The organism is Pantoea sp. Taur (assembly GCF_009830025.1).
GTDB lineage: Bacteria > Pseudomonadota > Gammaproteobacteria > Enterobacterales > Enterobacteriaceae > Pantoea > Pantoea communis.
Genome location: NZ_SZZZ01000006.1, coordinates 1 through 115,343, shown reverse-complemented (window position 1 = coordinate 115,343; position 115,343 = coordinate 1). Strand labels below are relative to the sequence as shown.

Genomic DNA, 115,343 nt, shown 5'->3' with positions numbered 1-115,343 from the left:
ACGTACAACTCGGTGCGATGTAAGCATCGCGCAGTGCTCACCCCATAAAAAAATCCGCAGCCATAAGCCGCGGATTTTTAGTTTTAGCACGGCTTAAAGCCTTACTTCACGCAGGCAGAACACTGATTGTGGATCTGCTGGAAGAAGTCGTTGCCTTTGTCATCCACCAGGATAAACGCCGGGAAGTTCTCCACTTCAATCTTCCAGATGGCTTCCATTCCGAGTTCCGCATACTCCACGCACTCCAGACTCTTAATACTCTGCTGCGCCAGTACCGCTGCCGGGCCGCCGATGCTGCCGAGGTAGAAGCCGCCGTGTTTATGGCAGGCATCAGTCACCTGTTTGCTGCGGTTGCCTTTTGCCAGCATCACCATGCTGCCGCCGTGTTCCTGCAGCAGGTCAACGTAGGAGTCCATACGACCGGCAGTGGTTGGGCCGAGTGAGCCGGAGGCATAACCTTCCGGGGTTTTCGCCGGACCCGCGTAATACACCGGGTGATCCTTGATGTACTGCGGCAAACCTTCGCCGTTGTCGATGCGCTCTTTCAGTTTGGCGTGGGCAATATCACGCGCCACGATAATGGTGCCGTTCAGCGACAGGCGGGTTGCCACGGGATAGGATGACAGTTGCGCCAGAATGTCACTCATCGGGCGGTTAAGATCGACATTCACCACTTCGCCTTCGCCCTGCTGACGCAGTTCTTCTGGGATATAGCGGCCAGGATTGTCTTCCAGTTTCTCAATCCAGATGCCTTCGCGGTTGATCTTCGCTTTGATATTACGGTCAGCCGAGCAGGACACACCCATGCCCACCGGGCAAGACGCACCATGACGCGGCAGACGCACCACGCGAATATCATGGGCGAAGTATTTACCGCCGAACTGTGCGCCGAGGCCCAGCTCTTGTGAGGCTTTCAGCAGTTCCTGCTCCAATGCCACGTCACGGAATGCCTGACCGTGTTCGTTACCTTCGGTCGGCAGCGAATCGTAGTAGTGGGTTGATGCCAGCTTGACGGTTTTCAGCGTGCTCTCTGCTGAGGTGCCGCCAATCACAAACGCGATATGGTATGGCGGGCAGGCTGCGGTACCGAGCGACATCATTTTATCGACCAGGTAGTTCTTCAGCTTGGCCGGGGTAATCAGTGCTTTGGTTTCCTGATACAGATAGGTTTTGTTGGCAGAACCGCCGCCTTTGGCGATGCACAGGAATTTGTACTCGTCGCCATCCACGCTGTAGAGATCGATCTGCGCCGGCAGGTTGGTGCCGGTATTGACCTCTTTGTACATATCCAGCGCGGCGTTCTGCGAGTAACGCAGGTTGTCTTCAATAAAGGTGTTATAGACGCCTTGTGACAGCGCGGCTTCATCGCCACCGCCGGTCCAGACGCGCTGGCCTTTTTTGCCCATGATGATCGCCGTGCCGGTGTCCTGGCAGGTCGGCAGCACGCCTTTGGCGGCGATTTCCGAGTTACGCAGGAATTGCAGGGCAACGTATTTGTCGTTCTTACTGGCTTCGTCATCGGCCAGAATCGCGGCAACCTGGGCCTGATGCGAGGCGCGCAGCATGAATGAAGCATCATGGAATGCCTGCTTCGCCAGCAGCGTCAGGGCTTTCGGATCGACTTTCAACACCTCTTCGCCATCGAAGTTGGCTACTGAGACGTAATCGCGGCTCAGCAGATAGTATTCGGTATCATCTTTGGCGAGAGGAAAGGGATTCTGATAATAGAAGGGTTTGTTCGACATGTTGGCTCACTTAGCTTCGTGTCGCCTGTCAGAGTGGCAGGTGACAAATTAGGCGATCTGTTTTTTGATTTTCTCTCGCCAGCCCTCCGCAAGGGCTGACTGGCGAGCATCATAACACTTTCACGGCTCTGCGCGGCTCCGATTTTAACATCGGAGCAACATCATCAGAACATCATCACCATCCATGGGTAAGCAATTACCATCAGAGCAATCAGGAAGATAGCGCCAAAGATAGTACCGAGACGCCAGTAATCTTTGGTTGGCAGGTAGCCGCTACCGTAATAAATCGGGCTTGGGCCGGTGCCGTACGGGGTGATAATACCCATCACACCTAAGGATACACACATCATCAGGCAGAACACTGGCATATTGATGCCCGGAATCGAGGCGGCGATGGTTAGCATCGCAGGCAACAGCGCAGTGGTGTGCGCAGTGGTACTGGCGAACAGGTAGTGCAGTAAGTAGAAGGCCACCAGCAACACCACCGCCGAGACTTGTGGGTCATAACCGTGCAGCAGCTGCGCACCTTCTTTACCCAGCCAGGCGATAAAGCCCACACGCGCCAGACCATCTGCCAGGGCGACCAGCGTGGCGAACCAGGCAAAGGTATTCCATGCCGCTTTGTTGCTGGTGATATCGTTCCAGTTGAGTACACCGGTCCACAGCATCAGCACGATAACCAGCAGGGCGGCCATCGCTGGCTCAATCCATGCGGCAGCGAAGATCCACATCATCAGTGCTGAGACCACAAACACCAGCAGCAGGATTTCGTTGCGTGACAGCTTGCCGAGCTTCGCCAGTTCAGCGGTCGCCCAACGTGGCACTTCGTCATTAACCTTCACTTCCGGCGGATAGAGCCAGTACGCCAGCAGCGGCATGGTGAGAATCAACAGTACGCCGAGCGGCAGGAAGGCGAGGAACCACATGCCCCAGGAGATTTCGAAGCCCACCACGCTTTTTACCAGCGCCAGCGCCAGCAGGTTCGGTGCCAGTGCAGAGAGGAACATCGAACTGGTGATACAGGCGGCGGTGATAGCCACCCACATCAGGTAAGAACCAATCTTACGTGCGCTCGGGTCATTCGGTTTGGAACCGTACAGCGGCGGCAGGTTGGCGATGATCGGGTAGATGGTCCCGCCGCTGCGCGCGGTGTTAGAAGGCGTAAACGGTGCCAGTAACAGGTCAGCGAAGGTGATGGCGTAACCGAGCGTCAGGCTGCGACGGCCGAGATACTTCACCAGAATCAGCGCCAGGCGGCGTCCGAACTGGGTTTTATCGTAGCCGGCGGCAAACATAAAGGCACCGAAGATCAGCCAGACGGTGGAGTTGCCGAAGCCACTCACTGCCCATTTGAACGACTGTGCGGCGGTTTTGAACTTGGGATCCGCCAGTTCGGCCGGGCTGAACAGCACCCACTGGCTGAACAGCGCTATCACCACCACGCCAGTCAGGCCGATAACGGCACCGGGCAGCGGCTCAAAGATCAGCCCGACAATCACGCCAACGAAGATAGCAAAGAAGTGCCATGCGTAAGGTTCCAGCCCGGCAGGGGTCGGGACCAGCAGCAACAGCACCGCCACAATGATCGGCAGGCACAACATAATCAGGCGATTCTTTTTCCCCGGCGCCGCAGGAGGCACTACGGGGGAGGCACTCTGGGTTGTTTGTGTGTTCATAGTTTTGTCTGCAAGTTAGGAAGAATGCGATTGATTGTCACGAACACACTGTTCTTTTGGTCTCAACATGCGTGCAGCAGATGAGTCGTGACAATTTAAATTTTGTTCTTTGATGAAACTTTGCTTTGCAAATTCGATACGCGAATTATCAATTGAATGCAGCTAAGATGCGATTAATTAAAATATCTCCTTTGATCTAGATCAATAAAAAATATGCACTGTTTTTTAATTTTTATCTTTTGCTTTTTATTTAACTTTCTGTCTGCTGTGGATTAAACGCTACAAACTATCGAAACGCGAAAAATCGAGCAAAATGAGGCGGGTTAGAGGCTTTTATCTTTATGATAGTACTACATTTGTTTTAAATGTAAGGAAAAAGTTGATTTTTGTCAAGTCTTGGTTAAAACTTAGCGGAGCGCCTATTCTGGCAATGAGCATCAAATATCATTTCCAAACGTAAAACTTATATAACTAACATTCTGGGTTATGTAACTAAATAAAATGGTATATTTACGCCATGAAATCGGACCACTTAAATAATTATAAAGCCGCGCCGAACCGCCAAAGAATTGAATACACAATTTCTTAATTCTGGAGTTGCTCATTATGAATAAGCTCACCCCAATACTTAACCCGCTAACGCTGCCGAAAGGTGCGGTGCTGAAAAACCGTCTGGTGATGGCCCCGATGACCACCTGTACCGGCTATTTTGACGGCGGTGTCACCAGCGATTTGGTCGAGTATTACCGCGTACGTGCGGGCAGTATCGGTACGGTGATTGTTGAATGCTGCTTTATTGATAACCGTGGCCCGGCTTTCCCTGGCGCGTTGGGTATCGACAGCGACAACAAAATTGCCGGGCTGGCGAAAATCGCCCATGCGATCAAATCTGAAGGTTCAAAAGCCATTCTGCAGATTTACCACGGTGGCCGCATGGTGGAACCGGCACTGATTGGCGGCAAAACCCCTGTTGCACCGAGCGCTATTGCTGCACCTCGTGACGGTGCCACCAAGCCGCAAGCGCTGACCGCTGAAGAAGTAGATGTGATGATCACCAAGTTTGGTGATGCGGTGAACCGCGCAATTAAAGCCGGTTTCGATGGCGTTGAGATCCACGGCGCGAACACCTATCTGATTCAGCAGTTCTACTCGCCTAACTCCAACCAGCGTGACGACAAATGGGGCGGCAGCCGCGATAACCGCGCGCGCTTCCCAATGGAAGTGCTGGAGATCACCCATAAAATGGCCGATCGCTTTGCGGCGGCTGACTTCATCATCGGTTATCGCTTCTCACCGGAAGAGCTGGAAGTTCCCGGCATCCGTTGGGACGACACGATGTATCTGCTGGAAAAACTGGCGGCGCGCGGTCTGGACTACGTGCACTTCTCCGTCGGACAGCTGCTGCGTCCATCGATTGTCGATACCAAAGATCCCACGCCACTGATCACCAAATACCTGGCCGAACGTTCTGCCACGCTGGCGAAAGTGCCGGTGATTGGCGTCGGCGGTGTGGTGAATAAAGAAGATGCCGAGAACGCGCTGGAGCACGGCTTTGATCTGGTGGCGGTCGGTAAAGCCTGCATCGCCTATCCGGACTGGGCCGATCGCATCATCAAAAACGAGCACATGGAACTCTACATAGACAGCACCAAGCGTGAGGCGCTGACGATTCCAGAACCGCTGTGGCGCTTCTCGCTGGTGGATGCGATGATCCGTGACGTCAGCGATGGCCATCGTAAATACAAAGCCGGGGTTTACCAGGCGAAAGTGGAAGCCGAAGCGCTGAAGCTGAAAATCAACGTCACCCTCGACACCGACCGTATCACTGATATCTCACTGGTGCCGGATCCCAGTCTGGATGTCGACTTTACCAGTACCTTCGAAAGCCTACGTGAACGCATTCTGGTGGCAAACAGCCCGCACGTCGATGCGATCACCGGTGCGACCACACAGAGTGAGGCGCTGAAAAAAGCGGTCTCCCGCGCACTGACCACATCAAGCAAAGAGTATGTGATTGAAGAGGGCGGTAACCCGAACGCACCGGTCAATTATGACGTGGTAGTGGTGGGCACGGGCGGTGCCGGTCTGGCGGCGGCGATTCAGGCGCACGATGACGGCGCACGCGTGGTGATCATCGAGAAGATGCCGACCATCGGCGGTAATACCATTAAAGCCTCGGTGGGCATGAACGCCGCCGAAACTCGCTATCAGAAACTGAAAGGCATCGAAGACAGCAAAGAGCTGTTCTACGAAGAGACGCTGAAGGGCGGTAAATTCAAAAACAACCCGGTGCTGCTGCGCGAGTTTGTTGAGCAGGCGCCGGAAGCGATTGAGTGGCTGGCGGCGAAAAATATCGAGTTGTGCGACATCACCATCACTGGCGGCATGAGCATCGACCGTACGCACCGCCCGGAAGACCGTTCTGCCGTCGGTGGCTTCCTGATCAGCGGCCTGGTGAAAAACGTCAACCAGCGCGAAATCGAAGTGCTGCTGGAGACTTCAGTTTCAGAGATCCTGGTGGAAAACGGTGCCGTTACCGGCGTCAAAGTGGTGGATGAGTACAATGACAGCCGCATTCTTAATGCGAAAAGCGTGATTGTCGCTACCGGCGGTTTCAGTGCTAACCGTGAGATGGTGGTGAAATATCGCCCGGAGCTGGATGGCTTCGTCACCACCAACCACAAAGGTGCCACCGGTAGCGGTATCGCCATGCTGCAAAAAATCGGTGCGGATACCGTGGATATGGGCGAGATCCAGATTCACCCAACGGTTGAGCAGACCACCTCTTATCTGATCTCCGAAGCGATGCGCGGCGGCGGGGCGATTCTGGTCAGCCAGGCGGGTAAGCGTTTCTACAATGAGATGGAAACCCGTGACAAAGTCTCTGCTGAGATCATCGCACTGCCAGAGAAAAGCGCATGGATCGTGTTTGATGAGCAGGTGCGTGCTAATAACAAAGCGGCCGACGAGTATATTGCCAAAGGCTTTGTGATTAGCGCACCAACCCCGCACGAGCTGGCGGTGAAACTCAACATGGATCAGGAAGCGCTGCAAACCACACTCGGTCGTTACAACGAGTTCGTGGCGAAGCAGGATGATGAAGACTTCGGTCGTAAGACGGCGCTGCGTCACCCGCTGAATAAAGGTCCGTACTTCGCCATCCGTATCGCCCCAGGGGTGCACCACACCATGGGCGGCGTCACCATCAACACCGATACTGCGGTGCTGGATGCGCAGAAACAGGTGATTCCCGGTGCCTGGGCTGCTGGTGAAGTGGTTGGCGGCATCCACGGTGCTAACCGTATCGGCGGTAACGCAGTGGCGGATATCATCATCTTCGGTATCAAGGCCGGTCACAATGCGGCTAAACTGGCGTTAGGAAACTAATTAACGTTAATTACCCAAAATATTGCGTACCAGTGTAAGGCGTTAGAGTGTGAATTCCGGTGACTGACAACCGTCGGTCACCGGGTGACATGCATAAGGCATTGGCGTGCAATATGGCGGGTAAACGAGGCTCTATGACCGAAGGCGTCTACTCTTACTCCGCTGTTCTGATGGGTTCGCCCATTCTGCTCAAACTGTTCGACGATAATCCCACCTTAGCCCGTCAGGTCTTCCAACTTATCAAGCAGCAGGAAAACCTGTTCACCGTCAATCGTGCCGAATCTGAAGTGATGTCGATTAACCACGCAGCGGGTCGCCATGCAGTCCGCGTCAGTGAGGCGGTGTTCCGCCTGATCAGCGTCGCACATGCCGTCAGTGTGTCACCCGGCAGCGCATTCAACTTCACTATCGGCCCGGTGGTCAAACGCTGGAAGATCGGTTTTCAGGGCCGTGCCGTGCCACCCGCCAATGAGATTGCCGCACTGTTGCCGCTCACCGATCCACATCAGGTGATCCTCAACGAGGCAGACCGTTCGGTGTTTCTGCAACAGCCGGGTATGGAGATCGACCTCGGAGCCATCGCCAAAGGGTATATCGCGGATGTGGTGCAGGCGTTTTTACGCCAACAGGGCGTGCCGCAGGCGCTGATCAATCTCGGGGGTAATGTGCAGACCCTCGGCGCACCGCCGCATGAGCCACAAGGCTGGAGCATCGGCCTGAAAAAGCCGTTTGGGCGTGAGGATGAACTGCTGGGCGTATTACAGGTACAGGGCAAATCGGTGGTGACATCGGGGATTTACGAGCGCTATTTCGAACTGGACGGCAAATGCTGGCACCATATCTTCGATCCGCACACCGGCTATCCGCTAGATAACGAGTTGCTGAGCGTGACGGTAATTTCCGACCGTTCGCTGGATGGCGACATCTACACCACGCTGCTGTACGGCATGGGCGTGGAGCAGGGACTGGCCTATCTGGCCGACCAGCCCGATCTGGATGCGGTGTTTGTGACGCGCGATCGGCAAATCATCTGCTCTTCACCGCGCCACTTTCAGTTCCAGCAGCGCGATGTCGACTGGCAGCTGCGTTACTGACAGTATTGCTGCAACAGCGAATGGTATTCCGGCTGTAAACGATAGCGATACACCGGACGGCCGGTGGCGCCGTAATGAATGCTGGTGAACAGAATATTAATCTGCGCCAGCCAGATAAGATACTTACGGCACGACACGCGCGAAATATTCACTTCCGCCGCCAGCTCATCGGTGGAAAACTCGTGACCGGGATGGGCATCAATCCATTGACACAAGGTACGCAGCGTTTGCGGGGTTAAGCCTTTCGGCAGGCGCTTGTTGTCATGCTGCGTGGCCGGGTTACCATGGATCAACAGATCGACATCAGACTGCTGATAGTAGTGCTGATTATCCATCAGCGACTTCTTCTGCCGCCAGCTGGTGAGCGCCTCTTCAAAACGCGGGAACTGGAACGGCTTGATCAGATAATCCACCACGCCGTAGTGCAGCGAAGTTTTGATGTTTTCGGCATCGGCAGCGGATGAAATGATGATCACTTCCACCGAACTCTGGGCTTTGCGCAGTTCCGGCAACAGATCGAGGCCATTCTCTTGCTGCATGTAGATATCCAGCAGCACCAAATCAATCGGGGTGTCGCTGTTGAACAAAATCTCTTTGGCCTGCTTCAGGGTCGAAGCGGTTCCACAGCAGTGGAAGCCCTGAACCTGACCGATAAAAGAACGGTTCAGCTCAGCGACCATGGCGTCATCATCGACCACTAACACATTGATCATGCGGATTGGTTTCCTCCATCCCAGGGAAGTTGTACTAAAAATTGGGTAAATACGCCGGGTTCTGACTCAACGGTCACGCCGCCACCGAGGTTTTCCGTTTGCTGTTTCAGCAGGAACAGGCCCACACCACGGTTCTCTCCTTTGGTGGAGAACCCTTTATCAAAAATTGTCGCCAGATTGGCCGGCTCAATGCCGGGACCATCGTCACTCACTTCGCACGCCAGCCAGCCGTTCTGATAGTGCAGCATCACGTGGATCTCGCCTTCAGTCTGCTCGCTGAGCGCATCGATGGCGTTCTCCACCAGATTACCGACCACGGTGATCAGGGCCGCCATCTGGTCTTCGTTACCGCTGTCGGGCACGAAGCTGGCATCGCTGATGGTCAGGCGATGACCGCAATCCGAAGCGCGATTGATCTTGCTCAGCAGGAAACCGGCAATCACCGGTGACTTGATGCGATCGAGCAAATAGCCAATCTCAGTCTGGTAATTATTGGCGGTTTTCAAAATATACGCTTCCACCTGCGCGTAGTTTTTCATGTGCAGCAGGCCGAGGATCACGTGCAGCTTGTTCATGAACTCGTGCGAGCGCTCCCGCAACGCATCGACGTAGTTTACCATGCCCGTCAGACGCTGCATCAGTCGGCTGATTTCGGTCTTGTCTCTGAAAGTACAGACCGCGCCAATAATGCGTCCCTGGCTGCGTACCGGCACCGTATTGCACAACAACAAGCGACCATTCACATTCAGCTCTTCATCACGACGCGCACGGCCGCTGTGCAGCACATCTCGCAGGTGTTGGTTGATCACCGAGGCATCATCAATGCCCTCGTTATCAATCATACCGCTGGACGACGGCTCATTAAGCAGGGTGCGCGCGGCCTGATTCACCAGCGTAACCTGAGCCTGATCGTCCATCGCCACCACGCCTTCTTTGACCGAGTTGAGAATCGCCTGGCGCTGCTCAAACAGGGTGGAAATCTCGTAGGGTTCGAGGCCGAACAAGATGCGCTTCAGCACGCGCACCAGCACCAAAGTGCCAATCGCCCCCGCCAGCGTACCAATCAGGATGGTCCAGATAATGCTCCAGCGGCTTTCGTTGATCTGATCGGTCACGGCATCAAGGGAAATACCAATCGCCACCACACCGATCTGCCGATCCTCCGCGTTATACACCGGAGTAAACACGCGCAGCGCTTTTGCTAAAGAACCTTTGTTCACCGAGACGTTTTCATGGCCGCGCAGGGCAGGCCCAATGTCCTCGCCGATAAAGTGCTTACCGACCAGTTCCGGATTGCGATGAGAATAGCGGATACCGTCCATATTGGTGACGGTAATAAACAGCAGATTGTTGCTCTCTTCCACGGCTTTCGCGATGGGCTGAATATTGGCATTGGCTACCGGTTGCGTCAGCGCCTGCTGAATCTCCGGCGATCTTGCCAGCGTGCGGGCCACCGCCATGGCTTTATCTTCCAGCTGGGCGCGGGTTGAGGCACCAATCTGGAAGAAATAGAACATGTGCACACTCAGCAGCACCAGCACGATCACCGCGCTGAGCATCAGCGTCACCAGCGTGTTGAGTTTCATGGGCCGCTTGCGCGCGGGGATTGCGGGTTGAGGCGTGGTCATCATCGCTCCCTGAAGAGAAGAGGGCGCTATTATGACGGTTAAATGCAAAAAGGTCGTCATAAATGACGACCTTTGATGGTGATAAGCAGACTGGATGCGGCGTGCAGAGGCCGCATCTTAGGGGACTGGATTAGCCCTGCTTCACGCGGTTGGCAAAGCTCTTACGCAGCTTCTGCAGTTTCGGTGGAATCACCGCCATGCAGTAGCCGTTACGCTGGCCGGCGCCATCCCAGTAATCCTGATGATAATCTTCTGCCGGATACCACTCTTTCAGCGGCTCGATGGTGGTCACCACCGGCACGTTGAGATCGGCTTGCGCACGCGCAATGGCGGCAATCGCTTCGGCTTCCTGCTCTGGATTCGCCGGGAAGATCGCTGAACGATACTGGGTACCGACGTCGTTGCCCTGACGGTTCAGCTGCGTTGGATCGTGCGTCGCAAAGCTGATATCCAGCAGGTCGCCATATTTCACTTGCTCGGGATCGAAACCGACGCGGATCGCTTCGGCGTGGCCGGTGGCACCGCTGCACACCTGCTCATAGGTTGGGTTCGGGCGCTCCCCGCCGGTATACCCACTTTCGACTGACTCCACGCCAATCACATCTTTGAACACTGCTTCGGTACACCAGAAACAGCCACCGGCGATCACCGCATATTCGGTTGCCATTGTTATTACTCCTGTCAGGTCGAAAGCGTTACTGTGAGGGCGCTCGAAGGCGAATTCAAGCCGCTTAAATTAACATTTCTGGCTTAAAATCATGGTGCTTGTCGAGCACGCTATTGCTCATTACGGTAAAACGTCCTTCGCCAGTGTAGTGCAGCGTCGGCGGAAATTCCGGTTTATCGGCGACATGCGCTTTAACGATTTCGAAAATAAAGAAGCCGTAGTTATTCACCATCGAGTCGTCATACAGCTGACACTCAAAGCTGGCGAAGCACTCATCGATCAGCGGCGCATTCACCACTTTTGCCGGTTCTGGCGTGAGGTGAAAGGCATCGAACTTATCGAGGCGATCGCCATGGCAGTTACCAATCGCCACCACGCTGTCCACCAAATCCGCCGAGGGGATGTTAATCACGCACTGTCCGCTTTGCCGAATCAGCTCATGGCTGTAGTTGCCGTTGGCGATCATGCATCCCACCAGTGACGGCGAGAACTCCAGGATGGTGTGCCAGCCGAGCGTCATGATGTCGTGGTGATCTTCAAATTGTGAACTCAGCAGCACCACCGGACCGGGTTCCAGATACTTCCGCGCCTTGCTGACCGGAAAGTCGATTTTGTGCAGGCGTTGACTCATCATGCGTCTCCTTATTTTTTGCAGAGATAGCGTAAGTGTAGATGCCAGGCTTTACTGGACCGGCATTTAACGGCATGGTAGAGCGTCATTTTATCTGGAGCTGGCTAATGGAATCTGCGTCTGTGTCCACATCTCGTCCTGTTTTGCATCTGCTGTGTGGCAAAATCGCTGCCGGAAAATCAACGCTGGCGCACCAACTGGCCCAACAAACCGGCGCGGTGATTATCAGCGAAGACGCCTGGCTGGCGCATCTGTTCGCCGAAGAGATGCAGGATGTCGCGGACTATGTACGTTGTGCGGGCAAGTTACGCAATGCGATGACGCCGCACCTGATCTCGCTGCTGCAGTGCGGTGTGTCAGTGGTGCTGGATTTCCCGGCGAACACCGTCGGCCAACGCCAGTGGATGAAGGCGGTGATCCAGAGTGCACAGGCGGAGCATCAACTGCACTTTATCGATGTGCCCGATGCGGTGTGCAAAAGCCGTTTGCATGCGCGCAACGCAGAAGGTGAGCATGACTTCGCGGCCACCGATGCGCAGTTCGAGGTGATCAGCAGCTACTTCGTCGCACCGGATGCGGATGAAGGGTTTAATGTGGTGATGCACGGTTAAGACTGAAGATGACTGGATTGATATTTGTTCCAGTCATCTAATATTGGCCCCTCAAAGTTTCCGGCTATTTATTGAGATGATTGATGATTCTTTTGAGGGTGTTGTAGGGACCTTCAAGCGTGATGTCATTGCCATCGTTACTTATATAAATACGCTGAGATTTGAATCTTCGGTATTTCGCTATCTGAAGCTCGTAATAACCTTGCTCAGTTTGCTGGTAATGGTATTTCTCCAGAACTGAATCCAGGTCGCTTTGGCGAATGGGGGTCTTAAATGTAAGCCACGCAATATTAGTAAGCCAAAAGCTTGCTGCAAGCCCGCATAGCATACCGGTAAAGCCGCCGGTGATATTACCATGAGTTAATTGGGGTAATAGCCATTTGATCACGGCTGAAAGGAATAGGCCGATGAGAATAAAAAATGCAATTCTGAATCGGTCCTTTTGCCATTGTTTTGCCAAGCTAAGGCGATGAAGCGAGTAGTGAAATTTCAATTTTGACTCCTTTCAAAATGTTAATCCGTTCCTGATTGTAGCGTTATTTGTTGCTGACTGGCGAATCGTTATACCGCGTTTTCCAATATCTGTTTTGCCTGCGTATATTCCCAGGACGTTATTTCAATCTTGTTGCCACTGAGATCGCTGAAGTAAAGCGACATAGAGACATCGTGATCACTGACGGTATAGGCGATTTTTTTGCACTTGAGGATAGATATCAGTTCGAGAAACGCGGATGCCTGCACGGCAAAAGCCATGGTATGGCCTGGGTGCTGGGATTTTCTCAGGAAGAGGGAAAGCGATGCGCCATTATTCCTGATGACCAGCGGCCCTCCTTGTTCAAACCAGAAGTACAGCGAGCTATCGCGGGTGAAGCCAAGGATTTCCTGATACCAGCGTTCTGCTTTCTCGATATCGTCAACGTAGACGTGGATGTGGTCGATTTTGGTTATGTTCATGGTAGGTGCTCCATATTTGTGCTTAAGAGATGTTTGCTGAAGTAGTTTCGAGATACAACTGCCTGAGCACAGCACAACACGGGATTTACCATAATGTTTTGGGGTGTATTTTGTTGGTAAGCTGGCGGCTGGCGGCTGGCGGCTGGCGGCTGGCGGCTGGCGGCTGGCGGGTAAGGTCCGCTGTGAGCGAAAAGGAGACGTAAAAGCCCCCTACCTAAGTTATGGATACGTCACCGGGATGGGTACTGGCTTTTAAGTTTTCAGGGCTTTTAGCAAGCCCCTAGATTGTGAATTAAAACTAACTGTTGAAATGTTAAATGCAAGTCAGATCATTCATCATCAGTTATTGGAATCAAAGTGAGTTGCATATAGCGCACTGCTTCTCGTTGTAAATCATCCCAAGAATTAGTTGAATGATGTTGTATATCAGCAAGAGCATTCTGACAGCCCTGTGTATTACAGTTATCCTTTTTACTCTCATTGAAAACTTTTTTTTCGTCATGAAAATAAACCACTTCATCTGCTGACATACTTTTTTCATTGTCAGTGGATAGATAATAAATTGAACCAGAGTATTTAACTAATTTTTCATTATAGAGATACCAGCTTTCAGTTCGTATCGGTAGTCGCTTTCCTTCGGGATACGCCGCATCAAAACGGATACGCATCCTAAATAACTTAAAAGGTCCAAATGCCTGTAAGGCAGCATAAACCCCTTCATCATTTCGTTGATACCATCGAGCCATCTCTTTATTGACAGGATGGAGCGCCCCCGATTTTTGGGTAATACCTTTAGTTGTAGAGTAGTCTATATTAGCTTGAGCAGCCGCTATTCTCGCAGGTGGTAAATGTCCAGTAAGAACCGTCGATTTCTCATTGGTATTTATATTAACTAGTGGGCAACGCTGATGCATAATATTGGTTAGACGCATATTTGTTAAATTTGTACCAACAAGTGTTACAACCGGAATGGTGGTATCAGGATAGCCATAGGGGGTAGTGACAAAGAGACACCCTTGATGTTCGTTAACAGGACTTTGTGTTCTTCTTTTATCCTGGCTGACAAGATACCTAAATGATGATGAGCCTCTGAATTCACGGGAAAACTTCAGGTCTTTTTCAGGCAAATTCTTTATTGTCGCAAGATATCCGGGTTGTTGGTATAGTGATGGATATAGTTGTACGTATAATTCAGCAAGCACATAGTCACCATCCAGCGATACCGGCATATCAACCCCTAAAATAGATCGGTTATCAGCTTCTGGTAAAAGTGTATAACTGCGAGTTTCATCTTTTGATGTATATTTGTATCCCGGATCAAGGAACGTAGTGACCCCGCTCATTGTTGAAAACCAATGAAACTTGCGAGTAGTATGTCTGTATGTTGCCGTAACAGTAGCCCCCTTTGTCAGACTTTCCAGTACAGACCTGTTTTCTTCATCAGAAAGCACAGGTGAATAAAGATCACTAACCCCAAAAATGAAATGTATCGTTTTATTTTCAACTGCAAGGCAACTTGATGCTGGCAATATAAAAAAAATCAATATTGCTGATATTATCTTCTTCATTCTATTATCCCTTTACGCGCTTCATGTCCTACTAAAACCTTATCACAAACAGATGAAACTGCAACACTCGAGGATAACTCCCGATTAATACGCTAGCAAAAAGCAGAGTCAGTTCACACAATGAAATATGCATCTATCGATGCAAATTATTTAGCCTTTCATTTAAAATGTCACGCTATTTTCCATTTCCGCCTCGGCACAGAGTGTGCTGTGCGCAGGCCAGCATCCGCGTTGAGCGGACGTTAATTCGGCTTAATTACAAGGGGCCTCAAGAGAGGTTGATTATCCATAGCATGGGGTGATAAGAACGGGATAACTGAACAAAGTTATCTTTCGATGCGGCTGCAAGCGCGGGGTGATTCAAATGGTTTAACAAGAGGCCGTGGCAAAAATTATCTGTCTCAGAAATTCCAGAGCGTGTTACAGTTAGAATTAAAAACCATAAGCAGATCTATGCTTAATATAGCCTAAATAAGCATGTGAACTTTCCCTATATTTGCATTTCTCTATACCGGTGAATAAAGAAATAACTATGATTAGTATAACGATTACATCGAAGATAAAAAATCACCTATACGATCCAGTCTACACTAGATAACATTTTCGCATCCTTTCATTGTGATTAGCGCCTACTCTTGTGATTGAGACATCCTAATTGAGGAAAAAGTGCTGCGTAGCAGTTATATCACCTGATTACCTAGCCCTGTGCAGGGAGCTTTGCGAAAAATAACGACAAAAACGTGTGATCATGGCACAGAGCAGGCTTGTTCGTTCGAATGGTCCGCTGCGAGCGAGGAGATGAGCATTCGCATCCATACTAATATTAGCTCTAAGCAGTAGGAATTGAACTTAGCGATTCATTGTGATCCTGTTCTTCACAAAATAATTATTTTAGGTCTTTCTGCTGATAATGCAGGTTTCAGATATTCACGCCTCACCCGAAAATGATCATCTACTTCCGTTTGACCAAGTATTAAATTGGCTTATGCATCTGAAACCGGATGTACTGGTGCTTACAGGTGATCTAACCGATGGGCATTGGCAGGAAGCTTATAAACAGATAGCTGACTGCCTAAATCAGCAAAGTTACCCTTCATTGATACTGCCGTGTAATTCAGACGACCGAGGTTTGCGGGCATACCAGCCTACATTTGTGGCTCCGTCTGCGCGGCTAATCCTATCTGGTTTGGAACAGTAAATGTCCCCTATGCGAATGCCCCGCCAGCATTGATGATAGACAGCTATGTCGATAACTCTATTACTAGTGACTACGTTGGGGTTTAACTAGCATTCAGTAAACGTATAGATCTCATAGAGATCGACCTGATCGCCAGTGATTAACGCATAATGTTGCGAGGGAACAATATCCGCTGTTGGCACACAGCGGACCATCTGACTGAGCTGAATGTCTGCTGAGAGCGAGGAACGGACGTCAGGCGTAGCTATCACAACTGATGTTCAATAACTAGATTCGTACTGAGTAAATCAAAGCGGAGAATGTCTCTATCGCTCTGTCCGAGCAATTTTTTTGCCTGCAAATATATCTGATCATTGATGCTGGCTGATCTAGTATTGTTTGATGCATACTCACAACATAAATATCAGGCTTTCGCTTTACATTTCAACAAATGGCAATATTCATAAATAAATGGAGGTGTTCATGGGCTGGGAACTTCATATCGTAAGAACAGAAAATTGGTTTGATAGTTCAAATGATCCAATTACGAGTGAAGAATGGCTTCAGCTCGTTTATAATGATGAAGAATTATCAATTGATAATAAGAATGGTGATTTCTTTGCTACATGGAATGTCCATCAACCACATAATGAACCTTGGCTCGAATGGTATGATGGACGAATTTACACCAAGCAACCCTGTGAGGCCCTGTATTGTAAGATGTTGCAGATCGCGGTCAAGTTAGATGCCGTCGTTGTCGATGATGATGATCGCAAATATTTATTACCGAGTGATTTGATGAATCCATCTTGGGCTAATTCATCGGCTGACACTGAAAAGAAAAGTTCTTTATGGCGTAAGGTGATTTCAAGGTTATTTCCATAATAATTAAAGCTTAGCGGCGTAAATAAATACGTAAAGGTTCGATTGCTTGATCTTTTTTTCTATTGGAATTTTCTGGTGCTTGTAGATTTAGAAACTGTATTTTTCAGTTGGCCTGCGAACCATAATTAACATATCTCAATGTCAGCTCCTGGCACGTAGCGGAAATGCCTGTAGGACTGTGGGGTCCGAAGTGAGCGCTCGGCGGAAGCTGGTAACGGTTCTAACCACTGATGATGGCATTACTAAAATCGCGGTGCATTAATCCGCGGGGAGCAAGTCATGATAGCTGGAGAGACTTTTTTTATATCGACCTCGTGATTCACTATTCGAGATATAATTCATGAAAATACATCTTTGGTTCTATTCTCTTATTCGTGCATGTGGAGCGCTGTGTGTCATTTCACTGTGCTGCCAATGTAGAGCGCACGATCTTTTGGGCTTGATGCTATATGCCCCGTCAAATTCGGCATCTGACTGAATTATATAGGCCGTGATATCGAATCGCTTCAGACCGTGCTGCGCGCGTAAATTTATCAAGTCACTCCAAGTTATAACGCCATGCTCTTTCAGTTCGTTATCCAGCAAGGCCACAATGGAAACGGGGATTTGGTAATCCTCGACCTGACGAAGCGTATGCCGAAGACTCATCACTAACCAACCCCATCCACGGGCGTGCGCCCATGTTCGTCCTGCATTTGATTTGACCCGGTTGATGCTTAGCGCCATTCTGTCTGTCGGTTTTATCTCTATAAGCAAGCCACGGCCGTCTACCGTAGCGATGAACAGATCTGGGTAATAATATCGATTTCTCCCCCCGAAGGTATAGGGGATGACGGCTGGCTGTTCCTGATAATAGGCTATCTGTTCACTACGTTCCAGCAGTGTCAATATTTCAAGCTCAAGCCCGGATTCGTATTGCACCATACGGTCGAGTTTCTCAGAGTAGAAATTACCGGCAATATCCGAATCGTTGACCAGACGCTGGTTTGTAAGCTGCTCAGTGGGTGGGGGCGGTGTGATGGCCTCTGGCCATTCACTGTCATTCAACCAACCGGTGATGACAGATTCGGTTCTTTCCATTACTGCTCGATTGCGGTTCTGCTTACGCAATTGCGCCTTGTGTGACCGCTCTATAGCGGGCAACAATGCGGTCACTTCAGTTACTTTCTGAACGGTGAAACCGGCAGTGCGAAGAATGAACTTCGCTGCCAGTCTAAGCGGAATGACGAAATCAAAACGAACTGTATTGAACAACCACAATGCCAATTCATCGGTGGAGGTAGAAGCTGGCTCCAGCAGTTTTTTCAGTGCTGAGCCATATGTGCCCTCATAGCGTGCGCGTGCTGCTAAACGTTTAAATCCTCGTTCCTGAATTTGACGCACTCTCTCCCTGGATACGCCCCATTCCTCTCCAATTTCAGCCAATGTGTGGGGCTGATCGTCTACACCGAGGCGCATTTCAAGCGCGTTCCGATCACGCTCTTTGGGCAAATTTGCCACTGCAGCACTGACGAGCATCAGTACATCGGCGTCAGTGGCGTTATCTGCCGGGAACTCTGTGTATACGTTAAGCTCATGGCTTTTATCCGGCGCTTGTAGGTTGCCAGCGCCACTTGTTGATTGCTGACCATCAGGTGTTGGTTGTAATGTTAAGTTTCGGGCAGAAACGACACCCTTGCGGATAACAGGTGCCGGACAAATTGCTTGAACCAGCGAATGGAGATCGACATCTCCCTTCTCGCGCATATAGATGGCTAGCACTTCCACCGCATGAATATGGCTTGCCGGTTTGTCTGCCGATGGGATCAAACGCATTGCTGCTGCAGTTATGCTGCCGGAGGTGCGCTGGTGGAGCTTTGCAAGTTGAGTCGTAGTGTGTCCGCATTTGATCCCATTGACCAGTTCAAGAAACTCTCGGTACTCCCAGGGTGCGCCATGCCGGGCCGGCAAGCGTTTGGACTCTTCAGACTCAGATGCAGCTTTAAGCTCGGTCATTATCGTTTACTACCTGCTCCATGCGGGAAAAATATTCCACTTTGATGCTTGGTATTTGCCATTGCAACTTTTGTGTTTGGCATAACTGGCACGAATAATATCACTTCAGATTGCAGTTAATTACGTTAGGTATGTATGAAAGGGGTCAAGGTATCATTCAATCTGTACGTTTTGATATAGAAGCCAGACCTTGACTACCTCTAACCTAGCATCAAAGTTGTAGGCTTGTCAGTATTATCGGGAAAACCCACACTGGCAAAAGGACTGCCATGGCCATGCTGCTTTTTAATCAACTGGCCTACATATTTAACACGAATTGCCTGTTCAGCGATGCGTCCGACAAACTCTGATCGCTTACTTTCTGGATCGCTGTTTACTGTGCGGATGAAAGTGCGTGTGCTACTTCCGTTGTTGGCACGGAGCGGACATCTACAACAGCCAAGATCCACTGTGAGCGAACAGCAGACTTTATTGAATCTACTCGATAGATTTCATAACTCCTTATAGACACATCAGTAATGTACCAGCCCGCCATCTACAGCATACTGGCTGCCAGTAACATAGGATGCGTCATCTGACAGGAGGAATAATGCAACCGCAGCGGCTTCTTCTGCTTTGCCTGCGCGACCTAAAGGAACCTGGCTTACCACGAAATCTTCAAACTGCTGACGCGACTCCTCTGGCATAAAGTGCCTGAAATTAGTTTCAATTGGGCCCGGCACCAAAGTGTTGGCGCGGATGCCACGTTCGGCCAGCGCAGATGCCCAGCTTTTTACCATGGCGATAACGGCGCCTTTCGTCGCTGCATACAGGCTTGTCATAGCAGCACCTTCGTATGTAGAAGAGGACGAAGTAACCAGAACGGATGCACCTGAATTAAGTAATTTTGATAGGGCGGCAAGCTGTAGCATCGGGCCGCGCACATTGGCGTTCATCATGCGATTAAAAGAATCCGCCGTTACAGATTCCGGAGAGCTGACCTCCGCGAAGCCAGCATTGAGCCATAATCCATCAAGTGAACCCCAATAGCTAATAGCTTCCTTTAGGGTATTGATGTCAACTTCGCTTGCAGAATCACTTTTCAAAATAAGCGATGTTTTAGGCAGCAGAGTATGGGCGCGTTCCAGTCTTTCTTCACTGAGCCCTGTAATAGCTACATCACCACCCTCAGCGATAATGCGCAGCGCGCCTGCCAACCCCATGCCACTTGTACCACCAGTGATCAGTATACGTTTACCCTGAAACCTGCCCATGCTTAGTCCTTTTGTTGGCTGAGGAATGAGCATTTACCTTACGTAAACAAAACACTGTTCGTCATCTATTTCATTACGCAACTAAGGCATTGCTGATTGAACTACAGCTTCTGGTACGGAATGGACCAACTGGCGAGATGTCAGGTCGGCTTTGAGCGTGAAGCAGATCTTGTCTTTCGGCGCTAACAGCGTCGAAATTTGCAGGCGACCTAATTTGACCTCACCAAATAAGGTGACAGAAAATCCTCCACTTCGTGTTTGCCGATACCTGGCGTATAGCTGATACCTGCATTCTTTAAAATATTGAGTGCTTCCCGTCTGTTTCCTGGATGTGGGGCTTCTGTAGCAACAATATCAATGGTCGAGGATGTGTTTAGTCTTTATAAACACGTTTACCAGTTGAAGTATGCCCAGCGTTCCGCTTCACCGGGAGTCATCCCGACCACGATTTTTAGGGCGTTGAGTAACAGATCGATTTGCACGGGATCAGAGGCCTTCTGCACTTCAGTGATCAATTGCAAAATCACGGCACCGTTGGTGACTCTCACGCCACGTTGGGTGATTTCACCTGCGGCCGCTTCAATCACAACGGTTTCAGCAGTGGCTTTGTCGCGAAGCGCATCTAAGTGAAGGAAAGACTTCGCGCTATTAGTTGACTGTTGTGCGCTCTGATACATGATTTTATCCCTTATGTCCGCTACTCAAACGTCATTATGGTCAGGCTGTAACGTATAAAAATCGCAATCTATTAGTAGAGTGCGGATTTTGTACAGGGTGGCATTTCGAGTGATATCGAAACCACATGTGAAATAAATTTAGCGCATTTTGTCAAAATTGGGAGGGCGGTTATCACCAAAAACCGTTCTGGCATCGTCGATAAATCTTACCAGAACAATTTATGCTCAAAGGCATCTTCGATGTTTGCGGTTTGTTATGCGGGGATGTTTTACGTGGAGTGTATTATCAGCTTATGCCTGATAACTCAGTTGCTTCGCCAGTGGTGTAGCGAAAGACTGATTCTGGCAACTCATTTTGAGAGTGTCGTCCCTGACAGTGTCTCCGGCCGGTATACACTCACGTGTAACCGATGAGGTCATCCGCTTCGTCGTCTTTCGGCCGGAACCGGATTACGTCCTTTGGCTTCAGTTCATTTATCGTTAATTCAGTTCATTATTCAGGCTAACTAAGGTTTGCAAATAAGGTATTTGCTCCTCGGCGACTGAAGATGACTCAAAGCTCATTAACCAGTTTCTGGCTTTAGCGATTTGAGTCAAGCGGTCAATATTATTCTCTGATTTAGACATCAAACCAAGCTGTGAAAAAAGGTTCGCAACACTGATTTCCTTTCGACATAAAGCAAGGCTTAATGCGGCTTCACCAATGATAATATGGCTTTTTTCATGATCTTGAAATAACACTGAAAATCCTCCATCAGATCGAATTAATGACAACCTCAATTTAAACTTAGAAGCTATTTTCAATATTGCATTACGACTCGTCTTAATAATGTCATGGTGTGGATTTTCATGATCAATAAAAGCTGAGCCTTTAAATATTCAATCTGGAGTTTTCATCATGTGGAATGGAGGTTGTTCATTTTTAACACAGCGTGAGGCACGGGTTTTAATGATTTTATAAAAAATGGATTATTTATGTGGGAAAAGTGCCTGTTCATCAAAAGGTTAACACACCCTTTCACAGGCTATTCGAATGATTTTTGTTCGCTTCCGGTTGAGAATCATTTAGCTATCCAATGACATCGGCTTTTCTCCGCCCGGCGGCAAACCAAATAACCCCCGCACCCAATTTAGAAACGCGCCATAAGGCCTTCCCAAACACAGCATCATCAACGCAGCACCGAGCGTCCCACGCACCAGTCCACTGCCTGATGCACCGCTAAAAGCAATGATTGCTGCATAGATGGGCACCTGAAAACTCACCAGCGCGACACTGTCCCACAGCAGTTTCGAAATCCGGCCCGATCCCGCAAGCTGCATTATCCAATCGCGCCACAAGCCGTAAGGGCGGGCAACTGGCACCATCAAAACGGCACCAATCAAACGGGCATGCAGCACCTGATCCCACGCCATGCCGGCGATCCATCGTTCATTAATCATGCCCGTCGTGGTGAAAAATAAAATCAGTGCAGTGGTATCCGCCATAAAGGCCGTTCGGCGCATGCTCTGGTCTTGAGGTTGAGGCAAAGTGCATTTCCTATATGAAGTCGTGAGAAAAACAGTCGTTCAACTTTGTAGCGAACCCTCATTTCACCCTAGCCCAAAACCACCGCAGCACCTCCATCTCACCGTTAAAACCCGCCAAAACTAAATCTCCTTTCCTGCCAACTGCTTTGCACCATCCCGAAGGATCCCGCTTGATCAAACAACCCGATCAGTAATACTGTATTTATATACAGTATATTTTCGAAGGCCATCATTATGGTGTTTTATCAACCGGCGGAACTCCGCGCCATCCTCAGTTTGCCCTTGTTTATCAGTCGTGTGCCGTGCGGTTTCCCGTCACCGGCGCAGGATTACGTTGAGCAGCGTATTGACCTCAATGATCTCTGCGTCACGCATCCCAGCGCTACTTACTTCATCAAAGTCAGCGGTGACTCGATGATTGAGGGCGGAATCAGTGATGGCGATATGTTGATCGTCGATAGTGCTGTCAAACCCGAGCAGGGTGATGTGGTGGTGGCTTCCATCGCGGGGGAATTCACGGTGAAGCAACTGATGCTGAAGCCTTGCTTGCACCTCAAACCGATGAATGCGGCACACGCCATCATTCCCATTCCCGACCCGGATCAGTTTGAGATTTTCGGTGTCGTTAAACATGTCATCAAGACGCTGAGACGGTAATGTTTGCGCTGGTGGATGTGAACTCATTCTATGCCTCGTGTGAGACGGTGTTCAGGCCGGACCTCAAAGGCAAGCCGGTGATTGTGTTAAGCAACAACGATGGCTGCGTCATCGCACGTTCGGCCGAGGCCAAGAAGCTGGATATCGGCATGGGCGGCCCCTATTTCAAAATCAAAGATGTGTTGCGCCGCCATAACGTGCATGTGTTCAGCTCTAACTATGCGCTCTACGCCGATATGAGTCTGCGCGTGATGACGATACTGGAAGAGATGGCACCCGCCGTTGAGATCTACTCCATCGATGAAGCGTTTATGAACCTGACGGGCGTGCGGAATTGCCGCGTGCTGGAAGAGTTCGGACGGGAAATTCAGGATCGGATTAAACGCGAAACGCATCTGGCGGTAGGGGTGGGGATTGCGCCCACCAAAACCCTCGCCAAGCTGGCTAACCATGCTGCTAAGAAATGGAGCAAAACCGGTGGCGTGCTGGATATATCCAATCTTGAGCGACAAAAGAAGTTAATGGCTTTAGTCGATGTGGCGGATGTGTGGGGCGTAGGGCGTCGCATCAGCAAGAAGCTGAATGCCATGGGCATCAATACCGCGCTGGATTTATCGGAGCAGAGCACCTGGGTGATCCGTAAGCACTTCAATGTGGTACTGGAGCGCACCGTGCGCGAGCTGCGCGGTGAGCCCTGTCTCGAACTGGAAGAGTTTGCGCCCGTGAAGCAGCAGATTGTCTGTTCACGCTCGTTTGCGGGACGTATCACGGAGTACGCCGATATGCGTGAAGCGGTGTGCAACTATGCCGTGCGCGCCGCCGAAAAGTTGCGTGGCGAACGGCAGTATTGTCGACAGATCGGCGTGTTTATTCGCACCAGCCCGCATGCGGAGGGTGAAATCTTTTACGGTAATCAGGCGATCATTAAAGTACTAACGCCCACCAATGACAGCCGCGATATTATCCACGTGGCCACCGAGGCGCTGGATCGCATCTGGCGGGAAGGGTGCCGCTATATGAAAGCGGGGGTGATGTTAGGTGACTTCTTCAGTCAGGGCGTGGCGCAGCTCAATTTGTTTGATGACATCCAGCCGCAGGCGAATAGCGAAACGCTGATGCGGGTGATCGATGGCATTAATCAAAGCGGGAAAGGGAAGCTATGGTTCGCCGGACAAGGAATCCAGAAATCCTGGGCGATGAAGCGCGAGATGTTATCTCCGGCGTATACCACCCGATACGCAGATCTCCCGGTGGCGAAGTAAATAGCGGATTAGCGCATAACATGAGCCGCCACTTTTTACCAGGCGTTAGGAAATGGCTGAATATTCCCGTATACCGCCACGATAAGCCGACAAAATGCCAATCCATGCCATACTTGGCAAGGCCGATTTTTCACGATGTCGCGGGGGAAAAGAGATGCGTTCAGTGGTGATTAGCGCAGTTGTCGCAGTAGCGGGTGGGGTATGCGGTGCCTTACTCAGCCAAAATGAAACCCTCTTTGCCCCGAAAGCCAGTGCACCTCCTTCCGATCCCGCTATCACCTGGACCACGCCCGCTATTGCCGGTTACGGCAAAGTGCACTATGACGCCAGCAGCGCATTCCAGCCCAGCAGTGCGCTGAGTAACAAAGTGGTCTTCAAAGTCAGTCGTGGCGCGGAAGAACGCAGTCAGGTGAATCCGGCGCTGGAGCATGTGGCACAAGTGGTGAATACCTATGTGGCGGCCGGCGTGCCGGCAAAGCAGTTAAAATTTGTGGTGGCGGTGAATGGCGAAGCGACGCCCGCAATGCTGGAAAACACCCGTTTTCGACAGCTGTTTGGTGTGGATAATCCCAACCTTGCGCTGATATCGGCGCTGGAACAGCAGGGCGTCAAAGTCACGGTGTGCGATCAGGCGCTGGCCTGGCATCACTACGAACCCCAATGGATTGCAGATTCAGTGATCCATACACCTTCTGCACTCACCACGATGACCACGCTGCAAAATCAGGGGTACGCTTTACTGAGTATGTGATGCGTTTGTGGCTTTGCTGTCCCTGGCATGAACCTCAACGCCCTTATTGTGGCTTCTGCCAAAGGTTCTCTTCGATCAAAAACAACTCGAAACCGTGCTGGAAGTCTGCCAACACACCTCAACATTATCTGAAGCGGGACGACATTTATTTTCGGTCTCGCGGCAGCATAAAAAGCAGCCGAATGATGCCGATCGCTTACGTAAATACCTCATGCGCTTCGGGCTGAGTTGGGAAGATATCCAGAAAAAATGAATGCCGTTCTTTGCGCCGCTTAAAGGAAATTTCCTGTGGGGTAGCTTCACACAGCTGAAATGTTTAAATCGCGCTGCGCTTTAAATTGTCACCAAACCTGAGGTGTTTTTTTCCTGGTATTGACATTAGGTTTAATTAAAACATTAATTAAATCAATGGAGATACCATCCAGGAATAGACTGTTTTTTCTTCAAGATGCTGTAAATTACGCGGCGATTTTGCTTTAATTAACCGACGTAGCAAGATGAGAGGACAGCATGACAAAAGCCTATATAACAAAATATGCATTAACCCGGGGCATCTACATCGCAGAAGGTGAACTCAAAAATGATGGCGAGGTATTTGTACAGCGCCGCGATCGTGAGTACAACTTTGAGCAGTTTTTTAAGAAAAAAGAGTTTCAGTTAACCGAAGAAGAAGCGCTGGCGCGTGCGGATAAAATGCGTGCGGTGCAACTTAAAAAGTTGGCGAAGGAATATCAAAAACTCAGTGAGCTGGAATTTACGATTAAAGAGTGATCCTGATTAGATGGAAATCATCTAATTCACTGATTATAAAGGGGTGTGAAATTGATGTGGGTGTCCGAAAGAAATTCGTTAAGATTTCGATAAAATAATGAAACCCCATTTCAATATCTACTAAAAAGTGATGTAACACGCCGCCTGCGGGCGGCTTTTTTAATTGGCTGACAGGGTGAAGGTTGCCCATCAATCCTGACAAAGGAAGTGCGAATAGGTAACAATAGCGAAGCGGCGAAAGGTATTGCCGATTATGTTAATTCACAGACTTAGGTTACTGTAATATTACGGACCAATAATAAGCAGAGGTTCGCGTGCGCGAGAACGAGATTGATATCCATTATTACGCCACCGAAATCCGGAAATTAGCAGCATCGCATCAGGCTGGAGAAACACTGAGTGAGGTAAAATCCAGAGTGGATAGCCTCATTCAGCAAATGAAAGAGTCACTCGGCAGTGACAAAGCCTGGCAGGCGAAGAATTGGGAGGCGCTGTTGGATCAGTTGAATATCTATTTGACTAACAAGGTTGATCCGAAGTGGATGACGGTGATCTCTCATGCCAAATTCCGCATTAAAAGCCGCAGACAGACCGCTATCTATTCACGAAAACACTTCAAACAATAAGGCTTTTGCCGCCCGGTCGGGCGGCAAATAAGTTATCCAAGCCAATGGTGGATGGTGAGATTAATCGCGCCGCCGCCGACAATCAGCCAGATAAACAACATCAAACCTAATAACAGCGGACGCAGACCGGCTCGCTTCAGCTGACTGATATGGGTGGTAAGACCCAGTGCGGCCATCGCCATGGCGAGCAGCACGTTATCCAGCTGATTAATGACTGCAATCGCCGAGGCGGGAATCAGATGCGCTGAGTTAAACAGCGCCACCAGAATGAACGCCAGTGCAAACCATGGGAAAGTAATACGCTGTTTTTCCCCGCTGGTGGCCGGTGCGCTGCGGCGTACCATCACCCCGATCACCACCAGGAACGGTGCCAGCATCATTACGCGCAGCATTTTGGCGATCACCGCCGCATTTTCTGTTTCCGGGCTAATGGCATGTCCGGCCGCCACGACCTGCGCCACTTCATGCATGGTCGAACCGGTGTAAATACCAAATTCACTCAGGCTCAGGCCCGGCAGTAATGGCGAAACGCTATGCCAAATCAGCGGGTAAAGGAAAATCGCCAGTGTACCGAAGATCACCACAGTCGCGACCGCCACCGCCACTTTGGACGATTCGGCTTTAATCACCGGTTCAGTCGCCAATACGGCGGCGGCACCGCAAATACTGCTACCTGCACCTATCAACCACGCGGTTTCACGATCCAGTTTCAGGATTTTACGTCCCAGCCAGCAGGCGAGGGTAAAGGTGCTGGTCAGCATCAGTACATCAATCACCACACCGCTGACACCGACATCCAGCACCTGCTGGAAGGTGAGACGGAAGCCATAAAGGATAATGCCGAGACGCAGCAGTTTCTGTTTGGCAAACTGTACGCCCGCGTCGCAGTGACCGTGCACCGTCGAGTAGAGCGTATTGCCGAGAATGATCCCGCCGATGATGGCCAGCGTCAGGGCGCCTAACCCCAGCTGCGCGACCGACGGCAGATTACCGAGCCATGCCGTTGCCAGCGCAATGGCCGCCGTAAGCAGCAAACCGGGCGCGAAATGCGCCATACCCTGTGAGTGTTTGTGTAGAGAGATATCAGCCATAACGCCTCCTGTGTTGCCGTTATGATGCGGAGAGATGGCTTGAAAGAAAAACTGATTATATCGTTAGAACAAATCTGAATAATTGGTAAAGACGGGGATGAACGCAGATAAAGGCGGAGAGGGCGCGGCGAAATCGGTGTTCGCGGCGCCTTGTCGGGTTAAATCACCATACCCAAAATTTGCAGCGTGCTGCGCTGCGAGGCGGTGACGAACGGGATGTCTTTGATGTGCTGCATGCCAAAGGCTTCCCAAAACTTACGTGCACGCACGTTTTCAGCCATCACTTCCAGCCACATGTAACCTTCCTGCTTCTCACGGGCTTCATTAATGATGCTTTGGAACATGATTTTGCCGAAGTTCTTACCGGTCTGATCGGGATTCAGGTAGAGCTTATTCAACATGGCGCCCGTCATGCCGGAATCAGGAACCGGTGTATTCCAGGTGACCTTGGCAAAACCTACCGGGTGATCGGTCTCGGCGATCAGCCAGCTCTCGTTTTCTGCCGCGAGGCTGCTCTGCAGCACCGTCAGGCCATATTCTTTATCGATAAACGCATCCATTTCGTCGGTTGAAACCCACATATGTTTGAAATGCGCGCTGTAGGTCATGCGTCCCAGCTGATGAAGCAGTTCCGCGTCCTCGGCCTGAGCCTTGCGTATGGTGAAATTCATGTAAGATGTCCTGTTATCCGTCCCTATTGATGGTCGTGCAGCCAAACGTTCCATCGCTGACTTTTCAGCAGGGTACTTTAACAGGGAGAGACGGTTCCGACACATGCTAAGTGTGGAATCAGAATAGTGATGCGCCCTCCGACTGGAGAGCGCAGGGATGCGTAAGGCATCAGAACAAATAACGGGCTCCCAGAACAAACTGGTTTTCCACCAGATGTGCTTTCATTTGCTCATCTTTAAGGCCACGAGCGTTCCCGAATGTATTGTATCCGCTCTCTATTTTGCCCATATCCACATAACGGTAGCCAAGGTCCAGGCTCACCTGCTCAATCGGCGTGTAGCTAATACCGGCGCCGACACTGTAGGTCAGGTTGTTTTGCGTGGTTGAAGCATACTGACGAGAGGAGTTGCCTTGCCAACCGCCTGCTTTGATTTTACTGACGCCGACGCCTGCGGTGCCGTACAACGCAACGTTATAGCCGATTTGATAGTCACGATACACGTTCAGCATCAAGCGCTGGACATCGGTTTGCAGATGGTTATAGCTGGAAGTGAAAGTCGATGAACCACTGGTGAATTCGGATTTCTGACCAAAGGTATATTCGCCTTCCGTGCGCCAGCCATTGCCCCATTGATAACCGGCTGCAAGCGCTGCCGCGCCGTTATGTGCCTTTTCATTGCCTGCAACAAATTGCCCCACGCCAGGACGTGCGCTGGTATCCATCTCTTTGGCACGTTGTTCACTTTGCAGATATTTTGCAGAGGCGTAATAGCCTTCACTGGTTTCGGCTGCAACAGCGCTGCCCGCAGCAAACAGCATAGGCATAGCAAAGATTAACGCATTAAGTTTCATATGATTCCGTTCTCATTCTTTATCAGGTAGAGAACGCATCATAAGAAAGGCCAATCACGAGAAAAATTCGGTTGAATACTTAGGCAACCTGGTAGAGTTACGTAAGGTAGCTAAGAGCCTAAACGCAAGGTTTCAGCGCGCCTGGCGGTCTCATAAACGTATTGCAGCATCGGCTCTAAATCGGCATCCGGCCCGGAGCTGATAATTTTGCCACGCAGCCACTCAATTTCGCTGGTGATGTCGGGATGGAAAATGGTGTTGTTCTGCGCGTTACGCAGCCATTTCAGCAGAAAGTTATTCTTGCCGCGCACGCCGGCGGGTTTGCGCGTTTTTGCATTGATCTTCAGCGCCACCAGGATGCAGTAATAGAAATGCACGCGCTGACTGTAGCTCTGGGGGATCATAGGCTGTTACCCGCCATGACATCGCAAAAGTGTGAACCTGATCGGATTTTCATCGTCCTGAATGCCTGCCTGAAAGCGCCATTTGGCGCAGATATGGGCCTTTATCGGCCTTTTTTCCGCCTTGAACCGCGCGGTAACCGCACCATAAGCCAATCGGCGGCGCGGATGCAAGTAAGGAAAATCTGGTAAATGAGGCGTCACCAGGGAAAGAGGGCGGGCAAAATTTAAGGTCTTAAAAAAGCGAAGCGTTATAAAAGGAAAGGGGGCGATTTTTTGCCGTTGCAAAGACCTGAAACAGACACTTTTCACATGCGTTAACCCGCTACGCCTGGCAAAACTGTGATCTCCGTCTAGACTTAATGCTGACGATGTTCGCAGTCAGGTTGCTGTGTTGGCTATAAAGTTGTGCGTTTGTGGAGAGTTACCTATCGCAGTCCCCCGTTTTTGGCTCAATCTCCTCGCCTCAGTCCAGACATCCGACTGAAAACACCCAGCCTGACTTCGAACATCCTGTTAAAGCCTAATGAACAGGAGGAGACGTGACCCCTGCGGTTAATCAGAACAGCACCTTGCCGTCACTCAGCGGCGGTCTTTATGCCTTCTTTTTTGATGTCGACGGCACGCTAGCGACCATTCAGTCGCAACCCGAGTCGGTTTCCATCCCCGCATCGGTGCGCCAGCATCTGCAACAAATCTCCAATCTGAGTCATGGCGCCCTGGCGCTGGTATCGGGCCGTCCGATTGCGCAACTGGATGCACTGGTTGCGCCACTGGAAGCGCCCGCGGCGGGCGTGCATGGTGCGGAACGCCGTGACGCCAGTGGGCACGTGCACCGGCATTCGCTGCCTGGCGACATTGCGCAAACGCTGCAAACCGAACTGCAGCAAACACTCGACCAATGGCCAGGCACCCTGCTGGAAGTGAAAGGCATGGCGTTTGCGCTGCACTATCGCAACGCGCCCGAGTACGAAAAATCCATCATGCAACTGGCGGAAGACGCCGTGACGCGCTTTCCTGCGCTGGCACTACAGCCGGGCAAGTGTGTGGTGGAGCTAAAACCGCAGGGCATAGATAAAGGTGCTGCGGTACGTGAATTTATGCAAGAAGCCCCCTTTATTGGCCGCATTCCGGTCTTCGTGGGTGACGATCTGACCGATGAAAAAGGATTTCTCGCCGTTAACGCCATGCAGGGCATTTCAGTCAAGGTCGGAGAAGGCGCCAGCCATGCGCGCTACCGTCTCGACAGCGTTGATGCGGTATGGCACTGGCTGGCGCAACTATTATTACAACTAGAACATGACATCGTCGGTAAGGAGTCAAGGTTATGAGTCGTTTAGTCGTGGTATCTAACCGTATCGCCATTCCGGATGGAGGCAAAGCCAGCGCGGGTGGTCTTGCGGTGGGCATTTTGGACGCGTTACGCACCACCGGAGGCTTGTGGTTTGGCTGGAACGGAGAAATCAGTGAATTCTCTGGCGAGGAAGAGGATGAGCCACTTTCGCAGATTGAACAGGATGGCATTACTTATGCCTCACTGCCGCTCAATCAGAACGATTACGATCAATACTACTGCCAGTTCTCTAATACCGTTATCTGGCCGGCCTTCCACTATCGTCTGGATTTAGTGCAGTATCAGCGCGAAGCCTGGGATGGCTATTGCCGTGTGAACACCTTGCTGGCACAGCGCCTGAAGCCGCTGCTGCAACCTGACGATGTATTGTGGATCCATGATTACCATCTGCTGCCGTTTGCAGCCGAGTTGCGCAAATTGGGCGTCAACAATCGCATCGGCTTCTTCCTGCACATTCCGTTCCCGACGCCGGAGATCTTCAATGCGCTGCCACCGCATCAGACACTGCTGGAGATGCTGTGCGATTACGACTTGCTGGGATTCCAGACCGAGTCCGATCGCGTAGCCTTCCTCGATAGCCTGAGCCAGTTGACGCAGTTGCAGAATAAAGGCGAGAAGAAACACCGTGCCTTTGGCAATACCTTTATGACGGAGGTGTATCCGATTGGTATTGAGCCGGACAGCATCAAAGAGATGGCCGAAGGACATCTGCCACCGAAAATGGCGGCAATGAAACGTGAGCTGGGCGATGTACAAAATATTATTGCCAGCGAGCGGCTCGATTATTCAAAAGGATTGCCGGAACGCTTTCTGGCTTATGAGGCACTGCTGGAGAATTTCCCGCAGCATCGCGGCAATATCCGTTATTCACAAATCGCGCCGACGTCCCGTGGCGATGTGCAGGCCTATCAGGATATTCGCCATCAATTAGAGACAGAAGCGGGGCGTATTAATGGTAAGTACGGCACGCTCGGCTGGACACCGCTCTATTATCTGAACCAGCACTTTGATCGCCGCCTATTGATGAAAATCTTCCGCTTAACCGATGTGGGTCTGGTCACGCCACTGCGTGACGGCATGAACCTGGTGGCGAAAGAGTATGTTGCCGCGCAGGACCCGGACGATCCGGGCGTGCTGGTGCTGTCACGCTTTGCCGGGGCGGCGAACGAACTGACATCGGCACTGATCGTCAATCCTTACGATCGTGATGAAGTCGCCGCCGCACTCGACAGAGCGCTCACCATGCCGCGCACGGAGCGAATTTCGCGCTACAACGACATGATGGCGGTGTTGCGTAAGCAGGATATTACGCAATGGCGTGAGAGCTTCCTGCGTGATTTAAATGCATTACCTGCGCGCAGCGCCGATCATGGTATCGCCAATAAAGTGGCGACCTTCCCGAAACTCGCCTAAATCTGCTTTCCGGTGCGCAATGCTGCGCACCGTTTTCACTGCCCATCTTAAACCTGCGAAATCGTTTTCATTTCCTTAAGAAGTAACTGCCTGACACGGCAGCTAAAATCGCACGTTTTGGTTAAAAAACGTGCAATCGAACGTGAAAAAAGCTTTTTTTTCATGTCTGCCCTAAAGGTTTGGTTGGTCAGGCCGATAGTTATCTCAAATCAATGCGTCAAATCCCCAATTCATTCATATCACTAATGTAACGCACTGTTACATCCACTGCCGTTCGCTAAACACTCCCTACAAAGCCCTAACAGTTCCCAGGCGCGCTGCGTCCAGTCTTCACGCTTATCTATCATCATGGTGGTAGTGCATTTCAGCAATATTCCCTGTAAGTGATTAATTTAGAAGCAAATAGTTTTTACCAAAATCAGCATATTATGCTGCCTTTATGATTTTCGGTGGCTGCATGTCTCCATTTAAAACCAACTCAACAGATAAAAGATCGCGTTGTCATGACAATCGACCACACAGGCTAAAAAGGGGCTTTTTAGAGTGAAATATTAGCGAAACAATTCAAATTCGCTCAAAAAACGCACAACAGAAAAGCAATTCTGAAGCTTCCAGGAAAAAATTTGCCTTAAAAGTGTGACGCAGATCACACTTTATCTAAAATTTCGCACCACTCACGTTGTATGTAGAAATCAGACGATATAGATTTGCGTTGTTTTCGGATTAGTCTTAAAAAACTGTAAGCAGACGTCACGGAAGATGGTTACAACTCAAGAAAAGATTGGCCTGGAGTTTTGACTACTACTGATCAGTGTCCCGGCGGGAAGTGAAACAGTTCAGTACACGTTGGCTTTGCCTGATTATTTTTTGCCATCTTTAGATTTACCAACCAGCAACCCGAACCATAGAACTTTTAATTCTGTGGCCGTATATGTGTCGCGTCTATCAGGATGGAAAAAAATGGGTACATCAGAATTACTAAAACATATATATGACATCAATCTGTCATATTTGCTTCTTGCTCAGCGTTTAATTAACCAGGAAAAAGCTTCAGCAATGTTTCGTTTAGGCATCGATGAATCGATGGCAGATGCATTGTCGCAATTAACCTTGCCTGAGATGGTAAAATTAGCGGAAACCAATCAACTGGTTTGCCAGTTCCGCTTTACCGATCACAACCATATTAACCGTTTGACTCAAGAATCACGCGTGGATGACCTGCAGCAAATCCACACCGGCATTTTATTATCCAGCCGTTTACTGCGGAACGCGTCAAAAGATGATGCCTCTGCGAAGAAGAGGGCGGTTTAATGACCGAAAAAAGTATTGTTCAGGAAGCGCGCGATATTCAGCTGGCCATGGAGCTGATTACGTTGGGCGCACGACTGCAAATGCTGGAAAGCGAAACCCAGCTGAGCCGTGGTCGCCTGATTAAACTGTATAAAGAGCTGCGTGGTGCACCCCCACCGAAAGGGATGCTGCCATTCTCAACCGATTGGTTCATGACCTGGGAACAAAATATTCACTCATCCATGTTCTGTAATGCCTGGCAGTTCCTGCTGAAAACCGGGCTGAGCAATGGTGTTGAAGCGGTCATCAAAGCGTATCGCTTGTATCTTGAGCAGTGTCCGCAATCGGACGAGGGCCCGCTGTTGGCGCTAACGCGTGCATGGACCCTGGTGCGATTCGTTGAAAGCGGCATGCTGGAATTGTCTGACTGTAAATGCTGTGGCGGGAGCTTTATTAATCACGCTCATCAGCCTGTTGGCAGCTTTGTTTGCAGCCTGTGCCAGCCGCCATCACGTGCCGTAAAAAGACGTAAACTTTCTGCAGATTCTGCCGATACCTTTCCACAACTGCTGGATGAACAGGTTAAACGCGCCGTTTAAGTTTGTTCGCATCGTGGAAAACATCCAGCAGCGGCTTAGTCCGCTGCTTTTTTTTTGCCCACGATTTACGAATAACACCTGCGGCTCTCTGGCTTAACTTCTACCAACACGTTACGGACGTAAGGATTTTTTGTGCTGATTATTCTGGGTTATATCGTGGTCGTCGGCTCCGTGTTGGGCGGCTATATGATGGTCGGTGGCCATCTGGGGGCGCTTTATCAACCTGCCGAGCTGATTATTATCGGCGGTGCCGGTATTGGTGCCTTTTTAGTGGGCAACAATGGCAAGTCGATCAAGAAAACATTAAAAGCCTTGCCAATGTTAATGCGCGGCTCGAAATATAACAAAGCTGTATACATGGATTTAATGGCACTGCTGTATCGCCTGATGGCGAAATCACGTCAGCAAGGCATGCTGTCATTAGAACGTGACATTGAAGATCCCAGCCAGAGCGAAATTTTTGCTAACTATCCGCGTATTTTGTCCGATAAACAGTTGGTGGATTTTATTACCGACTATTTGCGATTGATGGTGAGCGGAAATATGAATGCGTTTGAAATCGAAGCGCTGATGGACGAAGAGATCGAGACCTACGAGCACGAGTGTGAAGTGCCGGCGCAAAGTATATCGGCCATGGGCGATGGCTTACCTGCCTTCGGTATCGTGGCGGCGGTAATGGGCGTGGTACATGCACTGGCCTCAGCCGATCGCCCGGCAGCAGAGTTGGGCGCGCTGGTCGCACACGCCATGGTGGGAACCTTCCTTGGTATCTTGCTGGCTTATGGCTTTATCTCGCCGCTGGCGTCAGTGCTGCGTCAGAAGTGTGCTGAAACCACCAAAATGATGCAGTGCGTCAAGGTGACTTTGCTCTCCAGTCTGAATGGTTACGCACCGCAGATCGCCGTGGAGTTTGGGCGTAAAACCCTGTATTCCGCTGAGCGTCCGTCGTTCTCCGAGCTGGAAGAACATGTGCGTAACGCGAAAAATCCTGCGAAACAAACCTCGGATCAGAACTCATGAAGGCAGGCAATCGCCCCATTGTGCTGGTTAAAAAGCGCAAACATAAAGGTCATCATGGCAGCCACGGCTCGTGGAAGATTGCCTATGCCGACTTTATGACGGCGATGATGGCGTTCTTTATGGTGATGTGGCTGCTCTCAATTTCCAGCCCGAAAGAGTTGATTCAGATTGCAGAATACTTTCGTACACCGCTGAAAGTCGCGCTGACCGGTGGCCAGCGCAGCAGCGATAGCGAAAGCCCGATCCCCGGTGGCGGTGACGATCCAACACGTAAAGACGGCGAAGTGAAGAAAGTGGTCGATATGGATGCGCAGAAGAAAAAGCTGGAGGAGATTCGTCTGAATCGTCTGCGCGAAAAGCTGGACCAGTTGATTGAAGCCGATCCGCGTCTGAAAGCACTGCGTCCGCATCTGATCATCAACATGGTGGAAGAGGGGCTGCGCATTCAGATTATTGATAGCCAGAACCGCCCAATGTTCAAAACCGGTAGCGCAGAAGTGGAGCCGTACATGCGTGACATCCTGCGCGCCATTGCGCCGGTTCTGAATGATATTCCGAACAAAATCAGCCTGGCTGGCCATACGGATGACTTCCAGTATGCGACGGGCGATCGCGGCTACAGTAACTGGGAACTCTCAGCCGACCGCGCCAATGCCTCACGTCGTGAACTGGTGATTGGCGGGCTGGATGGGGGCAAAATGCTGCGCGTGGTGGGCATGGCTGACACCATGAAGTTAAAGAATCGTGGTTCGAACGATGCTGTAAACCGTCGTATCAGTCTGCTGGTGTTGAACCATGACACCCAGGCTGCGATTGAGAAAGAGAACTCTGAGAGCGATGCCGCGCAGATAACTGACCCGGCACAAATTATTCCCGACATTACCGCACCGACCGGTCCCGCTGCATCTGCTGCACCCGCAAGTTCTACCGCGACTCCGGCTTCGCCGGCCAGTGCGGTGGCGCCTGCACCAGCAGCGCAGCCAGCGGCAGGCGCGGTGACACCAGACCAACCCTCACAGCCGAGGTGATCCCGTGAGCATGGACATCAGCGATTTTTACCAGACGTTTTTCGATGAAGCCGATGAGCTGTTAGCGGATATGGAGCAACACCTGTTGGGATTGGATCCCCAGGAGCCCGATTCCGAGCAGTTGAATGCCATCTTCCGCGCCGCCCACTCCATTAAGGGCGGAGCCGGTACGTTTGGCTTTACGGTTTTACAGGAAACCACCCACATCCTGGAAAACATTCTGGATGGTGCGCGCCGCGGCGAAATGCAGCTCAGCACCGACATCATCAACCTGTTTTTGGAAACCAAAGATATTATGCAAGAACAGCTCGATGCCTATAAAACGGCGCAGGAACCCAACGCAGAAAACTTCAAATATATCTGCGAAGCACTGCGTCAGCTGGCGCTGGAAGCCAAAGGAATCGCACCCGAGCCGGCAAAAGTGGCCGACGTGGTAGAGATCGCCGCCGCCCCAGCATCAGCAGCGGGTTTACGCCTGCAACTGATCGATTTGAAAGAGAAAGAGCCGGAACTGATGCTGGAGGAGCTGGGTAATCTCGGCACTGTCTCCAACGTGGTGAAAGGCACCAACTCGCTGGAAGTGACCATTGATGGCGTTGGTAAAGACGACATCGTTGCGGTGCTCTGTTTTGTGATTGATGAAGCGCAGATTCACTTCCCGGAAGGCGCGGCCGCCGTCGCAGCAGCACCTGCCGAAGCCGTTGCGGTGGAAGCCCCTGCACCGGTGCAAACTGCCACCGTAACCGACATCACCCCACCAGCCAAACGTGAAGCGAAACGTGCGGCAGCGCCGGCCAAAACCAGCGAATCCAGTAGTATTCGTGTTGCGGTTGAGAAGGTGGATCAGCTGATCAACCTGGTCGGCGAGCTGGTGATTACCCAATCGATGCTGGCACAGCGTTCTGGCGAACTGGATCCTGTGGCGCACGGTGACCTGTTGAACAGCATGGGCCAGCTGGAGCGTAACGCGCGTGACCTGCAAGAGTCGGTGATGTCGATTCGTATGATGCCGATGGAGTATGTGTTTAGCCGCTTCCCGCGTCTGGTGCGCGATTTGGCCAGCAAGCTGGGCAAAGAAGTGGAGCTGACGCTGCTGGGTAGCTCAACTGAACTGGATAAGAGTCTGATCGAGCGCATTATCGATCCGTTAACGCACCTGGTGCGTAACAGCCTTGACCACGGTATCGAAACGCCAGAGAAGCGTCTGGCATCGAGCAAAACAGCGGTGGGCAATCTGACGCTGTCAGCGGAACATCAGGGCGGCAATATCTGCATCGAAGTGATCGATGACGGTGCCGGTCTGAACCGTGAACGTATTCTGGCGAAAGCCCTGTCCTCTGGCCTGCCGGTCAGCGACAGCATGAGCGATGAAGAAGTTGGCATGCTGATCTTCGCACCGGGCTTCTCAACGGCGGAGCAGGTGACTGACGTGTCCGGCCGTGGTGTGGGCATGGACGTGGTAAAACGAAACATTCAGGAGATGGGCGGTCACGTCGAAATCTCTTCGAAGCAGGGCAAAGGCACCACTATTCGCATCCTGCTGCCACTGACGCTGGCCATCCTTGATGGCATGTCAGTGCGCGTGGCAGATGAAGTGTTCATTCTGCCGCTGAACGCGGTGATGGAATCCCTGCAGCCAACGGCTGAAGAGCTGAAACCGCTGGCCGGTGGCGAGCGCGTGCTGGAAGTGCGTGGCGAATACCTGCCGCTGGTGGAGCTGTGGAATGTGTTTGATGTGCAGAATGCCAAAACCGATGCGACCCAGGGCATCGTGGTGATTCTGCAGAGCGCAGGCCGTCGTTATGCACTGCTGGTGGATCAGCTGATAGGCCAGCATCAGGTGGTGGTGAAGAATCTGGAAAGCAACTACCGCAAAGTGCCGGGCATTTCAGCCGCCACCATCCTCGGCGATGGTAGTGTGGCGCTGATTGTGGATGTCTCTGCACTGCAATCGTTGAACCGTGAAAAGCGTGTGGCCGGTGCCGCAGCGTAATAGATAAATAAAGGGCAAAAAAATGACTGACATGGCAACCGTGACCAAAATCGCTGGCGAAACCGTGGGCCAGGAATTCTTAGTTTTCACCCTGGGTGACGAAGAGTACGGCATCGACATTCTCAAAGTGCAGGAGATTCGGGGTTACGATCAGGTAACGCGCATTGCTAACACCCCTGAGTTCATCAAGGGTGTGACGAACCTGCGTGGCGTGATCGTGCCAATCATCGACCTGCGCGTGAAGTTCGCGCAGCAGGATGTGGAATACAACGAAAACACCGTGGTGATCGTGCTGAATCTTGAGCACCGCGTCGTGGGTATCGTGGTGGATGGCGTGTCTGACGTGCTGTCTCTGATGCAAGAACAGATCCGTCCGGCACCGGAATTCGCGGTCACCATGTCCACCGAGTACCTGACCGGCCTCGGCGCACTGGGCGAGCGTATGCTGATTCTGGTCGACATCGAGAAGCTGCTGAGCAGCGAAGAGATGGCGCTGGTGGATACGCTGCGTAGCGCGTAATCATCGACAATCACGGGCTGGCAGCATCGGCCCGTGATAATTCCGCATTGAAATAATTTCCATAAAAATCAGATAATAACAATATTTATTCACACAACTTTCATTAAACTCCCTGCCTCGCCCGCCGATAAATATTGCGTTCCATTTACTTACTTTTCCCAGGGCTATCTATGTTAAAAAAAATTCGCGTCGTCACCAGTCTGCTGGTGGTGCTACTGATGTTTGGCCTGCTGCAGGTCATATCCGGATCAATATTCCTCAAAGCCTTAAACGACGATAAATCCAGCTTCAATGTGTCGCAGTTAGCGAGCCAAAACCTTTCGGCGCTGAATGATGCCTACATGAGCCTCAACCAGAGCCGTGTTGTACTGACGCGTATCCAGTTGCGTATCGCCACCAGTAAACTGGCCAACAAAGAGCCGGATATTGAGGGGCTGTTCAACGACAGCAAACAGTTCCAGCAAAAAGCAGCGGATAATTTCAAACTCTATAAAGCGATTCCGGATACACCGGGACAAAATAAGGAACTCACAGGTCAACTGGATGAGGGCTATACCGCTTACGCCACGGCATTGAGCCAGATGCAGGATGCGCTTCTCGCCAACGATTTATCGAAAGCGGGCAGCGTGCCGGTGGCACCGAGCCAAAGTATGTTCCTGAAAACTTACACCGACTGGCGTGCGGATGTGGCGAAACTGGCAGCACAAGGCCAGGAAAAAAATGCCGATGCCTTCAGCCGCATGAGCTGGATTCTGGGCGCTATCATGGTGGTGGTATTAGTGGTGATTGGACTGTGCTGGGTGAACCTGCGTCGCATCCTGATTAATCCATTGAACACTAACATTGCCCACATTCAGTCGATCGCGCAGGGTGACCTGACCCAGAGTATTAGCGTTGAAGGCCGCAATGAGATGAGCCAACTGGCGAGCAGCCTGCATGACATGCAGCAGTCGCTGGTGCGTACTGTCAGTAACGTGCGTGACGGATCTGATGCCATCTTCACCGGCGCCAGTGAGATCTCGGCAGGTAACAACGATCTCTCCGCTCGTACGGAAGAGCAGGCTGCCTCGCTGGAACAGACCGCAGCCAGCATGGAACAGCTGACCGCGACAGTGAAACAGAACGCCGAAAATGCCCGCCAGGCGTCACAGCTGGCGTTGAGTGCCTCTGAAACCGCACAGAAGGGCGGCAACGTGGTGGAAGGCGTCGTACGCACCATGAGCGATATCGCCGGGAGTTCGAAGAAGATCGCTGATATCACCAGCGTGATTGACGGTATCGCCTTCCAGACCAACATCCTTGCGCTGAATGCAGCGGTGGAAGCGGCGCGCGCTGGCGAGCAGGGGCGTGGCTTTGCGGTGGTGGCAGGTGAAGTTCGCAACCTGGCACAGCGCAGCGCCCAGGCGGCGAAAGAGATTAAGGGTCTGATTGAAGATTCTGTCAATCGCGTCAACAGCGGTTCGCAGCTGGTGGGTACCGCCGGTGAAACCATGAGTGAGATCGTCAATGCGGTCACCCGTGTGACCGATATTATGGGCGAAATCGCCTCAGCGTCTGATGAACAGAGTCGTGGTATCGATCAGGTCGGTCAGGCAGTGACGGAAATGGACCGCGTGACCCAGCAGAACGCCTCGCTGGTAGAAGAGTCTGCTGCGGCAGCGGCTTCGCTGGAAGAGCAGGCCAGCCGTCTGAGCCAGTCTGTGGCGGTATTCCGTGTGCCGCGTGCCGAACAGCCTGGCATGGCCAGTGCCGTGGTGCGCCATCCGCAGATCGCGCCGCCGGTGTTGAGTGCGCCACGTAAAGCTGTGACGGCGCCAGTCAGCGACAGTAACTGGGAAACGTTTTAATCGCTTGCAGTGGTGTGCGCTGGCGCACCCACTGCCGCAATATCCTTTTAGTTTAACAACATCAATGCGCCTTTATCGTTCATCCGATAAAGGCGCATTTTTTTTAATGACAATTTCTTTAGTTATAAAACACTGTAAAGAAAGTTATTGGCAGAATTATATTTCGTAAAATCCGTTAAAGCCCCTCAAAATTTAACAACTGCGGTCGATAACAGCGGGAGCCGAAATGCCTCACTCTCTGGAGAACTCATGTTAAAACGAATCAATGTTGTCACCAGCCTGATCGCAGTCTTGCTGGTCTTTGGTGCTTTGCAGTTACTGTCGGGCGGATTGTTCTGGTCTGCCTTACAAAAAGACAAAGAAGCTTTTGCGGTGGCGCAAACCTCCACCAACAACGTCGGCGCGATGTCCGATGCCTGGATCGAACTCAACCAGACCCGTACCGTGTTAAACCGCGCGATGCTGCGCATGCAGGGCAGCATGGCGGCACAGTCAAACGGCGGCCAGCTTCAGGCGCTGATTGCACAGACTGAAAAGCAGCTGGATGTGGCTGCCGGGCACTACCAGCGTTACTACGATCTGCCGGGTACGCCAGGCTTGCCGGACGCACTGCGCGATCGCCTGGAAACGGACTACGCCGCCTTCAACGATGGTTTGAAAGCGATGCTGGAACGTTTGAAAGCTAACGATCTGCAAGGCATGTTTGCGCAGAACATTGAAGCCAAACAGGTGAAGATGAAGGCCACCTATGCAGAGTGGCGAACGGCGCAGAGTGCGCTGGCGGCGGAAGGCGTGGCGCAGAACCAGCAAGCGTTCCACACCATGATGTGGCTGCTGGCAGTAGTGGCATTGGTGGTGGTGTTTGTGATTGTCGGCTGCTGGTTTGGTCTGCGTGCGGTGCTGATCCAGCCATTGCATCAGCTGCTGGGCCATATCCGCCATATCGCTTCTGGCGATCTGACGCAGAATATTGCCGTGGAAGGACGTAACGAGATGACCCAACTGGCGGCCAGCCTGCATGAGATGCAGCAGTCGCTGGTGCGTACCGTCAGCAACGTGCGTGACGGCTCTGATGCCATCTTTACCGGCGCGAGCGAAATCTCGGCGGGCAACAACGATCTCTCCGCGCGTACCGAAGAACAAGCGGCTTCGCTGGAACAGACGGCGGCCAGCATGGAGCAGCTGACAGCAACCGTGAAGCAGAATGCCGAGAACGCCCGTCAGGCTTCCCAGCTGGCGCTCAGTGCCTCTGATACCGCACGCAAAGGCGGCGAAGTAGTGGATGGCGTGGTGCGTACCATGAGTGATATCGCCGGCAGTTCGAAGAAAATCGCCGATATCATCAGCGTGATCGATGGCATTGCCTTCCAGACCAACATTCTGGCACTGAACGCGGCGGTAGAAGCGGCGCGTGCCGGTGAGCAGGGCCGTGGCTTTGCGGTGGTGGCCGGTGAAGTGCGTAATCTGGCACAGCGCAGTGCGCAGGCCGCGAAAGAGATTAAAGGCCTGATTGAAGACTCGGTGAACCGGGTGAACAGCGGTTCGCAGCTGGTCGGCACCGCCGGTGAAACCATGAATGATATCGTCGGCGCGGTCACGCGTGTCACGGATATCATGGGCGAAATCGCCTCAGCGTCGGATGAGCAGAGCCGCGGTATTGATCAGGTCGGCCAGGCGGTCACTGAGATGGATCGCGTGACCCAGCAGAATGCGTCGCTGGTGGAAGAATCCGCCGCTGCTGCGGCGTCGCTGGAAGAGCAGGCCAGTCGTTTGAGCCAGTCAGTGGCGGTATTCCGTGTGCCGCGTGCCTCGCAGGCCACTGCGGCGGTGCGCTTGTCACCGAGCGTGCAGCCGGTGCTGAGTACACCGCGCAAAACTGTCACCGCGCCAGTGAGTGACAGCAACTGGGAGACATTTTAAACGTTTTTAACCGGGCGCACGCAGGTGCGCCCGTTCACCTGTCGGCACACTTTAATTTATCCCTGATCCTCCTTAATTCCCGCTGGTCCAACCCGTTGCAGACAACATAAAGATCCCTCTGTGAACGCCGATAACAGGAGCGATCCGCCAACCAATGAGGTGTTTATGTTTAGTCGTATTCGTGTCGTTTCCGGGCTGTTATGTGTGCTGGCACTGTTTGCCTTGCTGCAGCTGTTTTCCGGAGGGATGTTTTTTACCACGGTGAAAGCCGATAAAGAGAATTTTGCCTATAACCAGCGTCTCAGTACGCTGCAACGGGCGATGGGCACCTCTTGGGTATCGCTGGTTCAGGCGCGTAACACGCTGAACCGTGCAGGGATCCGCTATTTGCTGGACAGCCAGCAAGCTGGCTCAGGCGCAACCGTGAAAGATTTGGTTGCGCTGGCAAGTGAGGAGTTGAAAACCGCTGACAAAGGCTTCGAGGAATTCAACGCTAACCTGTCCGAAAAAGGGAAGTCAGCTGAGAACGTATTGACACTGCAGGCCAACTATAAGGCCTTCCGTGGCGCACTGGCAGAGCTGATTGATTTCCTGGGAACAGGAAACTTCAAAGGGTTTGTCGACCAGCCTACGCAGGGTTTGCAGAATAAGTTTGAAACTGATTACAACGCCTGGTTAGCCAATAACCTGGTGCTGGCAAAGCAGGGTATTGATGCCAACGAAAGCGCCTATCAGCACTCCATTATGCTGGTGATCGGTACTTTGCTGGTGACCCTGCTGGTGATTGCGCTGGTGTGGAGCGGCATGCGCAACGTGCTGATTCGTCCGTTGAAGCAGAGCATCGACCATATCCGTCACATCGCGCGTGGTGATTTGACGCAGCAGATTGATGTCAGTATGCGCAACGAGATGGGTGAATTGCTCAGCTCACTGCAGCACATGCAGCAGGAGCTGGCGAATACCGTGCGTACCGTGCGTGATGGTTCAGACGCTATCTACACCGGTGCCAGCGAAATCGCCATGGGTAACAACGATCTCTCTTCACGTACTGAACAGCAGGCCGCTTCTCTGGAAGAGACGGCTGCCAGCATGGAGCAGTTGACCGCCACCGTGAAGCAGAACGCCGAAAACGCCCGACAGGCTTCGCAGCTGGCGCTCACTGCCTCTGAAACCGCGCAGCATGGCGGCAAAGTGGTGGATGGCGTGGTCACCACCATGAAAGAGATCACCGGCAGCTCGAAGAAAATCGCGGACATCATCAGTGTGATCGATGGCATCGCGTTCCAGACCAACATTCTGGCACTCAACGCGGCGGTTGAAGCAGCACGCGCGGGTGAACAGGGCCGTGGCTTTGCGGTGGTGGCGGGTGAGGTGCGCAGTCTGGCACAGCGCAGCGCCCAGGCAGCGAAAGAGATCAAAGGTCTGATCGAAGACTCGGTGAGTCGCGTCAACACCGGTTCGGTGCTGGTGGAGAGCGCGGGCGAAACCATGACCAACATCGTCAACGCCGTCACTCGCGTCACCGACATCATGGGCGAAATCGCCTCGGCGTCTGATGAGCAGAGTCGCGGAATCGACCAGGTGGGTCTGGCCGTGAACGAGATGGACCGCGTGACACAGCAGAACGCCGCGCTGGTAGAAGAGTCAGCCACGGCGGCTGCCGCACTGGAAGATCAGGCCAGTCGACTGAAACAGTCGGTTGCGGTGTTCAATATTGGTAAAGAATTTGTCGCTCAGGCCGTTAACGTATCTACAGCGCCAAAAATGTTGCGTCCAGCCGCAGTCAAAGCGCTGGCTCAACCCGCAGGTGCACGTAGCGCGGACGATAACTGGGAAACCTTTTAATCCGTGTGGCCGCCGCAAGGCGGCCCAACTGGCAGCGCAGCAGTAATCGCAGTATCACAATTTAATCAGTTTGTTGCCGGGTGACCTGACATGAAGAAATCGACGTTATTGGATCCAAGTGAAGCGACAACGCTGCTCTCGCAAATGGTGCAGCGCCTGCCGCTTTCAGATACGCATTTTCGTCGTATCAGCCAGCTGATCTATCAACGCGCAGGCATCGTGCTGGCCGATCACAAGCGGGAGATGGTTTATAACCGCTTAGTGCGCCGTTTGCGCACGCTGAACATTGATGATTTTGGTCGTTATCTGGCGTTGCTGGAGCAAGACCAGAACAGTGCAGAGTGGCAGGCGTTTATTAACGCGTTGACCACCAACCTGACCTCATTCTTCCGCGAGGCGCATCATTTCCCGATCCTCGCGGATCATGCGCGTAAGCGCAGTGGCAGTTACAGCGTGTGGAGTACCGCCGCCTCAACCGGCGAAGAGCCGTACTCCATCGCCATGACGCTGGCGGAAACGCTGGGTACCGGACCGGGTAAGTTCCAGGTGCACGCCAGCGACATTGATACACAGGTACTGGAAAAAGCCGTGGCGGGGGTGTATCGCCAGGAAGAGCTGCGCACCTTATCGCAATCGCAGCTGCAGCGCTTTTTCCTGCGTGGCACCGGGCCGCATGAAGGCATGGTACGCGTACGCTCCGATCTCGCCAGCATGGTGAACTATTCGCAGCTGAATTTACTGGCCAACGACTGGGCGTTGCCGGGTCCGTTCGACGCAATATTCTGTCGCAACGTGATGATCTATTTCGATAAAGAGACGCAGGAAAAAATTCTGCGCCGTTTCGTTCCCCTGCTGAAGCCCGGCGGTGTGCTGTTCGCTGGACACTCAGAGAACTTCAGCCAGATCAGTAAAGAGTTCTGGCTGCGTGGACAGACAGTCTATGGATTGACCAAGGAAAGACGATGAGCAAAATCACCGTGATGTGCGTGGATGACTCCGCGCTAATGCGACAGTTGATGACGGAGATCATCAACAGCCACGCCGATATGGAGATGGTCGCTACCGCGCCCGATCCGTTGGTGGCGCGGGATTTAATCAAGCAATACAACCCACAGGTGCTGACGCTGGACGTCGAGATGCCGCGTATGGATGGCCTCGACTTCCTTGAGAAGTTAATGCGCCTGCGTCCGATGCCAGTCGTGATGGTGTCATCGCTGACCGGTAAAGGATCGGAAGTGACATTACGCGCGCTGGAATTGGGCGCAGTGGATTTCGTCACAAAGCCGCAGTTGGGTATTCGCGAGGGCATGCTGGCGTACAGCCAGATGATCGCCGACAAAATTCGCGCAGCGGCCCGGGCCAAATTGCATGCGCGCCCGGCCACACCCGGCCCGGTGATGCTGAAAGCTGGCCCGCTGTTGAGTAGTGAGAAGCTGATTGCGATTGGCTCTTCCACTGGCGGCACCGAGGCGATTCGCCATGTACTGCAGCCGCTGCCCGCGACCAGCCCGGCGCTGCTGATCACGCAGCACATGCCGCCAGGGTTTACCCGCTCGTTTGCTGAGCGCCTGAACAAGCTCTGCCAGATCACCGTGAAAGAAGCGGAAGATGGCGAACGTATTTTGCCCGGTCATGCCTATATCGCACCGGGCGCGATGCACATGGAGTTGGGCCGTAGTGGCGCCAACTACGTGGTGAAACTGAATGATGGCCCGCCGGTGAACCGTCATAAGCCCTCTGTTGACGTGCTGTTCCGGTCCGTGGCGGTGCACGCAGGACGAAATGCCGTGGGTGTCATCCTCACCGGGATGGGTAACGACGGTGCCGCCGGGATGCTGGAAATGCATCGCGCCGGTGCCTGGACCATCGCGCAGGATGAAGCAAGTTGCGTCGTCTTTGGTATGCCGCGCGAAGCGATTGCGATGGGCGGCACCAGTGAAGTAGTCGATTTAGGACACATCAGTCAGCACATGCTGGCAAAAATTAGCGCCGGACAGGCATTGCGAATTTAACGAGCCCGTCCTGCCGGACGAGACAACACAGGAGTAGATATGGCTGATAAAAACATGCGCTTTTTGGTGGTGGATGACTTCAATACGATGCGTCGTATCGTCCGCAACCTGCTGAAAGAGCTGGGATTCAACAACGTTGAAGAAGCAGAGGACGGTGTTGATGCACTGACCAAACTGCGTGCGGGTGGTTTTGATTTCGTGGTATCCGACTGGAACATGCCCAACATGGACGGTCTGGAACTGCTGCAGACCATTCGTGCGGACGCGGCGTTGAGCAAACTGCCGGTGCTGATGGTTACCGCCGAAGCGAAAAAAGAGAACATCATTGCAGCTGCACAGGCCGGTGCCAGCGGTTATGTAGTGAAGCCGTTCACCGCAGCCACGCTGGAAGAAAAGCTGGGTAAAATTTTCGAAAAACTGGGTATGTAAGGAGATGTGATGAGCGACCTTCCGAAACCAACCGAAGAAGCCTCGGCACACGACATTATTTCCCGTATCGGCTCGCTGACGCGCATGTTGCGCGACAGCCTGCGCGAATTGGGGTTAGACCAGGCGATTGCCGAAGCGGCGGAAGCGATTCCGGACGCGCGTGACCGTCTGGATTACGTGGTGCAGATGACGGCGCAAGCGGCAGAACGCGCACTCAACTGCGTTGAAGCCGCGCAGCCACACCAGGACCAAATGGAAGCCAACGCCAACAAGCTGAAAGGCCGTTGGGATGCGTGGTTTGAAAACCCGATTGAGCTGGCGGATGCACGCGAGTTGGTTTCGGATACGCGCGAATTTCTCAGTGATGTGCCGTCGCATACCTCGTACACCAACAAGCAACTGCTTGAGATCATGATGGCGCAGGATTTCCAGGACCTTACCGGTCAGGTGATTAAGCGCATGATGGATGTGATCCAGGAGATCGAGCGTCAGTTGCTGATGGTGCTGCTGGAGAATATGCCTGAAGCCAACGCTGCCGCGCGTAAAGACGCCAGCAGCCTGTTGAATGGCCCGCAGATCCATGCCAATGCACCAGGCGTGGTAGCGAACCAGGATCAGGTGGATGACTTGCTGGATAGCTTAGGTTTCTAATCAGCATTGAGGGGGCGGCGAGTTGGCCGCCCCTGAATGCATGCTCAAAACACCGCGCGTTTTTTTGCCTCTTCAATGCCTGCCACCAACACCTGTACACCTAACGCTTCAAACGCTGCAATCTGCGCCGGCGTAATCCCGCGATCGGTAATCAAATAATGGATTTTGCTCCAGTCACAGGGCAGGGCAAACATCGACACCTTATCGATTTTGCTGGAGTCGGCCACCACAAATACCGTACTGGCGGAGTTGATCATCGCCATCTTCACTTTGATATCCGTCTCGCTGGGGAAGCTTAACCCGAGGCGGGGCGAAATACAGGCGGTGGCGAGAAACAGCTTTTCGGCCAACACGTTTTCAAAGAAAGAAGCGGCTTTCTCACCGGACGTCGAGAGTGTTGGAAATTTGAAGGTCCCCCCCGTCAGCAGGATATTAATCCCCGGTTCACCCCCCAGCTTCAGCGCAATATTCACCGCCGTGGTGATCACCGATAAACGACGGATGTGGCCAATTGCTTCCGCAATGGCGGTGGTGGTGGTGCCAGAATCGAAAATCACCGTATCCCCATTTTCCACATACTGCGCGGCCAGCCGGCCAATGGCTTCTTTCTCATCAAGGTGAGTTTGACGCTCAAGCAGCAGTGCGCCGGTGTTCTGCTTACCGGTCATCAGCGTGGCGCCACCGTGATAACGCTGCACATGCCCGGCTTTTTGCAGCATACGCAAATCGGTGCGGATGGTGGCTTCGGTCAGGCCAAAGGTATCGGTAAGCGCTTTAACCGTGACTGTGCCGTCTTCGCGGATCATCTCCAGGATCTTCTCACGACGCTGCTGCATATCAGCCAGCTGCTCAGATTTGCTTTTCAATCGAAATGCTCCCTCTTTCCAATCACGGTCTGGTTTTGGCAATAAGAAAACCCATGATGATTTTACTCTGCGTACCAGGGATTTGCGAGGCGGCTCGCACAAAGATGCATTTTCGAATGAAAATAAGATAAAGCCATGCAATTGATTTCACATACACCTGCCAGCTGTTATTTCTATATCACAAAACGTGATATTTAGTTATTTACTTAAAATACAGACAGATAAAAATAGTTTGCATCATTTGTATGAAATTTGATCTCACCCACAAACCATTGCGAAACGATAGCTTATATTTTTGTTCGAAAATCAATGTTACTGCAAACCTATCCGGCCAGAGATAACCAGAGCCGCTGAACATGCACACAGGAGAGAAGGGATGAGTGGGGAATACGATATCAACCTGCGCTACGGCGTGAATACCGATCTGGATCTCACCGGCAAAGTGGCGGTGGTGACCGGTGGCCTGGGTGGGATTGCCATGGCCAGTAACGCCATGCTGTTAGAGAAAGGTGCACGGCTGGCCCTGCTTTACCCTCCATTCGAAAGCGATCGCGTGGCGGCTGTGCAGGAACAATTCTCTGCCGATCGTGTACTGCTGGTGTGCTGTGACGTGACCGATGCTGGCTCAGTCGAGACGGCGTTCAACCAGGTTGAACAGCACTACGGCCACATCGATATTCTGGTGAACTGTGCAGGTTATGTGATGTTACAGCCGGTACTGGAAACCGACTTTGCCGAGTGGCAGAAGCAGATCGCCGTCAATCTCACGGGTCCTTTCCTCTGCTCGCAAGCAGCGGGCAAACGCATGGTGCGCGCCGGTAATGGCGGCAAGATCATCAATATCGCCTCGCAAGCGGCTTCCATCGCCATTGATAACCACGTGGCTTATACCTCCGCCAAAGCCGGCCTGCTTGGTATGACCAAAGTCATGGCCAAGGAGTTCGCGCCGCACCGCATCAACGTCAATACCTTGTCACCCACCGTGGTGCTGACGCCGATGGGCGAAAAAGCCTGGCGCGGTGAGAAGGGCGAACAGATGAAAAAACTGATCCCGTTAGGGCGTTTTGCTTACACCGATGAAATCGCCGCCGCCGTGCTGTTCTTCGCCAGCAACGGCAGCGACATGATCACCGGCGCAGATTTAATGATCGATGGCGGCTTCACCATCTGGTAATGCCGCGCCAGCACCAGTACGGCCTCAACCCTGCAATAACAACAAAACAATGAGAGAGCACGAAGATGAAAAAACGTACCCTGTTGTTCACAGCCATTGCCAGTTGCCTGATCGCCCAATCCAGTTTCGCTGCCGACAAAGGCACCATCATGATTCTGGTGAACTCGCTGGATAACCCTTATTACGCTTCTGAAGCCAAAGGCGCCAACCTGAAAGCGCAGGAGCTGGGCTACAAAACCAGCGTGCTGTCGCACGGTGAAGACGTCAAGAAGCAGAGCGAGCTGATCGATGCCGCTATCGGTAAAAAAGTGCAGGGCATTGTGCTGGATAACGCCGACTCTACCGCCAGCGTCGCGGCCATCAAAAAAGCCAAGGCTGCCGGGATTCCGGTGGTGCTGATTAACCGCGAGATTCCTGTAGATGATGTGGCGCTGGTGCAAATCACCCATAACAACTTCCAGGCCGGCTCAGACGTCGCCAACGTGTTTGTTGAGAAGATGGGTGAAAAGGGCAGCTATGCCGAATTGACCTGTAACCTCGCGGACAACAACTGTGTCACCCGTTCGAAATCCTTCCACCAGGTGCTGGATCAGTATCCGGATATGAAATCTGTCGCACGTCAGGATGCGAAAGGCACCCTGATTGATGGCAAACGCATCATGGACAGCATCCTGCAGGCTCATCCCGATGTGAAAGGCGTGATCTGTGGCAACGGCCCGGTGGCGCTGGGCGCGATTGCGGCACTTAAAGCCGCAGGCCGCAACGATGTCACCGTGGTGGGTATCGACGGCAGCAACGACGAGCGTGATGCGGTAGAAAAAGGCGATCTGAAAGCTACGGTAATGTTGCAGGCGCAAGCTATTGCTGCGCAGGGCGTGACCGATCTCGACAACTTCATCCAGAAAGGGGTGAAGCCGGAGAAGCAGCGCGTGATGTTCCGCGGCATTTTAATCACCCCGGACAATGCTAAAGGTGTGCAGGACTTTAACTACAAGTCGTAATCAATAATCGGTGCGCCTGCACAGCAGGCGCCCAGGAGAATGTGATGCACAAACGACTCTGGTTACTGCTGCCTGTCGTGATCCTTAGCGGTTGCCGCATTGTGTCGCAGCAGGAGCTGGCCGACCTGAAAAATCCCCCCAATCCTAAAATGGCCAATATTGCTCAGACCTGGCAGCAGAAACTGGTGCCGCAGATTCAGCACGATGCGAAGCCGGTGGCGGAACTGCTGAATGCGTTGAAGTCCGCCAAAGATTTTGACAGCGCCTGTCAAACCTACGGCTACCGCGCGCAGGAAGAGAACCCCTGTGTCTTTAGCGTCAAGGTCAGTGGTGAGGTGACGGCGGTCAATACCACTTCGCGCAATGGCCGCATGACGGTGAAAGATGTTTCCGGCGATAACGTGACGGTGCAGGTCGGTCCGATTTTCCCTGGCACGGTGCTGCGTGATGCCTATAAAGGAGCCAGCTATCAGGACTTCAACGATCAGGTGCTTTTTGGCGACTACAGCCGCGCCATTAATCAGCAGGCAGCCAACATGATGAGCGCCTTCAAGCCCAAAGTCGGCGATAAGGTGCAAATTTCGGGCGTGTTTAGCAGCTTCGATACGCCTGAGCAGGTGCCGAATGTCACACCTGCTGCCATCGTGCGGCAGTAAGGAGCGGATATGCAAAATCCTCAAAGTGACGTGATCATCGAAACCCGTAATGTGTCACGTATTTACCCCGGCGTGACTGCACTCGATCAGGTGAATTACCGCGTCTATCGCAACAAAGTGAACGTGCTGATTGGCGAAAACGGTGCCGGTAAATCCACCATGATGAAGATGCTGGCGGGCGTGGAAACGCCTTCATCCGGTGAAATTCTGCTGGACGGAGAAGTGGTGTCGCTCAGCTCCACTCATCAGGCGGAAAAGCACGGTATCAGCATCATCTTTCAGGAACTTAACCTGTTCCCCAACATGAACGTGATGGACAACATCTTTATCGCCAACGAGTTTTTTCAGCGCGGTGTGATCAATGAAAAGTATCAGTACGCATTAGCAAAATCGCTGCTGGAGCGGCTGGAACTGGATGTTGACCCTTATGCACCGCTGGGCGAACTGGGGATCGGCCATCAGCAGCTGGTCGAGATCGCTCGGGCGCTGTCGAAAGATACGCGCGTGCTGATCATGGATGAACCCACCAGTGCGCTGAGCCAGTCTGAAGTGAAAGTGTTGTTCAACGTGATTGACCAGCTGAAGCGGCGTGGTGTGACCATCATCTATATCTCGCATCGGCTGGAAGAGCTGATGGAAATTGGCGATCACATCACCATTTTCCGTGACGGTCGCTTTATCAGCGAGCGGGAAGTGCGTGATGCGTCAGTTCCCTGGATCATCGAACAGATGGTTGGTGACAAGAAAAAGCACTTCGACTATCAGCCCGCTGCACAGGGCGAAACGGTTTTGCACGTTAACGGCCTGACGGCGCTGCATCAGAATGGCGGCTATAAGCTCAATGATGTGTCGTTCTCACTGCGCAAGGGCGAAGTGATCGGCATTTACGGCTTGCTGGGCGCGGGCCGCACCGAGCTGTTTAAAGGGCTGATAGGCATGATGCATTGTCAGTCTGGCAGCGTCAGTTTGAATGGCGAAGTGCTGGATAAACGCAACTTCCAGCAGCGCCTGAAAAAAGGCATTGCGCTGGTACCGGAAGACCGACAAACCGAAGGCGTGGTGCAGTTGATGTCGATCACCGCCAACATGACGTTAAGCGATCTCAGCTTGCGCGGTTTTCGCCGTGCGCTGCGCTTACTCAATCCCCACAAAGAGCTGCGTCGCGTCGATGAAATGATTGGTCATCTCGCCATCAAAGTGAGCGATCCAGAACTGCCGATTACCTCACTCAGCGGCGGTAACCAGCAGAAAGTGGTGCTGGGAAAAGCGCTGATGACGGGCCCTCAAGTGGTTTTGCTGGATGAACCCACACGCGGGATTGATGTGGGGGCCAAAACAGACGTGTACCACCTGATTGGCAATCTCGCACAGCAAGGTCTGGCGGTGATGTTCTCCTCTTCTGAACTGGACGAGGTGATGGCACTGGCCGATCGCATTTTGGTGATGGCCGATGGCCGTATTACCGCCGACTTACCGCGCAGCGCAGCAACGCGAGAAGCGCTGATTAGCGCCTCAACACCGCATGATTGAGCCCGCAGGAGATCAATAAATGAACCAGAAATACCTGCTTTATATGTACTTGCTGAAAGCGCGAACCTTTATCGCGTTACTGATCGTGGTCGGCTTTTTCAGCTTTATGGTGCCTAATTTCCTGACCACCTCAAACTTACTGATCATGACGCAGCATGTTGCCATCACCGGGCTGCTGGCCATTGGTATGACGCTGGTGATCCTTACGGGTGGCATCGATCTGTCGGTCGGTGCGGTGGCGGGCATTTGCGGCATGGTGGCGGGGGCGTTGCTCACCAATGGTGTGCCGCTGTGGGGCGGCAACACGCTGTTCTTTAACGTGCCGGAAGTGATTCTGGTGGTGGCGCTGTTCGGCATCGTGCTGGGGTTGATCAACGGCACCGTGGTGACGCGTCTGGGCGTGGCACCCTTTATCTGCACCCTCGGCATGATGTATGTGGCTCGTGGGGCCGCGCTGCTGTTCAACGATGGCAGTACCTACGCCAATCTGGTGGGGATGCCAGCATTGGGTAATACCGGTTTCGCGTTGCTGGGATCGGGCAGTGTGCTTGGCGTCTACATCCCAATCTGGTTAATGATCGGCTTCCTGCTGCTCGGCCTTTATCTGACACGTAAAACCCCGCTGGGCCGCTATATCTATGCCACCGGCGGCAATGAATCTGCGGCACGCCTGGCCGGTGTGCCGATCATTAAGGTCAAAGTGTTTGTCTATGCCTTCTCCGGTTTATGTGCTGCGCTAGTGGGATTGATCGTCGCATCCCAACTGCAAACCGCGCACCCGATGACCGGCAACATGTTCGAGATGGACGCCATCGGTGCAACCGTATTGGGCGGAACGGCGTTAGCAGGGGGGCGCGGGCGCGTATCAGGTTCGATCATCGGTGCCTTTGTCATCGTGTTCCTCGCCGATGGCATGGTGATGATGGGCGTCAGCGATTTCTGGCAAATGGTGATTAAGGGACTGGTGATCGTCACCGCCGTGGTCATCGACCAGTTCCAGCAAAAATTACAAAGTAAGGTGGTGCTGCTGCGCAGACATGAAAAAAAGCAGCAATCGGCCGCCCTGCCTGAAGCAACGCACGGATAACAGGAGGCAATATGACACGCGATTTTAGTGGGAAAACGGTGGTGATTACCGGCGCATGCCGCGGCATTGGCGCGGGCATCGCCGCACGATTTGCACGCAATGGCGCTCGGCTGGTAATGGTGTCCAACTCGGACCGGGTATTCACCACAGCGCGGGCGCTGGAAGAACAGTATGGCAGCGAGATTCTGGCGCTGCAGGTGGATGTGACCAATGAGGCCGAAGTGCAGCAGCTTTATCAGCAGGCGGCGGAGCGCTTTGGCACCATTGATGTCTCGATTCAGAATGCCGGAGTGATCACTATTGATCGCTTTGACGCGATGCCAAAGAGCGATTTCGAAAAAATTCTGGCTGTGAACACCACCGGCGTCTGGCTGTGTTGCCGTGAGGCGGCAAAGTACATGGTGAAGCAGGGCAGCGGCAGCCTGATCAACACCTCATCCGGGCAGGGGCGACAAGGCTTTATTTACACGCCACACTATGCGGCCAGTAAAATGGGTGTTATCGGCATTACTCAGAGCCTGGCACTGGAACTGGCGCCATGGCACATCACCGTGAATGCTTTCTGTCCGGGTATCATCGAAAGTGAGATGTGGGATTACAACGATCGCGTGTGGGGAGAAATCCTTAGCAGCGATAAAAAGCAGTATGGCAAAGGCGAGTTGATGGCGGAGTGGGTGGAAAATATTCCGCTGAAACGCGCCGGACAGCCGCAAGATGTCGCCGGGTTGGTGGCGTTTCTCGCCTCGGATGATGCGCGCTACATCACCGGCCAAACCATCAATGTGGATGGCGGGTTGATCTTCTCCTAATCGCAGCAGCCGTGAGCGCCTTGCTGCACTTCACGCAGGGCGCTCTGCGGAGCGATGTGGCTATCAAGATAAGATGATGCCTTTTGCTAATCAGGCAATGTCCTAATTCAGCCCGGCCTTTTCTGCAAAATCGGCAGAATGTGTTAGGGTATTCCAGTACAGTTTTGTGAGCCACTTCAAATTCTAAACTGGATAAAAGCCTGTTTTTGCTATGACATCTGTTTTCTCTGCTTTCAAATCACTGCGTATGTTGCCCGCTGCAACGGGGCTGCTTTTCACCGCGCCTGCTCTGGCGCTCGTCACTGACACGCATGTCGCTGATGCGCCTTTTAGCGATCCCGAACGCTTCCAGAAAATGGCCAGCGATCTGCCTGCACTCGGCTATGAAGATGAGAATGCGGCCTTCAGCAAAAATCTGGCGACCATCGCTAAGAGCATTGGTGAAGCCAGTCAGGACAGCACCAGTGACAACACTTTTGGTCATCAGGCGGGTATCTGGGCGTTTAACCATTTCCGCGATGAGGTGGCAAACCGCGTGGTGGATGAGGGCCAATCTCTGCTATCGCCTTATGGTAAAGCGCAGATCGATTTTAACGTCGATATGGATGGTAACTTCACCGGCAGTGGCGCCTCTCTGCTAACGCCGTGGGCCGATCGCTATCAATATCTGACCTTTAGTGAGGTGGGTTTTCACCAAACGGATGATGGGCTGGTGGGCAATATCGGCTTAGGACAACGTTGGACGGCGGGCAAATGGCTGCTTGGTTACAACGGTTTTGTCGATCGCATGTTCAACAGCGGATTGCAGCGTGCTTCAGTGGGCACAGAAGCCTGGGGTGATTACCTGCGCTTCTCGGCTAACTACTACACACCGCTATCGGGCTGGCAAAACCGCGATCCCTTTCAGCAGCAGCGTTTAGCACGCGGCTACGATTTCACCACTCAGGGCTACCTGCCGTTTTATCGCCAGCTTGGTATGTCGGTGAGTTGGGAGCAGTATCTGGGCAATGATGTGGATCTGTTTAGCAGCGGCAATACCTATCACAATCCTTCGGCGCTAACTTTTGGCGTCTCCTACACGCCGGTACCGCTGGTGACATTTTCTGCCAGCCACAAAACCAGTAATGAAGGTGAAAGTCAGGATCAGCTGGGTTTACATCTTAACTATCGTTTCGGCGTGCCGCTGAGCCAGCAGTTGAGTGCCGATAACGTGGCCGAAGCGCGTTCGCTGCGCGGCAGCCGTTACGACATGGTGACGCGCAACAACACGCCGGTGGTGGAGTATCGTCAGCGCAAAACCTTATCGGTATTCCTCGCCACACCGCCATGGCAATTAAACGGCGGCGAAAGCCTGCCGCTGAAATTGCAAATCCGTAATGCGAATCCGATAACCAGGGTGACGTGGCAGGGCGATACCCAGGCGTTAAGCCTCACGCCGGGCGCTAATCCGAATGATCCGCAAGGCTGGAGCATCATTATGCCCGCGTGGAACAGCGCATCTGACGCCACTAACAGCTATCGTCTGTCTGTGACACTGGAAGACAGCAAGGGCGGTCGGGTAACCTCCAACTGGATTACGCTGCAAATTCAGGAGCCGTTTAGCATCAATTCTGGTGAGGATAATCGCTTCGATTTGCTGGCGCCTTAGTAACGGTCATCGAAGAAACTCCCGCCACTTCAGTGCATGAACCTGGTAATATAGCGGCTTATTGTCAAGAATGGATTCTTACTGCATGCCTTCAATTCCGGTTCCGCTGGTTACGCTACTGGTGCTGCTAATTTTAATCGTGACCTTAGCGGCGAACGATAAGCAACGCCACCAAACCACGCTGCTATTTCTGGTCGTCTGCTCACTGTTACTGGCGGTGGGAGCATTACGTTGGATCTGGCCGTCAACACCACTCATGGCTTTGCGCGTGTTATTGGCAACGCTAATCCCGGCGCTGGCCTGGCACTGTTTCAGCCCGCATACGACTCATCAATATTCACGCTGGAAAATCGTCCCGCCCGCGCTGGCCATCATCATTATGCAGTGCTGGCCAGAAGCCATTGATAGCGCGCTATTTGTGCTTTATATCGGATACGGGGCAACATTGATTCTTATGGGCTTAGGCGGAGGGGATCGATTTAGCGATGCGCGCATCGGTGAAGTCGGGCTGGCGGCAAGAATGGCTCTTACCGCCGGTGTTTTTCTTTGCTTCTCTGGTATGACAGATTTGCTGGTGGCGCTCGAATTCACTTTGCATCAGGGCAAGCTTGTGCCGCAAATCATCGCGATACTGCAAAGTTTAATGCTGCCTTTGCTTAGCCTGGCGATTGTACTTGCAGCACGGACCCGCCCCCGGGAAGTGAGTATTGAGACAGTACTGCCCGATTCTTCTCCGTTGCAGACGCCTGAGCAGGCAGCCTTGTGCCTGCAACTGGAAAATCGACTGCGACAGGATGACCTGTTCCTTAATACACAACTCACGTTGAATCTGTTAGCACGCAAATCCGGTATTCCCTCGCGTCATATCTCACGTGCGATCAATGCGACTTACCACTGCAATGTTTCTCAGTGGATAAATGGTTTTCGCATCGCTCATGCGCAGCAGTTGCTTCGAAGCAGTTCACTGCCGGTTACGGAGGTGATGCTGGCGTCAGGATTCACCACTAAATCAAATTTCAATCGCGAGTTTTTACGCATTACCGGACAGACGCCGAGTGCATTTCGTCAGCAGGCGGGTTCAATGCCGCTGTCAGAAAGCGAGTGATACGGGCGATTAACTCCTGATGAATATCGGCGCGGGTGCGGCTGCCTTGATCCCGGCAAACGAAGCCCTCACCAGGGGAAGATTTTTCGATTAACTCAGCACCATGGGGTTTACAGCGCTGCATAAAACTAAAGTGGGTTGCGCCTCTTATACGTGAAAACGATGTCTGTTGCGGCGGAAGATACTGCGCCAGATAGCCGGATACCAGTGAGGCGGGAAGTTCAACACTGTCTTGTTCTGCGGATAACACCAGCACTGGCACAGAAACCCTTGCCAGGCTCTCAGGTGTGAATCCGCGCGCCAGACCAAGATCAAGCGATACGGCCGCTTTAATACGTGGATTACGTAATTGAGCATCTAATAAAGAAGCGGTATTTGTATTGCTGATACCCAACGTCTCAATCAATTGACAGTCTGCTAGTTGCGCGTGGTTCTGACAATCCTGAACAAATCTGTTGGACGAAAACCGGGCACCGATTAACTCCATCACTGTCCACCCTCCAAGTGAGTGGCCGATGGCGGCGATGCGCAACGAATCGACCTTTCCTGCCAGGTGTTCGTCTGCCAATAACCGATCCAGTACCCGGCTGATATCATCTGGACGCAGCCAAAGTTTCCGGGCAGTAGCAGGATCGTGATTCTCAGTTGTTGTACCGGGATGATTGGGGGCAGCGACGATATATCCCTGTACAGTGAGTGCATGCGCCAACCAGTTGAGGTTACGCCAGCTACCGCCATAGCCGTGAGACAGAAGGACTAAAGGATGCTGTCCTGGACGAGGCGTTGCATTGCGTAACATCGGCTCACCATAGAACACGGGGTTCTCACCCACATCTTCAAAGACGCCCGTGGCGGCAGTGGGATACCAAAACGCAACATTGAGCGGACGATTGCCTTGACTATCAAGTGTTATCTGACGAAAACCCGTTGCGGCCTGTGCAAGCGACGCACACATCATCAGCATAAGTGCACAAATACAAAATCGAATCATTAGCGTTGTCTCCATGAGTGTAAAATCATGAAGAGTAATAACGGAAACAGTCAGTTATCGCGTCCTCAATCACGATTGAGTACCTGTATAACGACAATAAAAAAGGGCAGCTTACGCTGCCCCTGGCTCATACCCAGCCGACACTAGCCGGTATGCAATGAGGGATACTCTCTTAGAACTGATACACCAGACCAACAGCAGTTACGTCGTCAGTGTTGATGTTCAACGCGTTATTATCTTTCAACAGGTTGATTTTATATTCTGCATAAGCAGACATGTTCTTGTTGAAGTAGTAAGTCACGCCAACGGCAACGTATTTGAACAGATCGGTATCGCCCACGTTGTTCTCAACATCTTTCGCGCGAGAAGACACATAGCCCAGTGAAGGACGCAGGCCGTTCAGGAACTGATACTGTGCAACGGCTTCAAAGTTAACCGCTTTGTTAGCGAAACCGTTGTTACCGATCGGCGTTGCATTCTGCGTTTCGCCATAGATGGTCGCCAGGTAAATCTGGTTAGCATCATATTTCAGACCGGCTGCCCAGCTCTGCGCTTTATCGCCACGGCCGTAGGTCGCGGTGTTCTGTGCAGTGACACGATCCAGATTAGCGTAAGCACCGACAAGGCTCAGGCCGAAATCGAAGTCATAAGAGGTTGACAGCGCAAAGCCGTCGCCATTCGAACGACGTACCGCCAGGTTGCTGGCAGTCGCGCTATCAGAGCGCTCGTTTTTGCCTTCGTACTGCGCGGCAAAGTTCCAGCCTTTCACCAGACCGAAGAAATCTTTGTTACGCCAGGTCAGCACACCGGTAGAACGGCCTGACAGGAAGGCATCGGTGTAACCGGAATCACCACCAAAGTACGGCAGCATATCGGTGTAACCCAGTACGTCATACACCAGACCGTAGTTACGGCCGTAGTCGATTGAACCAAACTGAGCCACTTTCAGGCCTGCAAAGCCCAGACGGGTTTTGTTGCCTGAGTTGGCATCGCTGCCTTCAGAGTTGCTCAGACTGTACTGGTATTGCCACTGACCATAGCCGGTCAGCTGGTCATTAATTTTGGTTTCACCTTTAAAACCCAGACGGGTATAGGAAGAAACTTCACCGTTTGCGCTGTCGTTATCCGAGAACAGATGCGAAACGTTGATTTTGCCGGTCAGGTCCAGCTTGTTGCCATCTTTGTTATAGATTTCGGCGGCCTGAGCCGAAGAAAGTCCCAGCAGTAAAGGCATCACTGCTGCCAGTAAGGAGCGCTTCATCATTTATAATTTACCCTGTGATATTTTTTAATTGTGTCCCCGTCATCGGGGTGAAAAGAAAATGACACAAAAGGTTCAAGATCAACAGTGCAATATATGTAACTAAATATTTCCGATTGGCTTTTTGTGTGATTTTTAATCTTAACTTCCATTATTCGGGATTTTACATTGGATAAACTTATCTCAATTCCGTTATGCATTTGACCAATATAAATACATATAGTATTGTTTTTAATGGTTTTTAGTAAAATTAAAGAAAAGTAAATCACCGCATTTCTTTAAGGGTTAAATAGCACAAGCCTATGCGTTATTGTTCAATAACAAATATAGAAAACCACCTAATCATTAGCGTGGTAATTATCTGGTTAATCTCTTTGTATCCTTTTATTTCTGTTCTGATAATAACCTTAGTCACTAAATGTCGTTTAACTTTTGTTTAATTAAGTGGCTGTTCAAAATACAGCCAAATATGCAACAAGATTGTTAATTAGAGGCGAATCAGCGCTGCTTTTACTTACCCATCTGGCTGCACACTTCCTGCACATTCGCGCACCATAAATGCACAAATTGCCCTAAAACAGGGCGACAGCCGCAACATTTTGGCGAAATATTCCCTGTGCGATCACAAAAGCGCTATTTCATTTTGTGAATGCATAAATCTGCTAAATAAATTGCTGCTCTCCCATCTCCATCAGACTGATATTCACTTTTTATGCATTTTATGTGAATAGTGACCTGGCGTAACTCATTGATATTGCGTTACCCAAACCCGTTTATGCATTTTTTCCGCTAGCTGGCACGCTTACTGCACTCTACAGTAGTGCTGCGACACAACAGATTTTAACAATTTTAAAACAATAGCTTCACTCAGGTGGAGCAGGAGAAATGGCTATGTCACTGCAGGTTTCACGTCACGATTTTGATCAATGGATGATGCCGGTATACGCCCCTGCGGCTTTCGTACCGGTGCGTGCTGAAGGCTCAACCCTTTGGGATCAGCAAGGTAAGGATTACATCGACTTTGCAGGCGGCATCGCGGTGAATGCTTTGGGACATGCACACCCGGCTTTGCAACAGGCACTGACCGATCAGGCGAGTAAGCTGTGGCACACCGGCAATGGTTATACTAACGAACCTATTTTACGTCTGGCTAAACAGCTGATTGACGCCACCTTCGCCGATCGCGTGTTCTTCTGTAACTCCGGGGCGGAAGCCAATGAGGCTGCACTGAAGCTGGCCCGTAAAGTGGCGCACGATCGTTTTGGCGCAGAGAAAAATGGCATTGTAGCCTTCAATAATGCTTTCCACGGACGCACGCTGTTTACTGTTTCAGCGGGTGGACAACCGGCTTACTCACGTGATTTTGCACCGCTGCCTCCGGCGATTCAGCACGCCAACTTCAACGACCTCGCCTCTGCGGCAGCACTGATCAATGACCAGACCTGTGCCGTGATTGTTGAACCGATTCAGGGCGAAGGCGGTGTCTTGCCTGCCGATCCTGCTTTCCTGCGCGGCCTGCGTGAACTGTGCGACAAACATCAGGCGACCCTGATATTCGATGAAGTACAGAGCGGCGTGGGTCGTACCGGCTCGCTGTATGCTTACATGCACTATGGCGTGACGCCGGACGTCCTGACCACCGCCAAAGCGCTGGGTGGCGGCTTCCCAATTGGCGCGATGCTGACACGCGAAGATCTGGCGCTGGTGATGGGCGTGGGTACCCATGGCACCACCTACGGCGGTAACCCGCTGGCGGGTGCCGTCGCCGGTAAAGTGATGGAGTTGATAAACCAACCCGATTTCATGGCGGGCGTGGCGCAGCGCCATCAGTGGTTTGTCGATGCTTTGCAGGAGATGAATCAGCGCCTGCCGATCTTTAAAGAAGTTCGCGGTCTTGGGCTGTTGATTGGAGCCGTGCTGAATGAAGATTTTGCCGGGAAAGCGAAGCAGTTCAACCTGGCGGCGGCTGAAGAAGGTGTCATGGTGCTGATTGCCGGTGCTAACGTGGTGCGTTTCGCGCCAGCGCTGAATATCAGCGAAGCGGAAGTGAAAGAGGGACTGGCGCGCTTTGAACGTGCCTGCGCTCGTGTGCTCACAGGAGCTGCATCATGATGGTGATTCGCCCCGTCGAACGTGACGACCTTGCGCAGTTGCTGTCGCTGGCGGGCAAAACCGGGGGCGGCTTAACTTCGCTGCCCGCCGATAGCGATACACTGAAAGCGCGAATCGAGCGTTCTCTGCTCACCTGGCAGGGCGCGTTATCGCGTGCTGAACAAGGCTATGTATTTGTGCTGGCCGACAGCGAAGACAACCGTGCTGTCGGCATCTGTGCCATTGAGGTGGCCGTAGGCCTGCAAGACCCGTGGTACAACTTCCGTGTGGGCACCCAGGTGCACGCTTCGAAAGAGTTAAACGTTTATGCCAGCTTGCCAACGCTGTCTTTAAGTAACGATCACACCGGCAGTAGCGAGCTGTGCACCCTGTTCCTCGATCCCGATTATCGCGATGGCAAAAATGGCCATCTGCTGTCGAAATCCCGTTTCCTGTTTATGGCTAATTTCCGCGACCGCTTTATGAAGCATGTGGTGGCAGAGATGCGCGGTGTCAGCGATGACAGCGGTCATTCCCCGTTCTGGGACAGCGTCGGTAGCCGTTTCTTCTCCATGGAGTTTCGTGAGGCCGATTTCCTCAGCGGCACCGGGCAGAAAGCCTTTATTGCCGAGCTGATGCCAAAGCATCCGCTGTATATCCACTATCTCAGCGAAGCGGCGCAGAAGGTGATTGGTGAAGTGCATCCGAAAACGGCCCCCGCGCGCGCCGTGCTGGAAGCCGAAGGGTTTCGTTATCTCAATTACGTCGACATCTTTGACGGCGGCCCAACGCTGGAGTGCGAGATTGATCGCATTCGCGCCATTCGTAAAAGCCATCTGCTTCAGGCCGAAGCCGGGGAAGCGGATGAAAGCTGGCCACTGTGTCTGGTCGCCAACGGTGATTACTACCATTTCCGCGTGGTGCTGCTGCCTGTCGATATGGCGAGCGGAAAGGTCCGCATCAATGAACATCAGCGCACGGCGTTGCGCTGCGATTATGGCGATACATTGCGTGTGGTCACGCTGTGCTGCGAGGAGAAAAAAGCATGACGCACTTCATTAATGGTCAATGGCTGACAGGCGGCGCGGAAGCGTTAACCAAACAAAACCCGGTGAACGGTGAAACATTGTGGCAGGGTCGGGCAGCGACCGGTGCGCAGGTGGCGGCGGCTTGTGAAGCGGCGCGCGCGGCCTTTCCCGCGTGGGCACGCAAGCCGTTTGCGGAACGTCAGGCGGTAGTGGAAGCCTTCGCCGCATTACTCGAGAGCCACAAAACCGCTTTGGCAGAAACCATCGCCAAAGAAACCGGTAAGCCGCGCTGGGAGACCCTGACCGAAGTGCAGGCGATGATCAACAAAATTGCCATCTCGGTGAAAGCCTACCACACGCGTACCGGAGAGCAGGCCGACGGCGAAAGTTCGCTGCGCCACCGTCCGCATGGTGTGCTCGCGGTGTTTGGTCCTTACAATTTCCCCGGCCATCTGCCGAACGGTCATATCGTTCCTGCACTGCTGGCGGGTAACTGCGTGGTGTTTAAACCGAGTGAACTCACGCCGATGACAGCAGAAAAAACCATTGAACTGTGGGAGCAGGCGGGACTGCCAGCGGGCGTGATAGCGCTGTTGCAGGGCGCGCGCGAAACCGGTCAGGCACTGGCGCATGAGCCACAAATCGATGGCCTGCTGTTTACCGGCAGCGCCGCAACAGGCTATCACCTGCATCGCCAGTTTGCCGGTCAGCCTGAGAAAATGCTGGCGCTGGAGATGGGGGGTAACAATGCGCTGATTGTTGAAGATCCTTCAGACCTTGATGGTGCAGTACACATCGCGATTCAGTCTGCCTTTATTACCGCCGGGCAGCGCTGCACCTGTGCACGTCGTCTGCTGGTGAAGCGTGGAGCGGCAGGCGATGCTTTCCTGCAGCGTTTGGTGGAAGTGACCGCGCGTCTGCAGCCCGGCGCATGGAATGCTGAACCGCAACCCTTTATGGGCAGCGTGATTTCACCTGCCGCCGCCGGACATATTTACGCAGCCTGGCAGCAGCGTATCGATCTGGGCGGTAAGGTGTTGCTAGCGATGCACTGGCCCGACCGCGACAGCGCCATTATCACTCCAGGCATCATTGAGATGACCGACGTGGCGAAACTGCCTGACGAAGAGGTGTTTGGTCCGCTGCTGCAGGTGATCCGTTACGACGAGTACGATCAGGCGATTCGTATCGCTAACCAGACGCGTTACGGTTTGTCCTGTGGCTTGATTTCTCCGCAGCGTGCGCAGTTTGACCAGCTGCTGCTGGAAGCGCGAGCCGGCATTGTTAACTGGAACAAACCATTAACCGGTGCCGCCAGTTCAGCGCCGTTTGGCGGTGTGGGTGCTTCCGGTAACCATCGCGCCAGTGCCTGGTATGCTGCGGATTACTGCGCGTGGCCGATGGCATCTTTAGAGAGCCCAAGCCTGGCCTTGCCGGGCAGCTTATCGCCGGGACTCGATTTCTCCGCGAAAGGAGCCGAATAATGAAAGCGTTTGAAGCCAATTTTGATGGTCTGGTCGGCCTGACGCACCATTACGCCGGGCTCTCCTTTGGAAATGAAGCGTCGACGCGCAATCAGCTGCAGCCTTCAAACCCGCGCCTGGCCGCAAAGCAGGGCCTGCTGAAAATGAAGGCGCTGGCGGACATGGGCTACCTGCAAGGGGTGATCCCTCCGCATGAGCGGCCGAATATCCCGCTACTGCGCCAGCTCGGTTTTGCTGGCTCGGACGAACAGGTACTGACGAAAGCGGCTCAGCAGGCGCCGCAGCTGTTGTCTGCTGCCAGTTCTGCCTCGGCAATGTGGGTGGCCAATGCCGCCACTGTATCGCCTTCGGCTGATAGCGCCGATGGCCGCGTGCACTTCACCGTGGCTAACCTTAACAATAAATTCCACCGTGCCATCGAAGCGCCGGAAACCGCCGACTTGCTGCGCGCCATTTTCCGCGATCCGCAACATTTCAGCGTGCATGATGCTTTGCCGCAGGTGGCGTTGTTTGGCGATGAAGGTGCCGCCAACCATAACCGCTTTGGTGCGGACTACGGCGATGCGGGTGTTCAGCTGTTTGTTTATGGTCGTGATGGTCAACAGCAGGGTGCTGCACCGGCACGCTATCCGGCACGTCAGACGCGGGAAGCCAGTGCCGCGGTGGCGCGCCTGCATCAGCTCGACGACGATCGCACGCTGTTTGCTCAGCAAAACCCGCTGGTGATCGATCAGGGCGTATTCCACAACGATGTCATCGCCGTCAGCAACCAGCAGGTGCTGTTCTGCCATGAAGAGGCGTTTGTCGATCAGCCGGCGTTATTACAACAACTGGCTGCGCGCGTGCCCGGTTTCCAGCCGATTGTGGTGCCGCGCGATAAAGTGTCAGTAGCCGACGCGGTGAATACCTATCTGTTTAACAGCCAACTGTTGCAGCATCCTGAAGGTGGCATGCGACTGGTGCTGCCAGAAGAGTCACGCCAGCACGCCGGCGTATGGCGCTATTTGACCGGGCTGGTGGAGAGCGGCGGGCCGATTCGTGAGCTCACGGTGTTCGATCTGCGTGAGAGCATGTGCAACGGTGGTGGGCCAGCCTGTCTGCGTTTGCGCGTGGTGCTCAATGACGCTGAGCGTCAGGCCCTGAATCCAGCGGTATTGATGAATGATCGCCTGTTCAACACCCTGAACAGCTGGGTGGATCGCCACTATCGCGATCGCCTCACCCAAGCCGATTTGGCCGATCCTCAATTACTGCGTGAAGGACGCACCGCGCTGGATGAGCTGACACAGCTGCTAGACTTAGGCAGTGTCTACGCATTTCAGCGTTAACCTCAGAGGGTAAGTGAAGCTTCTGAGTTGAAAAGGAGTGTACATGCAGGATTTTCTACAACAAACCCTGTCAGGTAAGCCGCCGCAGCAGCGGCAGGGCAGCAATGCCAATTTACAGTGGCAGTGGCATGATGAGGGCATTCTATCCCTGACCCCCCATGCACCGACGCATCAGGCGCTGGTGCTGTCAGCGGGCGTGCACGGCAACGAAACGGCCCCGGTTGAGATTCTTAACCTGTTGCTGACGCCACTGCTACGCGGAGAACAACCGTTAGCGGTGCGCTTGCTGGTGATATTGGGCAATCCAGAGGCGCTGCGCAGCGGCAAACGCTATCAGCAATATGACATTAACCGTTTGTTTGGAGGGCGTTGGCAGAAGGTTCCCGACCTACCTGAAGCGCAGCGTACGCTGCAACTGGAGCAAGCGCTTGAGCAGTTTTGGCGCGAGTGTCGCGATCATGAAGTGCGCTGGCATCTCGATCTGCATACCGCGATTCGCGGCTCATACCATGCGCGTTTCGGCGTGATGCCGCTGAATCCTCAGCCGTGGCCGCAGGATTTCCTGCACTGGCTGGCGGCGGCAGAGCTGGAGGCGCTGGTGTTTCATCGTTCCCCAGGTGGCACTTTTACCCATTACAGCTGTGAACATCACGATGCGGCCAGCTGCACGCTGGAGTTGGGTAAAGCGCTGCCGTTTGGTGAAAATGATCTTAGCCAGTTCGCGGCGGTACAGCTGGCGCTGGCGGCATTGTTGTACGGTGAGCCACTGCCAGAGGTGCGGGAACAGCCGCGCCACTATCGTGTGGCGCAGCAGATTACCCGCCACGGCGACGCGTTTGTGCTGCACATGGGGCCAGAGACCCTGAACTTTACCGCCTTCCCGCAGGGCACGTTGCTGGCAGAAGAGGGTGACACGCGCTATTACGTGCAACAGGCGCGCGAATATGTGCTGTTTCCCAATCCGAATGTTGCCGCAGGATTGCGTGCAGGCTTGATGCTGGTGGAAGAAAACGAGCAAACGCAGGCACTGACGTTATAAAAAAGGTGGGTGAAGAAAATTCACCCATTTTTCCCTTCCGCAAATCCGACAATACCGTTACACTCCTCCTTAATTCCTGCGCATTTCCCTTTGATTGTCATACTCTTTTGCAATTCCTCACGCATTTCTTCTCTTTCTCTCCATGATTGCCTGATTACTGTCTTTTATGCTTTCAGGGCTTTACTCAGACTCTGAGTAGTTGACGTTTGGCGTCGTATGCTTGTTTCCGAAGACGCGACACACCTTGTCGTCATGAAACTGAATAGTAAGGACAAATATTATGCGTAAACTCACTTCCCTGTTCCTGGCTACTGCAATGGCTCTTGGTGCTGCCAACATCGTCCACGCTGCAGCGGACAATCTGACACCACCGCCAGCAGGTAGCGAAAAACCGATGCACAAGCCGCCAATGCATCATCACGGTATGGAGATGATGTTCAAAGGCCTGAATTTAACGGATGCGCAGAAAGCGCAGATCAAGACCATCATGCGTGACAGCCATAAAGAGATGAAACGTCCATCTCTGGAAGAGCGTCGTGCCAACCACAGCATCATCGCTTCAGATACTTTCGATAAAGCGAAAGCCGAAGCGCAGGCTGAGAAAATGACCGCCAACGCGAAAGATCGTGCAGTGAGCATGATGGAAACACAGAACAAGATTTACAACGTGCTGACGCCTGAGCAGAAAAAACAGTACAACGCCAACTTTGAGAAACGTCTGACAGAGAAAGGCCCGCATGACGGTAAAATGCCGCCACCGCCGGCTGATGGTGAATAAGCCGTTTAGCTAATCGGTTTGAGACCGCCGACGTTGTCCACTGCATCTGATGCTTTGGGCAGCGTCGGCGGTTTTGTTTTAGAGTTCAATCAGCGGGAAAACCCCGGACAGTAGCGGGCGGCACAAAATTTTATAGCCGTCATGATCAAAGCCCTGGCGTGCGCGCTGCAGTTGGCGGGCCTCTGCTTCGGTAGCGACCGAACCGAGCCAGAACCAGTGATCGATGACGTGAATCTGCGTCATCTCCGTGCCCACTTCTACCATGCCAACCGGGCCTTGCCACGGCCAGCACACCACGCGCATCTGTTCTAATGCCTCTTGCAACCGTTGCTGATGGGCTTCAATGGATTCGTTGCCGCAACACGCCCCGGCACAGCGTTTTAGCGCGGCGCGAAAACAGCCACGTCCCGGCGTTAAACGCTCCAACCCCAACAATCCATGGCACAGGCGCTGTTCATCGGCTATCGACTTGAGTTTTTCCATGGCCGCAAAGCGACTGCGAAATAAGCCGTAGAGATTCGGTGAGCACGAGAAGTCGAGATCTTTGGCGTACACCACCTGTGGAGCGCCATCGCCAAGCTGTAATGAACAGAGCTGACGATTTTTGCGCAGGCGCTTATTAAACAGCGGCTGCTGCGTTTTGATCATCTGCGCTTCCAGCAGTTGCGCGCCAAGATCGCCCGCGGTGGGGATCCAGGTGACTCGTCGCGCCTGACGCAACATATTGGCTTCATCCGGGGTGCGAAAATGCGACATCACCCGACTGCGCAGGTTGACGCTTTTGCCGATATATAACGGCAGGTTATCGCTGTCACCGTGAAAGGTGTAAACGCCAGGCTGATTGGGCAAACCTTCCAGCCATTGGCGTAAATGTTCGGGATATTGATAAATCGCGGCCGCATCAAATTCGAGGCGGTGGCTGGCTGCACGTCTGACCAAAACACACTCCGATTACTGGTTGTCTGTCCAGTATATCAGCGTGATGCTTTTCTCGCCAGTCAACGGCAGGAGGAGGGCGTTTCCCGCGCCAACGGCGGGAAACGTCGAGCTGTTACTTTTTCCAGAAGTCGTCGAACACGGTGATCGGCGGACGACGTTTGTGTTCGGTTTTCAGATACCAGCCTTCAATGATCTTCGCGGCGGCGGCATCGATGGTTTTGCCTTCCAGATAAGCGTCAATCTGTTGATAGGTGACGCCGAGTGCCACTTCATCCTGCAAGCCAGGACGATCGTCTTCCAGGTCGGCAGTAGGATGCTTCAGATACAAGTGTTCCGGGCAGCCAAGAGTTTTTAACAGCTGTTTTCCCTGACCTTTGTGCAGGCGGAAAATCGGGTTGATATCGCTGCCGCCGTCACCGTATTTGGTGAAGAAGCCGGTCACGGCTTCGGCCGCATGGTCGGTGCCCACCACCACGCCTTTGGTCATGCCGGCGATGCTGTATTGTGCCTTCATACGCTCACGCGCTTTTTCGTTGCCGCGCACGAAATCGGAAACCACGATGCCCGCCTCTTTCAACGCGCGCTCGCTGGCGAGAATCGCTTCCTTGATATTCACGACCAAGGTGCGATCCGGCTGGATAAACGCCAGCGCATCCTGACAATCCTGCTCATCGGCCTGCACGCCATACGGCAGACGTACCGCAATAAAGGTGTAATCTTTGTCGCCGGTCTCTTCACGTAACTCGCGAATGGCGGTTTGTGACAGAATGCCGGTTAGCGTGGAGTCCTGTCCGCCGCTGATGCCGAGCACCAGGGTTTTCAGGAATGGATTGGCTTTCAGGTAGGATTTCAGAAAATCGACGCTGACGCGGACTTCCTGTTGCGGATCGATAACGGGTTTAACACCCAACGCTTCAATGATTTCCTGCTGCAGTGACATGAACCTCTCCTCAAGTCAGTAGCCTGACGGCACAATGCGAATCATCTGCTAAAGCTAACGCCTCCGCTGGCAAACAACAAGCCGCATGGCTTGTTGTCGCACTTATTTGCAGGCTTTTCAGGCGCTTTTCGGTTTTTGCGCCAACAGGATGAACATCAAAATTGCCAGCATAAAGCAGCCAAAGATAGTGCCCGTCATGCTCAATACTGAGGTGCCGCCCAAACCGGTGACGGGCACGCTAATGGCACCTAAGCTGAACATAGTGACGCCAATCACCGCCGAGGCGCTGCCTGCACGGTGTCCCTGACTTTGCATCGCCAATGACGAAGCCGTGGTGGCAATCACACCGTTACTGGCGATGGTGAAGAACAGTGCCAGCAGAATGATTGGCAATGGTGCACCGGTCAGGCCAGCTAATAGCAAGCAACCTGACGCCACGAACGCCAGCGTCAGTCCACCTTTCAGCACGCGATATTCACCCCACAGCGGGCACAAGCGTGCACTGGTTTGTGATGCAATAATCAGGCCGAAGCCATTGGCGGCGAAGCAGAAGCTAAACGCCTGCGGCGACAGGCCATAGATTTGCTGTAATACAAACGGGGAAGCGCCAATGTAGGCAAACATGCCGGACATCATAAAGCCCTGCGTCAGGCAGAAGCCCATGAAGGGACGATGAGTGATCACCTGGCCGAGCGCTGCCCAGGCGGAAAAGATTGAGCCCTGGCTGCGACGTTCGGCGGGCAGCGTTTCATGCAGTTTCCAGCGCGCAAGGAAGATCAGCAGTACAGCGATACAACCGAGCACCACAAAAATGCCGCGCCAGTTCAGCACCGTCATTAACACACCGCCGAGCACCGGTGCACCAATTGGCGCAAGGCCATTCACCAGCATCAGCAGGGCAAAGAAGCGAGTCAGTTCATGGCCGCTGTACATATCACGAGCGATAGCGCGTGATAATACCGCACCGCCTGCGCCCGCCAGACCTTCAAACAGACGCGCTACCAACAGAGAGTGAATGTCTTTTGCCAGCGCGCACCCAACCGACGCGATAAATAACAGCACCAGCGACAGTAACAACGGGCGGATACGGCCAAACTTGTCGCTCATCGGGCCAAACAGCAATTGTCCAGCGCCGAGGCCCAGTAATCCTGCGGTCAAACTTAACTGCGCGGTGGCGGTTTCGGTATGCAGATCGCGCGCCAGTTCAGGTAAGGCGGGCAAGTACAAGTCGATACAGAGCGGTCCAAGTGCCGCGAGCAGGCCCAGCGTAATGGCGTAAACCAGCCGATTAGAGTGTGCAGGTGTCATTGATCCTCTGTTTTCTTGATGTCTTGAGATTTTTTGCCGGGGGATTATACGAAGCGTGAAGCGGCAACACAGCAACTTTACGAAAAACTAACGTTTCAGAAATTGCCTAAAACATTGCCATTGATTTGATTAATCTGGATTTATGTTCCAGGCTTAATGTGACATGGACAAAGAATGAGGAATATAAAGATGAATAAAGTGCTGGGATGTATCGCTGCTGCTGTGACGCTGGTAGCTCTGTCTGGTTGTACGACTTATGACAAAGCGGAAAGCTATGTGACTAAGCCGGTGGTTAAGGATGTGAAAAAAGGAATGACGCGCGATCAGGTTCGCCAGATTGCGGGTGCTCCATCAACTGAAATCACCATGGTACACGCCCGTGGTACTTGCCAGACTTACGTGATTGGCGAGCGTGATGGTAAAGCACAGACCTACTTTGTCAGTTATAACGATGTGGGCCGTGTCATGAACTACGGTTTCCAGAGCTGTAAAGACTACGATACCGATCCGCAAGCTGCTCAGTAATTCTTGCCGAATGCAAAAAGGCCCGTCAATGACGGGCCTTTTTTCGTTTTACGCTTACAGTCCGTACGGGCGGGGCACTTCAACGTAATTGCCGCCCATCTCACGCTGATAGTAGTGACCTTCCTGCACGTAATAGCGTTTTCCGTTGAAATCGAGCACGCGCATCCCGCCTTCTGGCGGCGCTTCAGGCGCCTGAACCACCACGTAGGTATCGCCCTGACGCTGGTAGTAGTTGCCATTCAGCATGTAATAAGTGAGACCGCCTATCAGCACCGCTGTCGCCGCTTCAGGTAAGAAGCGCAGCGGACCAGGACCGCCCCAACGTGGGCCACCACCCCAATGTGGACCTGGGCCGGGGCCCCAGCCGTAAGGGTGGGCAAAACTAATGGCGGGCGTTAATAAGGTTAACGCCAGCACCGAGGCGATAACGTTTTTCATCGGTGATTCTCCTGCTGTGACTGATAGCAGAATTAGTCTTCTGGGGACAAAACTCAAGTGAAAAGTGGCTGATTTTTCGTCTGTTTACCATGCTTAACGCTTTCCTGACGCTAGCGCCACGATCGGGGGGAATTGCGGAGTTTCAGCTATAAAAAAACGGCAGGCGATGAGGCCTGCCGTTGATGTTTTATCCGGGATTAACGATGCGCCAGTTCAGCGTGCTCGTCGCTCTCCAGTACTTTTTTGTCGGTCAAACCGAGCCAGCGGCTGGTGAGTGAACCTGCCGTCATCGAACCATTGACGTTCAATGCGGTACGGCCCATATCGATCAGCGGCTCAATGGAAATCAGCAGCGCAACCAGGGTCACTGGCAAGCCCATCGCTGGCAGCACAATTAGCGCGGCGAAGGTGGCACCGCCGCCGACACCGGCAACACCGGCCGAGCTCAGCGTAACGATACCGACCAGTGTGGCAATCCACATCGGATCAAACGGGTTGATGCCGACAGTTGGCGCAACCATCACTGCCAGCATGGTCGGGTACAAACCCGCGCAACCGTTCTGGCCAATGGTGGCACCGAAAGAAGCCGAGAAGCTGGCAATCGATTCCGGTACACCAAGACGGCGCGTCTGCGTTTCGACGTTGAGCGGAATACTGGCTGCACTGGAACGGCTGGTGAAAGCAAAGGTAATCACCGGCCACACTTTGCGGAAGAAGCGCATCGGGTTGATGCCGTTCACCGACAGCAGCAGGGCGTGCACGCCAAACATGATCGCCAGACCCAGATAAGAGGCGACCACGAAACCTCCGAGCTTGATGATGTCCTGCAGGTTAGAGCCCGCCACCACTTTAGTCATCAGCGCCAGCACACCGTACGGCGTCAGTTTCATGATCAGACGCACCAGCTTCATCACCCATGACTGCAGTGTATCAATCGCCACCAGCACGCGCTCGCCTTTGACTTTGTCATCCTTCAACAGCTGCAATGCAGCTACGCCGAGGAAGGCAGCGAAAATCACCACGCTGATGATGGAGGTGGGGTTCGCGCCTGCCATATCAGCAAACGGGTTTTTCGGGATGAAGGAGAGCAGCAACTGCGGCGTGCTGAGATCGGCAACCTTGCCAACATAGTTGCTTTGAATGGCGCTCAGACGGGCGGTTTCCTGTGCACCCTGTACCAGACCTTCCGCGCTCAGGCCAAACAGACCCGTCACCATCACACCCACCAGCGCTGAGATAGCGGTAGTGAACAGCAACACGCCAATGGTCAGTACACTGATCTTGCCGAGTGAAGAGGCGTTATGCAGACGCGCTACCGCGCTCAGGATCGAGGCAAAGACCAGCGGCATCACAATCATCTGCAGCAACTGGACATAACCATTGCCGACGATGTTGAACCAGCCAATCGAGGCCTTCACTACCGGGCTGTTTTCGCCATAAATAGTTTGCAGCGCCAGACCGAACAGCACGCCAATCACTAAGCCAGTCAGCACGCGTTTCGACAGGCTCCAGCTTTGGTTGCCAATACGATTCAACAGAATCAGCAACGCAACGAAGGCGATGATATTAATAATGAGGGGAAAATCCATACTCGACTCCAGAGATGTGCCGCGCAGCACGTGTGGCTGGCACGGAAAACAGTAAGTTCCCGTCAGGGAATGTCAGGAATGTTACCAGTTCAGGAAAGTGCAGGCTTATACTCAAAAGGAATGGTTTATAACTTTATTGATTGATTTGCCTGGTTATTGACCGCTTTGGCCATTAACTAGCCGACCGACACCATTTTGCAGCGTATTAAACAGTTGCTCGGGCCAACCGTTGGCACCAAAAGAGGGCATACCTGCGGGAAACCACAATGCATATCCGACCAATGCGAGGCAAAGTGCGCGCTCCAGTTGATTGCCTTTCTGGCTATTGAGCAGCGGCAAACGGAAACGCCAGCGGCACGGCCACAGCAAGGGGACGCCTGCGGGGGTCAACATGTCGGCGACGATGTGACTGAGATAACCCAGCGTCATCCCCTGTAAAACATCAGCAGGCAGGAACCAGTCCGCCGGAACGTTAATCTGGAATAGCCACAGGCTGATCGCCACCGCCAGCAAACTGTGGGTAAATCCACGATGACCAAAGGCGCGCGCAATGGGTTGTGAGATCCATTTCAGGCGCTGGCCTAACACAGATTTAGGATGGTCAATATCAGGCAGCAGACAGGTCAGCAGTGCAGCAGGCACGAGATGCCACCAGTCGGCGCTGGCCATGACTGGCGTCAGCTCCGCACGCTTAGCAAAAATCGCGCTGGCAATGGCAAAAATGATATGGCCTTCGGCCGTCATGATGAAACCTGGCTGCAAAAACTGTCGATGCATCCAGTATAGGGATTTATCCAGTGAAATAGAACGGTGACGCTGTAACGAAGCGTTAATATTTTTCGCTTTCCCGCGTCATAATGACGCGGGAAAAGAACAGGTTAGCGTGCTAACCATCCACCATCGACGGCCAGTGTGTAGCCGTGCACATAATCTGCAGCGTCAGAAGCCAGAAACACGATCGGACCCATCATGTCATCCGGAACACCCCAGCGTCCGGCAGGGATGCGCCCAAGGATCTCTTCGTTGCGCGACTCATCATTACGCAGTTGTTCGGTATTATTGGTTGCCATATAGCCAGGAGCGATGGCATTCACGTTAATGCCGTGTTTCGCCCACTCATTTGCCATTAGCCGCGTTAAACCCATCACCGCGCTTTTCGACGCAGTGTAAGAGGGCACGCGAATGCCGCCCTGAAAGGAGAGCATTGAGGCGATATTAATAATTTTGCCGCCGTTGCCCTGAGCGATAAACTGACGCGCCACCTGCTGAGACAGGAAGAACAGGCTTTTGCTGTTGATGTTCATGACATCGTCCCAGTCCTGCTCGCTGAAGTTGAGTGCATCTTCACGGCGGATGATGCCCGCGTTATTCACCAGAATATCGATACGTCCGGCCTGAGCCACGGCTTGTTCAACAATCTGCGGCACCCCTTTCGGCTGAGTCAAATCGGCCTGAATCGACCAAAAGCGGCGCCCCAGGGCTTCAACTTTAGACTGTGTATCGGCAGGACCGGCACGATTAACGCCAATGATGTCACAGCCGGCTTGCGCCAACCCTAAGGCCATCCCCTGACCTAAACCGGTATTACAGCCGGTGACCAGCGCAATTTTGCCTTCAAGATTAAATGCGTTAAGGATCATCTTTCGCTCCTGTTAGCGCAGCGCGCTGATGCTGACGTGGTCCATGTCATCGAATACCTGATTTTCGCCCACCATGCCCCAGATAAAGGTATAGCGCTGTGTGCCCACTCCGGCATGAATTGACCAGCTTGGTGAGATCACCGCCTGCTCATTGTGCACCAGCAAATGGCGCGTTTCCTGCGGCTGGCCCATCATGTGGAAAACGGCGCTGTCATCTGCCATATCAAAGTAAAAGTACACTTCCATACGACGTTCATGGGTGTGGCACGGCATGGTGTTCCAGAGATTGCCGTCATCAAGACGCGTGAGTCCCATGGTGAGCTGGCAGGTGGGTAACACATCCGGCACGATAAATTTATTAATGGTGCGACGGTTTGAGGTCGCGGCATCCCCTAACGTGGCTTTGACTGCATCCTGCAGGGTGATCTTTTTATCCGGATAACGGGTATGTGCGGGTGCGCTGTTGTAGTAAAACTTCGCTGGAAGGTTGGCGTTGCTGCTGCGGAAAACCACGCTTTTGGCACCCTGACCAACATACAGCGCCTCCTGATGGCCTACCTCCCAGGTTTTGCCATCGACGTCAATCAAGCCCGGTCCGCCAATGTTGATCACGCCCAGTTCGCGGCGTTCGAGAAAATAGCTCACGCCCAGTTGTTTGCCGACTTCTTCACCGATCGTCACCGACTGCTGGATTGGCATGACACCACCAATGATGATGCGATCAATGTGGCTGTAAGTGAGGGTGTAATGGTCTGCCTCAAAAATTTTCTCGATCAAAAATTCGCGACGTAAGCCGGCGGTGTCCAGATTTTTTGCATGCTCAGTATGAATGCTTTGACGAACGTCCATCTCAGACCTCTCAAAGTTGAAGGAAGTGTCCCGAAGCGGGTCTTTGGGCATCTTAGGCAGGATGGGATGTGAATTCAATAAAAATGAAACGTTGTTTTATTTAATTGCGTGGGCGATCAAATACGCGCGGTCATTGCCGTAGTGTGTGTTTAGGAACAATGGAAAGCGTTGCCCACAGATGGGCAACGAGAATGGATGGGCTAAGTCCTGGCCCGGCACAGGTGTATCAGAATTAATTGAAAAGATGCTCAGCTTTCAACTCGGTCAAACTCGCCAGCTTCACGTTGGCCAGCGCCCAACGCGCATCATCCGCGTACTCGGCTGATGGCACCACAATCGAACGCATGCGCGCGGCTTTGGTGGCGATCATGCCGTTGAACGAATCTTCCAGCGTCACGCAGTTCAGCGGGTCCACCCCTAATTTCGCCGCCGCATCCAGATACACCTGCGGATGGGGTTTGCTGTATGGCAGAGATTCGGCGGAAGCAATCGCGTCGAAGTATTTGCGCAGATTGAACATCTCCAACACGCGCTCCAGCATAAACAGCGGTGAAGCAGAGGCGAGGGCAATCTTTAATCCCTGCTGCTGGCAAAGTTGTAATGCCTGTTCAACGCCGGGCAGTAATGGACGCGTCTCCTCAACCAATGCCAGTGCGCGAGCAATGATACGTTGCGTCACTTCCGCCTGATCCGGGCCGTTCCACGGCAAAGCTTCAAACCACATACGGACGGTTTGATCGATGCGCAAACCCAGCGTATCGGGCAGTTCATGGCGGCGGGTAATATCCACACCCAAACTGGCAAACACATCCAGTTCTGCCTGATCCCACAAGGGTTCAGAGTCGATCAGCAATCCGTCCATATCAAAAATAGCGGCCAACACCGGGCGACGATAAGACATACAACAGCTCCGTTTGAAATTTGCCCTACCTTATCATGCGCAGCCGGGAAATCCGACTCACGGCAGGTTACGCATTTTTCAGGAAAAAAAGCCGCAGTGCAGGTAGACTTAGGGCAAAACTACTGTATGTGAAGGGAGACACCATGACTTACCAACAGGCTGGCCGCATCGCCATCCTTAAGCGAGTGGCTGGCTGGGTAATTTTTATTCCGGCGCTGCTATCCACCATTATCTCAATTCTCGGCTTCATGTTTAAACACAGTGAAAAGCAGCCGGGCATTGATGCAGTGATGCTTGATTTTGTCCATGTCATGGTCGACATGATCAAGTTCAATACGCCGTTTTTGAACCTGTTTTGGCAAAACTCACCGGTACCGGAGTTTCATGGCGGTGCCAATATTGGCTTCTGGATCATCTACATCCTGATTTTCGTCGGCATTGCTTTGCAGGCGTCAGGCGCACGCATGTGGCGTCAGTCACGTCACATCAAAGAAGGCATTGAAGACCAGCTGATTCTTGAACAAGCCAAAGGTGCAGAAGGGCGCACGCGTGCGCAACTGGAAGAGAAAATCCATATCCCGCGTCATACCATTTTGTTGCAAGTTTTCCCGCTCTATATCCTGCCGATTATCATCGCCATCGCTGGTTATTTTGTCCTGAAATTGCTGGGCATGCTGTAAGGCGTCAGGCCGGTCTGGCCTGACGTTGTCCTAACGCATCTTCATTCAAAAGCTGGTCAATCGCGAATTGTGCGGCGCTTGTCCAGTTACCGGCAAACACGTTAGCGCGGTTGAGCAAATAGTAGAGCTGATACACGGGCTGTCGTTGCGAAAACCCTTCCGCCAGCGGCCACACCGAGTGATATCCCTCGTAAATCTGGCGTGGCAATTCGACGTAGTAATTCAACATCGCGAGATCGCACTCCCTGTCGCCCCAATAGCAGGCGGGGTCAAACAGCCATGGCCCACTGCTGCTATCCGCGCAGTTAGCAGGCCACAAATCGCCGTGTAGTAGAGAAGGCTGAGGATGATGATTGGCCAACGCGCGTTGCACGCAATCGACAATCAATTCGGTATTGCCGTATTGCACCCCTTTCTCAGCGGCCAGCTGTAGTTGCCAGCCAATACGCTGTTCAGCAAAGAACACCGACCAGCGGCGTAGCCAACTGTTGGGCTGGGGGGAGGTGGTGATGTTGTTATCGTAATCGAGTCCAAACTGCGGTTGCTCGCTCCATTGATGGAGGTGAGCCAACTGCTGGCCAAGCTGGAAGGCGCTCTGTTCGTTCAGCGCCTCTGGCTGAATATACTCCAACAGTAAGAAGCTGCTGTCGCGGTCATTCCCGACGCCATACACTTTAGGCACCCGGACCGTCTGTGTCCGCGCCAGCAATCCCAGCTGGTCCGCTTCCCAGCTAAACAGAGTGAGCATATCGCGCGTATTACATTTAACGAAAACGTCGAGATCGCCGTAGCGGAGGCGCCAGGCGGGATGCACATCGCCACCAGGGAGTTCATAGCGTTCAGTGATTTCAGCTTCACCGGCGTGTTCGCTTAACAGACGACTAATGGCTGACCACATTGGGTAATCCTCTTTATTCGCTGCGTAGGTTTGATTGTAGCGCTCAAAACTTCAGCAAAACCAGTGGTGCGGCGATTATTTGTGGCGCGTCATGGTTTTGCCTGTAGAAATTCGGACAGCGTGGAGATCTTCACCTCCGCTTTACGATGCAGGGCAACATCCGCCAGCCCTGCGGCGTGTTCTGCGATCTCATGTTGTTCCAATGCACTGATGATGCCAAAACTGTTGGTTCCCAACTCATGCGAATGACCTTCATCATCATGCAAGGTCGTGGTGTAACCGCCGCTGACCATCACGCTGTTAAGGGATTGCAGATCGCCTAAGCTCTCATCGGAATAGCTTAGCGTGACAATGTAACGTTTAAGGTCGTGGTCACTCATCATTCACCTCATTGTAATAGAACAGGTTTCAGCGTAGACCAGCGCTGAGGATAGAGCGAATTCTGCGCAATTCAGATGGGAAAAGGGAGCGTAAATCTGCGTCAACAGGCTTCAGAAAATTCTTGTATCAATTGGGCTGCTATTTCGCTAATTGCCTCTTATAATGCGCAGCGGAAATGGGAAAGCTCCTATTAACCATGCGGTTCCAGCGCGGAACCTGGCATTTCTGGCACCTTCATACTTTTTTACAAAACTTACCGTAAATTGCATTGATTGGCTGGGAAAACTCTTCAGACTCACTCTTTTTTAAACTGCCGTACGGGTCACATTTAATGAAAGCCTTTAATAAGCTGTCCGCTGTTTTATTGCTCTCTGCTGGAGCATTTTGTCACCAGGCATTTGCTGATAACACCGTTTTTACCTCTATGGATGACCCTTCAACGGCAAAAAAACCGTTTGAAGGCAGCGCGTCAGCCGGTTATTTGGCACAGACAGGGAATACCACCAGTTCATCATTGAGCGCCTCAACCAACATGACGTGGTATCAGACCAACACCGCTTACAGCTTGTGGGGCAACGCCGCGAACAACTCATCCAACGATGAGCGTTCCTCAGAGACTTACAACATCGGTGGTCGTACCCGTTACAATATGAACAGTGCGGACTATCTGTTCGGTCAGGCGAGCTGGTTGAGCGACCGTTTCAACGGTTATGATTCGCGCGATGTACTGACTGCCGGTTATGGTCGCCAGTTGCTGAACGGTCCTGTGCATTCGCTGCGAGCTGAATTCGGTCCCGGTGTCCGTTACGATGATTTCCATGAAGGTGGTCACGAAACCAAGGCGCTGGGATACGGTGCTGTGAGCTACCAGTGGCAACTGACTGACACGACCAAATTCATCCAGGGTGTTTCCGTGTTGAGCAGCTTCGGTGAAGATACAACGCTGAACTCCGAAACCGGCTTGCAGGTGGCCATCAACGAACACTTCGCGTTGAAGCTGGCTTACAACGTGACCTGGAATAATAATCCGCCAGAGTCTGCGCCGGATCGTACCGACACCAAAACCACCATCCAGCTTTCTTACGCGATGTAAGCGAGCCGTGATGAAAAACCGTTGCCGGTCAGCGCCGCGCAGCGGTTTTTTTTTATCTGTCGATGGCTTAGCGCATTTTTCGCGGGTTTAGATCGCGGCAGAAAGCTGCTATTATCTCCGGCGCTTTACATTCCTGGCGTCATTCCGACAACGTGGGTCTGACATTACGCCGGGTTACTCAAACAGAACTCAATGTTGCATGTAGGCTTTCGTGTGGCTTACCACTGCAATTAAGGATATGAAATGCCAGTAATTACTCTTCCTGATGGCAGCCAGCGCGTATTTGACCGTCCGGTCAGCGTGATGGACATCGCTCTGGATATTGGACCGGGTCTGGCGAAAGCCTGTATTGCCGGTCGTGTTAATGGCGAGCTGGTGGACGCGGTTGATCCGATCACCGAAGATGCTCAGGTGGCAATTATCACCGCCAAAGATGAAGCCGGTCTGGAAATTATTCGTCACTCTTGTGCGCACCTGTTAGGGCATGCGATTAAACAACTGTGGCCGAATACCAAAATGGCGATTGGTCCGGTGATCGATAACGGCTTCTATTATGACGTCGATTTGGATCACACCCTGACGCAGGAAGATCTTGAGCTGCTGGAAAAGCGTATGCACCAGCTGGCTGAGACTAATTACGATGTGGTGAAGAAGAAGGTGAGCTGGCAGGAAGCACGTGATGTGTTTGCTGAGCGTGGCGAAAGCTACAAAACCACCATTCTTGACGAAAACATCAGCCACGATGATCAACCTGGTTTGTATCATCATGAAGAATACATCGACATGTGCCGCGGTCCGCACGTGCCGAACATGCGTTTCTGCCATCACTTCAAACTGCAGAAAATCTCCGGTGCTTACTGGCGCGGCAACAGCGACAACAAAATGCTGCAGCGTATTTACGGTACAGCGTGGGGCGACAAGAAGCAGCTGGCTGCCTATCTGCAGCGTTTGGAAGAAGCGGCGAAGCGCGATCACCGTAAAATCGGTAAGCAGCTCGACCTGTACCATATGCAGGAAGAAGCGCCAGGTATGGTGTTCTGGCACAACGACGGTTGGACCATCTTCCGTGAACTGGAAGTGTTCGTCCGTACCAAGCTGAAAGAGTACGATTACCAGGAAGTGAAAGGTCCGTTTATGATGGACCGTGTGCTGTGGGAAAAAACCGGCCACTGGGAAAACTACAAAGAAGCGATGTTCACCACCTCTTCAGAGAACCGTGAATATTGCATCAAGCCAATGAACTGCCCTGGCCACGTTCAGATCTTTAATCAGGGTCTGAAATCCTACCGTGACCTGCCGCTGCGTATGGCGGAATTTGGTAGCTGCCACCGTAATGAGCCATCAGGCGCATTGCACGGCCTGATGCGCGTCCGTGGTTTTACCCAGGATGATGCGCACGTCTTCTGTACCGAAGATCAGGTTCGTGATGAAGTGAACAGCTGTATTCGTATGGTGTACGACATGTACAGCACCTTCGGTTTTGAAAAAATCGTGGTGAAACTGTCGACCCGTCCGGAGAAACGTATCGGTACCGATGAAATGTGGGACCGTGCGGAAGTGGATTTAGCAGAAGCGCTGAAGGAGAACGAAATTCCGTTCGAATATCAGCCAGGAGAGGGTGCCTTCTACGGCCCGAAAATTGAGTTTACCCTGTACGATTGCCTCGACCGCGCATGGCAGTGCGGCACCGTTCAGCTAGACTTCTCCCTGCCAAAACGTTTGGACGCCACTTATGTGGGCGAAAACAACGATCGTCAGACGCCGGTAATGATTCACCGTGCGATTCTCGGTTCAATGGAGCGCTTTATCGGCATCCTGACCGAAGAGTTCGCGGGCTTCTTCCCGAGCTGGCTGGCCCCCGTGCAGGCTGTGGTGATGAATATTACCGACAGTCAGGCAGAATATGTCAGTGAATTGACAAAGAAATTGCAGAAAGCTGGCATTCGTGTCAAAGCAGACTTGAGAAACGAGAAGATAGGCTTTAAAATCCGCGAGCACACATTACGTCGCGTCCCTTATATGCTGGTTTGCGGTGAGAAAGAGGTGGAAGCAGGCAAAGTTGCCGTGCGCACCCGCCGTGGTAAAGACCTCGGGAGCATGGACGTAGATGTGTTTGTTGAGAAGCTGCAACAAGAGATTCGCAGCCGACATCTTCACCAATTAGAGGAATAAGGTTATTAAAGGCGGAAAACGAGTACAACCGACGCGTCCGAACCGTATCAACGGCGAAATCCGTGCTACCGAAGTGCGCTTAACTGGCGTAGACGGCGAGCAACTTGGCATTGTGACATTGCGCGAAGCAATTGAGAAAGCCGAAGAAGCTGGCGTAGATTTAGTTGAAATCAGCCCGAACGCCGAACCGCCGGTTTGCCGTATTATGGATTACGGCAAGTTCCTTTATGAAAAGAGTAAGTCTTCTAAGGAACAGAAGAAGAAGCAGAAAGTTATCCAGGTCAAGGAAATCAAATTCCGTCCTGGTACCGATGATGGCGACTATCAGGTCAAACTACGCAACCTGATTCGCTTTCTGGAAGAGGGCGATAAAGCCAAAATCACGCTACGTTTCCGTGGTCGTGAAATGGCGCACCAGCAGATCGGTATGGAAGTGCTTAACCGCGTCCGTAAAGACCTGTGTGAGGATCTGGATCTGGCCATTGTCGAGTCCTTCCCGACTAAGATCGAAGGCCGCCAGATGATCATGGTGCTCGCACCGAAGAAGAAACAGTAGGCCTTCAAGTAATAATTCCGCGCAGCGTTCGCGCTGTGCGGAATCTTATTCGCCTGTCTGATTCATTTTATTAACAATGCGAAGTGGATATTTGTAAAAATGCCAAAGATTAAAACTGTCCGTGGCGCGGCTAAGCGCTTCAAGAAGACCGCTTCTGGCGGCTTCAAGCGTAAGCACGCGAACCTGCGTCATATTCTGACTAAGAAGTCTACCAAGCGTAAACGTCACCTGCGTCCGAAAGGCATGGTGTCTAAAGGCGATCTGGGTCTGGTTGTTGCCTGCCTGCCGTACGCATAAGTAAACTTTTTATAAATCTGCCTGAACACTTTGCGTACTGCAGGGAATAGGGCATCACAGAATATGATATAGGAGAGCTCACATGGCTCGCGTAAAACGTGGTGTAATTGCTCGCGCACGTCACAAGAAAATCTTAAAACAAGCTAAAGGCTACTACGGTGCACGTTCACGTGTTTACCGCGTTGCTTTCCAGGCTGTTATCAAAGCTGGTCAGTATGCTTACCGTGACCGTCGTCAACGTAAGCGTCAGTTCCGTCAGCTGTGGATCGCGCGTATCAACGCTGCGGCCCGTCAGAACGGTATCTCTTACAGCCGTTTCATTAATGGCCTGAAAAAAGCCTCTATTGAAATCGACCGTAAGATTCTGGCTGACATCGCTGTATTCGACAAAGTGACCTTCACGGCACTGGTCGAAAAAGCAAAATCAGCTCTGGCGTAAGTCAGATGAAAAAGGGAGCTTGCTCCCTTTTTTATTGTCTGCAACTCACGCAAAAGATTGACATTTTAGCCGCTGGGCTTTTCAATAGTGCGGTTTCTTTCAAGACAAGGTAACGCAAGCATGCACGCTGCTATTTTCCGTTTCTTTTTTTACTTTAGCGCCTGACAATCGGGGGCTTTTGCGCATAAGAAAAGAAACGAAAAATCGCGCTGAAAGCCTCCCCCGTGGAGGCTTTTTTGTTTCTGGCGACACTTAATCGGATCTCACGGTCCTTACAAGAACTGACCAGCCCGGCTGGAAGAAGAGGAAATCATGTCCCAACTCGCAGACCTGGTGGCCCGTGCCACGGCCGCTATCGACGAGGCGGCGGATATCGCCGCCCTGGACGCCGTGCGCGTCGAATTCCTGGGTAAGAAAGGGCATCTGACGCTGCAAATGACCACCCTGCGTGAACTGCCAGCGGAAGACCGTCCGGCAGCAGGCGCGGTGATTAACGAAGCGAAGCAGCAGGTGCAGGATCGTCTTAACGCACGTAAAGACACCCTGGAAAGCGCTGAGCTGAATGCGCGCCTCGCCGCAGAGACCATTGATGTCTCGCTGCCTGGTCGTCGCGTTGAGAACGGTGGTTTGCACCCGGTGACTCGTACCATCGACCGTATCGAAAACTTCTTCGGCGAGTTGGGCTTTGCGGTGGTCACTGGTCCGGAAATCGAAGATGACTATCATAACTTCGACGCACTCAACATTCCTGGCCACCATCCGGCACGTGCTGACCACGACACTTTCTGGTTTGATGCGACTCGTCTGCTGCGTACCCAGACGTCTGGCGTGCAGATCCGCACCATGAAAAATCAGCAGCCGCCGATCCGCATCATCGCACCAGGTCGTGTGTATCGTAACGACTACGATCAAACGCACACCCCAATGTTCCATCAGATGGAAGGTCTGATTGTCGATAAAGACATCAGCTTCACCAACCTGAAAGGCACGCTGCATGATTTCCTGAACAACTTCTTTGAAGAAGACCTGCAGATTCGTTTCCGTCCTTCTTACTTCCCGTTCACCGAACCCTCCGCGGAAGTGGATGTGATGGGTAAAAACGGCAAGTGGCTGGAAGTGCTGGGCTGCGGCATGGTGCATCCAAATGTGTTGCGCAATGTGGGCATCGACCCGGAAGTCTACTCTGGCTTCGCTTTCGGCATGGGAATGGAGCGTCTGACCATGCTGCGTTACGGCGTGAACGATCTGCGCGCCTTCTTCGAAAATGATTTACGTTTCCTCAAACAATTTAAATAAGGGCAGGTTATCCAATGAAATTCAGTGAACTCTGGTTACGCGAATGGGTAAATCCAGCCCTGGACAGCGCTGCGCTGTCTGAGCAAATCACCATGGCCGGCCTGGAAGTGGACGGCGTGGATCCGGTCGCCGGTGCGTTCCATGGCGTGGTCGTGGGTGAAGTGGTGGAGTGCGGCCAGCATCCGAACGCAGACAAACTGCGCGTGACCAAAATCAACGTGGGCGGCGAGCGCCTGCTGGATATCGTCTGTGGCGCGCCAAATTGCCGCCAGGGCCTGAAAGTCGCCGTGGCGACCGTCGGCGCTGTACTGCCAGGCGACTTCAAAATCAAAGCCGCGAAACTGCGCGGTGAGCCTTCAGAAGGCATGCTGTGCTCGTTCTCTGAGCTGGGTATTTCCGACGATCACAGCGGCATTATTGAACTGCCTGCTGATGCGCCTATCGGCACTGACATCCGCAGCTATCTGCAGCTGGATGACAACACCATCGAAATCAGCGTAACGCCAAACCGTGCCGATTGCCTCGGTATTATCGGTATTGCGCGCGATGTGGCGGTAGTCAACGGTCTGCCGCTCACCGAGCCAACGATTGAGCCGGTTAAAGCGACCATTACTGATACCTTCCCGATTCGCGTAGATGCCACCGATGCTTGCCCACGTTATCTGGGCCGCGTAGTAAAAGGCATCAATGTGAAAGCGCCAACGCCACTGTGGATGCGTGAAAAACTGCGTCGCTGCGGCATCCGTTCTATCGACCCGGTGGTGGACATCACCAACTACGTTCTGCTGGAACTCGGTCAGCCGATGCACGCCTTTGACCTCGATCGCATTGACGGCGGCATCGTGGTGCGCATGGCGGAAGAGGGTGAAGTCCTGACCTTACTGGATGGCACCGAAGCGAAACTCAGCAGCGACACGCTGGTGATTGCTGACCATCAGAAAGCGCTGGCGATGGGCGGCATTTTTGGTGGTGAACACTCTGGTGTGAACGAAGAAACCCAAAATGTGCTGTTCGAGTGTGCCTTCTTTGAACCGCTGGCGATCACCGGCCGTGCTCGTCGTCAGGGCCTGCACACCGATGCGTCGCATCGTTACGAGCGTGGTGTTGATCCGGCACTGCAATTCAAAGCCATTGAACGCGCCACCCAGTTGCTGCTGGACATTTGCGGCGGTGAAGCGGGTCCGGTTATCGATCAAACTGACGCCAGCAAACTGCCTGAGCGCGCCACCATTACGCTGCGTCGCGAAAAACTCGACCGCCTGATTGGTCACGTGATCGCCGATGAGCAGGTCACCGATATCCTGACGCGTCTCGGTTGCGAAGTGACCGTAGGCAATGGTGAGTGGACAGCCGTTGCACCGAGCTGGCGTTTCGATATGGCGATTGAAGAAGATCTGGTTGAGGAAGTGGCTCGCGTATACGGCTACAACAACATTCCAGACGTGCCGGTGAAAGCCAGCCTGATTATGACGAAGCATCGCGAAGCGGATCTGTCGCTGAAGCGTGCGCGTAACCTGCTCGTCGATAAAGGCTATCAGGAAGCGATTACCTACAGCTTCGTTGATCCGAAAGTGCAGCAGCTGCTGCATCCGGGTGAAGAAGCGCTGATCCTGCCAAGCCCGATTTCCAGCGATATGTCGGCAATGCGCTTGTCACTGTGGACCGGTCTGCTTGGTGCGGTGGTGTATAACCAGAACCGTCAGCAAGGCCGTGTGCGCCTGTTTGAGAGCGGTTTGCGCTTTGTTCCTGATACGCAGGCCGATCTCGGTATCCGCCAGGATCTTATGCTGGCGGGCGTTCTGAGCGGTAATCGCTATGAAGAGCATTGGGATCTGGCGCGTCAGACAGTTGACTTCTATGATTTAAAAGGCGATTTAGAATCGTTACTGGATTTGACCGGTAAACTCGATGAGATTTCTTTCCGTGCAGAAGCCAATCCGGCGCTGCATCCGGGACAGAGCGCGGCAATTTATTTACGCGGCGAACGAATCGGATTTATCGGAGTGGTTCATCCGGAGTTGGAACGTAAGCTGGATCTCAACGGCCGCACCTTAGTGTTTGAACTGCTTTGGAATAAGGTCGCAGACCGCGTCCTGCCTGACGCGCGCGAGATTTCACGCTTCCCGGCGAACCGTCGTGATATCGCTCTGGTAGTGGCTGAAAACGTGCCCGCAGCAGATATCATCGCGGAGTGTAAGAAAGTTGGCGTAAATCAGGTAGTTGGCGTAAACTTGTTTGACGTGTACCGTGGTAAGGGCGTGAACGAGGGCGAAAAGAGCCTCGCGATTAGCCTGATTTTGCAGGATACCAGCCGGACACTCGAAGAAGAGGAGATTGCCGCGACCGTTGCCAAATGCGTTGCGGCATTAAAAGAGCGATTCCAGGCAACCTTGAGGGATTGAACCTATGGCGCTTACAAAAGCTGAAATGTCAGAGTACCTGTTTGAAAAACTCGGGTTGAGCAAACGCGATGCCAAAGAGTTGGTTGAGCTCTTCTTTGAAGAAGTTCGCCGCGCGTTAGAAAACGGAGAACAGGTTAAACTGTCCGGATTTGGTAATTTTGATCTGCGTGACAAAAATCAACGTCCGGGCCGTAACCCGAAGACGGGGGAAGATATTCCTATCACTGCCCGCCGAGTGGTGACCTTCCGTCCGGGACAGAAGTTGAAAAGTCGCGTTGAGAACGCGACACCGAAGGACGCTGACTAATTTCAGTATGACAAAAAGGCCGCTTAGCGGCCTTTTTTATTGGCTGTAAAATGGCTGTTCTGCGCAATCTTTCCATAATGTCAGGATTTCGTAAGTATCCGGAAAATAGGATGAAAATCGGCACTGGCTGATAGTGACTGCGGCAATCCATTTGTTATAACAGCGCCATCACATAACAAGGGGTATTGCTGATGAAAAAGACAGCACTTTTACTGGGCATCCTGTTAGGCATGCCGCTGCTGGCTAACGCCAATGTTTCCGTTAACATCAACACACCGGGTGTTTCTATTCATATCGGTGATCAAGATAAACGTGGCTACTACTGGGATGGCTACGACTGGCGTGCGCCAACCTGGTGGAAACAGCACCACAATCAACGCATCGGCACCAAAGGCCCGCACGGTTACTGGAACGGTAACGGCTGGCAGCCACAGCACCCGGGCAATGCGCCGCACCACGATAACAAACCGCAGCCGCGCGACCAGCATCATGACTCGCGTGATAGCCACGACAAGCGTGATAATCACGGTCAACCGATCCCGCCTCATCAGTAAGCGTTGCTCAGCGGCACCCACTCGGTGCCGCTTTCTTTTTGCCACAATCCCACTACAATCAAATCTCTGTTTTCTCTGCCAATCTTATCTATGACTCTGTTGGACCAGCTTGCCCGTCAGGCCGATCGTCGTAGCCAGCGCTGGCTGATGCTGCTCGGTGCCATTCTGCTGCTGCTGTTTATTCTCAGCCTGTGCGCCGGAGACAGCTGGATATCGCCAACCCAATGGTTTTCCTCTAACGGTGAACTCTTCGTCTGGCAGTTGCGCTTACCGCGCACGCTGGCCGTGCTGCTGGTGGGGGCTGCGCTGGCGGTGTGTGGCGTGGTGATGCAGGCGCTGTTCAACAATCCCCTGGCGGAACCCGGCTTGCTTGGCGTATCCAACGGCGCGGGTATTGGGTTAGTGTTGGGTGTGATGCTGGGCAATGGCTCGCTATGGAGCCTGGCGCTGGCGTCGATGGCGGGGGCGTTATTGATCACGCTGATCCTGCTGCACTTTGCCCATCGTCAGCTTTCGGCCAGCCGCTTATTGCTCACGGGGGTCGCGCTCGGCATTATCTGTAGCGCAGTGATGACGTGGGCCGTGTACTTTAGCACCAGCCTCGATCTACGGCAGTTAATGTACTGGATGATGGGCGGCTTTGGCGGTATTGACTGGCGCTATGGCTGGATGATGCTGGCGCTGTTGCCAGTTACGCTGTTGCTGACCGGAACCGCGCGGACGTTGAATTTACTTTCACTGGGGGAAACCTCGGCGCGTCAGCTAGGCCTGCCGTTATTGTTATGGCGTAACCTGTTAGTGTTGGCGATGGGCTGGCTGGTAGGCGCCAGCGTGGCGATGGCCGGTGCCATCGGGTTTGTCGGATTGGTCATCCCTCATCTGTTACGCTTAAGCGGTTTTAGCGATCACCGATACCTGCTGCCCGCCTCGGCGCTGGCAGGGGCTGCGGTGCTCCTCGGGGCAGATATTATCGCCCGGCTGGTGCTGACGTCGGCAGAGTTGCCGATTGGCGTGGTCACCGCCACCCTCGGCGCACCGCTGTTTATCGTGCTATTAGTGAAATCTTCGCGCTAGCAATGGCTGGCATCTTGGTCTCAACAACAGGAATCGACAATGAGCATTTATCAGACAGAACTGGTTACCCTGGACGGCGAAAAAACGACGCTGGCACAGTATCAGGACAACGTACTGCTGGTGGTCAACGTGGCGTCAAAATGTGGGCTGACGGCGCAGTATGAGCAGCTTGAGTCACTGCAGAAAGCCTGGCAGGACAAAAACTTTAGCGTGCTGGGTTTCCCCTGCAACCAGTTTCTGGAGCAGGAACCGGGCAGCAACGAAGAGATCAAAACCTTCTGCAGCACCACTTATGGTGTGACTTTCCCGATGTTCGATAAAACCGATGTGAACGGTGCCAATCGTCATCCGCTGTATGCGCAGTTAACGGCGGCACAGCCTGAAGCCGAACGTCCTGAAGGCAGCGGTTTCCTCGAGCGTATGGTGAGCAAAGGACGTGCACCAAAAGCCGAGGGCGACATTTTGTGGAACTTCGAAAAATTCCTCATCAACAAACAGGGTAAGGTGATTGCGCGTTTCTCTCCGGATATGACGCCTGATGATCCGATCATCCTGAAACGCGTTGAGCAGGCGCTGGCAGAGTAAATGTTGTTGCAGTGTCAGGGAGTCAGTGTCGCGGGACGTCTGGCTCCGGTTGATCTCAGCGTCAATGCAGGTGAATGGATACATTTGGTGGGCCCGAATGGCGCGGGAAAAAGTACTCTACTCTGTGCGCTGTCGGGATTATTGCCGGCTCAAGGCGTGATTCAGCTTGCAGGAACGTCGTTGAGCCGCTTAAGCGGGGCTGCGCTGGCTCAATGGCGTGCCTGGTTACCGCAACAACAGGCCGCGTTAGGGACCATGCCCGTCTGGCACTATCTGCGTATGCATTTCTCTTCGGCGTCGCCGCAGGTAGATGTCACACTCAATGATGTGCTGACGCAACTCAGCATACACGACAAATTAACCCGTCAACTGACGCAGCTCTCTGGTGGCGAATGGCAGCGTGTGCGGCTGGCGGCAGTAGTGATGCAAATCCATCCGGCGATCAATCCTCACGGCAAGCTTTTAATTCTGGATGAGCCGATGACGGCATTGGATGTCGCGCAGCAGCGAGCCGTGGATAAATTGCTGTTTCAGCTGTGCCACGCCGGTATTGCGGTGATTGCCAGCGGCCATGATCTTAACCACAGTCTGCGCCATGCCGACCGCGTAGGATTGATGCATCAGGGGGAAGTGGTGATGCAGGGACGTGCGCGGGACGTCTTAACCGCCGCCAATCTCTCTCCGTTGTACCAAACCGAGTTTCAACAATTTGATACACCGCAAGGCCCTCTGCTGTTTATTCCCTGAATAACATTGCCTGTTAAGCAGATTTGCCGCTAAAGTGTCATCCGGGCGACGGATTTAGGGACATTCTGATGCGAATAACGGTATTTCTTCTGATGCTGCTGCTGGTTGGGTGTAGTAGCCATCACGCGCCGCCGCCGAATGGCCGCCTTTCTGATTCCATCACCGTGATTGCTCAACTCAACGATCAGTTAGGTCGCTGGCGTGGCACGCCTTATCGCTACGGCGGGTTAAGTCGAGGCGGTGTGGATTGCTCTGGTTTTGTTTATCTGACCTTCCGCGATAAATTCGATATGCAACTGCCGCGTTCTACCGTTGACCAGACGGATATTGGCACTCGCATTGATAAACGCGATTTGCTGCCCGGTGATCTGGTCTTCTTTAAAACGGGCAGCGGAGAGAATGGCCTGCATGTGGGTATTTATGATACCGATAACACCTTTATCCACGCTTCTACCAGCCAGGGCGTGATTCGCTCTTCGCTGGATAATGTCTATTGGCGCAAGGTATTTTGGCAGGCACGTCGTATCTGAATGATTACCATACCAGTGCTGAATGACCTATTCTCTTCATGGTTTTTCAGCCGGTTTATTATTGAATTCCCCTCAAATTTAACTCTCATTTAAAATGGCACTTTACCTGTGCTCGCATAAATACTAAAAATAAGACTGAATTTATTTAATGAGTATGGACAACCACCTCGGCTATTTGGCTTAAGTTTTATTTATGGCTTAAAACGGTTTAATCAGGCACAAAATTGCGTCTCTTCTAACGTTTGGTCCTATTGCCTGACCGTTTTCATTGATATACGATGCGCCAATTGCCACTGCTTCTGGCTGCTAAAATGAAAGTCCATTTATCTGCCGACTATCAGTCGGAAACCTGGTTCTATCCAGTTTATACACTGGCGGGCCAGCTGACTGCGGTCGAGCTGGTGACGCAATTCGTCCACGACAGCGCACCTATTACGCTGCCGCAGGATTTGCTGTTGCCGCAATTAGACGATGCGCAGCAATTACGGTTAATGCAGAGCCAGCTTTCTTTACTGGAAAAGTACCGTGACTTTTTTGAGCTACATCAAATTACCGCTTTGGTTCGTATTGATGATTCGATGGCGTTAACGCTGCTTGAAAGTGAATTTCTGTTAAGGAAATTTAAACAACTTCCTTTTATTATTCTCGATATTAGCGAAACGTTTCCGCAATTAGCGCGTGGAAAAGCGCAGCCACTTCTGGCAACATTACAGCAGGAATTCCGTTTATCACTTTCCCAATTTGGTGCGGGTAAAGCACCTGCGACCGCAGTTTACGATAATCTCTTTAGTGTACTGAAACTGGATAAAACCTTTATACAAGGCCTGGCTAAACGTGCATCTTTTACACCATTTATCCAAACGGTCATCGATAATTTCTCAGATTATGCCGATCAGCTCATAATATGTGGTGTTGACGATAACCTCATGCTGGAAAAAGTCAGCACGCTGAGCGGAGCTCAACTGCAAGGCAATTTGTTCCCGGTTGTCAAAGCGGAACGGTTAGGTGATCTTATTTATCCTGATGTGACTTCGCACACCCCTTCACAGCAGTAGTCCTTTCAACTGTCATCCGCTGACGCCCAGCGTTACACTGAACCCTATTCTTTAAACTCACTGTTGGTGCTTTTTGTGTGCACCTTCTGGAGTGGTGATGCAATTTATTAATAGCTGGCAGCAAGAGCTGCCGGGATGCTATACGGCGCTGATGCCAACGCCGTTGGAAGGCGGGCGCCTGTTCTATCATAACGCGCCGCTGGCGGCAGAAATGGAACTGGATGCCGGGCTCTTCACTGGGCAGGGGCACGGCGTCTGGAGTGGTCGTGAGCTATTGCCAGGTATGGCCCCGCTGGCGCAGGTTTACAGCGGACATCAATTTGGTGTGTGGGCCGGCCAGCTGGGCGATGGGCGGGGCATTCTGCTGGGTGAACAGCAACTGACGAACGGACGTAAACTCGACTGGCATTTGAAAGGGGCGGGATTGACACCCTATTCGCGTATGGGTGATGGCCGGGCGGTGATTCGTTCCAGCGTGCGTGAGTTCCTGGCTTCGGAAGCGTTGCACCATTTGGGGATTCCCACCACTCGCGCGCTGGCTCTGGCGATTGGCGATGAGCCAGTGCTGCGTGAAACGCAGGAACGCGGGGCAATGCTGATGCGCATCGCTGAGAGTCATCTGCGTTTTGGTCACTTTGAACATTTTTACTATGGCGGCGAGCAGGATAAGGTCCGGCAACTGGCAGATTACGCCATTCATCATCACTGGCCAGAATTAAGCGATGACGCTGACCGCTATGTGCTGTGGTTTACCGATATCGTGAAACGCACTGCCAGCCTGATCGCCCACTGGCAGAGCGTGGGCTTTGCGCATGGCGTGATGAACACCGACAACATGTCGATCCTCGGACTGACGCTGGATTATGGTCCCTATGGCTTCCTTGATGATTACCAACCCGGATTCATCTGCAATCACAGCGATTATCAGGGGCGTTATTCCTTTGAGAATCAGCCGATGATTGGTTTGTGGAACCTCAATCGTCTGGCGCATGCATTGTCAGGGTTGATGAGCACGGATCAGTTAAAACAGGCGCTCAGCCATTATGAAACGGAACTTATGCGGGTCTGGGGTGAGAAGATGCGCGCTAAACTGGGCCTTCTGACTGCCGATGCCAATGACAACGCGATTCTGACGCAACTGCTGTCGCTGATGACACAAGAGCGAAGCGATTACACGTTGACCTTTCGCTTACTGAGTGAGACGCAGCAGCATCAACAGCGTTCGCCGCTGCGTGATGAATTTATCGACCGCGAGGCGTTTGACCACTGGTACGACGGCTATCGTCAACGTCTGCTGCAGGATGAGGCATCAGATGAACAACGCCAGCAGGTCATGAAGGCGGCCAACCCAGCGCTGGTGTTGCGCAATTATCTGGCACAGCAGGTGATTGAAGAAGTCGAGCAGGGTGAGAAGGCGGCGCTGGAGCGGCTCCATCTGGCTTTACAACAGCCATTTGATGATGCGGCCGTCAGCGCAGAGTTACGCCAACGGCCGCCAGAGTGGGGCAAAACGCTGGAGGTGAGTTGCTCCAGCTAAGGTGATTAAAAACGGCTGTCGACCGCGGCAGCCAGTTTCTGCAGCACTTCGGCGCTATCTTCCCAGCTCAGGCAGGGATCGGTAATGGACTGACCGTAGTTTAACGGCTCGCCGCTCACCACTTTCTGATTACCTTCCTGCAGGAAACTCTCAATCATCACACCCGCCACCGCACGTGATCCCGCACGAATTTGTGCTGCCACATCATCCGCAACATCGCGCTGGCGACGATGCTGTTTCAGGCAGTTACCATGACTGAAGTCGATGATCAGCTGTTCCGGCAAATTAAAGTCACGCAGGTTTGCGGCCGCGGCCGCGACATCTTCGGCGTGGTAGTTAGGTTGACGGCCACCGCGCAGAATCACATGACCATGCGGATTGCCACTGGTCTGGTAAATCGTCATTTGACCGTGTTTATCCGGAGACAGGAACATATGACTGACGCGTGACGCGCGAATCGCATCCACTGCGATTTGCACATTGCCGTCTGTACCGTTTTTGAATCCGACCGGGCACGACAGCGCCGATGCCATTTCACGGTGGATCTGACTCTCCGTGGTGCGTGCACCAATGGCGCCCCAGCTGATCAGGTCAGCAATAAACTGGCCGATCACCATATCAAGGAACTCGGTGGCGGTCGGCATACCGGTGGCGTTGATATCCAGCAACAGTTTACGAGCAATGGCGATGCCGCGATTAACGTCGAAACTGCCATCCAGATCCGGATCTGAGATCAATCCTTTCCAGCCGACCACCGTGCGCGGTTTTTCGAAGTAAGCGCGCATCACGATTTCCAGACGATCCTGGTAACGTTCGCGTAACACGTTGAGGCGTTCGGCATAGTCCAGCGCGGCTTTAGGGTCGTGTAGCGAGCACGGGCCGATAATCACCAACAGGCGTGGATCTTCACCGGTCAAAATGCGTGCAATACGCTGGCGCGCAGCGGTGACGGTGGCCGCCACCTCCGGTGAAATGGGGTGTTCTTGCGCAAGCACAGCGGGCGTTAGCAGGCTGCCGATGCGCGCGGTACGCAGTTCATCAGTCTTGTTCATTGAGATTCTCAAAATCTGTTCTTCGCAACGGTGAAATACCGGGAAGTGATGGTGGTCACAATAAACCAATAGGCCGCGAATTCAACCCGCTAAAAAGAAAGGTGAGCGAAACAAGACGGAAGCCAGGCTTTACGGCCTGGCGTACAGATCAATACATGCTGCGGCGCAGACCCATAATGTCGAGGATTTTGGTGGCAATCTCCTCTACCGAATAGTTGGTACTGTTAAGGTAACGAATCTGATGCGTGCGGAAGAGCGCTTCCACTTCCCCCACTTCCAGGCGGCACTGGCGCATCGAGGCATAACGGGTATTCTCTGCACGCTCCTGCCGAATCGCCGCCAGACGTTCAGGATCGATGGTTAATCCAAACAGCTTATGTTGATGGGCGCGTAACGCCGGCGGCAATTTCAGGTTATCCATGTCATCGGCGATAAAGGGATAGTTTGCCGCACGCACACCAAACTGCATCGCCAGATAGAGGCTGGTGGGTGTTTTGCCACAGCGAGAGACGCCGAGCAAAATGACCTGTGCATCCTCCAGACCACGCAGTGAGATACCATCATCGTGCGCAAGCGTGTAATCAATCGCGGCAATACGCGCATCATATTTGCCGAGATTGCTCGCCGTAAGACCATGGGTTCGGTGCGCCACTGGCATTGAAGCAACGCCCAGTTCACTTTGCAACGGGCCCACTAACGCCTGCACGATGTCCTGGCAAAATCCCTCGCTTTCAAGAATGATTTCGCGCACATCCGGGGTGACGATGGAAAAGAACACAATCGGACGTACGCCGCTTTGCTGATACAGCGCGTTAATCTGCGCCTTCACCGCCTGAGCTCGCTGAACATTCTCAACAAAGGGCAGGGTCACGCTGTTGATATTCACGGGGAATTGCGACAGCACGGCATGCCCCAATACCTCCGCGGTAATGGCGGTACCGTCTGAAATGTAGAACACACTGCGCTCAGTGCTCATAGGCGAAATCCCCTCTTATTTACTTTTGCGTAACAATGTCATTGCCGATGTTTCATTTTAATTAAAAATAAAATGAAATATCCATATCGTGAGTGCTTTCTGCTGGAATTTTATTTTTGTGATGAACAATATTAGATGAAATGCTGTTTTGAAAACGGCTATTTCCCCGCAATTTTTATCACAAGGTAAAAATAAAGTCTGAATCTGTTGCGCAACAAAAAGCAATGGCTAACCCTCTGAAAAGGGGAAAAATATCGTTGCGGCAATGTGTCGGCGTTAAATAAGCCTGTTGCGCAACTTTGATGCCAGCGGGAACTAGTCCGAATTTGCGTTTCTTTTTCTGCTTTAACGATTCAACACTTAGTCTTTATTTATTGATTGTGCCAGGCTGTTTTGGCGAATAGCAAAATGTTCCATGTGCTCCAATCATTTAAATGAAGGATAATCTCAATGTCCAATCAAGACCAACAGTCGCTAGTGCTCTGGTACAACCAGCTTGGCATGCATGATGTTGATCGGGTGGGGGGCAAGAATGCTTCCCTGGGAGAAATGATTACTAACTTGTCGTCACTGGGCGTCTCCGTGCCTAACGGCTATGCCACGACATCTTACGCCTTTAATCTGTTTCTCGATCAAAGCGGACTGAGCCAGCGCATTTATGATTTGCTGGACAAAACGGATATTGATGATGTTGAAGAGCTGGCTAAGGCCGGTAAACAAATTCGTCAATGGGTTGTGGACACGCCATTCCTGCCTGAGCTGGAAGAGGCGATTCGTACTGCCTATGAGCAACTCTCCTCTGATGATGCCGACGCTTCCTTTGCGGTGCGCTCATCCGCCACCGCTGAGGACATGCCCGATGCCTCGTTCGCGGGGCAACAGGAGACCTTCCTTAACGTGCAGGGCTTTGATGCGGTGCTGGTGGCCGTGAAGCACGTGTACGCTTCTTTATTTAACGATCGTGCGATCTCTTACCGCGTGCACCAGGGCTACGACCATCGTGGCGTTGCCCTGTCAGCGGGTATTCAGCGCATGGTGCGATCCGATCTCGCGTCTTCTGGCGTGATGTTTACCATTGATACCGAATCCGGTTTCGACCAGGTGGTCTTTATCACCTCGGCGTTCGGTCTTGGTGAGATGGTGGTGCAAGGCGCGGTGAACCCGGATGAATTCTACGTGCACAAACCCACACTGGCAGCCAATCGCCCGGCCATCGTGCGTCGCACTATGGGTTCCAAAAAGATCCGCATGGTGTATGCCGATTCTCAGGAGCACGGTGAGCAGGTGCGCATTGAAGATGTCGATCAGGAGCAGCGTGACCGCTTTAGCCTGACCGATGACGAAGTGCAGGATCTGGCGCGCCAGGCGGTGTTGATTGAGCAGCACTACAAGCGCCCAATGGATATCGAGTGGGCGAAAGATGGTCACACCGGCAAATTGTTCATTGTGCAGGCGCGTCCGGAAACCGTGCGCTCTAACGGTCAGGTGATGGAGCGCTATAACCTGCAAGGGAAAGGCAAGGTGCTGGTCGAAGGCCGTGCCATCGGCCATCGCATTGGCGCGGGTGAAGTGAAAGTGATTCATGACATCAGCGAAATGCATCGCATCGAGAAAGGTGACGTGCTGGTCACCGACATGACTGACCCGGATTGGGAACCGATCATGAAGAAGGCCTCCGCGATTGTGACCAACCGTGGTGGCCGTACCTGCCATGCGGCGATCATCGCACGTGAGCTGGGCATTCCTGCCGTCGTTGGCTGTGGCGATGCCACCGATTACCTGAAAGATGGGCATAAGGTGACCGTTTCCTGTGCTGAAGGCGACACCGGTTATGTGTATCAGGATCTGCTGGACTTTGAAGTGACCAGTTCGCAAGTGGATACCATGCCGGACCTGCCACTGAAAATCATGATGAACGTCGGTAACCCGGATCGCGCCTTTGACTTCGCCTGTCTGCCAAATGAAGGTGTTGGTCTGGCGCGTCTGGAGTTCATCATCAACCGTATGATCGGTGTACACCCGAAAGCGCTGCTGGAGTTTGACCAGCAGACGCCAGAATTGCAGCAGCAGATTCGTCAAATGATGAAGGGCTTCGATGATCCGGTTGAGTTTTACATCGCGCGTCTGACCGAAGGGATCGCGACCCTGGGTGCGGCCTTTGCGCCGAAGCGCGTAATTGTGCGTCTCTCTGATTTTAAATCGAACGAATACGCCAATCTGGTGGGCGGCGAGCGTTACGAGCCAGAAGAAGAGAACCCGATGCTGGGCTTCCGTGGTGCGGGCCGCTATGTCGCAGACAGCTTCCGCGACTGCTTCGCGCTGGAGTGTGAAGCGGTGAAACGAGTACGTAACGAAATGGGTCTGACTAACGTCGAGATTATGATTCCGTTTGTGCGCACCGTTGACCAGGCGGCGGCCGTGGTGGAAGAACTCGGTAAGCAGGGTCTGAAACGCGGTGAGAACGGCTTGAAGGTGATCATGATGTGTGAGATCCCGTCAAACGCCTTGCTGGCTGAACAGTTCCTGCAGTATTTCGACGGCTTCTCTATCGGTTCGAACGACATGACACAGCTGGCGTTGGGTCTGGACCGCGATTCTGGCGTGGTGTCTGCACTGTTTGATGAGCGCAACGAAGCGGTGAAGGCGCTGCTGTCGATGTCGATTCAGGCCGCCAAGAAACAAGGCAAATATGTTGGAATTTGTGGCCAGGGTCCTTCAGATCATGAAGACTTCGCTGCGTGGTTGATGGAGCAGGGTATTGATAGCCTGTCATTGAACCCAGATACCGTGGTGCAAACCTGGTTAAATCTGGCGGAATTGGATGCGGCTAAGCAGTAATCAGACATCAATTAGGGCGCGTTCGGGGTAAATCTGAAGCGTCCTTGATGAAATCATTAAGGCCAGCGCTGCTGGCCTTTTTTTTATCCATAAAAAATACAAAAAAAAAGCCCATCACAGGGGATGGGCAAAGACTACACACAGCAATTCTTCACTTTACTCAGGGGAAAAAGGTTGTTTAAAAATCAGTGGTTTGATCTCAAACATAGGATTCATGTTATTCATCAGGCTTGCTGGCGTCTTTAAGAATCCTCTTATTAGTTTAAAGCTGATAATCTTTTCTGAGCTTTTTTAACGGTTGCGCCTGATGATTCAGTTCGAAAAATAATCATTCCGTTAGCGAAATCCACCTAAAGCGCCTAAATCTGCGTTTTTTCTTAAAAATCGCTTATGAAAAATAAAGGGTGGTGCAGGCAATTATGTGACAGCGATTAAGTTGCTTTCAGCGCAGTAGGTAAGACAAATCAGAAGTGGGAGAAGAAGGCGGTGCATTTATCTGCACCGCTCGCGGATAAGGTCAGCTTTAAGGTTGCTCTTCCTCATGTTCGGCAAGAGCTTCGATGGCCGTTTGCGGGTCATCATCCGGGGCAGGCGCTTCATGCATCCACACGGAAACCAAACGATACGATACCGCTAGCACCACCGGGCCAATAAATAGCCCGATCATGCCGAAGGCGATCAATCCCCCGATAACTCCGGAAAGGATCAGAATCATCGGCAGATCCGCGCCCATACGAATCAGCATCGGACGCAACACGCTATCGAGCGTACCGACTACACAACTCCACACCAGTAATATCGTGCCCCAGGTGGTATCGCCACTCCAGTAGAGCCAGATGATAGCCGGTACCAGCACCACCAACGGCCCCAACTGCACCAGGCACGTCAGAATCATTAGCACGGTGAGCAAGGTGGCATAAGGGATGCCGGAAATCGCCAGGCCAATGCCGCCCAGCACACCCTGCACCAGCGCCGTCACCACCACACCCAGCGCCACGGCACGAATCGCTTGCCCAGCCAGCAGCACCGCCGCATCGCCGCGACGTCCGCCCATGCGATAAGCAAAGTGGCGAATGCCGTGGCCGACCTGCTCACCGCGCCAATAGAGCAACACGCTAAATAGCAGCATCACAGCGAGGTGAATCATAAAGCGGCCGAAGTGGCCGGCCTGCGCCACAAAGAAGCCGGTGGTGCGACCAATATAAGGCTGCAGTTGATTCAGAATCGCCGTACCGCCGCCATCGACCATTTTGTGATAGCTGGAGTAGGTTTTGTTGCCGACATACGGAATTTCGCGCAGCCAGACAAAATCCGGGAAAACCAGATGACGCTGCGTGGCCCAGGCAATCACCGGCGCGCTGTTGTCGATCAGGCTACTCACCAGCAGGGCAATGGGAATAATGAACAGCAGCAGTAAGAGAATGGTCATGGCGATCACCGCCAGCGATCGTCGTCCCCACAGCAAATGCTGCAAACGGATCATCAATGGCCAGGTCGCAATCACCACCATGCTGGCCCAGGCAAAGCCCAGAATAAAGGGTTGTACCACCCACAAGCAGGCGATGATCATGATGAGAATGAACATCAACGAGAACAGCAGTTGCGGTAGATCCATACCGCGTTGCAGGCTTTTCATCACAACGTTTTGACCTCAATTAATCCTTCGTGGTGGACCGCGTGGGCCCTGATCAATGATGAGCTATTTCCTGAAAATTAAACAGAAAAAAGCAGGTGTCGCGGAGGTCTTTCCTGAAAAAACAGCAGCCATTAAAAAAATATGATAAAACCAGTGGTTGAAAAAAATAACCACGCAAACGTTTACAACATCTCGGTCACGCAATAATGATCCCACAGATTTCCCAGGCGCCAGGCCTCGTTCAACTGGTGCTGACATTCCTGCAGTCATTAAAAGAACAAGGCTTTACCGGCGATACCGCCACCAGTTATGCCGATCGTCTCTCGCTTTCCACCGATAACAGCATTTATCAGCTGTTGCCCGATGCTGCGCTGTTTCCGCGTTCGACGGCGGACGTGGCGTTAATCGCTCGTTTGGCGAGCGAAACGCGGTTTAACAGCCTGGTGTTTACCCCACGCGGCGGCGGAACGGGTACCAACGGTCAGTCACTCAATCAGGGCATTGTGGTCGACATGTCGCGCTACATGAATCGCATCCTTGAAATCAATCCTGAACAGGGCTGGGTGCGTGTGGAAGCGGGCGTGGTGAAAGATCAGCTCAATGCCTGGTTGAAGCCTTATGGATTCTTCTTCTCGCCGGAGCTCTCCACCAGCAATCGCGCTACCTTAGGCGGCATGATCAATACCGATGCATCCGGGCAGGGCTCATTGGTCTACGGCAAAACGTCGGATCACGTGGAAGGGCTGCGGGCGGTGCTGCTCGGCGGCGATATCCTGGATACCCGCGCGATGCCCACCGAACTGGCTGAGCAACTGGCAACCACGCCCACCGCAGAGGGGCGTATTTATCATCAGGTGCTGAATCGCTGCCGCGATCAGCGTGACCTGATTCTGGATAAATTCCCTAAGCTTAACCGCTTCCTGACCGGTTATGACTTGCGTCATGTGTTCAGCGATGACATGCAAACCTTCGATCTGACGCGTTTGTTATGCGGTGCAGAAGGGACGCTGGCCTTTATTACGGAAGCGCGTCTGGACATCACGCCGATCCCTAAAGTGCGTCGTCTGGTGAACATCAAGTACGACTCCTTTGACTCTGCGCTGCGTAATGCACCGTTTATGGTGGAAGCCAAAGCGCTGTCAGTGGAAACCGTCGACTCAAAAGTGCTGAATCTGGCGCGTGAAGACATTGTCTGGCATTCGGTAAAAGAGCTGATTACCGATGTGCCGGACAAGGAAATGCTCGGCCTGAATATTGTTGAATTTGCCGGTGACAACGGCGAATTGATTGAACAGCAGGTCAACAGCCTGTGCGGTCGACTGGATGAGCTGATGGCGCAGCAGCAGGGCGGTGTGATCGGCTATCAACTGTGTAATGATTTAGGCGGTATCGAGCGCATCTATAATATGCGCAAAAAAGCGGTGGGCTTGCTGGGTAACGCCAAAGGGCGCGCCAAGCCGATTCCGTTTGTGGAAGACACGGCAGTTCCGCCAGAACAACTGGCGGATTACATCGTCGATTTCCGCGCCTTGCTCGATAGCCATGGCCTGAGTTATGGCATGTTTGGCCACGTGGACGCCGGTGTGCTGCACGTGCGTCCTGCGCTCGACATGTGCGATCCGCAGCAAGAGATGCTGATGAAGCAAATCTCCGACGAAGTGGTGGCGCTGACCGCACGCTACGGCGGATTACTGTGGGGTGAGCACGGTAAAGGATTCCGCGCGCAGTACAGCCCGGAATTTTTTGGCGAGACGCTGTTCAACGAACTGCGCGCAATTAAAGCCGCCTTCGATCCTGATAATCGCCTGAACCCCGGCAAGATTTGCACCCCGCTGGGCAGCAACGAGCCGATGATGCAGGTGGATGCGGTGAAACGCGGCACTTACGATCGTCAGATTCCGGTCACGGTGCGAACTGACTGGCGCGGCGCCATGGAGTGCAACGGCAACGGCTTATGCTTCAACTTTGATGCGCGCAGCCCGATGTGCCCGTCGATGAAGATTACCCGCAACCGTATCCATTCGCCGAAAGGACGCGCGACGCTAACGCGTGAATGGTTGCGTTTGCTGTCAGAGCAGGGCGTTGATCCCTCGCAGTTGGAACAGGCGCTGCCTAAACAGGGTGCCAGCCTGCGCACACTGATCCAACGCACGCGTAACTCCTGGCACGCGAAGCAGGGCGAGTATGACTTTTCTCATGAAGTGAAAGAGGCGATGTCAGGCTGTTTAGCCTGCAAAGCCTGTTCGACGCAGTGCCCGATTAAGATTGATGTACCGGGCTTCCGCTCGCGCTTCCTGCAGCTTTATCACACGCGCTATTTGCGTCCGATGAGCGATCATCTGGTGGCAACGGTAGAGAGTTATGCGCCTTTGATGGCCAAAGCGCCAAAGGTGTTCAACTTCTTCCTCAAGCAGCCGTGGGTGCGCGATCTGAGTAAAACCCACATTGGCATGGTCGATCTGCCATTGCTCTCCTCTCCAAGCCTGAAACAGCAGCTCGGCGGCCATCCGGCGATGAGTTTGACGCTGGAACAGCTTGAAGCGATGGATAGTGCGCAACGTGAAAACTGTGTACTGGTGGTGCAGGATCCGTTCACCAGCTATTACGAAGCGCAGCTGGTGACCGATTTCGTCAAATTGATTGAGAAGCTGGGTTACCGCCCGGTGTTATTACCCTTCTCACCTAATGGCAAAGCACAACATGTGAAAGGCTTCCTGCAGCGCTTTGCGCGCACTGCCGGCAAAACCGCCGAGTTTCTTAATCGTGTCGCCCAATTGGGAATGCCGATGGTTGGGGTCGATCCCGCAACGGTACTGTGTTATCGCGATGAATATCAGGAAGTGCTGGGTGAGCAGCGCTGTGAGTTCAAGGTGCAACTGGTCCACGAATGGTTGCAGCAAGCCCTTGATGCGCGCGCGGTGCAGACTGCCAGCGGCGAGGCCTGGTATCTGTTTGCACACTGCACTGAAGTCACTGCGCTGCCCTCAACGCCGAATGAGTGGCAGGACATCTTTGCGCGTTTCGGTGCGAAGCTGGAGAACGTCAACGTCGGGTGTTGCGGTATGGCGGGGACGTACGGACATGAGAGCAAGAACCTCGAAAATTCGCTCGGCATCTACGAACTCTCATGGCATCCGCAGTTACAGAAACTGCCACGTCAGCGTTGTCTGGCGACAGGTTTCTCCTGTCGCAGCCAGGTTAAACGCGCCGAGGGCAATGGCATGCGCCATCCGCTGCAGGCATTACTGGAAATGATGTAAACAAATTGTAGGAGTCGTCACAAAGCTGGATTAGAATATCCAGCCTGCGTGACGGACGAAATCACTCTGCAGGCTGGTGGCTTTATCCCACTCGCCGCTGAGCGCCAGTTGATGACACAAGCGAGTCAACGACAGGCGCGCCAGTTGATAGGCCTGAATACGGAATAAACGGTCGCGATCGGCATTACCCATCTCCTGCACTAAGCGGTGATGGAGCTTGCCCATGGCATGCAGATAGCTTTGGTCGTCGCCGTTAAGCTCGCAGATTTCTGCCATGTCGAGACAGGTGTCGTTAAAGCGACGCAGTTGGTCAATAGTACAATCGGTGCGGTTGAGCTTAGCCTGAGCCATGTAGAAGTCGACGGTGATATCACGCACTGAAAACTTATATTCATCGATTTTGTGTTGTAACCAGGCTGAGACGGTAAGCGTCATGTCGCTACCTTAAATGGGTTAATGATAATCATTATCATATTCAACCGCGTCAGGAATGCAATTCCCGCAATGAATTTTTTTGATTTCCTTTGCCTGTTACTAAAATCGGCAATAACAATCTCTTTACATTGAAGAAAGGCGTAACCTATCAATCATGACGATGTCGTAAAGTTGAATTTCTAAATTTTACGTCATTTTAACGGGTTACGCGGGTGTGGCGCGCACGGGAATGCCGCTCACAAGCTCGATTGAAGAGACTATGCTTAATAAAGCAACAGTAAAAAACAGCACGAGATGATTATCCCTGCAAAACAAGAGGTTGAAGTGGTATCTGATATCACTACCATAGGGGGATAGCCTGAAAAGGCCCAGACTTACGAGGTAGCACTATGTCATCAGTAAATGCAGCTTCCTTTTCACCCGACGATTTCGTCTGGAAAGGGCTTACGCTGACCGAATCGGCAGCGAAACAGATTCTTAACCTGGTTGAGGCGGATCCTGAAGTTAAGGGCCTTAGATTGGGTGTGAAGCAGTCCGGCTGTGCCGGTTTTGGGTACGTTATGGATCTGACAAAAGAGCCAGCCGATGACGACCTGACGTTTGAGCAATTCGGCGCAAAATTATTTGTGCCTCTTCAGGCTATGCCGTTTGTTGACGGTACCGAACTGGATTATGTCCGTGAAGGCCTGAACCAGATTTTTAAATTCAACAACCCTAAAGCTCAGCACGCCTGCGGGTGCGGTGAGAGCTTTGGCGTCGAGTAAGTAAAATGTCACGACACAGCGAAGCATCTGACGATGTACAAACGTGGGAAGGTAGCCTTAATTATAAAGAAGGCTTCTTTACCCAGTTGCAAACCGACGAATTGGCACACGGCATCAATGAAGATGTGGTGCGTGCTATTTCGGCCAAACGTAACGAACCTGAGTGGATGCTGGAATTCCGCCTCAAGGCTTTCCGTGCCTGGTTAGAGATGGAAGAGCCACACTGGTTGAAAGCTAACTACGCCTCACTCGATTATCAGGACTACAGCTACTATTCCGCGCCGTCTTGCGGCAACTGTGATGATAGCTGCGCGTCTGAACCGGGTGCGAAGCAAACCTCTGGCAGCGTCGCGTCAAGCGATTACCTGACCAAAGAAGTGGAAGACGCTTTCAATCAGTTGGGTGTTCCGGTACGTGAAGGACGTGAAGTCGCGGTTGATGCGATTTTTGACTCCGTATCCGTTTCCACCACCTACCGTGACAAACTGGCTGAGCAAGGCATTATCTTCTGCTCATTCGGCGAAGCGATTCACGATCATCCAGAGCTGGTGCAGAAGTATCTCGGTACTGTGGTTCCCCACAACGATAACTTCTTCGCGGCATTGAACTCTGCTGTGGCCTCAGACGGGACTTTTGTCTACATCCCTAAAGGCGTGCGTTGCCCGATGGAGCTGTCGACTTATTTCCGTATCAACGCGGCGAAAACCGGTCAGTTCGAACGTACCATTCTGATCGCCGATGAAGACAGCTATGTCAGCTATATCGAAGGCTGCTCAGCCCCGGTGCGTGACACCTACCAGTTGCATGCCGCAGTGGTTGAGGTGATCATCCACAAAAATGCCGAAGTGAAATACTCCACCGTACAGAACTGGTTCCCGGGCGGTGAAGGCGAGGGTGGTATCCTCAACTTCGTGACCAAGCGTGCGCTGTGTGAAGGCGACCACAGCAAGATGTCCTGGACGCAGTCTGAGACCGGTTCAGCCATCACCTGGAAATACCCAAGCTGCATTTTGCGCGGTGACTATTCCGTGGGTGAGTTCTACTCCGTGGCGCTGACCAGCGGCCGTCAGCAGGCGGATACCGGCACCAAGATGATCCACATTGGTAAGAACACCAAGTCGACCATCATCTCGAAAGGGATCTCCGCCGGTAAGAGTGAGAACACCTATCGTGGTCTGGTGAAAATCATGCCAACCGCGACCAACGCGCGTAACTTCACCCAGTGTGACTCGATGCTGATTGGTGCCGAATGCGGTGCGCACACCTTCCCATATGTGGAAACGCGCAACAACACGGCACAGCTGGAACATGAAGCCACGACTTCGCGTATTGGTGAAGACCAGATGTTCTACTGCCTGCAGCGCGGCATTAGCGAAGAAGATGCGATCTCAATGATCGTCAACGGCTTCTGCAAAGACGTTTTCTCCGAGCTGCCACTGGAATTCGCCGTGGAAGCGCAAAAACTGTTGGCTATCAGCCTTGAGCACAGTGTGGGCTGATGCCACACGCGTTGCCGGAAGCAATGTGAAGGAAAGAGTATGTTAAGCATTAAAGATTTACAGGTTAGCGTTGAAGACAAAGAGATTTTGCGCGGTCTGAACCTTGAAGTGAAACCAGGCGAAGTCCACGCCATCATGGGCCCTAACGGCTCAGGTAAAAGTACCCTGTCTGCAACGCTGGCAGGTCGTGAAGATTACGAAGTGACCGGTGGTTCTGTCAGCTTCCATGGCAAAGACCTGCTTGAGCTGGAGCCAGAAGAGCGCGCCGGCGAAGGCATCTTCATGGCGTTCCAGTATCCGGTTGAAATCCCGGGCGTCAGCAACCAATTCTTCCTGCAAACCTCTGTGAATGCGGTGCGCAAATACCGTGAGCAGGAAGAGCTGGATCGTTTTGATTTCCAGGACTTCATCGAAGACAAAATTAAACTGCTGAAGATGCCTGAAGATCTGCTGACCCGTTCAGTGAACGTCGGCTTCTCCGGTGGTGAGAAGAAGCGTAACGACATTCTGCAGATGGCTGCTCTTGAGCCAGAACTGTGCATCCTGGATGAAACCGACTCCGGTCTGGATATCGATGCGCTGAAAATCGTCGCTGAAGGCGTTAACAGCCTGCGTGACGGTAAGCGTTCATTCATTATAGTGACCCACTACCAGCGCATCCTGGATTACATCAAGCCAGATCACGTGCACGTGCTGTATCAGGGCAAAATCGTTAAGTCTGGCGATTTCTCGCTGGTTAAACAGCTGGAGGAGCAAGGCTATGGCTGGCTTACCGACGAAGAGTGATAACGCCCTGCAACAGTGGCATCACCTGTTTGAATCGCGCGGTGAGGTGCGTTCTCTGCAGGCACAGCAGCACTGGCAGCAATTAATGCGTGTCGGCTTGCCGACCCGTAAGCATGAAAACTGGAAATACACCGCGCTGGATGGCCTGTTCTCCAACCAGTTCGTGTTGCCAGAAGCGCAGACCGTGACGGCGGAACAGGTTGCTGAATTGGCGCTACCGGTGGATGCGGTGCGTCTGGTGTTTGTTGATGGCCGCTTCCAGCCTGAGCTGAGCGCGCGCGACACCGATCTGTTTGACGTGCAGCACAGCCGTGCGGCTGAACGCCGCCCGTTGCCGGCTGCGGTGCAGCCAGAAGTGTTCCTGCATCTCACCGAAAGCCTGGCGGAAGAAGTGACTTCCATTCGTCTGGCGCGCGGCAAATCGGCGGCACGTCCGCTGTATTTACTGCACATCACCAGCGGCAAAGCCGATGCGCTGAACACCGTTCATCACCGCCATCATCTTGAGCTGGAGCAGAGCGCCGAAGCTGAAGTGATTGAGCATTACGTGACGCTGAACGGTGCGGCCCACTTTACCGGTGCTCGCTTTACCTTTGCTGTCGCCGACAATGCCCAGTTGAAACACATCAAGCTGGCGTTCGAAGAGAGCAGTAGCTATCACTTTGCACACAATGACATCGTCATTGGTCGTGATGCACAGGTCAGCAGCACCAGCTTCCTGCTGGGTGCTGGCTTGTCTCGTCACAACACCAGCGTGCAGCTCAACGGTGAAAACACCCAGCTTTCACTGAACAGTCTGGTGCTGCCGATCAACGCAGAAGTGGCGGATACCCGCAGCTATCTGGAACACAACAAAGGCTACTGCCTGAGTCGTCAGCTGCACAAAACCATCTCGCGCGATAAAGGCCGTTCGATTTTCAACGGTCACATTAAAGTGGCGAAGCATGCACTGAAAACCGACGGACAGATGACCAACAACAACCTGTTGCTCGGTCGCCTGGCGGAAGTGGATACCAAGCCGCAGCTGGAAATCTATGCGGATGACGTGAAGTGCAGCCATGGTGCGACCATCGGCCGTATCGACGATGAGCAGATGTTCTATCTGCGCTCGCGTGGTATCCCTGAAGATGCCGCACAGCAGATGATTATCCATGCGTTCGCGGCTGAATTGACCGAACTGCTGGAAGAAGAACCGCTGCGCCAGCTGGTGCTGGAACGCATTAGTGCGCGTTTCCCTGGAGTTGAGTTATGACTTTCGATCTCGAACGAATCAGAGCGGAATTTCCGATTCTGAAACGTGAGGTCAACGGACATCCGCTGGCCTACCTTGATAGCGCGGCCAGCGCTCAGCGCCCGCTCGCGGTCATCAATGCGGAAAGTTATTTTTACCAGCACGGCTATGCAGCCGTGCACCGTGGCATTCACTCGCTCAGTGCGCAAGCCACCACCGATATGGAAAACGTGCGCACCCAAGCCTCGCGTTTTCTCAATGCGGCATCGCCCGAAGAGATTATCTTCGTTAAAGGCACCACTGAAGGCATCAATCTGGTAGCCAACAGCTGGGGCGGCAGTCAGCTGCAATCGGGCGATAACATCATCATCACGGAGATGGAGCACCACGCTAATATCGTGCCGTGGCAGATGGTGGCGCAGCGCACCGGGGCTGAAATTCGCGTTCTGCCGCTTAACGAGCAGGGCGAACTGGCTGTTGAGCAGCTGAGCGGGCTGATTGATAGCCGCACGCGCCTGCTGGCAGTGGCGCACGTTTCTAACGTGCTCGGTACAGTCAATCCGGTGAAAGCCATCGTGGCGCAGGCGAAAGCCGCGGGTGTTGTCACGCTGGTGGACGGTGCGCAGGCGGTGATGCATCACAAAGTGGATGTGCAGGATATCGATTGCGATTTCTACGTCTTCTCTGGCCATAAAATTTATGGCCCGACCGGTATCGGCGTGTTGTATGCGCGTAAAGCGCTACAGGAGATCATGCCACCCTGGGAAGGCGGTGGTTCGATGATCGATCAGGTGATGCTGCCAACCGGCACCACCTGGAACAGCACGCCATGGCGTTTTGAAGCTGGCACACCGAATACCGGTGGCATTATCGGCTTAGGCGCGGCGCTGAACTGGATCAGTGAGCTGGGATTGGATGTCATCAACGAACGTGAGACCTCTCTGATGCGTTACGCATTAGATAAGCTCGCGTCGGTACCCGACCTGATTATCTACGGTCCGGCACAACGCAGTGGCGTGGTGGCATTCAACCTTGGTAAGCATCATGCCTTTGACGTCGGGAGTTTCCTCGATCAATACGGCATTGCCATCCGCACCGGACATCATTGCGCTATGCCTCTGATGCGCCACTATGCGGTGCCCGCAATGTGTCGTGCCTCATTTGCGCTGTATAACAGTGAAGAAGAAGCCGATCGCCTGGCAGCAGGTTTGACGCGTATTCATCGTCTGCTGGGCGGTTGAGCAGATTTCAGGAGTTATCCATGGCGAATTTGCCAGAAAAAGAGAAGCTGGTGCGCAACTTTAACCGTTGCGCAAACTGGGAAGAGAAGTATCTCTACATCATTGAACTCGGTGCGAAATTACCAGAATCCTCTGAAAGCTTACAGCAGCCAGAGTATGTGATTTCGGGTTGTCAGAGTCAGGTGTGGATCCGCATGACCCCACAAGCTGATGGCACCATCGCCTTTGAAGGCGACAGTGATGCCGCCATTGTTAAAGGTTTGATTGCGGTAGTATTTAGCCTCTATCAGGGCTTGCAAGCGCAGGAGATTCTCGCGCTGGATGTCGGTCATTGGTTCGCAGAATTAGAGTTGACTCAACACCTCACTCCTACACGTTCTCAAGGATTGGAAGCGATGATTCGCGCGATCCGTCATAACGCTCAAAGCCTCAGCTAAGTTACACTCTCCAGACCCCGGCATGACCGGGGTCTGTTCCATCCGACAAAGAGAAAATTGCATGAAACCAGCGTTACGTTTAGCCGGTGCATTGCTGTTGTCCTGCTTCGGACTTTCTGCACCTGCATTTGCAACGGAATATCCCCTGCCAGCCGATAACAGCCGTTTAATTGGCGAGAATACCCTGACCACTGTCCCTGACGACAAACGGCCCTTAGAGAGCATTGCAGCGCATTATAAGATTGGGATGCTCGGCATGCTGGAGGCCAACCCTGGCGTCGATCCCTGGCTGCCCAAAGCGGGGACGCAACTGACGGTTCCATTACAAATGCTGCTGCCTGATGCACCCCGTGAAGGTATCGTCATCAACCTTGCGGAACTACGTCTCTACTATTATCCGAAAGGGGAGAATCGCGTGGTGGTGTATCCGATCGGTATTGGCCAGTTGGGCGCCGCGACACCAAGTATGGTCACCAGTATCAGCCAGAAAATCCCCAATCCCACCTGGACGCCTACCGTCAATATCCGCAAACGCTACGCGAAAGAGGGCATCACCTTACCGGGTGTCGTTCCGGCCGGGCCAGACAACCCGATGGGCCTGTTTGCGATGCGTCTGGCGCGCGGTACCGGCCAGTATTTGATTCACGGCACCAACGCCGATTTCGGTATTGGGATGCGCGTGAGCTCGGGTTGTATTCGTTTGCGTCCGGATGATATCGAAGCGCTGTTCAACAGCGTGCCAAAGGGAACGAGGGTGCAGATCGTTAACGAGCCGATCAAGTATGCGGTGGAACCGGATGGCAAGCGTTACGTTGAGGTGCATCAGCCGTTGTCGCGCAATGAGAAGGACGATCCGCAAACCATGCCAATTGCGTTGACTGCGAAATCTAAGGCGTTTATCAATAGTCAGAAGAGTGATACCGCACTGATCAAAGAGGCGATGGCGCGTCGTTCAGGGATGCCGGTACTGGTGAGCAGCGGCGAACCCGTCACGCAGGACACGGTGTTGCCGGATGTGCTGCAAACACAGCAGAGTGGCGCTGGGGCAGGACAAGCGACCATCAGTCAGGCGATGGGTGAGAGCGGCGAGAAACCCTGATTCAGAAGCAAAATCAGGACAAAAAAAATGGTGCCACATGGGCACCATTTTTCAAACCAGAACTCTTACTTACGGTAAGAGTGAGCCTGGTTGTCCAGACGCTGGTTAGCGCGAGCTGCGTCATCTTTAGCAGCCTGAACGTCAGAACGGATTGCGTTCACGTCGTTGCTCAGCTGGTCAACTTTAGCGTTCAGAGTCTGAACGTCTGAAGACAGCTGGTCGATTTTAGCGTTGCTTGAGCAACCAGCCAGCAGAGTTGAACCCAGAATTACCGCGCCCAGTACCAGTTTAGTACGATTCATTATTAATACCCTCTAGAATTGAGTTAATCTCCATGTAGCGTTACAAGTATTACACAAAGCTTTTTGAGTTGAGAATAAATTTTTGATGAGAACATGCTTAAATTTGATCGTTCGCTCAAAGAAGCAGCGTTTCGCAGAAGATGATGAAAATATTTAGCTAAAACAGAGAGATTTAATCGGACTAACCTTAATTGTGCGGGATATTGAATAGTTATTATCGATTGGAAAAATCTGGATTTTGTATTAGCGCAAGAATAAAAAAAGCGCCCCGTAAAGGCGCTTTTAAATAAAACTTCAGGCAAAAATCAGAGTACGTGGACTGAAGCGGTGTTGGTCGTGCCACTTGGAACCAGTGCACCTGATACCATCACCACAACGTCGCCTTTCTGTGCATAGCCACTTTCCAGCGCCATTTCCTTGCCAATACGGTAGAAATCATCCGTTGAGGCAATTTCAGTCACCAGACGCGTCTCCACACCTTTGCTCAGAATCAGCTGACGTGCGGTGGTCGCATTGGTGGTCAGCGCCAGAATGGTGGCATCCGGGAAGTATTTACGAATCGCTTTAGCAGACTTACCGCCTTCGGTCGCCACCACAATCACAGGGGCTTCCAGCTTTTCTGCTGTTTCCACTGCGCCACGGCAAACCGCTTCGGTGATGCGCAGTTTGCGTGAATCCTGCAGCTCGCCAATGCGAGATTTCATTACGCGGTCGGTACGCTCACAGATAGTGGCCATGATGGTCACAGATTCCAGCGGGTAACGACCCTTAGCACTTTCACCAGACAGCATTACTGCATCAGTACCATCGAGGATGGCGTTCGCCACGTCGCCTGCTTCCGCGCGGGTAGGGCGCGGGTTCTTGATCATAGAATCCAGCATCTGCGTCGCGGTAATGACCACTTTGCGTGCTTTGTTACATTTCTTGATCATCATCTTCTGCGCGAAGATCACTTCTTCAACCGGGATCTCAACGCCCAGGTCACCACGTGCAACCATAATGCCGTCAGACGCTTCCAGAATCTCGTCGAAGTTGTTCAGGCCTTCCTGGTTTTCGATTTTAGAGATGATCTGGATATGCTCGCCACCGTGGGCTTTCAGATGTTCACGGATTTCCAGCACATCTGAACGTTTACGGATAAAGGAAGCCGCGACGAAATCAACGCCTTGCTCGCAACCGAAGATCAGGTCACGTTTGTCTTTTTCAGCCAGCGCTGGCAGCTGGATGGAAACGCCAGGCAGGTTAACGCCTTTGTTTTCGCCCAGGTCGCCGTTGTTCAGCACGTTACAAACGACAGTGTTTTCTGTGACTTCAGTAACCTGCATACCAATCAGGCCATCATCGACCAACACGGTGTTGCCGATTTTCAGATCTTCGGTGAAGCCTGCATAGGTCACAGCAACACGTTCGCTGTTACCAATCACTGACTGATCGGTGGTGAAAGTGAAAGTCTGGCCGGCTTTTAATGAAACATCGTTGCCGCCTTCCAGTTTAATGGTACGAATTTCAGGACCTTTGGTGTCCAGCAGAATCGCGGCCTGACGACCGGTTTTTTCCATGACGGCACGCATGTTAGTGATGCGCTGACCATGTTCGGCATAATCCCCGTGTGAGAAGTTCAGGCGCATGACGTTCATGCCCGCTTCCAGCAGTTGAGTCAGCATCTCTTCAGATTCGGTTTTCGGACCGATAGTACAAACAATCTTGGTCTTTTTCATGTCAGGTTTTCTGTAAGTTGTGATGGATGATAGAGGTCGGGATTCGCGGCGTTTGGCAGCGAAGTGAAAATGTGTATGGTGTTGGTTTGGATCGTACAGGAGTAAGAATAGGTGACAGAGGCTAAGCGTGCAGAGAAGTTATGCAGTACGCGAGGGAACTGGCAGAGCAGTGTTGCGCAAATCATTTGAGTTGTTGGCATAGGCACGTTAGCGCTGAAACCTTTCAGGTGGACAACGCGGCATAGTATAGACGCTAAGTATGCGAAAACCAATATAAAAGCTGATAGAGAAAACGATACAGATCAAGGAAAGGGGTGTTGCGCAAAGGGAGAGAAAACAAAAAGTGGTGCGCTCTAATGGACTCGAACCATCGACCCCCACCATGTCAAGGTGGTGCTCTAACCAACTGAGCTAAGAGCGCATTTTAGAAATTTGGTGCGTCCGAGTGGACTCGAACCACCGACCCCCACCATGTCAAGGTGGTGCTCTAACCAACTGAGCTACGGACGCACTTGGTGCGCTCTAATGGACTCGAACCATCGACCCCCACCATGTCAAGGTGGTGCTCTAACCAACTGAGCTAAGAGCGCAACATGCTGTCAGGGCGACAGCGGGGACGAATATTAACGGCAGGCCGCGATGCTGGCAAGGGAAAAAATGATTTTCCATGACGACTGACCAGCATCTGTGCGACCCGCTGTTTTTTTAGGCATTGCGGGGGCAAATAACGGCCTGTTCAGCGACTTAGCGGGCCGCGCGCGCCAAAATTATCTGCGCCGGCAAACGTTGCAACCGAAGAATACGCCAAATCATCATCACGGCAGCAGACGTCAGGCCGACAATAAATCCACACCAGAATCCAGCCGGACCGAGTTGCGGTACCACCCAGTCGGTCAGCGCCAGAATATAACCCACCGGTAAACCCAGTACCCAATAGGCAATCAGGGTGATAAAGAAGATGGAGCGCGTATCTTTGTAGCCGCGCAGAATCCCGCTACCAATGACCTGAATGGAATCTGAGAACTGATAGATGGCAGCGAGCAGCATCAGCTGGGCGGCCAGCGTAATCACTTCTGGATTGGCGGTATACAGTGCGGCGATATGTTCACGGAAGGTGATGGTGAAGATCGCTGTGATAGCGGCCATGCTGATACCGACACCTTGTCCGGTCCATGCCGCCACACGCGCCTGTTCCGTTGAGCCCTGCCCAAGACGATATCCCACGCGGATGGTGGTCGCGACACCGAGTGACAGTGGCAGAACGAACATCAGCGAACTGAAGTTGAGCGCAATTTGATGCCCCGCGACTTTGACGATCCCCAGCGGCGAAACCAGCAGTGCCACCACCGCAAACAAGGTGACCTCAAAGAACAGTGCCAGCGCCACCGGTAACCCGAGGTTAAAAAGCCGAGACAAGATGACGCGTGAGGGCGGTGACCAGCGGCTGTTCATGCGAATATCGCGCATGCTCGCCATGCGTTTCAGCCAGAAACGCATCACCATAAACATCACCCAGTACACCGAGGCGGTGGCAACACCACATCCTACCCCGCCAAGAGCCGGCATACCGAAATGACCGTAAATAAAGACGTAGTTCAGGGGAATGTTAACCAGCAAACCTAAAAAGCCTAGCAGCATGGCTGGCTTGGTTTTTGATAAACCTTCGCACTGATTACGCGCCACCTGGAAGAACAGGTAGCCCGGCGCACCCCACAGTAATGCATGGAGATAGCCTTCGGCTTTAGCCGCCAGTTGCGGATCGATATCGTGCATGGCATGAATCAAATAGCCGGCATTCCACAACACCACCATGATCAGAAATGCGACGGCCAGTGCCAGCCAGTAACCCTGACGCACTTGTTCCGCGATGCGTTCGCGGCGTCCTGAACCGTTGAATTGCGCAACGGTGGGCGTCAACGCCAGCAGAAGACCATGACCGAACAGAATGGCGGGAAGCCAGATAGAGGTGCCGACAGCAACGGCGGCCATATCCGTGGCGCTCACCGCACCGGCCATAATGGTATCCACAAAACCCATCGCCGTCTGAGCCACCTGAGCAAGGATGACCGGGATCGCGAGGGCCAGCAATTGACGCGCTTCTGTTAAATACTTCTGCACGTAACACCTGCTTAAATTAAGAAGAGAAGAGGGGAGATATCCCCAAAGAATGCGCGGCTAGTGTAGCGGTAGCGCTGCGTTCCACCAAACTTTGATCGCATTTTGTTAAGTTAATTGTGTAAAGTTTGAACTCCGGCAAATTAAACCGCGCTGCTCAAGCTGTGATAAACTGGCGCAAACTTCGCAGAGGCTGAGAGTATGTTTACTGGAATTGTGCAGGGCACGGCCGAAATTATCGCCGTAGAAGAAAAAGAGTTGTTTCGTACCCATATCGTACGTCTGCCGGAAGAACTTTTACCGGGATTAGCGTTGGGTGCCTCGGTGGCGCACAACGGTTGCTGCCTGACGGTGACGGCGATTGAGGGCGATCGCGTGAGCTTCGACCTTATCAAAGAAACCCTGCGCATTACCAACCTGGGTGAATTAGCGGTTGGCGATGTGGTGAATATTGAGCGCGCGGCGAAGTTCAGTGACGAAATTGGTGGACATTTAATGTCTGGCCATATTATGACCACAGCAGAAATCTGCAAAATCATCCAGTCTGAAAATAACCGTGAAGTGTGGTTTAAATTACAGGATGCTTCTCAGATCAAATATATCCTGCATAAAGGTTTCGTCGGTATCGATGGCATCAGCCTGACCGTGGGTGACGTCACTAAAAGCAAATTCTGTGTGCACCTGATTCCGGAAACGCTGGAGCGCACCACGCTGGGTGCGAAAAAACTGGGGCACAAAGTGAACATTGAGATCGATCCCCATACTCAGGCGATTGTCGAGACGGTGGAACGCGTTTTGGCCCAACGTGAAGCCGCGGCTATCGCGCTGGCGCAAGCCGCAGACGCTGAGTAATCCAATAAAAAAAGGCGCCGCGGCGTAATGCCGATCAGTTAAGACAAAAATGATCGGTTGAACGATCCGGCAGTTCTGCAAGAATCCGTAATCTCTCAGGGATTACGGATTTTTTTATGCTTCTCAGTCAGGCTCTCGATATCGTTCATAAGTTTACGCCTCAGGAATTCTCGGGGCTTTCCGATCTCCTTTCTCCTGAACTCATTGACGAGTGTCTCGCTGATACCGGGACAGTGACGTTACGAAAGCGCCGTTTATCGATGGAAATGATGGTCTGGGCTGTAACCGGCATGGCACTTTTT

Annotated in this window: 108 protein-coding genes, 3 tRNA genes, 1 other RNA gene, 1 pseudogene and 1 other annotated feature (1 of these 114 running past the window's edge); of the genes and pseudogenes, 70 read left to right on the top strand and 43 right to left on the bottom strand. The window is 52.7% G+C overall.

Going from position 1 to position 115,343, the window contains the following annotated elements:
* Positions 1 to 23, top strand: the end of a protein-coding gene (locus FD744_RS25345; RefSeq protein ID WP_166931753.1) for a hypothetical protein. Its footprint begins 142 nt before the window's first position; only the last 23 of its 165 coding nucleotides appear in the window; the start codon falls outside the window, past its left edge; its stop codon occupies positions 21 to 23.
* Between the two features lie 78 nt (positions 24 to 101).
* On the opposite strand, the gene fumA is transcribed toward FD744_RS25345, so the two are convergent.
* Complete coding sequence (gene fumA, locus FD744_RS10705; RefSeq protein ID WP_097119217.1) at positions 102 to 1,745, bottom strand: class I fumarate hydratase FumA; 1,644 nt, start codon at positions 1,743 to 1,745, stop codon at positions 102 to 104.
* Between the two features lie 164 nt (positions 1,746 to 1,909).
* Complete coding sequence (locus FD744_RS10700; protein WP_034821926.1) at positions 1,910 to 3,421, bottom strand: anion permease; 1,512 nt, start codon at positions 3,419 to 3,421, stop codon at positions 1,910 to 1,912.
* Positions 3,422 to 4,027: 606 nt separating this feature from the next.
* Between FD744_RS10700 and FD744_RS10695 the strand changes: the two genes are divergently transcribed.
* Positions 4,028 to 6,808: a flavocytochrome c gene (locus FD744_RS10695; protein ID WP_097119218.1), complete on the top strand. Its 2,781-nt coding sequence runs from the start codon at positions 4,028 to 4,030 to the stop codon at positions 6,806 to 6,808.
* Positions 6,809 to 6,942: 134 nt separating this feature from the next.
* Entirely contained in the window at positions 6,943 to 7,902 is a 960-nt protein-coding gene (locus FD744_RS10690; protein WP_160868202.1) for an FAD:protein FMN transferase, read from the top strand.
* Here the strand turns inward: FD744_RS10690 and dcuR are convergent.
* From dcuR to FD744_RS10670, 4 genes are all read right to left on the bottom strand, one after another.
* Positions 7,896 to 8,615, bottom strand: coding sequence for a two-component system response regulator DcuR (gene dcuR / locus FD744_RS10685; protein WP_034821922.1), 720 nt, complete (start codon positions 8,613 to 8,615; stop codon positions 7,896 to 7,898). The two genes, FD744_RS10690 and dcuR, sit on opposite strands and share 7 nt — an antisense overlap.
* Complete coding sequence (locus tag FD744_RS10680; RefSeq protein ID WP_160868201.1) at positions 8,612 to 10,243, bottom strand: sensor histidine kinase; 1,632 nt, start codon at positions 10,241 to 10,243, stop codon at positions 8,612 to 8,614. Before FD744_RS10680 ends, dcuR begins: the two co-directional genes overlap by 4 nt.
* Positions 10,244 to 10,373: 130 nt before the next feature.
* Complete coding sequence (gene msrA, locus FD744_RS10675; RefSeq protein ID WP_039334791.1) at positions 10,374 to 10,910, bottom strand: peptide-methionine (S)-S-oxide reductase MsrA; 537 nt, start codon at positions 10,908 to 10,910, stop codon at positions 10,374 to 10,376.
* 64 nt (positions 10,911 to 10,974) lie between these two features.
* Positions 10,975 to 11,541 (bottom strand): flavin reductase family protein, encoded by a 567-nt coding sequence (locus tag FD744_RS10670; RefSeq protein WP_034821914.1) that lies wholly within the window; start codon positions 11,539 to 11,541, stop codon positions 10,975 to 10,977.
* 107 nt (positions 11,542 to 11,648) lie between these two features.
* Here FD744_RS10670 and FD744_RS10665 point away from each other — a divergent pair, with 107 nt between their 5' ends.
* Positions 11,649 to 12,152 (top strand): ATP-binding protein, encoded by a 504-nt coding sequence (locus tag FD744_RS10665; protein WP_160868200.1) that lies wholly within the window; start codon positions 11,649 to 11,651, stop codon positions 12,150 to 12,152.
* 64 nt (positions 12,153 to 12,216) lie between these two features.
* Here the strand turns inward: FD744_RS10665 and FD744_RS10660 are convergent, their stop codons facing one another.
* The 3 genes from FD744_RS10660 to FD744_RS10650 form a co-directional block, all read right to left on the bottom strand.
* Positions 12,217 to 12,645, bottom strand: coding sequence for a hypothetical protein (locus FD744_RS10660; RefSeq protein ID WP_160868199.1), 429 nt, complete (start codon positions 12,643 to 12,645; stop codon positions 12,217 to 12,219).
* Positions 12,646 to 12,713: 68 nt separating this feature from the next.
* Positions 12,714 to 13,106 carry a VOC family protein gene (locus FD744_RS10655; RefSeq protein WP_160868198.1) on the bottom strand — a complete coding sequence of 131 codons (393 nt, stop codon included), beginning with the start codon at positions 13,104 to 13,106 and terminating at the stop codon, positions 12,714 to 12,716.
* Positions 13,107 to 13,435: 329 nt separating this feature from the next.
* A complete protein-coding gene (locus FD744_RS10650; protein WP_141399035.1) occupies positions 13,436 to 14,674 on the bottom strand; it encodes a hypothetical protein in 1,239 nt (412 codons plus the stop codon).
* Between the two features lie 910 nt (positions 14,675 to 15,584).
* On the opposite strand from FD744_RS10650, the gene FD744_RS10645 reads away from it, so the two are divergent.
* Together FD744_RS10645 and FD744_RS10640 are read left to right on the top strand one after the other, a co-directional pair.
* Positions 15,585 to 15,872: a metallophosphoesterase gene (locus FD744_RS10645; RefSeq protein WP_237449383.1), complete on the top strand. Its 288-nt coding sequence runs from the start codon at positions 15,585 to 15,587 to the stop codon at positions 15,870 to 15,872.
* A gap of 462 nt (positions 15,873 to 16,334) precedes the next feature.
* On the top strand, positions 16,335 to 16,736 hold the full coding sequence (locus FD744_RS10640) for a hypothetical protein (protein ID WP_097119223.1): 402 nt from the start codon (positions 16,335 to 16,337) through the stop codon (positions 16,734 to 16,736).
* Positions 16,737 to 17,096: 360 nt separating this feature from the next.
* On the opposite strand, the gene FD744_RS10635 is transcribed toward FD744_RS10640, so the two are convergent.
* The 5 genes from FD744_RS10635 to alaE form a co-directional block, all read right to left on the bottom strand.
* Positions 17,097 to 18,731 (bottom strand): sigma factor-like helix-turn-helix DNA-binding protein, encoded by a 1,635-nt coding sequence (locus FD744_RS10635; protein WP_160868197.1) that lies wholly within the window; start codon positions 18,729 to 18,731, stop codon positions 17,097 to 17,099.
* A 512-nt stretch (positions 18,732 to 19,243) separates the two neighbouring features.
* Positions 19,244 to 19,984 (bottom strand): SDR family oxidoreductase, encoded by a 741-nt coding sequence (locus tag FD744_RS10630; protein ID WP_160868196.1) that lies wholly within the window; start codon positions 19,982 to 19,984, stop codon positions 19,244 to 19,246.
* Positions 19,985 to 20,376: 392 nt separating this feature from the next.
* The gene (locus tag FD744_RS10625) at positions 20,377 to 20,661 is read right to left on the bottom strand and encodes a biofilm development regulator YmgB/AriR family protein (protein WP_058959699.1); all 285 of its coding nucleotides are present in this window, start codon (positions 20,659 to 20,661) and stop codon (positions 20,377 to 20,379) included.
* A gap of 480 nt (positions 20,662 to 21,141) precedes the next feature.
* Complete coding sequence (locus FD744_RS10620) at positions 21,142 to 21,402, bottom strand: hypothetical protein (protein ID WP_160832537.1); 261 nt, start codon at positions 21,400 to 21,402, stop codon at positions 21,142 to 21,144.
* A 324-nt stretch (positions 21,403 to 21,726) separates the two neighbouring features.
* Positions 21,727 to 22,164, bottom strand: a complete 438-nt coding sequence (gene alaE, locus FD744_RS10615; RefSeq protein ID WP_160868195.1) for an L-alanine exporter AlaE — start codon at positions 22,162 to 22,164, stop codon at positions 21,727 to 21,729.
* Between the two features lie 258 nt (positions 22,165 to 22,422).
* Between alaE and umuD the strand changes: the two genes are divergently transcribed.
* The 6 genes and pseudogenes from umuD to FD744_RS10585 all read left to right on the top strand — a co-directional run bounded on the left by umuD (position 22,423) and on the right by FD744_RS10585 (position 26,255).
* Entirely contained in the window at positions 22,423 to 22,845 is a 423-nt protein-coding gene (gene umuD, locus FD744_RS10610) for a translesion error-prone DNA polymerase V autoproteolytic subunit (protein WP_160868194.1), read from the top strand.
* Positions 22,845 to 24,107, top strand: a complete 1,263-nt coding sequence (gene umuC, locus FD744_RS10605; RefSeq protein WP_160868193.1) for a translesion error-prone DNA polymerase V subunit UmuC — start codon at positions 22,845 to 22,847, stop codon at positions 24,105 to 24,107. Before umuD ends, umuC begins: the two co-directional genes overlap by 1 nt.
* Positions 24,108 to 24,261: 154 nt before the next feature.
* Entirely contained in the window at positions 24,262 to 24,858 is a 597-nt protein-coding gene (locus FD744_RS10600; RefSeq protein ID WP_160868192.1) for a DsrE family protein, read from the top strand.
* Between the two features lie 67 nt (positions 24,859 to 24,925).
* Positions 24,926 to 25,111, top strand: a pseudogene (locus tag FD744_RS25570) (sigma 54-dependent transcriptional regulator); the annotation flags it as partial.
* A 257-nt stretch (positions 25,112 to 25,368) separates the two neighbouring features.
* Positions 25,369 to 25,629: a hypothetical protein gene (locus FD744_RS10590; RefSeq protein WP_034821873.1), complete on the top strand. Its 261-nt coding sequence runs from the start codon at positions 25,369 to 25,371 to the stop codon at positions 25,627 to 25,629.
* Positions 25,630 to 26,045: 416 nt separating this feature from the next.
* Positions 26,046 to 26,255, top strand: a complete 210-nt coding sequence (locus tag FD744_RS10585; RefSeq protein WP_155287949.1) for a hypothetical protein — start codon at positions 26,046 to 26,048, stop codon at positions 26,253 to 26,255.
* A 32-nt stretch (positions 26,256 to 26,287) separates the two neighbouring features.
* On the opposite strand, the gene FD744_RS10580 is transcribed toward FD744_RS10585, so the two are convergent.
* The 4 genes from FD744_RS10580 to FD744_RS10565 form a co-directional block, all read right to left on the bottom strand.
* Positions 26,288 to 27,346: a YeiH family putative sulfate export transporter gene (locus FD744_RS10580; RefSeq protein WP_160868191.1), complete on the bottom strand. Its 1,059-nt coding sequence runs from the start codon at positions 27,344 to 27,346 to the stop codon at positions 26,288 to 26,290.
* Positions 27,347 to 27,504: 158 nt separating this feature from the next.
* Complete coding sequence (locus FD744_RS10575; protein WP_034821865.1) at positions 27,505 to 28,017, bottom strand: GNAT family N-acetyltransferase; 513 nt, start codon at positions 28,015 to 28,017, stop codon at positions 27,505 to 27,507.
* 169 nt (positions 28,018 to 28,186) lie between these two features.
* Complete coding sequence (locus tag FD744_RS10570) at positions 28,187 to 28,870, bottom strand: outer membrane protein (protein WP_160834654.1); 684 nt, start codon at positions 28,868 to 28,870, stop codon at positions 28,187 to 28,189.
* A 110-nt stretch (positions 28,871 to 28,980) separates the two neighbouring features.
* Positions 28,981 to 29,274 carry a hypothetical protein gene (locus FD744_RS10565; RefSeq protein WP_202403471.1) on the bottom strand — a complete coding sequence of 98 codons (294 nt, stop codon included), beginning with the start codon at positions 29,272 to 29,274 and terminating at the stop codon, positions 28,981 to 28,983.
* A 539-nt stretch (positions 29,275 to 29,813) separates the two neighbouring features.
* Between FD744_RS10565 and otsB the strand changes: the two genes are divergently transcribed.
* The 15 genes from otsB to cheZ all read left to right on the top strand — a co-directional run bounded on the left by otsB (position 29,814) and on the right by cheZ (position 47,192).
* Positions 29,814 to 30,602, top strand: a complete 789-nt coding sequence (otsB, locus tag FD744_RS10560) for a trehalose-phosphatase (protein WP_034821859.1) — start codon at positions 29,814 to 29,816, stop codon at positions 30,600 to 30,602.
* Positions 30,599 to 32,038, top strand: coding sequence for an alpha,alpha-trehalose-phosphate synthase (otsA, locus tag FD744_RS10555; RefSeq protein ID WP_160868190.1), 1,440 nt, complete (start codon positions 30,599 to 30,601; stop codon positions 32,036 to 32,038). The genes otsB and otsA overlap by 4 nt, the downstream gene beginning before the upstream one ends.
* Before the next feature lie 960 nt (positions 32,039 to 32,998).
* The gene (gene flhD / locus FD744_RS10550) at positions 32,999 to 33,349 is read left to right on the top strand and encodes a flagellar transcriptional regulator FlhD (protein WP_034821852.1); all 351 of its coding nucleotides are present in this window, start codon (positions 32,999 to 33,001) and stop codon (positions 33,347 to 33,349) included.
* A complete protein-coding gene (flhC, locus tag FD744_RS10545; protein WP_034821849.1) occupies positions 33,349 to 33,927 on the top strand; it encodes a flagellar transcriptional regulator FlhC in 579 nt (192 codons plus the stop codon). Before flhD ends, flhC begins: the two co-directional genes overlap by 1 nt.
* 132 nt (positions 33,928 to 34,059) lie before the next feature.
* Positions 34,060 to 34,947: a flagellar motor stator protein MotA gene (gene motA, locus FD744_RS10540; RefSeq protein ID WP_034821846.1), complete on the top strand. Its 888-nt coding sequence runs from the start codon at positions 34,060 to 34,062 to the stop codon at positions 34,945 to 34,947.
* Positions 34,944 to 35,975 carry a flagellar motor protein MotB gene (gene motB / locus FD744_RS10535; RefSeq protein WP_034821843.1) on the top strand — a complete coding sequence of 344 codons (1,032 nt, stop codon included), beginning with the start codon at positions 34,944 to 34,946 and terminating at the stop codon, positions 35,973 to 35,975. The genes motA and motB overlap by 4 nt, the downstream gene beginning before the upstream one ends.
* Before the next feature lie 10 nt (positions 35,976 to 35,985).
* Positions 35,986 to 37,968 carry a chemotaxis protein CheA gene (gene cheA / locus FD744_RS10530; protein WP_202403476.1) on the top strand — a complete coding sequence of 661 codons (1,983 nt, stop codon included), beginning with the start codon at positions 35,986 to 35,988 and terminating at the stop codon, positions 37,966 to 37,968.
* Between the two features lie 22 nt (positions 37,969 to 37,990).
* Entirely contained in the window at positions 37,991 to 38,488 is a 498-nt protein-coding gene (gene cheW / locus FD744_RS10525) for a chemotaxis protein CheW (protein ID WP_034821837.1), read from the top strand.
* A gap of 170 nt (positions 38,489 to 38,658) precedes the next feature.
* On the top strand, positions 38,659 to 40,335 hold the full coding sequence (locus FD744_RS10520; RefSeq protein WP_160868188.1) for a methyl-accepting chemotaxis protein: 1,677 nt from the start codon (positions 38,659 to 38,661) through the stop codon (positions 40,333 to 40,335).
* 249 nt (positions 40,336 to 40,584) lie between these two features.
* A complete protein-coding gene (locus FD744_RS10515; RefSeq protein ID WP_160868187.1) occupies positions 40,585 to 42,255 on the top strand; it encodes a methyl-accepting chemotaxis protein in 1,671 nt (556 codons plus the stop codon).
* Between the two features lie 165 nt (positions 42,256 to 42,420).
* A complete protein-coding gene (locus FD744_RS10510) occupies positions 42,421 to 44,100 on the top strand; it encodes a methyl-accepting chemotaxis protein (RefSeq protein ID WP_160868186.1) in 1,680 nt (559 codons plus the stop codon).
* A 90-nt stretch (positions 44,101 to 44,190) separates the two neighbouring features.
* Entirely contained in the window at positions 44,191 to 45,066 is an 876-nt protein-coding gene (cheR, locus tag FD744_RS10505; RefSeq protein WP_160868185.1) for a protein-glutamate O-methyltransferase CheR, read from the top strand.
* Entirely contained in the window at positions 45,063 to 46,112 is a 1,050-nt protein-coding gene (locus FD744_RS10500) for a chemotaxis response regulator protein-glutamate methylesterase (protein ID WP_058959712.1), read from the top strand. The genes cheR and FD744_RS10500 overlap by 4 nt, the downstream gene beginning before the upstream one ends.
* 39 nt (positions 46,113 to 46,151) lie before the next feature.
* Positions 46,152 to 46,541 carry a chemotaxis response regulator CheY gene (gene cheY, locus FD744_RS10495; RefSeq protein ID WP_007892562.1) on the top strand — a complete coding sequence of 130 codons (390 nt, stop codon included), beginning with the start codon at positions 46,152 to 46,154 and terminating at the stop codon, positions 46,539 to 46,541.
* Between the two features lie 9 nt (positions 46,542 to 46,550).
* Complete coding sequence (gene cheZ / locus FD744_RS10490; protein WP_160868184.1) at positions 46,551 to 47,192, top strand: protein phosphatase CheZ; 642 nt, start codon at positions 46,551 to 46,553, stop codon at positions 47,190 to 47,192.
* Between the two features lie 44 nt (positions 47,193 to 47,236).
* Here cheZ and FD744_RS10485 read toward each other — a convergent pair whose 3' ends face one another.
* Positions 47,237 to 48,058 carry a DeoR/GlpR family DNA-binding transcription regulator gene (locus FD744_RS10485; RefSeq protein WP_160868183.1) on the bottom strand — a complete coding sequence of 274 codons (822 nt, stop codon included), beginning with the start codon at positions 48,056 to 48,058 and terminating at the stop codon, positions 47,237 to 47,239.
* Between the two features lie 376 nt (positions 48,059 to 48,434).
* Between FD744_RS10485 and FD744_RS10480 the strand changes: the two genes are divergently transcribed.
* The 8 genes from FD744_RS10480 (at position 48,435) to FD744_RS10445 (ending at position 57,068) form a co-directional block, all read left to right on the top strand.
* On the top strand, positions 48,435 to 49,232 hold the full coding sequence (locus FD744_RS10480) for a GolD/DthD family dehydrogenase (protein ID WP_160868182.1): 798 nt from the start codon (positions 48,435 to 48,437) through the stop codon (positions 49,230 to 49,232).
* A gap of 65 nt (positions 49,233 to 49,297) precedes the next feature.
* Positions 49,298 to 50,233, top strand: a complete 936-nt coding sequence (locus tag FD744_RS10475) for a D-ribose ABC transporter substrate-binding protein (RefSeq protein WP_034821808.1) — start codon at positions 49,298 to 49,300, stop codon at positions 50,231 to 50,233.
* A gap of 44 nt (positions 50,234 to 50,277) precedes the next feature.
* The gene (locus FD744_RS10470; RefSeq protein WP_160868181.1) at positions 50,278 to 50,889 is read left to right on the top strand and encodes a DUF2291 family protein; all 612 of its coding nucleotides are present in this window, start codon (positions 50,278 to 50,280) and stop codon (positions 50,887 to 50,889) included.
* Between the two features lie 9 nt (positions 50,890 to 50,898).
* Positions 50,899 to 52,419 carry a sugar ABC transporter ATP-binding protein gene (locus FD744_RS10465; protein WP_160868180.1) on the top strand — a complete coding sequence of 507 codons (1,521 nt, stop codon included), beginning with the start codon at positions 50,899 to 50,901 and terminating at the stop codon, positions 52,417 to 52,419.
* A 19-nt stretch (positions 52,420 to 52,438) separates the two neighbouring features.
* Positions 52,439 to 53,506, top strand: coding sequence for an ABC transporter permease (locus FD744_RS10460; RefSeq protein WP_034821800.1), 1,068 nt, complete (start codon positions 52,439 to 52,441; stop codon positions 53,504 to 53,506).
* A gap of 11 nt (positions 53,507 to 53,517) precedes the next feature.
* On the top strand, positions 53,518 to 54,315 hold the full coding sequence (locus FD744_RS10455) for an SDR family oxidoreductase (RefSeq protein WP_160868179.1): 798 nt from the start codon (positions 53,518 to 53,520) through the stop codon (positions 54,313 to 54,315).
* 211 nt (positions 54,316 to 54,526) lie between these two features.
* The gene (locus FD744_RS10450; protein ID WP_160868178.1) at positions 54,527 to 55,963 is read left to right on the top strand and encodes a YchO/YchP family invasin; all 1,437 of its coding nucleotides are present in this window, start codon (positions 54,527 to 54,529) and stop codon (positions 55,961 to 55,963) included.
* Positions 55,964 to 56,048: 85 nt separating this feature from the next.
* The gene (locus FD744_RS10445; protein WP_160868177.1) at positions 56,049 to 57,068 is read left to right on the top strand and encodes an AraC family transcriptional regulator; all 1,020 of its coding nucleotides are present in this window, start codon (positions 56,049 to 56,051) and stop codon (positions 57,066 to 57,068) included.
* Here FD744_RS10445 and FD744_RS10440 read toward each other — a convergent pair.
* Positions 57,001 to 58,059, bottom strand: a complete 1,059-nt coding sequence (locus tag FD744_RS10440; protein ID WP_160868176.1) for an alpha/beta fold hydrolase — start codon at positions 58,057 to 58,059, stop codon at positions 57,001 to 57,003. The two genes, FD744_RS10445 and FD744_RS10440, sit on opposite strands and share 68 nt — an antisense overlap.
* A 172-nt stretch (positions 58,060 to 58,231) precedes the next feature.
* Positions 58,232 to 59,323: a porin gene (locus tag FD744_RS10435; RefSeq protein ID WP_058959721.1), complete on the bottom strand. Its 1,092-nt coding sequence runs from the start codon at positions 59,321 to 59,323 to the stop codon at positions 58,232 to 58,234.
* Positions 59,324 to 60,211: 888 nt separating this feature from the next.
* Here FD744_RS10435 and FD744_RS10430 point away from each other — a divergent pair.
* From FD744_RS10430 to spy, 6 genes are all read left to right on the top strand, one after another.
* On the top strand, positions 60,212 to 61,432 hold the full coding sequence (locus tag FD744_RS10430) for an aspartate aminotransferase family protein (protein WP_160868175.1): 1,221 nt from the start codon (positions 60,212 to 60,214) through the stop codon (positions 61,430 to 61,432).
* On the top strand, positions 61,429 to 62,460 hold the full coding sequence (astA, locus tag FD744_RS10425) for an arginine N-succinyltransferase (protein ID WP_160868174.1): 1,032 nt from the start codon (positions 61,429 to 61,431) through the stop codon (positions 62,458 to 62,460). Before FD744_RS10430 ends, astA begins: the two co-directional genes overlap by 4 nt.
* The gene (gene astD / locus FD744_RS10420) at positions 62,457 to 63,923 is read left to right on the top strand and encodes a succinylglutamate-semialdehyde dehydrogenase (protein ID WP_160868173.1); all 1,467 of its coding nucleotides are present in this window, start codon (positions 62,457 to 62,459) and stop codon (positions 63,921 to 63,923) included. Before astA ends, astD begins: the two co-directional genes overlap by 4 nt.
* Entirely contained in the window at positions 63,923 to 65,251 is a 1,329-nt protein-coding gene (gene astB, locus FD744_RS10415) for an N-succinylarginine dihydrolase (protein ID WP_160868172.1), read from the top strand. Before astD ends, astB begins: the two co-directional genes overlap by 1 nt.
* Positions 65,252 to 65,294: 43 nt before the next feature.
* Positions 65,295 to 66,290, top strand: coding sequence for a succinylglutamate desuccinylase (astE, locus tag FD744_RS10410; RefSeq protein ID WP_160868171.1), 996 nt, complete (start codon positions 65,295 to 65,297; stop codon positions 66,288 to 66,290).
* Between the two features lie 280 nt (positions 66,291 to 66,570).
* Positions 66,571 to 67,068 (top strand): ATP-independent periplasmic protein-refolding chaperone Spy, encoded by a 498-nt coding sequence (gene spy / locus FD744_RS10405; RefSeq protein WP_034821771.1) that lies wholly within the window; start codon positions 66,571 to 66,573, stop codon positions 67,066 to 67,068.
* A 78-nt stretch (positions 67,069 to 67,146) separates the two neighbouring features.
* Here spy and cho read toward each other — a convergent pair whose 3' ends face one another.
* The 3 genes from cho to FD744_RS10390 form a co-directional block, all read right to left on the bottom strand.
* The gene (gene cho, locus FD744_RS10400; protein ID WP_160868170.1) at positions 67,147 to 68,007 is read right to left on the bottom strand and encodes an excinuclease Cho; all 861 of its coding nucleotides are present in this window, start codon (positions 68,005 to 68,007) and stop codon (positions 67,147 to 67,149) included.
* A gap of 112 nt (positions 68,008 to 68,119) precedes the next feature.
* A complete protein-coding gene (nadE, locus tag FD744_RS10395; protein WP_058959728.1) occupies positions 68,120 to 68,947 on the bottom strand; it encodes an ammonia-dependent NAD(+) synthetase in 828 nt (275 codons plus the stop codon).
* A gap of 117 nt (positions 68,948 to 69,064) precedes the next feature.
* Positions 69,065 to 70,255, bottom strand: a complete 1,191-nt coding sequence (locus FD744_RS10390; protein WP_160868169.1) for a multidrug effflux MFS transporter — start codon at positions 70,253 to 70,255, stop codon at positions 69,065 to 69,067.
* 189 nt (positions 70,256 to 70,444) lie between these two features.
* Between FD744_RS10390 and osmE the strand changes: the two genes are divergently transcribed.
* Complete coding sequence (osmE, locus tag FD744_RS10385; protein ID WP_034821760.1) at positions 70,445 to 70,780, top strand: osmotically-inducible lipoprotein OsmE; 336 nt, start codon at positions 70,445 to 70,447, stop codon at positions 70,778 to 70,780.
* A gap of 54 nt (positions 70,781 to 70,834) precedes the next feature.
* Here osmE and FD744_RS10380 read toward each other — a convergent pair whose 3' ends face one another.
* The 6 genes from FD744_RS10380 to hxpB all read right to left on the bottom strand — a co-directional run bounded on the left by FD744_RS10380 (position 70,835) and on the right by hxpB (position 76,197).
* Positions 70,835 to 71,218 carry a DUF6515 family protein gene (locus FD744_RS10380; RefSeq protein WP_034821757.1) on the bottom strand — a complete coding sequence of 128 codons (384 nt, stop codon included), beginning with the start codon at positions 71,216 to 71,218 and terminating at the stop codon, positions 70,835 to 70,837.
* Positions 71,219 to 71,415: 197 nt separating this feature from the next.
* Complete coding sequence (locus FD744_RS10375) at positions 71,416 to 72,807, bottom strand: L-cystine transporter (protein ID WP_160868168.1); 1,392 nt, start codon at positions 72,805 to 72,807, stop codon at positions 71,416 to 71,418.
* Positions 72,808 to 72,960: 153 nt separating this feature from the next.
* Positions 72,961 to 73,551, bottom strand: coding sequence for a metal-dependent hydrolase (locus FD744_RS10370; RefSeq protein ID WP_058959772.1), 591 nt, complete (start codon positions 73,549 to 73,551; stop codon positions 72,961 to 72,963).
* A gap of 134 nt (positions 73,552 to 73,685) precedes the next feature.
* On the bottom strand, positions 73,686 to 74,447 hold the full coding sequence (gene kduD, locus FD744_RS10365; protein ID WP_097119257.1) for a 2-dehydro-3-deoxy-D-gluconate 5-dehydrogenase KduD: 762 nt from the start codon (positions 74,445 to 74,447) through the stop codon (positions 73,686 to 73,688).
* Between the two features lie 12 nt (positions 74,448 to 74,459).
* Entirely contained in the window at positions 74,460 to 75,296 is an 837-nt protein-coding gene (kduI, locus tag FD744_RS10360) for a 5-dehydro-4-deoxy-D-glucuronate isomerase (protein WP_034821747.1), read from the bottom strand.
* Between the two features lie 232 nt (positions 75,297 to 75,528).
* Positions 75,529 to 76,197 (bottom strand): hexitol phosphatase HxpB, encoded by a 669-nt coding sequence (hxpB, locus tag FD744_RS10355; protein ID WP_160868167.1) that lies wholly within the window; start codon positions 76,195 to 76,197, stop codon positions 75,529 to 75,531.
* Between the two features lie 143 nt (positions 76,198 to 76,340).
* Here hxpB and FD744_RS10350 point away from each other — a divergent pair, with 143 nt between their 5' ends.
* Positions 76,341 to 76,877: a YniB family protein gene (locus FD744_RS10350; protein WP_058959734.1), complete on the top strand. Its 537-nt coding sequence runs from the start codon at positions 76,341 to 76,343 to the stop codon at positions 76,875 to 76,877.
* Between the two features lie 4 nt (positions 76,878 to 76,881).
* On the opposite strand, the gene FD744_RS10345 is transcribed toward FD744_RS10350, so the two are convergent.
* Both FD744_RS10345 and ghoS read right to left on the bottom strand, forming a co-directional pair.
* On the bottom strand, positions 76,882 to 77,775 hold the full coding sequence (locus FD744_RS10345) for a fructosamine kinase family protein (RefSeq protein WP_160868166.1): 894 nt from the start codon (positions 77,773 to 77,775) through the stop codon (positions 76,882 to 76,884).
* An 89-nt stretch (positions 77,776 to 77,864) separates the two neighbouring features.
* Positions 77,865 to 78,155 (bottom strand): type V toxin-antitoxin system endoribonuclease antitoxin GhoS, encoded by a 291-nt coding sequence (gene ghoS / locus FD744_RS10340; protein WP_160868264.1) that lies wholly within the window; start codon positions 78,153 to 78,155, stop codon positions 77,865 to 77,867.
* Between the two features lie 332 nt (positions 78,156 to 78,487).
* Here ghoS and FD744_RS10335 point away from each other — a divergent pair, with 332 nt between their 5' ends.
* From FD744_RS10335 to FD744_RS10260, 16 genes are all read left to right on the top strand, one after another.
* A complete protein-coding gene (locus tag FD744_RS10335) occupies positions 78,488 to 79,249 on the top strand; it encodes a YdiY family protein (RefSeq protein WP_034821732.1) in 762 nt (253 codons plus the stop codon).
* Positions 79,250 to 79,492: 243 nt separating this feature from the next.
* A complete protein-coding gene (gene thrS, locus FD744_RS10330) occupies positions 79,493 to 81,421 on the top strand; it encodes a threonine--tRNA ligase (RefSeq protein ID WP_038647340.1) in 1,929 nt (642 codons plus the stop codon).
* Positions 81,422 to 81,425: 4 nt separating this feature from the next.
* Positions 81,426 to 81,977: a translation initiation factor IF-3 gene (gene infC, locus FD744_RS10325; RefSeq protein ID WP_034821726.1), complete on the top strand. Its 552-nt coding sequence runs from the start codon at positions 81,426 to 81,428 to the stop codon at positions 81,975 to 81,977.
* A gap of 99 nt (positions 81,978 to 82,076) precedes the next feature.
* Positions 82,077 to 82,274, top strand: coding sequence for a 50S ribosomal protein L35 (gene rpmI, locus FD744_RS10320; protein WP_006118955.1), 198 nt, complete (start codon positions 82,077 to 82,079; stop codon positions 82,272 to 82,274).
* Between the two features lie 82 nt (positions 82,275 to 82,356).
* Entirely contained in the window at positions 82,357 to 82,713 is a 357-nt protein-coding gene (gene rplT, locus FD744_RS10315) for a 50S ribosomal protein L20 (RefSeq protein ID WP_007892678.1), read from the top strand.
* A gap of 115 nt (positions 82,714 to 82,828) precedes the next feature.
* Positions 82,829 to 82,954: a sequence feature (Phe leader region), on the top strand.
* Positions 82,834 to 82,878 (top strand): pheST operon leader peptide PheM, encoded by a 45-nt coding sequence (gene pheM / locus FD744_RS10310; protein ID WP_121626058.1) that lies wholly within the window; start codon positions 82,834 to 82,836, stop codon positions 82,876 to 82,878. Its footprint overlaps the feature before it by 45 nt.
* 71 nt (positions 82,955 to 83,025) lie before the next feature.
* Positions 83,026 to 84,009, top strand: coding sequence for a phenylalanine--tRNA ligase subunit alpha (gene pheS, locus FD744_RS10305; protein ID WP_160868165.1), 984 nt, complete (start codon positions 83,026 to 83,028; stop codon positions 84,007 to 84,009).
* Between the two features lie 14 nt (positions 84,010 to 84,023).
* The gene (gene pheT, locus FD744_RS10300) at positions 84,024 to 86,411 is read left to right on the top strand and encodes a phenylalanine--tRNA ligase subunit beta (RefSeq protein WP_160868164.1); all 2,388 of its coding nucleotides are present in this window, start codon (positions 84,024 to 84,026) and stop codon (positions 86,409 to 86,411) included.
* Positions 86,412 to 86,415: 4 nt separating this feature from the next.
* Positions 86,416 to 86,718 carry an integration host factor subunit alpha gene (gene ihfA, locus FD744_RS10295; protein WP_007892687.1) on the top strand — a complete coding sequence of 101 codons (303 nt, stop codon included), beginning with the start codon at positions 86,416 to 86,418 and terminating at the stop codon, positions 86,716 to 86,718.
* 191 nt (positions 86,719 to 86,909) lie between these two features.
* Positions 86,910 to 87,272: a DUF2502 domain-containing protein gene (locus FD744_RS10290; RefSeq protein ID WP_097119263.1), complete on the top strand. Its 363-nt coding sequence runs from the start codon at positions 86,910 to 86,912 to the stop codon at positions 87,270 to 87,272.
* A gap of 90 nt (positions 87,273 to 87,362) precedes the next feature.
* Positions 87,363 to 88,346, top strand: a complete 984-nt coding sequence (gene btuC / locus FD744_RS10285) for a vitamin B12 ABC transporter permease BtuC (protein ID WP_160868163.1) — start codon at positions 87,363 to 87,365, stop codon at positions 88,344 to 88,346.
* A gap of 39 nt (positions 88,347 to 88,385) precedes the next feature.
* A complete protein-coding gene (locus FD744_RS10280; protein WP_034821708.1) occupies positions 88,386 to 88,931 on the top strand; it encodes a glutathione peroxidase in 546 nt (181 codons plus the stop codon).
* Positions 88,932 to 89,678 (top strand): vitamin B12 ABC transporter ATP-binding protein BtuD, encoded by a 747-nt coding sequence (gene btuD, locus FD744_RS10275; RefSeq protein ID WP_160868162.1) that lies wholly within the window; start codon positions 88,932 to 88,934, stop codon positions 89,676 to 89,678.
* Positions 89,679 to 89,746: 68 nt separating this feature from the next.
* Positions 89,747 to 90,208: an NlpC/P60 family protein gene (locus tag FD744_RS10270; RefSeq protein WP_097119267.1), complete on the top strand. Its 462-nt coding sequence runs from the start codon at positions 89,747 to 89,749 to the stop codon at positions 90,206 to 90,208.
* 311 nt (positions 90,209 to 90,519) lie between these two features.
* A complete protein-coding gene (locus FD744_RS10265; RefSeq protein WP_097119291.1) occupies positions 90,520 to 91,263 on the top strand; it encodes an EAL domain-containing protein in 744 nt (247 codons plus the stop codon).
* A gap of 97 nt (positions 91,264 to 91,360) precedes the next feature.
* The gene (locus FD744_RS10260) at positions 91,361 to 92,800 is read left to right on the top strand and encodes a YdiU family protein (protein WP_097119268.1); all 1,440 of its coding nucleotides are present in this window, start codon (positions 91,361 to 91,363) and stop codon (positions 92,798 to 92,800) included.
* Between the two features lie 5 nt (positions 92,801 to 92,805).
* On the opposite strand, the gene FD744_RS10255 is transcribed toward FD744_RS10260, so the two are convergent.
* Entirely contained in the window at positions 92,806 to 93,852 is a 1,047-nt protein-coding gene (locus tag FD744_RS10255; protein WP_160868161.1) for a 3-deoxy-7-phosphoheptulonate synthase, read from the bottom strand.
* Positions 93,853 to 94,000: 148 nt separating this feature from the next.
* Positions 94,001 to 94,828 carry a pyruvate, water dikinase regulatory protein gene (locus tag FD744_RS10250; RefSeq protein ID WP_034821695.1) on the bottom strand — a complete coding sequence of 276 codons (828 nt, stop codon included), beginning with the start codon at positions 94,826 to 94,828 and terminating at the stop codon, positions 94,001 to 94,003.
* A 450-nt stretch (positions 94,829 to 95,278) separates the two neighbouring features.
* Here FD744_RS10250 and ppsA point away from each other — a divergent pair, with 450 nt between their 5' ends.
* Positions 95,279 to 97,666: a phosphoenolpyruvate synthase gene (ppsA, locus tag FD744_RS10245; protein WP_160868160.1), complete on the top strand. Its 2,388-nt coding sequence runs from the start codon at positions 95,279 to 95,281 to the stop codon at positions 97,664 to 97,666.
* Positions 97,667 to 97,765: 99 nt separating this feature from the next.
* Here the strand turns inward: ppsA and rprA are convergent.
* An RNA gene (gene rprA / locus FD744_RS10240) (antisense sRNA RprA) lies at positions 97,766 to 97,873 on the bottom strand.
* A gap of 316 nt (positions 97,874 to 98,189) precedes the next feature.
* Positions 98,190 to 99,302 carry an AI-2E family transporter YdiK gene (gene ydiK, locus FD744_RS10235; RefSeq protein ID WP_034821692.1) on the bottom strand — a complete coding sequence of 371 codons (1,113 nt, stop codon included), beginning with the start codon at positions 99,300 to 99,302 and terminating at the stop codon, positions 98,190 to 98,192.
* 206 nt (positions 99,303 to 99,508) lie between these two features.
* Between ydiK and FD744_RS10230 the strand changes: the two genes are divergently transcribed.
* The gene (locus tag FD744_RS10230) at positions 99,509 to 102,562 is read left to right on the top strand and encodes an FAD-binding and (Fe-S)-binding domain-containing protein (RefSeq protein WP_160868159.1); all 3,054 of its coding nucleotides are present in this window, start codon (positions 99,509 to 99,511) and stop codon (positions 102,560 to 102,562) included.
* Positions 102,563 to 102,592: 30 nt separating this feature from the next.
* Here FD744_RS10230 and FD744_RS10225 read toward each other — a convergent pair whose 3' ends face one another.
* A complete protein-coding gene (locus tag FD744_RS10225; protein ID WP_045813973.1) occupies positions 102,593 to 102,997 on the bottom strand; it encodes a hypothetical protein in 405 nt (134 codons plus the stop codon).
* A gap of 389 nt (positions 102,998 to 103,386) precedes the next feature.
* Between FD744_RS10225 and sufA the strand changes: the two genes are divergently transcribed.
* The 7 genes from sufA to FD744_RS10190 all read left to right on the top strand — a co-directional run bounded on the left by sufA (position 103,387) and on the right by FD744_RS10190 (position 110,054).
* The gene (gene sufA / locus FD744_RS10220; protein WP_038647312.1) at positions 103,387 to 103,761 is read left to right on the top strand and encodes a Fe-S cluster assembly scaffold SufA; all 375 of its coding nucleotides are present in this window, start codon (positions 103,387 to 103,389) and stop codon (positions 103,759 to 103,761) included.
* Positions 103,762 to 103,766: 5 nt separating this feature from the next.
* A complete protein-coding gene (gene sufB / locus FD744_RS10215) occupies positions 103,767 to 105,260 on the top strand; it encodes a Fe-S cluster assembly protein SufB (RefSeq protein ID WP_038647310.1) in 1,494 nt (497 codons plus the stop codon).
* 39 nt (positions 105,261 to 105,299) lie between these two features.
* Entirely contained in the window at positions 105,300 to 106,046 is a 747-nt protein-coding gene (sufC, locus tag FD744_RS10210) for a Fe-S cluster assembly ATPase SufC (protein WP_034821684.1), read from the top strand.
* On the top strand, positions 106,021 to 107,298 hold the full coding sequence (sufD, locus tag FD744_RS10205) for a Fe-S cluster assembly protein SufD (RefSeq protein WP_160868158.1): 1,278 nt from the start codon (positions 106,021 to 106,023) through the stop codon (positions 107,296 to 107,298). Before sufC ends, sufD begins: the two co-directional genes overlap by 26 nt.
* A complete protein-coding gene (gene sufS / locus FD744_RS10200; protein WP_160868157.1) occupies positions 107,295 to 108,518 on the top strand; it encodes a cysteine desulfurase SufS in 1,224 nt (407 codons plus the stop codon). The genes sufD and sufS overlap by 4 nt, the downstream gene beginning before the upstream one ends.
* Before the next feature lie 20 nt (positions 108,519 to 108,538).
* On the top strand, positions 108,539 to 108,955 hold the full coding sequence (gene sufE / locus FD744_RS10195) for a cysteine desulfuration protein SufE (protein ID WP_038647304.1): 417 nt from the start codon (positions 108,539 to 108,541) through the stop codon (positions 108,953 to 108,955).
* Between the two features lie 61 nt (positions 108,956 to 109,016).
* On the top strand, positions 109,017 to 110,054 hold the full coding sequence (locus tag FD744_RS10190; protein ID WP_160868156.1) for a L,D-transpeptidase family protein: 1,038 nt from the start codon (positions 109,017 to 109,019) through the stop codon (positions 110,052 to 110,054).
* Between the two features lie 65 nt (positions 110,055 to 110,119).
* On the opposite strand, the gene FD744_RS10185 is transcribed toward FD744_RS10190, so the two are convergent.
* The 6 genes from FD744_RS10185 to FD744_RS10160 all read right to left on the bottom strand — a co-directional run bounded on the left by FD744_RS10185 (position 110,120) and on the right by FD744_RS10160 (position 114,192).
* The gene (locus tag FD744_RS10185) at positions 110,120 to 110,356 is read right to left on the bottom strand and encodes a major outer membrane lipoprotein (RefSeq protein ID WP_007374746.1); all 237 of its coding nucleotides are present in this window, start codon (positions 110,354 to 110,356) and stop codon (positions 110,120 to 110,122) included.
* A gap of 305 nt (positions 110,357 to 110,661) precedes the next feature.
* Positions 110,662 to 112,074 (bottom strand): pyruvate kinase PykF, encoded by a 1,413-nt coding sequence (gene pykF, locus FD744_RS10180; protein WP_160868155.1) that lies wholly within the window; start codon positions 112,072 to 112,074, stop codon positions 110,662 to 110,664.
* 344 nt (positions 112,075 to 112,418) lie between these two features.
* Positions 112,419 to 112,495: transfer RNA gene (locus tag FD744_RS10175), tRNA-Val, on the bottom strand.
* Between the two features lie 12 nt (positions 112,496 to 112,507).
* Positions 112,508 to 112,584, bottom strand: a tRNA-Val gene (locus FD744_RS10170).
* A gap of 3 nt (positions 112,585 to 112,587) precedes the next feature.
* Positions 112,588 to 112,664, bottom strand: a tRNA-Val gene (locus FD744_RS10165).
* 154 nt (positions 112,665 to 112,818) lie between these two features.
* On the bottom strand, positions 112,819 to 114,192 hold the full coding sequence (locus FD744_RS10160; protein ID WP_160868154.1) for an MATE family efflux transporter: 1,374 nt from the start codon (positions 114,190 to 114,192) through the stop codon (positions 112,819 to 112,821).
* Between the two features lie 198 nt (positions 114,193 to 114,390).
* Here FD744_RS10160 and FD744_RS10155 point away from each other — a divergent pair, with 198 nt between their 5' ends.
* A complete protein-coding gene (locus FD744_RS10155; protein WP_034821656.1) occupies positions 114,391 to 115,041 on the top strand; it encodes a riboflavin synthase in 651 nt (216 codons plus the stop codon).
* Positions 115,042 to 115,157: 116 nt separating this feature from the next.
* Positions 115,158 to 115,343 (top strand): transposase domain-containing protein (locus FD744_RS10150; protein ID WP_202403470.1); only part of this gene is annotated, 186 nt, incomplete at its 3' end.

Excerpts from the sequence above, each read along its gene's own strand:
- FD744_RS10430 (WP_160868175.1), top strand. The coding sequence starts at position 60,212 with ATGTCACTGCAGGTTTCACGTCACGATTTTGATCAATGGATGATGCCG.
- FD744_RS10265 (WP_097119291.1), top strand. The coding sequence starts at position 90,520 with ATGAAAGTCCATTTATCTGCCGACTATCAGTCGGAAACCTGGTTCTAT.
- FD744_RS10650 (WP_141399035.1), bottom strand. The coding sequence starts at position 14,674 with ATGAAGAAGATAATATCAGCAATATTGATTTTTTTTATATTGCCAGCA.
- kduI (WP_034821747.1), bottom strand. The coding sequence starts at position 75,296 with ATGGACGTTCGTCAAAGCATTCATACTGAGCATGCAAAAAATCTGGAC.
- FD744_RS10640 (WP_097119223.1), top strand. The coding sequence starts at position 16,335 with ATGGGCTGGGAACTTCATATCGTAAGAACAGAAAATTGGTTTGATAGT.
- cheY (WP_007892562.1), top strand. The coding sequence starts at position 46,152 with ATGGCTGATAAAAACATGCGCTTTTTGGTGGTGGATGACTTCAATACG.
- astB (WP_160868172.1), top strand. The coding sequence starts at position 63,923 with ATGAAAGCGTTTGAAGCCAATTTTGATGGTCTGGTCGGCCTGACGCAC.
- FD744_RS10565 (WP_202403471.1), bottom strand. The coding sequence starts at position 29,274 with ATGATCCCCCAGAGCTACAGTCAGCGCGTGCATTTCTATTACTGCATC.
- FD744_RS10440 (WP_160868176.1), bottom strand. The coding sequence starts at position 58,059 with ATGATTCGATTTTGTATTTGTGCACTTATGCTGATGATGTGTGCGTCG.
- motB (WP_034821843.1), top strand. The coding sequence starts at position 34,944 with ATGAAGGCAGGCAATCGCCCCATTGTGCTGGTTAAAAAGCGCAAACAT.
- FD744_RS10470 (WP_160868181.1), top strand. The coding sequence starts at position 50,278 with ATGCACAAACGACTCTGGTTACTGCTGCCTGTCGTGATCCTTAGCGGT.
- fumA (WP_097119217.1), bottom strand. The coding sequence starts at position 1,745 with ATGTCGAACAAACCCTTCTATTATCAGAATCCCTTTCCTCTCGCCAAA.
- ydiK (WP_034821692.1), bottom strand. The coding sequence starts at position 99,302 with ATGAAAAGCCTGCAACGCGGTATGGATCTACCGCAACTGCTGTTCTCG.
- btuC (WP_160868163.1), top strand. The coding sequence starts at position 87,363 with ATGACTCTGTTGGACCAGCTTGCCCGTCAGGCCGATCGTCGTAGCCAG.
- pykF (WP_160868155.1), bottom strand. The coding sequence starts at position 112,074 with ATGAAAAAGACCAAGATTGTTTGTACTATCGGTCCGAAAACCGAATCT.
- FD744_RS10600 (WP_160868192.1), top strand. The coding sequence starts at position 24,262 with ATGCGTTCAGTGGTGATTAGCGCAGTTGTCGCAGTAGCGGGTGGGGTA.
- hxpB (WP_160868167.1), bottom strand. The coding sequence starts at position 76,197 with ATGTCTTATCGTCGCCCGGTGTTGGCCGCTATTTTTGATATGGACGGA.
- FD744_RS10625 (WP_058959699.1), bottom strand. The coding sequence starts at position 20,661 with ATGTATCAGAGCGCACAACAGTCAACTAATAGCGCGAAGTCTTTCCTT.
- astE (WP_160868171.1), top strand. The coding sequence starts at position 65,295 with ATGCAGGATTTTCTACAACAAACCCTGTCAGGTAAGCCGCCGCAGCAG.
- FD744_RS10230 (WP_160868159.1), top strand. The coding sequence starts at position 99,509 with ATGATCCCACAGATTTCCCAGGCGCCAGGCCTCGTTCAACTGGTGCTG.
- FD744_RS10225 (WP_045813973.1), bottom strand. The coding sequence starts at position 102,997 with ATGACGCTTACCGTCTCAGCCTGGTTACAACACAAAATCGATGAATAT.
- FD744_RS10390 (WP_160868169.1), bottom strand. The coding sequence starts at position 70,255 with ATGACACCTGCACACTCTAATCGGCTGGTTTACGCCATTACGCTGGGC.
- sufC (WP_034821684.1), top strand. The coding sequence starts at position 105,300 with ATGTTAAGCATTAAAGATTTACAGGTTAGCGTTGAAGACAAAGAGATT.
- cheA (WP_202403476.1), top strand. The coding sequence starts at position 35,986 with ATGGACATCAGCGATTTTTACCAGACGTTTTTCGATGAAGCCGATGAG.
- FD744_RS10570 (WP_160834654.1), bottom strand. The coding sequence starts at position 28,870 with ATGAAACTTAATGCGTTAATCTTTGCTATGCCTATGCTGTTTGCTGCG.
- FD744_RS10635 (WP_160868197.1), bottom strand. The coding sequence starts at position 18,731 with ATGACCGAGCTTAAAGCTGCATCTGAGTCTGAAGAGTCCAAACGCTTG.
- rpmI (WP_006118955.1), top strand. The coding sequence starts at position 82,077 with ATGCCAAAGATTAAAACTGTCCGTGGCGCGGCTAAGCGCTTCAAGAAG.
- FD744_RS10515 (WP_160868187.1), top strand. The coding sequence starts at position 40,585 with ATGTTAAAACGAATCAATGTTGTCACCAGCCTGATCGCAGTCTTGCTG.
- FD744_RS10185 (WP_007374746.1), bottom strand. The coding sequence starts at position 110,356 with ATGAATCGTACTAAACTGGTACTGGGCGCGGTAATTCTGGGTTCAACT.
- FD744_RS10465 (WP_160868180.1), top strand. The coding sequence starts at position 50,899 with ATGCAAAATCCTCAAAGTGACGTGATCATCGAAACCCGTAATGTGTCA.
- FD744_RS10480 (WP_160868182.1), top strand. The coding sequence starts at position 48,435 with ATGAGTGGGGAATACGATATCAACCTGCGCTACGGCGTGAATACCGAT.
- kduD (WP_097119257.1), bottom strand. The coding sequence starts at position 74,447 with ATGATCCTTAACGCATTTAATCTTGAAGGCAAAATTGCGCTGGTCACC.
- FD744_RS10155 (WP_034821656.1), top strand. The coding sequence starts at position 114,391 with ATGTTTACTGGAATTGTGCAGGGCACGGCCGAAATTATCGCCGTAGAA.
- astA (WP_160868174.1), top strand. The coding sequence starts at position 61,429 with ATGATGGTGATTCGCCCCGTCGAACGTGACGACCTTGCGCAGTTGCTG.
- FD744_RS10680 (WP_160868201.1), bottom strand. The coding sequence starts at position 10,243 with ATGACCACGCCTCAACCCGCAATCCCCGCGCGCAAGCGGCCCATGAAA.
- FD744_RS10510 (WP_160868186.1), top strand. The coding sequence starts at position 42,421 with ATGTTTAGTCGTATTCGTGTCGTTTCCGGGCTGTTATGTGTGCTGGCA.
- FD744_RS10520 (WP_160868188.1), top strand. The coding sequence starts at position 38,659 with ATGTTAAAAAAAATTCGCGTCGTCACCAGTCTGCTGGTGGTGCTACTG.
- FD744_RS10280 (WP_034821708.1), top strand. The coding sequence starts at position 88,386 with ATGAGCATTTATCAGACAGAACTGGTTACCCTGGACGGCGAAAAAACG.
- nadE (WP_058959728.1), bottom strand. The coding sequence starts at position 68,947 with ATGTCACTGCAGCAGGAAATCATTGAAGCGTTGGGTGTTAAACCCGTT.
- cheZ (WP_160868184.1), top strand. The coding sequence starts at position 46,551 with ATGAGCGACCTTCCGAAACCAACCGAAGAAGCCTCGGCACACGACATT.
- FD744_RS10500 (WP_058959712.1), top strand. The coding sequence starts at position 45,063 with ATGAGCAAAATCACCGTGATGTGCGTGGATGACTCCGCGCTAATGCGA.
- sufS (WP_160868157.1), top strand. The coding sequence starts at position 107,295 with ATGACTTTCGATCTCGAACGAATCAGAGCGGAATTTCCGATTCTGAAA.
- FD744_RS10475 (WP_034821808.1), top strand. The coding sequence starts at position 49,298 with ATGAAAAAACGTACCCTGTTGTTCACAGCCATTGCCAGTTGCCTGATC.
- FD744_RS10345 (WP_160868166.1), bottom strand. The coding sequence starts at position 77,775 with ATGTGGTCAGCCATTAGTCGTCTGTTAAGCGAACACGCCGGTGAAGCT.
- FD744_RS10250 (WP_034821695.1), bottom strand. The coding sequence starts at position 94,828 with ATGAGCACTGAGCGCAGTGTGTTCTACATTTCAGACGGTACCGCCATT.
- spy (WP_034821771.1), top strand. The coding sequence starts at position 66,571 with ATGCGTAAACTCACTTCCCTGTTCCTGGCTACTGCAATGGCTCTTGGT.
- astD (WP_160868173.1), top strand. The coding sequence starts at position 62,457 with ATGACGCACTTCATTAATGGTCAATGGCTGACAGGCGGCGCGGAAGCG.
- FD744_RS10375 (WP_160868168.1), bottom strand. The coding sequence starts at position 72,807 with ATGGATTTTCCCCTCATTATTAATATCATCGCCTTCGTTGCGTTGCTG.
- alaE (WP_160868195.1), bottom strand. The coding sequence starts at position 22,164 with ATGCGCCGAACGGCCTTTATGGCGGATACCACTGCACTGATTTTATTT.
- FD744_RS10695 (WP_097119218.1), top strand. The coding sequence starts at position 4,028 with ATGAATAAGCTCACCCCAATACTTAACCCGCTAACGCTGCCGAAAGGT.
- sufA (WP_038647312.1), top strand. The coding sequence starts at position 103,387 with ATGTCATCAGTAAATGCAGCTTCCTTTTCACCCGACGATTTCGTCTGG.
- FD744_RS10575 (WP_034821865.1), bottom strand. The coding sequence starts at position 28,017 with ATGAATTTCACCATACGCAAGGCTCAGGCCGAGGACGCGGAACTGCTT.
- FD744_RS10190 (WP_160868156.1), top strand. The coding sequence starts at position 109,017 with ATGAAACCAGCGTTACGTTTAGCCGGTGCATTGCTGTTGTCCTGCTTC.
- FD744_RS10270 (WP_097119267.1), top strand. The coding sequence starts at position 89,747 with ATGCGAATAACGGTATTTCTTCTGATGCTGCTGCTGGTTGGGTGTAGT.
- umuD (WP_160868194.1), top strand. The coding sequence starts at position 22,423 with ATGGTGTTTTATCAACCGGCGGAACTCCGCGCCATCCTCAGTTTGCCC.
- umuC (WP_160868193.1), top strand. The coding sequence starts at position 22,845 with ATGTTTGCGCTGGTGGATGTGAACTCATTCTATGCCTCGTGTGAGACG.
- btuD (WP_160868162.1), top strand. The coding sequence starts at position 88,932 with ATGTTGTTGCAGTGTCAGGGAGTCAGTGTCGCGGGACGTCTGGCTCCG.
- FD744_RS10290 (WP_097119263.1), top strand. The coding sequence starts at position 86,910 with ATGAAAAAGACAGCACTTTTACTGGGCATCCTGTTAGGCATGCCGCTG.
- dcuR (WP_034821922.1), bottom strand. The coding sequence starts at position 8,615 with ATGATCAATGTGTTAGTGGTCGATGATGACGCCATGGTCGCTGAGCTG.
- FD744_RS10700 (WP_034821926.1), bottom strand. The coding sequence starts at position 3,421 with ATGAACACACAAACAACCCAGAGTGCCTCCCCCGTAGTGCCTCCTGCG.
- flhC (WP_034821849.1), top strand. The coding sequence starts at position 33,349 with ATGACCGAAAAAAGTATTGTTCAGGAAGCGCGCGATATTCAGCTGGCC.
- FD744_RS10580 (WP_160868191.1), bottom strand. The coding sequence starts at position 27,346 with ATGGCTGATATCTCTCTACACAAACACTCACAGGGTATGGCGCATTTC.
- ihfA (WP_007892687.1), top strand. The coding sequence starts at position 86,416 with ATGGCGCTTACAAAAGCTGAAATGTCAGAGTACCTGTTTGAAAAACTC.
- FD744_RS10445 (WP_160868177.1), top strand. The coding sequence starts at position 56,049 with ATGCCTTCAATTCCGGTTCCGCTGGTTACGCTACTGGTGCTGCTAATT.
- FD744_RS10350 (WP_058959734.1), top strand. The coding sequence starts at position 76,341 with ATGACTTACCAACAGGCTGGCCGCATCGCCATCCTTAAGCGAGTGGCT.
- FD744_RS10450 (WP_160868178.1), top strand. The coding sequence starts at position 54,527 with ATGACATCTGTTTTCTCTGCTTTCAAATCACTGCGTATGTTGCCCGCT.
- flhD (WP_034821852.1), top strand. The coding sequence starts at position 32,999 with ATGGGTACATCAGAATTACTAAAACATATATATGACATCAATCTGTCA.
- ghoS (WP_160868264.1), bottom strand. The coding sequence starts at position 78,155 with ATGAGTGACCACGACCTTAAACGTTACATTGTCACGCTAAGCTATTCC.
- sufB (WP_038647310.1), top strand. The coding sequence starts at position 103,767 with ATGTCACGACACAGCGAAGCATCTGACGATGTACAAACGTGGGAAGGT.
- cheW (WP_034821837.1), top strand. The coding sequence starts at position 37,991 with ATGACTGACATGGCAACCGTGACCAAAATCGCTGGCGAAACCGTGGGC.
- pheS (WP_160868165.1), top strand. The coding sequence starts at position 83,026 with ATGTCCCAACTCGCAGACCTGGTGGCCCGTGCCACGGCCGCTATCGAC.
- FD744_RS10670 (WP_034821914.1), bottom strand. The coding sequence starts at position 11,541 with ATGAGTCAACGCCTGCACAAAATCGACTTTCCGGTCAGCAAGGCGCGG.
- FD744_RS10645 (WP_237449383.1), top strand. The coding sequence starts at position 15,585 with ATGCAGGTTTCAGATATTCACGCCTCACCCGAAAATGATCATCTACTT.
- FD744_RS10370 (WP_058959772.1), bottom strand. The coding sequence starts at position 73,551 with ATGACGGCCGAAGGCCATATCATTTTTGCCATTGCCAGCGCGATTTTT.
- sufD (WP_160868158.1), top strand. The coding sequence starts at position 106,021 with ATGGCTGGCTTACCGACGAAGAGTGATAACGCCCTGCAACAGTGGCAT.
- FD744_RS10435 (WP_058959721.1), bottom strand. The coding sequence starts at position 59,323 with ATGATGAAGCGCTCCTTACTGGCAGCAGTGATGCCTTTACTGCTGGGA.
- FD744_RS10690 (WP_160868202.1), top strand. The coding sequence starts at position 6,943 with ATGACCGAAGGCGTCTACTCTTACTCCGCTGTTCTGATGGGTTCGCCC.
- pheT (WP_160868164.1), top strand. The coding sequence starts at position 84,024 with ATGAAATTCAGTGAACTCTGGTTACGCGAATGGGTAAATCCAGCCCTG.
- otsA (WP_160868190.1), top strand. The coding sequence starts at position 30,599 with ATGAGTCGTTTAGTCGTGGTATCTAACCGTATCGCCATTCCGGATGGA.
- FD744_RS10455 (WP_160868179.1), top strand. The coding sequence starts at position 53,518 with ATGACACGCGATTTTAGTGGGAAAACGGTGGTGATTACCGGCGCATGC.
- FD744_RS10630 (WP_160868196.1), bottom strand. The coding sequence starts at position 19,984 with ATGGGCAGGTTTCAGGGTAAACGTATACTGATCACTGGTGGTACAAGT.
- sufE (WP_038647304.1), top strand. The coding sequence starts at position 108,539 with ATGGCGAATTTGCCAGAAAAAGAGAAGCTGGTGCGCAACTTTAACCGT.
- FD744_RS10590 (WP_034821873.1), top strand. The coding sequence starts at position 25,369 with ATGACAAAAGCCTATATAACAAAATATGCATTAACCCGGGGCATCTAC.
- FD744_RS10460 (WP_034821800.1), top strand. The coding sequence starts at position 52,439 with ATGAACCAGAAATACCTGCTTTATATGTACTTGCTGAAAGCGCGAACC.
- FD744_RS10335 (WP_034821732.1), top strand. The coding sequence starts at position 78,488 with ATGAAAGCCTTTAATAAGCTGTCCGCTGTTTTATTGCTCTCTGCTGGA.
- FD744_RS10380 (WP_034821757.1), bottom strand. The coding sequence starts at position 71,218 with ATGAAAAACGTTATCGCCTCGGTGCTGGCGTTAACCTTATTAACGCCC.
- msrA (WP_039334791.1), bottom strand. The coding sequence starts at position 10,910 with ATGGCAACCGAATATGCGGTGATCGCCGGTGGCTGTTTCTGGTGTACC.
- FD744_RS10665 (WP_160868200.1), top strand. The coding sequence starts at position 11,649 with ATGGAATCTGCGTCTGTGTCCACATCTCGTCCTGTTTTGCATCTGCTG.
- FD744_RS10255 (WP_160868161.1), bottom strand. The coding sequence starts at position 93,852 with ATGAACAAGACTGATGAACTGCGTACCGCGCGCATCGGCAGCCTGCTA.
- FD744_RS10260 (WP_097119268.1), top strand. The coding sequence starts at position 91,361 with ATGCAATTTATTAATAGCTGGCAGCAAGAGCTGCCGGGATGCTATACG.
- cheR (WP_160868185.1), top strand. The coding sequence starts at position 44,191 with ATGAAGAAATCGACGTTATTGGATCCAAGTGAAGCGACAACGCTGCTC.
- osmE (WP_034821760.1), top strand. The coding sequence starts at position 70,445 with ATGAATAAAGTGCTGGGATGTATCGCTGCTGCTGTGACGCTGGTAGCT.
- thrS (WP_038647340.1), top strand. The coding sequence starts at position 79,493 with ATGCCAGTAATTACTCTTCCTGATGGCAGCCAGCGCGTATTTGACCGT.
- ppsA (WP_160868160.1), top strand. The coding sequence starts at position 95,279 with ATGTCCAATCAAGACCAACAGTCGCTAGTGCTCTGGTACAACCAGCTT.
- FD744_RS10655 (WP_160868198.1), bottom strand. The coding sequence starts at position 13,106 with ATGAACATAACCAAAATCGACCACATCCACGTCTACGTTGACGATATC.
- rplT (WP_007892678.1), top strand. The coding sequence starts at position 82,357 with ATGGCTCGCGTAAAACGTGGTGTAATTGCTCGCGCACGTCACAAGAAA.